Origin of the sequence: Bradyrhizobium nitroreducens (assembly GCF_002776695.1) — a bacterium.
Lineage (GTDB): Bacteria > Pseudomonadota > Alphaproteobacteria > Rhizobiales > Xanthobacteraceae > Bradyrhizobium > Bradyrhizobium nitroreducens.
The window spans coordinates 1149016-1258722 of record NZ_LFJC01000003.1 but is presented as its reverse complement, the minus strand read 5'-3'; the positions used below and the strand labels follow the sequence as shown (position 1 = coordinate 1258722).

Genomic DNA, 109707 nt, shown 5'->3' with positions numbered 1-109707 from the left:
GGCCCGCCCATCGAAGCGACCCCGCCGCATCAGATCGGCGGTTCTGAAAAAACCGTCACTGGTCAGGCATTCGGCGGACAGCTCTGGTGCCCCGAGATAGCCCCTGAGCGACGAAGGTCCTTTGAAGCAGAGTTCCCCCAACTCGCCTTCGGCGACCTCCTCCTCGGTTCCGGGCCTCAGCAGCCGAATGCTGTCGAAGGGTGAACAAGGGCTGCCAACCGATCCGTGCCGGATCGCTTCCGGATCGCCCGGTCCGCTTGTCAGCACCAGGCCCTCGGTGATTCCGAACATATTGGTCGTCGGAACGCCAGTCGCGCGCTCGATCGGAGCGGCGCCCTGTAGCGTCAAGAAGAACCGTAGCGACGAGAGATCGAAATTCGCTAAGCCTTCGAACGAGGCAATCGCGGGCGCGTGAGGCCCGATGGTGAAGGCATGGCTCACCCTGCAGCGCTCGATCAATGTGAGGAACTCGCGTGGATTCCAGCGCGGCATCAGGACGGTGCAACTGCCGAAGATCACGGACCGGAGCAGCGCGAACATCATCCCAGCATTGTGCATGAGTGGCAGGGCCCATATGCCGACGTCTCCTTCACGTACGCCGAAGCGTTCGCACCAAACGCGTACGTGGCCCAGATATTCGGCATGGAAGCGGGGGATCAGCTTCGGCACTCCCGTTGATCCGCCGGAGAGCTGGATTACCGCGACATCTTCGCTCGAGGCGGTCAGTTCAGCGCCAGGGCGGACCGAGGAAGGACTCGTCTGCAAGGAAACGATCTCGGGATCGGCACTTCCGGTCGAGGCGAACGCGATCAGATGCGGTATCGATTTGCTCGAGGCGATCCCGCGGGCAAAGCCCGGGAGGTCGAAGGAGGACTCGCCGGCCTGGACGAAATAGGCCTTCGGTTGGGTCAGGTCGGCGAGCTTATGCATCTCCAGCTCGCGATATTGCGGAATGGTGCAGACTGGAACGAGCCCGGCCTTCAGGCAGGCAAAGAACGAAATCACGGTCTCGATCGTTGTTCCCATTTGAAACAGTGCGCGGTCGCCCTGACGCAATCCGAGGGCTTGCAGCCGGGTCGCAAGCGCCTCGGAACGATCGTCCAGTGATGCGAAGGAGATCGTCGTCCCATCGCAGATGAAAGCGGGACGATCACCGTAGCGGTCCTTTGCGTGTCTGAGCTGCTGGTCGATGCGCCGGTCGATCCAGGCGCCCGAGCGAAAGTACCGGGCCGCTTCCTCCGCGGCGGGATACACGACGCCCTCTAACGGAAGGCAAGGGCCATTCACTTGGTTGCTCCATCGATCATCGGGCATTTTCCGGTGCCAAGGGGGCGAAACGCGGCCTCGGGCGAAATCGTGTCCAGCAGAGTGTAATAGTCGTAGGGATAGCGGCTCTCTTCCGGTCGTTTCACCTGAAACAGGTAGATCGGATGGATGACCCGGCCATCCGCACGCACGGTCGTATCGCCGAACAGCGGATCATGCATCGGGGCGCGCTTCATTTCCGCCACGGCGGTCTTAGCCTCGTCGGAGCCGGCTGCCGCCACCGCGCGCAAATAGGCTAAGGTCGAGGAGTAGACGCCTGCCTGGTTCGCGCTCGGGACCTTGCCTCCCATTCGTGCGGCAAAACGTCGGGAGAAGGCCCGCGTCTCCTCATTCATGTCCCAGTAGAAGGATTCCACGAGCAGGAGGCCGCCGGCGGTCTTCAGCCCTATTGATTGGACGTCGTTGATGAAAATCAGGAAAGCAACCAGCGACTGACCTCCACGACCGAGGCCGAACTCGTCGGCCTGTTTAAGGGCGTTGACGGTGTCGGCGCCGGAATTTGCGAGGCCGATCACGTCCGCCTTAGAAGCCTGCGCGCTGAGCAGGAAGGAGGAGAAGTCACTCGTCGAAAAGGGGTGACGGGCGGAGCCCTTGACGGTGCCGCCATCGGCCACGACGAATGCCGACGCCTCGGTTTCGAGCGCCTGACCCAACGCGAAATTCGCCGTCAGAAAGTACCAGCTGCTGACGCCGCGCTTCTTCATGGCTGCGGTCACGGCACGGGCCGAGGCCCACGTATCGTTGACCCACTGAACGGTGTTTGGCGAGCAGAACTGCCCGGTCAGGTCCGAACTCGCTGTGCTCGACGCGAGCAGCGTCATGCGGGTGCCGCGCAGGAGCGAGTTCAGCGCTAGACCGACGGCGGAGTTGGGAACATCAACGATTGCATCCACCGCCTCCACATCAAGCCACCGTCGCGCGATTGCAGTCGCGACGTCGGGCTTGTTCTGATGATCGGCCGCAATGATGTCGACCTGAATGTTCTTGCCGCCACCAGCAAAGTCCTCGGCCGCCATGCGCGCGGCTTCGAGTGAGCCGGGGCCATTCGTATCCTGAAAGATGCCGGACATGTCGTTCAGCACTCCGATCCTTACGACATTGTCCGATATCTCGGCATCGGCGGCGTTATGCCAAGTCGATATTGCGGCGCAAATGGCGATCGCCATCGAGGCTTTCTTCATCATCTTGAACGTCTCCACCATCCAGCCGTTTCTCGCCGGCTTGACGGAGTATAATATAGTGCATATGCAATAGATGCAAATGCAGTGTTTTGGTGAAGGGGGCTTTAGTGAATTTCGGCCGGCTTGGGCTCGCGCGATACGGAAAGGAGCAGTCCCGACAAGTTTGCGAGCGCATTCTTCGGATGTGTAGGAGGGGCCGAGCTGCTGACCAACAGATCGATATGATGGCAATTTCCAAAATCAATAATGAGCGCGATGGCGCCACGCGAAACATGGTGCGACTCGGCGATGCTTTGAGGACCGCCGACTACTCGATCGGTTCAGGGACGCGCCTTGCTCTGGAACAGTTGCGGGCCTCGGATCGTGCGGATCGTGCGGATCGTCGAAAGCGAAGCGAATATTCCGGCGGCGCTTGCGCTACTATCGCAATTGGGCGTTCTTTAGTGGACGGATGTCTCAAAGGTTGGACTTCTTGAAATCGATCATGCGCTGATACATCGTGCGCAACAGCTTGCGGGTGTTGTCGACCTCCTTCTCCGAGAGGCCGTCGAGCATGATATTTTCATATTGAAGGGCTCGCGGAGTTAGCTCTTCGACGAGCTCTCGTCCACGATCAGCTAGTGCAACCGAAATCTCCCGTTTGCTGAGCTTGGATCGCTTCTTGGCGATGAGTCGGCGCCGCTGCATGCTTTCGGTCAAGCGCGAAAGGGTCGAGGCGTCGATGCCGGTGTGCATCGAAAGGTCTATCAACTTCTGTTCGCCAGCGTCGTGCAGCACAGTTAGAACGCGCCAGTTTCCGATCGTTAGATCCCGCTCCGCCAAATCCCGCGAAAAAACCTCATTGATGGCCGAAGCGACTCGGTTCGTTAGATAAGGTATCCGGTCCTCAAGAGAGTAGGTGAGCTTCTTCATGCGCGGCTTTTTTTCAAAGCCGCACACTACTATTGCTATCGTACTGGCGCAAGTCGGCGACTAGCTTCTTCTCAATGGGAAGGTGCCCTCATTGGCCGTCTTCACTCCTTTTCCTCGCGAAATAGTCCGAGCTTTTCGTGAACGGGGCGGTCCGAGAAAGAGAAGAGGACGCACTCACCCTTCGATGCGTGGATCCGGTATTTGCACCAGCCAGGCATCGCAAAGACGTCATTAACCTTCAGCTTGACGGACGGTTGGCCCTCGACCTCTATGCTTGCTTCGCCTTCCATCAGCACGAACACAGCACTATCAGTGGAGCGATACGACGAGGTCGAAAAGCCCTCGGGGAGTAGTCGCATAGTTGGACCCAAGGTTGGCATAACCCAGTCGCCGTTCGTGGGATTGAGGTAGCGAAGGCAGATGCCGAGATGAGGGTCGATATCCTGAGAGTTCACGAGGCGGTGCAAGGCCTCTCTTGTTCTCGAATAGGGGTAGTTGAAGACCGGAGACGTGAGAGATCCTGATCGGTACCCGACCGGAAGCAGTCCACTTCCATACCGAGCTTCTGAGTAACCTTCGGGTCGAGACGCCGTTTGGGCAGTCTCGGCGTGCTCTTCTCGAAATCCGGTCTTGAGAAATCCTACCAGCGGCACATCAAGACAATCCATCCAAATTACAGGATCAGTTCCGTCATGTCCGTGATCGTGCCAAGTCCAGAAAGGTGTGAGGATCAGGTCGCCACGCTGCATAGTTGTTCGCTCGCCGTCGACGGCCGTGTAGCCTCCGGTGCCCTCGAGCACGAAGCGAAGCGCGGATTGTGTATGGCGGTGAGCCGGAGCGACTTCACCCGGCAAAATCAGCTGTAGGCCCGCATAGAGCGTGTCCGTGATCTGCGACTTTCCGCGCAGGTTGGGATTCTCGAGAACGAGGACCCGACGCTCCGCCTCCTCAGCTGTAATCGATGCGCCCGCAGCCAATAGCTGCGGACGAACCGTCGTCCAGTGCCAGGCGCAGGGGGCAGCGATGGGACGCGGGTCTGCCGGAACAAGCCCCCTGAGCACCTCCCACAGGGGCGCCAAGTTGAGGCTATCGAGCTCCTTGTAGAAGGCGCTCCGGTCTATACTGTTTTTCAACAGGTGCTTACTGTCCATGAGTTGGTCCTTCGCTGCGATGCTTCTGTTGTTGGTTTGAAGTCCGGTTGAAGGGCAATCAAGCGTTCGACGTCCTCGGCATCAAATCGTTCGCTTAAGCAACTTGCCTTCAATCGTCGATCAATTCGGCGGCCGATCAAAGTGGTCATTGCGAAAGGTGAGCGGCAGTTTGGGCGCCGCGTATTGGCTAGCCTCAATCGGCGCTCGCGGCCTGATCACTTTGCTTCTCCGTCACGAACTAGGCGCACGGGTGTCTTGAAAGATCCCGGTACTGTCATTGCACCCTCCGAGAGGGACGATCCGACTGACAGCTGGGCGCTCGCCGTTCTGCGCATTCCGATTGCTTCTCCGAGCGTTGCGAAAATCGCGGTCCAAACATCGACTTCCACGCTATGCCGCGCCCATTCATGAGGCTCTCAGTGATTGGTCGCTCCAGTGGGGGTTGATAGTATGCTGCAAATGCAGTAATTGCAAATGCAGTAGTCAAGCCGCTGTGATCTAGTTCGTTCTGGGAGGGTTGAGAGCCATGAGAATCTGCCGATTCAATATGGATCGTCTCGGTGTCGTTGACGGAGAGACGGTTACCGATGTTACGGACGCACTCAACACCAGCCCCAAGTGGCCCCTGCCGCAGGGGGACTGGATCGTGCCTCAACTAGCCTCGCTCGCGGAGCGCCGGTCGGACGCTGGCCGCCCGAAACATTCGATCGCCGACGTAAGATTGGAAAGCCCGGTCGCGAATCCAGGCAAGATCATTGGGGCTCCGATCAATTATAAGGCCCACATCGAAGAAGCGAACGCCGATCGTGAAATCAATCAGGGAAAGACCTACACTTCTCTCGAAGAATTTGGTCTATTTCTGAAAGCAGGGAGTTCGCTCATCGGCCCCTCGGACAAGATCCACCCGCGGTTTCGCGATCGGCGGACGGATCACGAGGTCGAGCTTGCCGTGATCATTGGAAAAACAGCCAATCGTGTCTCTCGCGACAAGGCTCTGGAATATGTCCTCGGCTACACGGTGGCGCTGGACGTCACGGTTCGCGGAAAAGAGTTCCCTAGCTTTCGGAAATCGGCCGACACATACAGCGTGCTTGGTCCGTGGATGGTCACAGCGGATGAGCTTTTGAACCCCGGCGTGCTCGATCTGTCGCTCAGTGTGAACGGTGAGACGAGGCAGAAGTCAAATACGCGGATGATGATCTTCGACGTTGCCCGGCTCATCGAATACGCTTCGTCCTTCTACACTCTCTACCCGGGCGACGTGATCATGACCGGGACACCGGAAGGCGTGTCGCCGGTTTCTCCGGGCGACACGCTGGTGGCGGAGATTGAGCGGATCGGCAGGCTCGAGATGCGTGTCGGAGAGGTGCTCGATTGACCGCGTTCTCATATTCTCGACGACTGAACTGGAGTGAGTGTGATCCCGGAGGAATCGTCTTCTTTCCGAACTATGCCAAGTGGGCGGTCGACGGCCTCAACGAGATGCTCCAGGCCGGCGGTTACACGCCAAACGGCAAGTTGCCTGACGGCGGCACGGAGGGCATTCCGTGCGTTGAGTTTAACATGCGATTTTTTGATGCTCCGCATTTGAATGCCATGGTCGATCACCAAATTGTAGTTCGGCGGATTGGCAAGTCGTCCTTCACGCTCTGCCACCTGTTCTCCGGTGACGGGCGCTCCTACGCCGAGGTACTCGATACCCGCGTTTGGGCCGTGCACGGCGAACGTGGTCTGCGCAAGAGCGCCCTGCCGCCAGAGGTGCTCGCGATCCTGAATACTCGAAAAGATCCGGTAAGCGGGGAGTAATCTGCCATGTCGAACTCGCGTTCTCCCAAGATCAGAATTCTCGGGGCCGGCCCGGCCGGTCTCTATGCGTCCTACAGACTGAATCGTCTCTTCCCGGACGGTGATATCGTCGTAGTGGAGCAGAATCCGCCCGACGTGACCTTCGGCTTCGGAGTGGTCTTGTCTGCGCAGGGCCTTCAGTTCCTGGCTGATGAGGATCCAGACCTGGTCAAAGAGATCTCGGTCGGTCTGGAGTCTTGGCAGGATATCGAAATCCGGATCGGCGGCGAACGGATCAGGATAGATGGTGTGGGTTTCACGGCCATTGGCCGTATCAACCTGTTGCGCATCTTGTACGAGAAAGTGAAAAACGTCGGTATCGTACCGAACTTTGGGAAGTCCGTTGCTGATCTCTCCGAGTTTTCGGATGCCGATCTCATCGTGGCCGCCGATGGCGCAAACTCAATCGTGCGCCGCAGATATGCGGAAGAGTTCGGGACCAAAGTGGAGATGCTTACGAATTGGTTCGCGTGGTTTGGAGCTTCGCGTCCCTTCGAGGCGCTTACTCAAACGTTCATGACGACTGAGGCAGGCCCCTTCAATGCCCATCATTATCGGTATTCGCCTACCCACAGCACGTTCCTTGTCGAGACGACCGCGGAAAACTTTGAGCGCCAAGGTCTTGGGAAACGGACTGAAGATCAATCACGCTCGCTCTGTGAGAAACTATTCCAAGAGGTGCTGGAGGGAGCAGGTCTCATCTCAAACCGCTCGATCTGGAGGCAGTTTCCGAAGATCACCAACGAACGATGGTCGCACAAGAATATGGTCCTGGTAGGAGACGCGCTAAGAACCGCGCACTACTCTATAGGATCTGGAACGCGATTGGCTCTCGAAGATGTTCAGGCCCTCGTGAAAGCCATCGCCGCAACTGACGGCGATATTCGTGCGGCGTTACCATTGTACGAAGTGCAGCGTAAGCCGATCGTCGAGAAGTTGCTCGCTGCAGCGAGCCGGAGTGCCGGCTGGTATGAGCACTTCGAGGAAAACATGAAGCTACCGCCGTGGCAGTTTGCGCACGAATATATAAGCCGCTCTGGCCGGGTGGATCCCGCCCGACTTGCTTCAACCTGTCCACAGTTCGTCAAGCAGTATGACGAGTGGAAGAGCCGCAGCGGCGCCGCCTAAGTGCGAGATGCCGGTCTGTGCCGAGCATTCTTATGCCGTTGATCTTGCCCGCGTTAGACGAACGCATCGATCCCTAAAAGCAGTGCGTTGAGAAGTAAATTTGATACGTCAGCTTTCGCCAGCGTTGCTCGTGGTCGCTACCCGTTTGAGCAGAGATATGAGTTGTTGACGTTCGGTCTTCGTCAGGTTTGATGCGATCTTCTCTTCAAATCGTTTGACAGATTCATTGTAGCGGCGGAGTTCGGTTGTGCCCCTGTCCGTTAACCCTAAAGCGTAGACGCGCCGATCGCTGCTTGGTCCTGGTCCTCGCTCGAGCAGTCCCCGACTCTCGAGATCGTCGACCACCTTCACGACGCTCGGGCTTGCAATGTTTAGCAGCGATCCTAAGGCGCTTTGGCTGATTCCTGGGTTTGCTCCAATCGTTGCCAGGGCGGCGAGACGGGCGGGTGATATTCCAGGCTCCAGATGACGCGCTAGCTCGGAGTCGCAGCGAACCTGCGCGCGCCTGATGAAGTAAGCAAGTGAGTCCTCCAGCAGGTTGTGTTCCAGAAGGGAACGAGCGTGAGTTCGTGCCCCAGTATCTCGGCGACGTTGATCTTTTGCAGCGGCTTTTTGCATCGCGATATTGGCCAGTTCTCTTCGGTTGCGGAGACGCGATCCGTCTATTCGCGAGTCTAACTTGACGATGTGTCGTTAGTCGAGTAAATCATTAGCCAGGCTAACAATATATTAGGCGAGCGACTAGCTCGACGAGCTTATGCCTGCCACGCCGGTAGGGGGAGGATTTGAGGTGTCGGCCAGCACGGCGTCAGAATTTTCCAAATGAACCGGCTTTCGTCGCCATGCAAAGCGTCGTTTGGCGTGTCGTCTTCATCCGATCGGTAGTGGCGCCGGCGAGGTGAGTTGACACGTTTGCTTTGGGGTCGCTGACGCGGACGCCAGTTGAAAGCAAAGCGGGTCCGCGAGACCCCAGAGATTTTCGGGAGGATATCATGTCGAGCAACAAGATCATCGTGACGATTGCCCCGACGGGTGGCATGGCAAAGAAGTCGCAGAACCCAAATCTTCCAACGCAGCCCGACGAAATCGCCGAGTCCGTGTATCGCTGCTTCAATGCGGGAGCTTCGGTTGCCGCTCTCCATGTTCGGCGGCCGGACGATGAAGCGACCTGCAACGCCGAAATCTACCGTCGCGTTAATGCGCTTGTGAAGGCGAAGTGCAACATCGTTATCAACAACTCGACCGGCGGCGGCGTCGACGGCGACATGTTGATTGAGCGTCCCGACGGCCTCTACGACGTGAATTTTGAGGAGCGCCTGAAGGGGCTGGATGCCGGCGCTGAAATGGCGACGTTCGATTGCTTCACGGTCGCGGCGATACATGGCAGGCGCGAAATGTTGGTGAGTACAACGCCTAGCCAGTGCGATCGGCTCGCCGAGCGCTTCAAGCAGCGCGGCATCAAGCCGGAATGGGAAGTCTTCAATCCCGCTCACATCCTGCAGGACGTCACGCGGCTAATCGCTGCCGGCTACGATAAGCCACCTTATTTCATCAACATCGTGCTCAACGCCGATCGCGGATTCCAGGGGGCGATGCCCTACACCCCCGAGATCCTGCAAATGATGGTCAGGCTCATTCCAAAGGGCGCCATCTTCAACGTATCGGCGATCGGCACGGCGCAAGTGCCTGCCACGACCCATGCCATCTTGCTTGGCGGGCACGTTCGCGTCGGCCTCGAGGACAATCTGTACTACGCCAAGGGTGTCCACGCGACCAACGAAATGTTGGTCGAGCGCCAGGTTCGCATCATTCGAGAGCTCGGCTTTGAACCCGCGACGCCTGAAGAAGCAAGGCAGATGATGGGCCTGAGTTGAGGTCATGACTGTGGCGCGCGACCTGCTTCCTTTGGATGCTATTCGGGTTGTCGGTCTGGCCGGTCTCGGCTCGGTGGGGTCGGCATGGGCTGCGCTACTGCTCGCATCCGGCTATGATGTTGTCGCGTATGATTACGATCCTACGGTGGCCCGGAGCCTCGACTCCGCCGTTCGTGCGGCATGGCCGGTGCTGTCATCGCTGCGAAGCGACCTGCCAACGAAGCCACCAATGGAGAAAGTGCGGTTCGTTGGCTCTCTCGAAGCCCTTGCGGCTGGAAGTGATGCGATTCAGGAGAATGTTGCCGAATCACTCGAGATTAAACGCGAAGTAATGTCCCGAATCGATGCCGCGTTGCCATCCGATCGGCTTATCCTCTCGAGTAGCGGAGGCGTTCCGCCGAGTCGACTGCAGGAATTCTGCCGGCATCCCGAACGGGTGGTCTTGGGCCATCCATTTCACCCCGCCTATGTCATCCCTTTGGTTGAGGTCGTCGGTGGACAGCGCACCAGCTCCGAAGCCGTCGATCTGGCAATTGCGTTCTACCAGACCCTCGGGAAGCGACCGATCCGGTTACGCAAGGAGATGGTTGGCCATCTGACAAATCGTCTGCAGTTCGCGATGTTGCGCGAAGCGATTTACTGCCTCAGCGAAGGCATGGCGTCAGCGGATGACATCGATTCCGCTGTCAGGTGGGGGTTGGGTCTGCGGTGGGCGCTGCTCGGCCCGCTGATGACGTTCAACCTGGCGGGTGGTTCAGCGGGTATTGAGCAACTGATCGCCCGCTTTGGGAGCGACGTGGAAACATGGTGGGACGCGCTCGGTGCACCCCGGCTGACGCCAGACGTGTGCGCCAAGCTCTACGAGGGTGTTCGCGAGTTGCGACACGGAAAGTCGAACGATCAATGGGGTCAATGGCGCGATGGTGAGTTGATCGAGCTCCTAAAATTTCGGGGTGAGCATCCGTATCTGGCGGATGTTCTCGATCCGGTTGAGGGCACCTAAATGGATCGTGGCTATGGCTATCACGCCGAGCTGATACAACGGCATATCGAGCTGGTGCCGGGCTATCCCGGGATTCGTGACGCGCTACCCGAATTGGACCTGGGCGAAGAAACCCTTCGCGCCATATTGGGAGCAGCGGCGGAGTTCGCCGAGAGCCGACTGGTCCCTATTAATCGCGCAGGGGATTTGCAGGGTTGCAGGTTCGAAGCCGGCCGCGTTCTCACGCCGGACTGTTACAAGAATGCGTGGGAAGAGCTCACATCTGCCGGTTGGAATAGCGTCGATCAGCCGGCGAACTTCGGTGGTCAGGGCCTGCCGTTGTTTGTCAACACGGCGTGCCGTGAACTCTTTGATCGTGCATGCATGGCTATCGGCATGCTCACGGGTCCAACGCGGGCCGGGACGCAGGTGTTGCTGCAATTCGCGGATCCTCAGGTGCAGGACGAGTGGCTTCCTCAGCTTGTAGCGGGCAAGTGGTCCCTTACGATCTGTATCTCGGAAGCCGATGCTGGTTCTGACGTGGGGCGGATCCACTCCCAGGCGGTCCAAAATTCCGAGGGCCGCTGGCGCGTGACCGGCGAGAAGATGTGGACTTCTTTCGGGGACCACGACCTTGTCGAACGCATAGGTCATCTCCTTCTCGCAAGGAGCCCAGGCGCACCGCCCGGAACGGCCGGCCTGAGCCTCTTCCTGGTGCCAAACAAGGTCAAGAACTCATCCGGCGAGTGGGTCGTCAACGGAGTCATCCCTCGCCGCATTGAGGAAAAGCTAGGTCTGCATGGCTCGCCGACCTGCGCTATGGGCTTTGAGGGTGCCGAGGCGTACCTGCTCGGTCGGCAGCATCGCGGCTTGTCCCAGATGTTCGTGATGATCCAGAGCATGCGCCTGATGGTCGCTACCGAAGGCGTCGGCATGTCCTTTGGCGCGGAACAGGCGGCGCTGAGCTACGCGGCTGAGCGAAAGCAGGGGGGCGACCCATCGAGGCCGCCCGTCGCGATCAACGACCATGCGGACATTCAACGCCAGCTCCTCGCCATGGCGGGGCGCGTCGAAGTGCTTCGCGGCATGCTCTACGAGCTCGCCGTCCGAATCGATCTGGAACGGCACGGCGTTGCCGCGGACGAACGCCACGCTCGGGTTACTCAGTGGCTTCTTCCTATTGCCAAGGCGAGTTGCGCTGAAGCGGCATTTGAGATCCCGAGCGCCGCAATTCAGGTTCTCGGAGGTGCCGGATACACACGCGAGTGGCCGTGCGAGCAATGGCTGCGCGACGCGCGCATGATGTCGATCGCGGAAGGTTCGACCGGCATCCAAGCTCTCGATCTATTGCATCGGCGCCTGTGGCGTGACGACGGCGAAACGTTGGCCGCGTTCATCGACACCGCGAGGAAGGAGCTCCAAGGCGTCAGCGCTGACCTGGCGGCACCCGCGCTGCTTGTAATCGATCGTCTCAAACGTGTGGCACAGCAGCTGCTTGGCTGGCGCGAGCGTTCACGAGATGCGGAAACAGGAGCGGTCGCATTCCTTCAGCTGGCGTTTCTCGCCGTGACTGGCTGGATCGCTGTTCGACTTGCATCCAGGGCCGGCAACGATCGCATAGGCCGGCGGCTCGCTGCTGCGGGACGCTATTGGCTATCGGACATAGATGGGCGTGCGGCCCTCCTGGAACGAGATGCCCTTGCCGGCTCGGCGAAGCTGGATCAATTCCATCAAATCCTAAACGGTTGAAAACATGCCAAAACACGACAACCACATTTCGTATGAACTGAGCAATGACATTGCTCTCATCGGAATCGACCGCGCAGCCAAACGGAACGCAATGAACCAGGCCATGTTTGAGGCGCTCGGCCGCGCCGCGACAAGAGCCCAGGAAGAAGCGCGGGTTGCGGTCATCTTTAGTCATGGCGATAATTTTTCGGCGGGTCTTGATCTGGCGGAGCACTTGGATCGTGATCCAGTTTCGTCAATGCATGATTCGCGAGCGCAGCACGCGATCCTCAATCTCCTGGAGCAAGGTCGGATACCCTTCATCGCGGCGCTTCAGGGCGCCACCATTGGAGCTGGACTGGAGATAGCTGCGTCCGCACATGTGCGGGTCGGCGACGAGACGACGTACTTCGCTTTGCCGGAAGGAAAGCGCGGGATCTTCGTTGGAGGGGGCGGTTCCGTTCGCGTGGCCCGCCTCGTCGGTGTGGCCCGCATGATGGAAATGATGCTTACCGCGAGGACGCTGACCGCGTCCGAAGGCTTTAGCTGCAATCTGCTGCAGTTCATCACCCCGCGCGGCGAAGCGCTCGCCAAGGCGATTGAATTGGCTCGCGGGATTGCCAAGAACTCAGCACTGTCGAATTACGCGATCATCAACGGATTGCCGAGAATTCGCGATGCATCACATGACGATGGCTTGTTCTTCGAATCCGTGCTCGCCGCGCTCACGCTCGCTGGTCCGGACGCCAAGGCTGGACTGCGCGAATTCTTGGAGAAGCGGGCGGATCGCCTGAAGCCGGCTGTCGCTGATGCGGCCAAAACGTCTGCAGGCTGACGAGAGGCGCGTATGATCGAGAGCATTGGGCGAACGCTCTGTGATGATGACGACCAAAACACGCTCGGCTCGTTCATTGGGCGACGTCGGTGCCTTGGCGAGAAGATCGCCTTTGCCGACGCGGATCGCTCGGTCACGTTCGCCGAATTCAGTCAGCGCGTGGATAGCCTGGTTGATTCATTCCACCGGTTGGGGTTGAAACCGGGTGACCGGATCGCGCTTCTGAGCCGGAACAGCGTTGCTGCGATGGAGTGCATTGCGACCGCCAAGGCCGGTTTCATTGTCGCTCCACTGAATTGGCGATTGGCGCCGTCTGAACTGATTGCCTTGCTTCGTGATTGTGCGCCCAACGTGCTTGTTTGTGACGTGCAATGGGCCAGCGTTGCGAGCGCCGAATTGCTAGATCACGTCGCCATTCGAACGCGCATTGTTGTGGGCGCAGCGCGCGAAGGCTGGCTTAGCTTCGAAGACGTTGTGGCAATGGGGCGTGCTGACGAAGCGCATGCCGAAGCCAAGGGAGACGACACGGCATTCCTCATCTATACCAGTGGTACCACCGGCACCCCGAAGGCCGCGATGATCAGCCACCGCGGAGTGGTTGCCAATGGTGTGGCTTCGGCGCGTGAGGCGATCGGGGTTACAGCCGACGACAGAGTGCTCTGTGTGATGCCGCTCTTTCATGTGGGGGGCCTCTGCTACTATCTGCTGCCAAGCTTTATGGCAGGCGCAACGTCGATCCTGCGGCCAGCGTTCGAAGTAAATGACCTCGTCGAAAGTCTTGCGTCTCAGGCGGTCACCAATGTGCATCTGGTGCCGACAATGATCTCTGATCTGGTCGCCCATCCGCATGCGTCAAGCGCAGCCGGCAACCTCAGGCGCATCGTCTATGCGGGATCAACGATGCCGGTCGCTCTGCTCGAACGTGTCATGAAGGTATTTCCATCATGTGCGTTTTCGCAGTCATACGGTCTCACCGAAGGCGGGATCGTGACAACCCTTGGACCTGAAGAGCATCGACGCGCCGCTGGATCGGAAACTCACGCGCATCTTCTCCAATCCTGTGGGCGAGCACTATCGGAGACGGACTTGAGGCTCGTCGACGCGAATGGAGAGAATTGCAAGGCCGGTCTGCCGGGCGAGGTCCTGGTACGAAGCGGGCGGATAATGAAGGGTTACTGGAATCTGCCCGAAAAGACCGCGGAGATATTCTCCGGCGACTATCTGCGCACAGGTGACATCGGCTGCTTGGACGCCGACGGATACCTTTATCTCGTCGACCGCAAGAACGACATGATCGTTACCGGAGGAGAGAATGTCTTTCCATCCGAGGTGGAACAGGTCCTTTATCGTTCTCCCGATGTGGCGGAGGCGGCGGTCTTCGGAATAGCGGATGCGCGCTGGATTGAGAAGGTTGTCGCCGCGGTTGTGCTTCGAGGCGGCTCTGACGCTACGCCGGAGACCCTCGCGAGGTTCGCGCGGCAGCACCTTGCTTCCTACAAGTGTCCCAAGGCGATCTTCATCGTCCGAGATCTGCCGCGCAACGGAGTGGGCAAGATTTCGCGAAAAGACCTTCGACAAGTCTTTGGCGAGGGCGATCCGAAGAGGAGCGGCCGGTCAACGGCCACGTAACTCACATTTCAGCCGCAATCCAACGGAGTCATCATGAAGTGTATTCGACATGCCGTGCTAATCGCCTTGCTGGCCACCGTTCCCGTGCCAGCCATGGCTCAAGTAACCGTCGGCGTGATTACCGCGGGTACCGGACCTGGAGCGTCACTTGGGATACCGTACAAGAATATGTTCGCGGCGTTGCCGAGCACTCTGGGCGGAGAGCCGGTGAACTATATCGTGCTGGATGATGCGACCGATTCAGCAGCAGCCGCACGCCTCGCGCGCAAGCTCGTAACGGAGGACAAGGTCGACCTCATTATTGGATCCGGCAATGTCCCGACAGCCGCCGCGATCAGTTACGTCGCGTTGGAGACCAGGACACCGCAAATTGCACTGTCGCCACTGAGCGGAGAGCCGGCAAAGAATCCATGGGTGTATTCTGTGTCCCTGCCAACGACATTGCAGCTAGGGGCAATTGCCGACGATATCGTCGCGCGAGGCGCAAAGCGAGTGGGATATATCGGATTCAGCGACGGATGGGGAGACCAGGTTTACGGCGCGCTTATGGAGCATGCGCGCAAGAGTGGCTACGAAGTCGTGACCAACGAGCGATACGCTCGTCTTGACACCAGTGTGACGAGCCAAGCGCTAAAGGTCATCGCCGCCAGGCCCGATGTTGTCGTTCTCGGGGGGTCTGGCACCCCTGGTGCGCTTCCCCACACAACTCTCGTGGAGCGGGGTTACAAAGGTCAGATTTATCATACGGCAGCCGTCGTCAATCCTGATTTTCTGCGCATAGGTGGGAAGGCGGTTGAGGGGGCTTTGGTTGCCGCGGGGCCCGTGGTCGTTGCTGAACAGTTGCCGGACGACAATCCCGTCAGGAGGGCCGGTCTAGAGTTCACGAAGGCGTACGAACCCAAATATGGGCAGGGCAGCCGCAACTCTTTCTCCGCTTATTCATGGGACGCGTACCTCATTGCTGATCGAGCTGTAACGGCTGCCCGGCAGAAGACAAAGCCCGGCACTGCGGAGTTCCGACAAGCACTTAGGGATGCGCTCGAGGATACGAAGGAGCTCGCTGGCGCTCAGGGTGTCTATACGATGACGCCCACCGATCACGCCGGTTCTGACAAGCGGGCTGTTGTGCTCCTGCGTATCAAAGATGGTGCGTGGGTTCTGAACAAGTAGAGACCCGTCTCCGGGCGCGGATGGTCATCTGCAGGCGCCCGCCAGAAAAACTCGGCTAATTGAGAAGAGCAGGGAGGAGTAGATGAGCAATGCAGTCATGCAAGCGGCGCGGCTTCACCAAATCGGGAAACGCTTTCAGGTCGATCAGGTTCCGATGCCGCAACCGCGCGACACGGATGTGCTGGTACAGGTGAAAGCTGCCGGCATAGTGCCGAACCTACGCAACGTAATCACACACTATCCAACTTGGTTTCCCTATTTGCCGCTTCCGAAATTGCCCGCAATCTATGGGCTGGATTCCGCGGGGGTTGTCGTAGCAGTGGGAAGTCGCGTTCGCAGCGGTGTTAAGCCGGGCGATCGGGTTTATGTCAATCCTGGACTGTCCTGTTCGAGCTGCGCCGCGTGCCGTGGTGGCAATACCATCAACTGCTCGTCCTACACGTTCATGGGCTATTTCGGCTTTGGAGCTGGCTCTCAAAAAGTCTTCGAAGATTATCCCTACGGAGGTTTCGGTCAGTACGTGACGGCGCCGGCGGCGAATATCGTCGAGCTTCCCGAAAGCGTGAGTTTCGAACAGGCGGCCCGCTTCGGTTATCTGGGTACGAGCTATTCAGGTCTGCGCAAGGCGAAGCTTGAGGCAGGGCAGACGGTCCTGATTGATGGTGCGACCGGGACTCTGGGGCTCGGGGCGGTGCTTTCGGCACTCGCGATGGGTGCTTCAAAGGTGTTCGCCACCGGCCGCAACACCGCGCTTCTGCAAAAGCTTGAGTGCGTAGATAAGAAGCGAATCCAGGTCATCGCGCTAGGAGAAAAGCCCGCATCGGAAGTGGTGATGTCGGCAACAGACAGGTTCGGCGTTGATGTCGTCGTTCAGGCGCTCGGCGCCAACGCGCCCGCGGCGACCATTATGGATTCCATCAACGCGCTTAGAAAAGGTGGGGTGATCGTGAATGTCGGTGGCGTCGCCGAGACGCTACCTATTGATCCAATCATGATGATGGTGCAGCAGAAGTCGTTCGTCGGCTCGCTCTGGTTCACGACTGCAGAAGGACAGGCGATGGCTACGATGGCCGACGCAGGATCCCTGAACCTCGATGTCTTTGAGCACGAGCGCTTCGGAATTGAGGCCGTCAACGAAGCCCTTGACGCTGTGGAACAGCGCACCGGTGGGTTCACGAACATCGTCGTGAACCATTAGCGGCGAATATACGAGCGCAACAGGGGGTAAGAATGAAAGTCCGCCGCGTCGTCACGACCCATAACAACGAGAGCAAAGCCGTATTCGCATCGGACGGCCCGCCGTCCAGGATTGTTGAATTCAAGCATGTTCCGGGCATGAGCGCCGCGTTGCTCTGGGAGACAAGCGCGTCCACCGTGGTGGGAGGAGAGGTCAACGATCCGGCGCCGAAAGCCACGTCCTGGGTGCCGCCCGCAGGTGGAACTAACTTCATGATCGTTGTCTTTCCGCCTGACTCTGTGATGGCAAGCGCAAGTTTCGACCCCGTGGCGGCTGGCGGCGAATATGTGGAGAAGCTTCCCGGTCTGGCGGAGAAATTTGAGATGGATGCACCGGGCATGCATAGGACCGACACGGTCGATTACGGGCTCGTCCTCGACGGCGAGGTCCATCTCGAGTTGGACAATGGGCAAATCAAGAAGCTGGAGAAGCACGACGTCGTCGTTCAAAACGGGACCAGGCACGCTTGGCGTAACCCCGGGGCGAAGCCGGCGACTGTTTTGTTCGTGCTGGTGGGCTCCAGACGCGTTAGCTGAAAGGAGTGCGCGCTGTGGACTTCACTGTCGCATCGATGCTTGCGCTCGACGGGGTCACGAACGGCGCTCTCTATGCGCTGTTGGCGATGGCTATCGTCCTCGTGTTCGCCGTGACGCGTGTCTTATTCATTGCGCAGGGAGAGTTCGTCGTCTTCGGAGCAATGAGCCTGGCCCAACTTTCTTCGGACAAGCTTCCCAGTACGGTATGGCTGCTCGGGGTGCTACTCGTAGCAGCCATACTACAGGAGCTTTTGGTAGGGATTCGTGAGCGTAAGCCAAATAGGCGTCTTGCTTTGTCGATTTCTCGTTTGGCGGTGGTACCGCTGATCGTCATTGCCATAACCTGGGTGTCGGTTCCCCTGCGTCCCCCACTCGAAATGAAGGCGTTATTGTCGCTTGCGTTGGTAGCGCCCATGGGGCCGCTGCTGTATCGACTTGTCTATCGCTCGCTGGCGACAGCGAGCGTGCTGACGCTACTCATCGTGTCCGTCGGCGTCCACTTCGTTCTGGTCGGATTGGGGCTCGTACTCTTTGGTCCGGAAGGTTATCGTACCCCGGCTTTCATCGATACCTCGTGGGACATCGCCGGCGTCCCCGTATCTGGTCAAGCGATACTCGTGATTGTTGCGACGAGCGCTCTCATAGGCGGTCTCTTCTGGCTGTTTACCTTCACGTTTCGCGGGATGGCCCTACGAGCGGTGGCGATCAATGAACTCGGCGCGCGTATCGTCGGACTTTCCGCTCAACGCGCCGGTGAGACAAGCTTCATGCTGGCTGCTGTAATCGGAGCACTATCCGGCATTCTCATCGCGTCGAGCACAACGATTTACTACGATACGGGCTTCCTCATAGGCCTGAAGGGCTTCGTTGCGGCCGTGTTTGCCGGGTTAGCGAGCTTTCCCGGAGCGTTGGCTGGCGCGATCGCGGTCGGATTGATCGAGTCTTTCGGATCGTTCTGGTCCAGTGCACTTAAGGACTCAATCGTATTCGCGGCCGTCATCCCGATCCTGCTGTGGCGATCGGTTTTCTTCGGCGTCGCAGAAGAGCATTGAGATGGCGCAGATCGGTGAAAGTCCTTCAAAGCGATGGTCGCAGCTAGCGGTAGGAGACCGGATAGGAAATAGGGGGTATTGGGCAGCCGCGTTCGTTATTCTGCTGATCCCGTTGTTGCCCGTTCCGGAGCTCGTCATTACGCAGATGAACTACATTGGGATCGACGCCCTCGTGGTCGTCGGCCTGGTCCTTTTGACGGGAATTTGCGGGCTGACTTCATTTGGCCAAGCCGCTTTTGTCGGCATCGGTGCCTACGCAACCGCCTATGCGACGACGGTGCTGAATTGGTCGCCGTGGGCCGGGCTTGGTCTTGGTTTGCTGCTGACCGCCGTGATAGCCTTGATCTTGGGTATGGTCACACTGCGTATGTCCGGGCACAATTTGCCGCTTGCTACCATCGCATGGTGCGTTGCGCTCTATTACGTGCTCGGAAACGTGGACGCTCTGGGGCGCTATGATGGAATGGTCAATATTCCGTCGGTGAGCATAGTCGGTCTTAGCCTTCAGAGCGGTCGGCACTATTACTATTTGGTCTGGATATTCGCCGGGTTGGCTGCATTTGGGACACTGCGCCTGCTCGACTCGCGAAGCGGACGCATCTTGCGAACCATAAATCCGGACCACGGCGGGGGCGCCACCATGCCGGAAGCCATGGGGGCTTCGGTCTTCCGGCATAAGCTCTTGGCCTTCCTGATCGCTGCCTTATTGGCATCCGCTGCAGGCTGGCTATTTGCGCATCTGCAGCGGACCATAAACCCGTCCCCATTCGGCATCGGTCGTAGCCTGGACTATTTGTTCATGGGCGTGTTGGGAGGCGTCGGTTATGTTTGGGGAGCGTTTGTCGGCGCAGCATTTACCACCGTCTTGAGAGATCTTCTTCAAGATTGGCTGCCAAAAATTTTTGGCGGCAGCGGGAACTACGAAACGATCGTCTTCGGGCTGCTACTTATCGCGGCATTGAAGATTTCGCCTGGAGGGCTCTGGTCATGGGTCAGCGGCCATTTCGAAGCGAAGCGCTTCGAAATCGAATCGTCTGCACGTGATGCGCTCCCGCGCCGGTCCAAGCCTCAGGCCGGCGAACAGCTCTTGGATGTACAAGGAATCCACAAGCAATTTGGTGGTCTCGCGGCCGTACAGAACGTCAGCTTTTCGCTAGGAGCTGGCGAGATCGTTGGTCTTATCGGACCGAACGGAGCGGGTAAGTCGACGACGTTCAATCTAATCTCCGGCGCGCTCTCGCTTTCCGAGGGCGAGGTTGTATTCTCGGGCAAAAAAGTCGGCGGCAGTCCGTCACGAAGCATTGCCCGGTTGGGGCTCTCGCGAACATTCCAGCACGTCAAGCTTGTTCCAGACATGAGCGTCATCGAGAACGTGGCACTCGGTTGTTATCAACGGACGGAGTCAGGACCCATTGCTGCCCTTCTCCGAACCGATCGACTCGAAGAGCGAAGGGCGTTTGCGGAAGCAGAGCGTCAATTGCGCCGGATCGGTTTGCAGGACGTTCTCTTCCAGAAAGCGGGCAATCTTTCCCTTGGGGCTCAACGTCTTGTCGAAATTGCGCGCGCTTTAGCCGCCGATCCCCTATTGCTTCTGCTCGACGAGCCCGCCGCAGGACTGCGCGATGGGGAGAAAGCCGCACTTGCCCAAGTGTTAGCACAACTTCGGCAGGAGCGATTGGGTCTGCTCCTTGTGGAGCACGACATGAACTTCGTTATGGGATTGGCGGATCGCATCGTGGTGATGGAATTCGGCCGAAAGCTGATCGAGGGCACGCCGGCCGTGGTTCAGGCCAGCCCTGCCGTGCGGGCCGCGTATCTGGGTTTGGAGGCTTCCTAGATGATGCCCGCGCTGCTTCAGGTGGACCGTCTGACGTCGGGGTATGGCAAGGTGCCGGTCCTTGAGGAATTGAGCTTGCGTGCCGCGGCAGGCAATATCGTGTCGGTGCTGGGGCCGAACGGAGCCGGCAAGTCGACGCTTTTGAACGCGCTGGGTGGGATACTCCGATCAACCGGCACTGTTCGTTTCGATGGCGAAGATATCTCGCATATTCCGGTTGAAGAGCGGCTCATGCGGGGGATCGCCTTGGTTCCTGAGAAACGAGAACTCTTCGGCGCCATGACCGTCGAAGAAAATCTGCTGCTCGGTGGGTACCGGCCACGGCAGCTTGGGGTTCGCGCGTGGCGCGCGGGGCTCGATTCCATCTTTGAACTGTTCCCGCGATTGAAGGAGCGCCGACCGCAACGCGCAGGTACCCTGTCAGGAGGTGAGCGGCAGATGCTGGCCATCGGGCGGGCGCTGATGAGCCGGCCAAAATTGCTGTTGCTCGATGAGCCGAGCTTGGGTCTCGCTCCGTTGATTGTACAAGACATCATGCGAGCCGTTTCCGAACTGTCGGAGCGTGGCTTGACGGTGCTTTTGGTCGAGCAAAACGCCCGGGCGGCGTTGAGGATCTCAACCTACGGCTATGTTCTCGAGATGGGTCGATTCGTGGCGGAGGGAGATGCTCGGCAGCTAATGAATGACGAGAGGCTTATCGAAAGCTACCTCGGGTCGAGCAACAGTCAAGCGATGGTGGTGCATTGAATAACGAAATTGAATTTCATTGCACACCCAGATCCTGGCGTTCGCGTGAAAGCAGCCGAACCTCTGCTAACGCTCGAGCATCGAAGTGCAGTCGATCTAGGCGTCGAGATCTGCGACATTACGGAGATATACGAGGCCTAAGCACCCATGTGCGGGATCATACGAGCTGAGTAGGAACGATGCCGGCAATCGAGCGAAGAGCACCTCGGATGGCCGGCGGCGGCGTCTTGGCGACAAGCGGGCCGCTGAAGTGGTCTAATCTTCGTGTCTCGCTTCAACACGAGGTGCCGACGAAGCGCAAGATTACTGCGCTGGGTGATTGCCTCGTGATCTTCCTTCGTAGCGGCCATGCCAACGTGTCGTTTGATGTCCACGGCCGAACAACGACCGACCGTCTCACCAAGGGCGGCATCCTGTTTTTGCCGGAAGGTCAAGCCTGCGAGATTGATCCAGGCGCGGTTTTGGAATCCGCTCACATCCATCTATGGTCGGGTCTGTTCTCTTTCGTCGGGCGCCGGCCCGCGATCGAGCCGTTCGTTGCTCATGACCCGGTGCTGGAGCATCTGACCCGAGCCGTCGTCCAGGCCGACCTGGAAGGGCTTCCGCGCTCCGCAGCGTTTGTCGGCGCTATCGCGAGGGCGATAGCTACGCGGCTGCTGCTCTTAGGCCAAACTGGTGCCAAAGATCTGGGGCGCCCGGGCGGCCTTTCGGGACAGCAGCTCCGCGAAGTTCAGGCGTTTGTACGCGAGAACATCGAGCGCGAGATCGGCGTAAATGCGATGGCTGGATCGTGTGGACTCGGGTCGAAAGGGTTCACCCGCGCATTCAAGAAGTCCGTCGGACAATCGCCATATCAATATGTCATGTCCGCACGAGTTGAGCGGGCGAAACGCTTGATGGCCGACCGGCGTCTAGGCTTGGCCGAAATTGCGTTGCATTGCGGCTTCTGCCACCAGGAACACTTGACGCGGGTCTTTCGGAAGGTCACGGGACTAACGCCGGGACAGTATCGCAACTCTGCGAGCCGGCAAGAGGACGAGGCATAGCGCGCATAGCCAGCGGGTCTGCAATGTACCAATCCGATCAGTCAAATCGACCACGGGTGCACTCCGTGCTGAACCAATCGGCCGCGCGAATTGAAGCGTCAAGCGAGAATCGCGGCTGGAAGACCATCTTTGCCTCCCTGCAGCGGGAACAGCCGTCCAGAGCTCATCTTGCCGTCGGGAGCAATGCTCTTCTCGTGATGTCCGTTCGAGGGCCGGCGAAGCTAGTCTATCGGACGCGCGGGCGGGTGACGCCACGATTTCCAGGTCCAGGAGATGTGTTCTTTCTGCCCCCGGGGCACGACTGCGAGGTAGATCTGCATACGCCGCTCGACACCGTCCATATTCATCTGCACTCTGAACTGTTTCAGGAATTGACGAACGACGTTCGCATCGAGCTCGAGCCTCTCTTCGGCGAGGCCGAGGTCATCACCTACCATCTGATGTCTGTAGTCGAGCAGATGCTTCGGGAAGAGGAATCCTCAAACGCACTGATCGCCGACTCCGTAGCTCTAGCAATCGCGAGCCGATTGATCCTGACACGCAGCCCCGGATCCGGACCGCAAAGAAGGGGCCGAGCGAGGCAGCTCAATACGCGCCAGATCCGGGTCATACGTGAGTTTATTGAAGAAAACCTTTCAACCGATATCAGGCTGGACGAGCTCGCGGGGATGTGCGGGATGAGTCCGGCGCATTTCATTCGCAGGTTCAAGGCCACGACAGGCGTGCCGCCTCATCGCTACGTCCTGCAATTGCGAGTGGAGCAGGCGAGGCGGCTGCTGGCAGGGTCGTCGATTCGAAGCCTTCCCGAGATCGCTCTAGCATGTGGGTTTTCGCACCAGCAGCATCTGACGAGCGCATTTCGTCGCTTCACGGGCCTGACGCCGGCCGCTTATCGACGTTCCGCCCAAGTATAGCCGGGACGCTCCAGCTGGACTTCAGCAATAAAGTCTCATCAGTTTCGTGCCAGCCAGTCCGTCTTGTCCAAGTGCGGGTTCAGGTCGTCTCCTAGCCTTGCGAAAAACGCGCCCTCATCGGCCCGCGCACCAAACCAGGGGGACAATGTCCGATGTACGCTTCGACTCCATGCATTTCATGTCCTATGTGCATTTGCCGCCGAACCACAAGAATACAAATCGCTTTGCGGGCAGCTTTCCGAACAAGCTCTACGTCCCCGAGAAGGAGGAAGCTGACGTGTTCGAGTTGAGTCCGATGCCGTCGCCTCGCCCCTATCTTAAGGCGCTGCATAGCAAGGAATCGGACGAAGCGGTCATCGAGGTTCGCTGACCAGAAGAGTACGTCCGTCGCTGCAGCGTATGCGCGGGTTAACGTATTAGGAGTGGGTTGGCCGACGACGCTAAGATCGGGCGGATCGACCGATAACGGCGCACTATCGCACTTCGGCGCCCAGAAGGACGAACGCGAGCGTCGCGGGTTTGCTTCCCTTGTTGCGCCAGCCGTGGCGTGCAGCCTGCTGAACGATCGTATCGCGCGGCTTCAGATTTACCGTTTCGCCGTCGTCGAGCTCGAGCCAGATTTCGCCGTCGAGAACGACAGCGTAGTCGACCGTGGGCGTCGTGTGCATGCCCGGATTTTCCATCTCGAAGGTTTCGGCAATTCCTGGAGTTGCCACGAGATGCTCCGGGCCGGCCTTGGCCGGATCGAAATCTGGGGACATCATCACGCTGTCCGGCGGGAACGTCACGATCATGAATGTCGATCCTCCTGCCGTGGGCAGCAGGCTCGCGCCCGCCTTCGACATCGGATCGTTGGCGACCGCCGAGAGCGACGGGGTCGCCTCGGACATCCAGATTGGCGCCGAAACAAAACCCGGAGTGTGCTTGAGGGCCATTTCGCGAGGTGAGGGACCATCGCTCACGACCACTGACTTTCCGCTCGCGTTCTTTCCCGTGACGACACGCCTGACGGTCATGCTCGTTCTCCTCCTCTGAGAGAGTTCACTTTAAGTCGTCGTCGGGTCAGGGATAGATGACGAAGTTAGAAAAGCCGCCATGCCGCTCGGCAATTCCCGAGATGGCTTGATTGACTTGCGCCAGCGGATACCCCTGCGTTTTGAACATCGACAGATTCGCAGCACCGGCAGCGACCAGGTCAGCCATCTCCTGACCTTCCTCGGTGGTGAACCAAAGCGAACCGTGAAGACGCTGGCAGTGATCCATGAGCCAGTGGACATCGATGGCGACCGCGCCCATGACGGCGCCGATGTTGACGGCAATCCCGCCGCGCCTCAGGCTTGCGAGCCCTTGCAAGAACGTTTCGTGCTTGGCACCAGGCCCCAGGCAGTCGATGAAGGCATCGGCTCCCTCGCCATTCGTATGCTCCATCACGAAGTCCGTGATGCTGCCGTCGTCGATCGAGAAGACTTCGATGCGGGACGGAGCGAGTGACTTGACCTCTTCGAGCAGCTGGCGATCCCGTCCCGTCCCGAGGATCTTCTTGACCCCCATGGCGGGTCCAAAGACCGCGGCGCCGATGCCGAGCGTGCCGCTGATGCCGTTGACCAGGATGGTGTCGCCCGGACCGGCGTTGGCCTTCTTCAAGGCTGAGTAATTGGTCCCAAGATAGCCGAGGCGGGCGGCCTGCTCATAGCTCATATTATCAGGGATGCTCACGACCGCCGAGGCAGGCGCGACCATGTATTCACTCAGGCCGCCACTCGGGTACTGCGCGAAGGTCAGCATAGCGTCGTCGCTGAAGCCAAAATAGCCCTGGAACGCGTAATGCTTACATGAAATGGCATCGCCTCTGCGGCAATGACGGCATGCGCCGCATGACCGCCCCGGATTGACGTACACGCGATCACCCGGCTTCAGCGCATGAACCTGTCGTCCCACCGCGTCGATTTCGCCGGCCGGATCGAGCCCGAATATGGCCGGCAGGGGCGGCTGCGGCATGTGGGGAAACCATGTGGGCCAATTGGCGAGGATGTTCCCGAGATTGGGGACGATGCCGCAAGCCTTCACTCTCACGAGGACGTCTAGGTCGCCCGGCCTGGGAGTCGGCAGCTTTTCAAGTTTCAGCTCACCGCCAACCTCGTGCAGCCGAGCCGCGGTCATGGTTTCAGGGACAACCATGGTTTCCTCCGTCTGTTCTTGGACGCCGAGCTCAAGGCCTGGCCGTTTCGGAGACCATCAGCGAGGAATTTCGAAAATGCAAGATTTTTCGTAATTTTCGACGGCGCTGACTTGGCCGCAGCAATAATCGCGGCTGCAAGATCGGGAAGAATAGAAAAGGCGGTCTCGGCCTATGCCGAAATGCGTTCGGCCCGGCCGCGTCGTTCTTCTTCGGGAGCTGCGAAGAGATGGCCTGCGAACTTGATAACGTTGGCCGTGGTCTCGCGAATGTGGCGCTCGATCAATTTCTCGGACTTCGCGGTATCTCGCCCGATGACCGCTTCCATGATCATCTTGTGCTCAACGTCCTTGGCCCGCCACTTCGTGCGGAACTGGGACGACATTCGCCGATATCGGTGCGCCCGTTCGAACAGCTTTTGCCGGATCTCGAGCAAGTTCGGCGATTGGCAGGCTACGACAAGCGAGAAATGAAAATCGCCGTGCAGCTTGCTCCACTCTTCCGAGAGGTAGTACTTGAGGCCCAGCCGCGCCTGCAGGCGATCCATGCGGTGGAACGCGCCCATGATGGCCGCTTCCCAGGCGTCGTCGCCGCGCTTGATGGCGAGGGCGATACATTCGCGCTCAATCAGGACCCGGACGTAGGTCAGGTCGTTGAGGTCATCGATCGAAACCGGCGCGACGATGAAGCCGCGCTGGTCTTCCGCAACGACCAGCCCTTCGGCGACGAGGCGGGAAAGTGCCTCTCGCAGTGTCGAGAAGCTCACGGCATACATTTCGCGAAGCGACTCGAACCGGAGTTTCGCGCCCGGTTTCAGCGTGCAAGCGATGATATCGGCGCGCATCCGATGCAGCACGTCTGCCGCGCGCGTTTCACCTGCTGGCTTGGGTCTATCGGGCATCGGGGACAGTCCTGATGATTTGCATGACGAAGTCAGTATGCTTGGTTTTCGAAATTATATCAAATGATTGAGGGGTGGACCCGCCGGAGCGCTGTGCCAAGCGATGGCCGGTAGCCCTGCGAATATCCGCTTAATTTCGAAAATGCTTCATTAATCGAAAAATTGTTGATTGGCTTCCGTTGATGAGATACCTGATTTTCAATGAAAGAGCCGGGGAGTGGCCAAATGCCGCCAATTGTGCATGCCGTCGGACACGTCAAGATCAACACTACGGCGACCGAGGCCGTGGTGCGGGACGCGACCGAGATCCTTGGTCTGCATGTGACGCACTCCGACGCGCGGGAGACCTGGTTGAGTTCCAACGGCCGCGCCGCGGAACTGGTGCTGCTGAGGTCGGACGAGAACTCGGTTCACACGATCGGACTGGAGGTTCTCACCACGGATGCTCTTCGCGAGGTCGAGTTCCGCGTCGAGAACGCCGGCTGTCGCATACTGTCGGGCCGACCGAGCCTCTCCTGCTTCGCTGCCGGCGTCTCGTTTGCGACGCCGCAAGGCCTGAGATTCGAGGTGCACACGCCTGCGCACGACAACATCCATGGTCGCCGCTATCCGACCCATGGTGTCGGTCCGACCCGCATGGACCATCTCAATCTGACTTCGCCGGATCCCCTTGTCACGTGCGGGCAACTGGAGGCGATTTGCGGACTTCGCGTCTCGGAGCGCATGGCTGATGATAGCTTGACGTGGATGTATGGCGGCAACCGCCAGCATCACATCGTTGGCATCGTTCGCGGCAAGGTAGGCCTGCACCACTATTCGTTCGAGTTCAGGGATTTCACCGATTATCTTAAGCTCGGCGACCTGCTCGATCGCTTCGACAAGCAGATGCTTTGGGGGCCAGGCCGCCATCGTCCGGGCGACAATACCTACGCGTACTATACCGATGCTAGCGGGGCCATGATCGAGTGTTCAGGTTCGATGGCCCTGATCGCAGACGATGCGGCCTTCACGCCAAACACGATTACCAATCTCGAGCGCCCGGGCAATGTTCGCGCGATGAACGTCTGGGGCACGCCGGCACCTTTGGAATGGCGTCAGTTCTATTTCCCGTTTGCCGCCATCAATTGACCGACGCCAGTCGCCGGCGTGCGACGAGCAGATCGAAAGATCTCAACAGAGACATCATACATGCAAGAGAAGCTGACATTTTATTCCGACGGCCTCAAGCTTTCCGCAGTCCTGCATGTCCCGGAAGGGAGAAAGCCCGGGCAACGGCTGCCGGCCTTCATCGTCCTGCACGGCTTTGTCGGATCAAAGGATGAATCGCACGCCGAGATTCAGGCCAACATGCTCGAGCAAATGGGTTATGCGGCCCTGCGTTTCGACTTCCGTTGCTGTGGGGAGAGTGAAGGCGAGCGCGCGCAGGTGCGCTGCTTCGACCAGGTGGCGGATACCAAGAATGCGCTGACTTTTTTGGCCGGGCGGGATGAGGTCGATCCGAAGCGGATAGGTGTCGTCGGCCACAGCTTCGGTGCGGCGGTCGCGGTCTATTCGGCGGGTGTGGACGATCGATTCGCCTGCGTCATCTCATCGTGCGGTTGGGGCGATGGCGAGCGCAAGTTCCGTGGTCAGCATCCCGGCCCTGAAGCATGGGCCAAGTTCACGTCTCTGTTGGAGCAGGGGAGAAAGCAGAAGCAGGAAACCGGCAAGAGCATGTGGATCTCGCGCTTCGATGCCGTCCCAATTCCGGAACATTTGCGCAAGAACCTCTCGCCGAAGGCGATCATGGAGATCCCGGTCGAGACGGCATGGAGCATGTACAATTTTCGCGCCGACGAGGTCGTCGGAAACATCGCTCCCCGTCCGATTCTGTTTTTGCACACCGCCAATGATACGATCACTCCCACGGAGCAGTCGGTCCGTATGTTCGAGAGAGCAGGGCAACCGGCAGAGTTGGTCCTGATCACGGGAACTTCGCATTTTCCGCTCGCGAAAGAAGATGCGCCGCGCACAAAGGCCATTATCAAGGGCTGGCTCGACAAGTTCTTTCCGTCCCCCCTTGGTGCCTGACGATGGGAGGCGCGTCAGAAACGAGCATGATCGGCGAAGCCGCCCTGCGGCAGTTTGCAACCAGCCTTCTTCACGCGGGTGGTTTTACAGCGGATCACGCCGAACAGACGGCGGAGATGCTCGTCTGGGCCAACCTGCGTGGCGCGGATTCGCACGGTGTCTTGCGAATTCCTCGCTATGTTGAGATGGTCGAGCTTGGCCTGATCAATCCCGCTGCTACCCCCTTGCAGGTTTTCGGTAAGGGAGCGGTAGCCGTGATCGACGCGCAACGGGCACCGGGTGCGGTAGGCATGAATGCTGCGGCTCGTTCCGCCGCAGAGCTCGCCGGAGTTCACGGACTTGCCTGGTGCGCAGTCCGCTCCATAAGCCATGCGGGGGCGATCGGATATTATGCGCAACAGGTCGCCCAATCAGGGCGGATCGGTATCGCGATGACCGCCTCCAAGCCACTCATGATCTATTACGGATCTCGCGCAGAGGGGGTGTCTACCAACCCGATTGCGATTTCTGCACCGACCAGCGATCCGCAACAGCCCTTGCTCTTTGACATGTCGACAGCGTCCGTCGCGATCGGAAAGGTCATGGCAGCGAAGGATGCGGGCCGGTCGCTCCCTAGCGGCTGGGCCGTCGACAAGCATGGTGAAGAAACGACCGACCCGCGAAAGGTCAAATCCGTCCTGCCAATGGCCGGTCCCAAAGGGTCTGGACTGTCTCTGATGATCGAAGTCCTCGCCAGCGTCCTGGTCGGAAACCCGTTGATCTCGGTCGCATTGTCGCAGGGCGGAGATCCCGGCGGCAACGGTCTCGTCGCCGCGCTCGATCCAGCCGCTTTCGGCGAGGACTTCATTCCGGACGTAGATCGCCTTCGCGTCGCCATCAAGAACTTGCCGCCGGCCGCAGGCGTCGATCAGGTTTACCTGCCCGGCGAGCGAGGCTTCCAGGAGAGGGACCGGCGATCGAGAGAGGGCATCCCGCTCGCGCAAGGGACCTTCACCCGGTTGTTGGCGCTGGCGAGCAGACTCAATGTGCCGGCGCCCGCGGTGGCGGCAAACTGATCGATGAAGCGCGCTGAATAGTTCATTACATTACGAGCTCGTTCGAAGACGGAGACCAGAATGTCCGGAGTTGTCGATGTCGCAGTGGTCGGTATGGGACCCGTCGGCGCTATTCTTGCGGCATTGTTGGGACAGAAAGGCATCTCGACGGTCGTCTTCGACAAGAGTGACGATATCTTTCCACTGCCTCGTGCAATCGCGTTCGACCACGAGATCATGCGGGTTGTTCAGAACCTCGGGTTGGCCGACGCTGTTCACGCCTATGTCGTTCCTTATCCCCGTACCGAATATCACGGTGTCGGCGGTAAGCTCATCGCTTGCTACGAGCCCCTGCCACCGCCCTATGCGCAGGGGTGGCAGCCAGGTTTCATGTTCCAGCAGCCGCCATTTGAGCGTGCCATCCGCCTGTCGCTCGCCGATATCCCGACCGTCGATATTCAACTGGGCAAGACGCTTGAGGCTCTCACACAGCATGACGATCACGTCGAGCTCTCAATTATTGATGGAACGGAAGAAAGGCAGACACTGCGCGCGCGTTATGTCGTCGGGTGCGATGGTGGAGGAAGCTTGGTCCGCAAGCTGATTGGCAGCGATTTCGAGTCGCTCGATTTCGACGAGCCTTGGCTGGTCGTAGACGTCCTCGTTGACGAAAGCGGCATCGGAAAACTTCCGCGGAATGTTGTTCAATACTGTGATCCGCAGCGGCCGGCGACGTACGTCGTGGGCTCCGGCAATCACCGCCGGTGGGAGTTCATGGTCCTTCCCGGTGAAACAGCGGAGGAGATGAACAGGGACGAAACCATCTGGCGCTTGCTTGAGAGGTGGCTCACGCCCGAAGACGGTAAGTTGTGGCGAGCCGCGACGTACGTGTTTCACGCGCTGGTTGCTAACGGGTGGCGCCGCGACCGAGTGCTTCTGGCGGGCGATGCTGCGCACATGACGCCTCCGTTCATGGCGCAGGGAATGTGCCAGGGAATCCGGGACGCAGCGAACCTCGCATGGAAGCTCGAGCTGGTACTCAAGGGGCGCTCAGGCGTCGAGCTGCTCGATAGTTATCAGCACGAGCGGCGTCCGCATGTCAGGACCACGACGGAAACAGCCAAGGCGCTGGGCCGGATCATCTGCGAGCTTGACCCCGCAAAGGCGTCGGAACGTGACGCGCGGATGCTCAGCGAGAAAGGTGATCCGCCGGCAGTCCAATATCGCCAAAGCTTGATCCCGGGGCTCATGGAGGGGGCGCTCTGTTCCGAGCAAGGGCCTCCGGTAGGCTCTCGCTTTCCCCAACCCAGGATCGTCAGCGAGGCAGGCATCGCTTTGCTCGACGATCAGGTCGGAGCCGCGTTTCGTCTAGTCATCGTGCCAAGGGTCGATTTGGCCGAGGTACCCGCAAACCTGCGTCAACGGCTTGGCGCACTCGACGGAATGATACTGTGTCTGGCTGATGAGAAGACCTCCAGGCCGTGCGGACCTGGGGCTTGGACGATCGTTGAAGCCGACGGCCTGCTTGCCGCGTGGCTGCGCGATCACGGGCTTATCGCGGCTCTGGTGCGCCCCGACCACTATGTGTTCGCGGTCGCAAGGAAGGCGTCTGACCTGAACGCGATGAGCCGGTGGCTCGACAAGCATTTGCATCTCGTCACGCGCCAAGCCGATTCTACCTCGATAGCAGCTTTGGTCTGACCTGGGGATCCTCTGCGACATCCGCGTGAATCTCTGTCCGTCCCAAGGCATGAGAGCAGATGTAGCTGCACCGCGGTCGGTAGAACGCCGGCTCAGCGCCGGCAACTGTCGATGCCATCTGCGAATTCGGCAAAGCCAATATTGTAGGGTGCATTAAACTCGAAGATCTCGCGGCTCTGCGGTATGAGCACCGAGCACTTCATCCGAATGTTCAACACGTCGCTCGGCGTTACTCCTTATCGCTATGTTGTTGGATTGCCGGTCAACGTGCAAAGCGTCTCCTGGCCGGTCGCGCAACAGCCTCGCCGGTGCGCGGCAGTGCGGGTTTGCGCATCAATCGCATTTCACGAACACTGTCCGTTGGCTGGCTGGATCCTCGCCCGATGCATATCGGCGCAACGGGCTGACAAATCGTCCTTTCAGGCTGACCGACGATCATGCCGCATTGCGACATGCAATCTATGTCAGTTTTTTGCAAGCCGGGCCAGTTTGTGCAGGCTGCGCCGTCCCGCGCCCTCCTAGATTGAATTCCGCAAAGCGCATCGCAATAGCGATGCAGAATTCTTGGGAGAGACGCGTATGGCATTGTCCAATGCTGAGCGAGGGCGGTCCTACGCTCAACTGCGGTTCCGTTCGTTCCGGCTGATCGCTCCTTCAAGCGCAGACGCGCGGGGGAAGGGGCAACTGCGATGATGGACGCAACGCCACTGATCGTCGGATTAGGCGGAACGCTTCGCTCCGGGTCGACCTCGGAGAGGGCGCTTCGCCTCGCTTTGGTTGAAGCCGAGCGTCTTGGTGCGGCAACTAAAATATTCGCCGGTCCCTTGCTCAACCTTCCTCCGTACGATCCGGTCGAACGCGATCCGCGGGCGGAACCCATGGTCGATGCGCTACGCGCGGCGGACGGGATCATTATTGCCACTCCAAGTTACCATGGTTCGATGTCTGGCCTCCTCAAGAACGCGCTCGACTACGCGGAGGATCTTCGAGCAGACGTCCGAAGCTACTTAACCGGTCGTGCCGTCGCTGCCATCGTCTGCGCAGATGGAGTTCAGGCCATGGGATCGACGTTAGCCACCACACGCAGCATCGTCCACGCACTTCGCGGCTGGCCGACGCCATTCTCCGCGGTGATCAACTCAACCCAGCGGCCATTCTCGGTCGACGGTGCGTGCGGCGATCCGCTCGTCGCTAAACAGCTCGCGTTGGTGGCCGAGCAGGTCGTTGAGTTCGCACGGATGCGCCATCTGTACGAAAGGGACGACATACATCCAGAGAAGGCAAAAGCTGTAGCCGCAAGCTGAGCGCAAAACGCGGTTGAACAATAAGCCGACGCGATTGGGAGGGAGCCATGAACAAACCCCGTATTTTTAGCTATGAGAACCTCGTCGTTCTCCTGATGGGAGCCGCATTCGGTTTCGTATTCTTCGATCGTCTGGCGCTGAACTTCCTCGCACCCTTTTTCGTTCCCGAGCTGAATTTGAACAACAGCCAAGTGGGATTGCTTGCAGCTGGCTTGGCTCTAACCTGGGCATTATCAGGCTATGCCGTTGGTCGCCTTTCCGACTATCTGCAAAACAGGAAGCCGCTGCTGGTTTGCGCGATCGTGATCTTCTCGGTGTGCTCGGTGGGGTCCGGCCTTGCGAATTCGTTCCTGGCGTTGCTCGCAGCCCGTCTCGTCATGGGTCTGGCCGAAGGGCCGGTGCTGCCAATTGCGCAATCGATCATGGCCGCAGAATCCTCGGAACACCGCCGCGGTTTCAATCAGGGTGTTGTGCAAAACTTTCTAAGTTCATTGCTCAGCAGTTTCGCGGCGCCTCTTGCGCTGGTCGCCATCGGGGAAAGCTATGGTTGGCGCAATGCCTTTTATGTCGCTGCTGTGCCCGGGCTTGTCGTGGCTGCGCTGATTGGGATGTTCATCCGTGAGCCATCGTCGGTGACGCAGAGATTCTCGCGCGATCGGATCCGGCTCACCACGATGCTGAAGCACCGGAATATTTGGGTTTGCGCGATCGTGAGCTGCCTTATGGTGCCGTGGCTGCTGGTCCAGGTCACGTTCCTTCCACTTTACCTGGTGCAGACTCGTGGTCTCTCGCCGGCTGCCATGAGTATCGCGCTGGCCGCGATTGGAATTGCAACGGCGGCGTCATCGATTGTCGTCCCCGCGCTGTCTGATCGCTTCGGCCGCCGGCCGGTGCTCTCACTGTTTGCCTTTGTTGGCGCGATCGCACCTGCTGCGACCGTCACGTTCGAAGGGCCGCTTCCCCTGATGGTCGTAACCCTCGGTATCGGCTATTTCGCAGCCGGGACGTTCTCGTTGTTCATGGCGACTGTTCCGTCGGAGACGATTCCGCCGGCCTATGCCGCAAGTGCGCTCGGCTTCATCATGGGGATCGGCGAACTTGTGGGAGGCGTCGCCGGGCCGGCTCTCGCTGGAATCGCTGCCGACGCGCTGGGACCTTCGAGCCCGATGTGGATCGCGGCGGCGTTGTGTACCGCTGCAGGTCTCGTTTGTCTGATGCTGCAAGAGACGGCGCCGCGGGTACTTGATCGCACCAAACGTGTGATTGCGGGATCGGCTGCCTGAGCTCAGCGGTACGTTCCCAGGAGAGAAAGTTCAGGAGATTTCGATGAAAGTACAGGCTGTGCGGCAAGCTCTACCTATTCCAGAACCTGAGCTGACGCCTCAGGACCTGATCAATCGCGCCATCGCCATGCGGGACATCCTGCGCGAGTCCCAAGACAAGACGGACGAGCGCGGCTATTTTTCCGACGAGATCCAGCAAAAATTTGTAGAGGCGGGATTTTACCGCATCCTGCAGCCAAAAATGTTTGGCGGCTATGAGTTCGATTATGAAACGTTCTTCAGGGTGATGGTTGAAATTTCCCGCGGTCACCCTGCTGCAGGATGGTGCCTTACGTTGGCGGCTTCGCATGCGCCAGTCATTGCGTCGCATTGGTCAGAGGCAGCTCAAATCGAGATTTTCGGCCCCTCGGGACATTTCGCGGCCCCTCATCGGGCTGTACCCGGCGGAACCTGTGTGCCGGTCGAAGGTGGATACATCATCAATGGCGTGTGGGCTTATTCGTCGGGAATCCCACATAGCACCCACTTCTTGGGTACGACACTGCTTCAGACGTCGTTCCCGCCGAGAATGCTGCACTTTGTAGTGCCGCGCGGGCAGTACACCATTCTGGATGATTGGGGCGGAGACCGAACGTTGGGAATGCGCGGTTCGGGATCGAACGGGGTCAAATTGGACAACGTGTTCGTTCCTGAACACATGACCGCTTTCTTCGATGCGCTGGGAGTGAAGCAGGACCTGCGCGACGGCACATCAGGCACAAGGCTCCATGATAATCCGATGTATCTTGGGATCCTCATGGGACCATATCATGCAGCCTTGACGACCCCTGTTATCGGAGCTGCGCGTGCAGCACTGGATGAGTATCGTGATATCCTGCTGTCGCAAAACACGATGGTCCCACCGATCGTCAAGCGTGCGTTTGAAACTGATTTTCAAGTGTCCTACGGACGCGCGATCGCGCTGACTGACGCTGCCGAAGGCGTTCTGATGGAAGCCCTGCGCAAACACATGGGCTATTGCCAACGCTGGGCCAAGACTGGGGTGCAATCGACGCCCGAGGAGAACTTCCGTCTCTGGGGAATGCTGCAGACTGGTGCTCGGCTCGCGTGTGATGCCGTTGAGCTTCTGTTTCAAACGGCTGGCTCGACCGCAGCCCGCAAGGGGTCGAGGATGGCGCGGTACTTGGGTGATGCTCAGATGTATCGTGGGCACGCATCATCTCAATATCTGACCTTCGCGAAATATATCGGGCGGAGCAATCTTGGATTGCCGGCGGGCATGTTTGACCTTTGAGAATTGGGAGATGATGCGTGAGTCAAGTTAGGTCGAAATCGGCACCGTTGGTCCTGGCGGATCAGGGCTTCTTCTGGACCGGCATTCATCGCCGACAGACTGCGAGTGGCACGGTCGCCTCAGGACAGATGTTTGTCCAATACCAGATTCCGGAACCCGTGCTGCATCCATATCCAATCGTGATGGTGCATGGAGGTGGCGGGCAAGGGTTGGACTTCCTCGGCACCGCAGACGGGCGTCCTGGATGGGCGACCTATTTTCTGAGACAGGGCTACGCTGTGTACGTGGTCGATCGGCCGGGCCACGGGCGCTCGCCCCTGCATCCAGAGGCGTTGGGTCCGATGACACCCCCCTTCAGCTATGAATTTGCCATGGCGCTATTTACGGCGCCTGGCCGGCAGCCGAATGCCTGGCCGAGTGCTCAGAAGCATGATCAATGGCCGGGAACAGGTGTGATCGGGGATCCGGCATTTGATCAGTTTGTTGCGAGTCAGGGACCGTTTCTCGGCAGCCTGGCGCAGACGCAGTTGCTGATGCAGCTAGCCGGAGCTGAGCTGCTGGACCGCATCGGCCCGGCCATTCTATTGACCCACTCCATGGGAGCTCCCTTTGGCTGGGTCGTGGCGGATGCTCGTCCAAACCTCGTGAAGGGGATAGTTGCCGTCGAACCGCTGGGCCCTCCGTTTACGACGCTGCCGATGGGACTAGGTGATCTTTCCTATGGGCTTACTGCGATCCCGCTAACCTTTGAGCCGCCAATCACAAGTCCAACTGAGATTGGCCGTGAAGTGCGCAAGGCTCCGAAGCTCGGGCTCGCCGACTGCTATGTGCAGCGAGAACCAGCGAGAAAGCTGCCGAACTTGGCATCGATTCCCCTCGCTATTGTAACCTCCGAAACGTCGGCTTGGTCCATGCACGACCATGCCACAGTGGATTTTCTGAATCAGGCCGGCGCGAGAGCCGTGCACCTGAGGCTCGAGGATCACGGGCTGCGCGGCAATGGTCATCTGATGATGCAGGAGAAGAATAGCGACGCGATCGCGGCTTTTCTTGCGAATTGGATTTCAGAGCACGTGGAACTGCATTGACCGTGCGTTTTGGGGGAGGTCGTCGTCACCGACGTGAAGGTCAGTTGGAGGCCGACGGTTTGTGTCAGTTTCCCGCAAATCAGTCCCGTTTGTGCAGGCCAAGCCTGCCGGCTTTGCCCACCTTCATCGAACAATGCCAAACGAAATGGCGGCGTCGAGGGGGGAGATAGCGCATGGCACCGAACCCGCGAGAGCCTCGTTGTCGATATCGAATACATCGGCCTACGGCGCTCCTCGTTGTGCTGGAGCTCGTGCTCGTGCTCGCGGATGAGTTGAAGGCACGGATCGCCGCACAAATCCGCACCTATGGCTCCGCCGCCCACGTGCCGAGCGCGATGTTCCATGTCGATAAGATCGCATGCACCCTAGGGGGGGAAGAACAGGAGCTACCGGTCCGCAAGCCGCTGCTCGCACTCCTATTGGCAAAGTGGCTAGTCCGGGCTCCATTGCCAATCGGGCGAACTTGAAAGTCTTCATAAGCTTCGGGGAACGCTGCACCTGCCATCGGGACATAAGGCGGGAATGGCGCTACCGCACTGAAGGTCTGGGGCCGGAGATGATGAAGTCGCCGAGCGCTCGTTTGAGGGAGACTCTTGCCGATGTTGTTGATCGCGCGTCAGATCAAAGCGGCGCGCGCGCTCCTTGGCTGGGAGCAGTATGATCTCGCGAACCGATCAGGAGTGGCCATCTCGACCATCCGCCGGCTCGAAGGATTCAAGGACAGGCCGCTCTGTGCCCATATCGAGACCCTCACAAAGATTCGCCGTGCCTTCGAAGCAGCCGGAATCGAGTTTCTAGAAAATCCCGGGCCAGGAGTGAGGCTTTGTGCACAGCCGATGATCGATCCCTGAGATCGACTTGATGTCAGTCGTACGGGCTCAGCCGATATGCGCGGCCGCTGCTGTGAGTAAAAAGAAGTCTGAGGAACCATTACTTGTATCTGAAATACAAACTTGTGATATTACTGTAACTACTTGAAATAAATAAGTAATATGCGGCGCGATCTATTGCTGAAATGCCCTTTTTGTACTGCTCTTGCTCCCGCAGTCCACACGCCGAACTGACGAACAGTCCGGCTCAAAACGGACGCTTTGAAAACGTGGGAGGGAATAATGAAGTTGCTCAACTTGGCCTTTGTGGCCGGAGTGCTGACATTGTCGGCTGCGACGGCGGCGAACGCGTATGAGTTCGGCTCACCCGGCTGGGCTCAAAAGCCCGGGCTCGTTATCGGCGCTGCCGCCGCGGCGCCGCCGCCCGGGCTCTACGGCTTCGAGCAAGTGTTCAGCTATCAGTCGAAAATAGTTGGTCCTGGGGCACCGGCGAATCCCGGCGGAGCGGCCACCGGCCTTAAAGCCGACGTCTTCGCGCAGGGTTTACTCTGGGTGCCGGGTTGGAATTTTCTCGGCGCATCTTACGACGTCGTGGCGGTGCTGCCGTTCATTTCCGCTAGCATCGGTTCTCCATTGAATGCCAATCCCTCAGGCATGCACAACATGTTCCTGGCGAACGAACTGAGCTGGAGACTCGGCGACAGCGGGTTCTTTGTAAAGGCCGGCCTCGGCATGTATGTGCCCACGGGCACTCTGCAGGGACCGAGCGGCCTCGCGAATATCGGAGAGCCGTGGTGGACGTTCCAACCGAACCTGGTTGTCTCTTACCTGAAAGACGGATGGAATCTTACGGTCAACGTGTTCGACGAGATTAACACGGCGAACTCTCGGACGAACTATCGCAGCGGGGACGTGCTCCATGCGGAATTCACGGCAACGAAGACCATAGGGAAGTGGACGTTTGGGCCGGTTGCATATTATGCCGGACAGATCACGAATGACCGGTCGAGCGCGTTCTATGGCGGTGCTATCAACGTCAACCGCTACGACATCTGGGCCGCCGGCGGCACGATCGGGTACGACTTCGGTCCGGCGAGCATCACGGTCTGGGGCACACAAGAGCTATCGTCGACCGCCTCCGGTGGTACGGCTGGTCCTCCGGGCATCGACACGGCCACGATCACCAGGGGATTCTCCGTGTTCGCTCAGTTGAACTACCGCATCTGGGGGCCCGACACCTCCAGTTCTCCAGCGAATTCCCGCTTTCACAAATAGCCAATTGCTTCAACAGAGGGCGTCGCTCCTTGACGCCCTCGTCACGTGGGTCGAGTTCATGGGCGAACGATATCGGACGCCGGCATCAAAACCGAAATCGTAGCTTTCGATCTCCGAATTCTCCAATTGGTCAAGCATCTGATGGCTAGGAGCCAAGTCGTATTCTGGAGCAAATGAACCGGCACCATTTCACCACGAAGTTTCGCCAGGTTGGCCGCAATCGAACCGATGAAGGCGATGCGGCCAGCGCAGGGGATTCGTCACGATGAAGCGGCTGGATCGCGCGTTTCAGGACTTCGTGGATTCGATCGAGCTGGCGCATAACGACGTTGAGTTTGAGCGTACAGCGGCGCGCACGACATTGCGCCTCGGCTTCCGCTGGTTTGCCTATTTGAGGATCGCCGACGGGACACCGCGGCTGATCTCCTCGTACCCGAGGTCGTGGTCAAGCCGGTATTTCGATCTGCGCTACCAGCAGCTCGACCCGGTAATTCGTAGGGCCCGGCTCGACCATGACCTGTTTGGCTGGACGGGCGGCGCGATGGTGCGGGCCGGCACGAAAGATCAGCGCACTTTCTTCGAAGAGGCAGTCTCCTTTGGCATTCGCAGCGGCGTGACGATACCGATCCGTGGCGGTTTTGGTCGGATGGCGGCATTTACGCTGGCCAGCGATGAGGATCGTTTGCATCCCGATCGCCTGATTGCAACCTCCGGGCACATATTGCGTCTGATCGGATTGCACTTCCACACGCATTTGGCGGCGCGGCAGTTGACAGCAGATGTGCCGCCGGTCAGCCCGGTCCTCGGACAGCGCGAACGGCAATGCCTCGCCTGGGCTGCTCGAGGCAAGACGGTCTCGGAAAGCGCGCTGCTGTTGGGAATCTCGCCCCGAACCGTCGCCTTTCACCTGGAGAATGCAAAGCGCAAGCTGGATGCAACATCGATTGCGCAATGCGTCGCGGAAGCCATTCGTCGTCGCCTCTTGACCTAAATCGATGCATCTGCGTGCGGCGATGCTTAAGAGGCTGGGTGGCCAACTGCCTCATACGGCCAGGACCTGGAACAGGCTGCGCAGATGCGTGCGAGCGAGCCCTCCAGCTGGCACCTCCAGAGACTTGCAGATCAGATTTGAAGCGGCTCTAGGGAAGGCGCCTTTGCGCTGTGGGCCGCGGGCGAATCAGCCGTGGCGTTCGGCTGAGGGTACACAAAGACAGTTCGCATTGGCTGGCTCCGCACCAAGATGTAACTAGATTAAACTGCTTCTAATTTCGGGTCTATCGTGCGGACCTGTTAAAAAGCACAGGCGCTGCAAATCCCCAATTCTGCTGTGGTGATCTCTCGTCGATTCAACCGGAGGTCACCGTGCTTGCAACCGCTTTGAACCATCACGCATTCGGACAGCATGTCGATCTGCTTGCCGACATGTATCGGCTGCGCAGGCATATCTTCAAGGATCGGCTTGATTGGTCGGTCGCGGTTTCCGGCGACATGGAAGTAGATCTCTTCGATGCGCTCGCACCTACCTATCTTCTGTTGCTGGCTGACGATGGCGCTGTGGTGGGCAGTGTGAGGCTGTTGCCGACGCTCGGACCAACGATGCTCGCAGACACGTTTCCGTTCTTGCTTGGCGATGGTCCAGTGCCGCGAAGTGACAAGGTCCTCGAAAGCTCGCGCTTCTGTGTGGATACAAAGCGAGCCTCCCAATTGGCGGGAAATGGCATCAATCGCGCAACCATCATGTTGTTTGCAGCCATGATCGAATATCTTAGAGCGCAAAATGCAGACAGCATCGTGACAGTGACAGACGTTCGAATGGAGAGGATCCTGCGCCGGGCGGGATGGCCCCTCGAGCGGCTAGGCGCGCCATGCCGTGTCGGACAAACCAAAGCTCTCGCAGGATATCTTCATGCCTCCGACGCGGCCCTTCACGCGCTCTACCAAGCCGCCGGCGTTCCTGGGCAGGTTTTGATTCCGGTCACCTCTATTCCTGCCGCAGCGTGACGTTTTGCGGTCGGAGCTTTCCGGATACGGCCGGAGGGTGATACATGCTGGCAGATCCAAGGCAGAGCGTCGTCGCCATCTTGAATCCTGATTGGGCGAGCGCCGGCGCTCGGGAGGAAGATGCCTTTAGGGTGAATTTGTTGCTTCTGGAGGCGGGATGTCGACTATTGGGCGTCACCCCGCTAGTCGTTGGCGATTGCAAGCTGCAAACATCGGCCACGGGTACGCCGCAGGTCCTTCAAATGGTCCCGCTTGATGGATTCCCTCTGTGGAAGGACGAGCGGTTCGTCGAACGGATGACGCGAGACGACCTACGCTATCTGTATCTCGCGGGCGCCTGGCTCGAGGAGGATGTGCTTATTGCAGCTCTGGAGGGCGCCGCTCGGGGCTACGATATACGCCTCCTGTCAGATCTGTCGGCCGCGAGGCGCGAAGCGGAACGGAAGCCGATGTTCGACCGTCTGGTGGCCCATGGCATGCTTGTGACGACTGTTCGCCAGACTTTGCTCGAGTGGGCTATTTGCCTCGGCGATAGCGGCCTGATCGAGGAAATCCGGAAATTTCTGAAATAGGATGCAGCAGCGAAATTCGGTGTCTTTACTCGTCGGTCGCCGAGATCTCATTCCATGCTTGGAAGTCCTCTCCACGATCATCCGCCAAGCACTCCTCGAATGGCACGCGTCTCTGGAGGATCAAGCGGTCAGACCGAGGATTTGGGATGCTTGCCAAATGGCGCCTCCCGCAAGCTGCCGCTTGCGGGCCGGGCTCTCGTGAACCGAGCCCGCTTTGCGGTCTCGGCCTCGCGGCTTCGATCCCTGGCGCAAACACGCCGCGCACGGATCCTGGCGTCCACGTGTCGTGTACGTCGTTGATCGCGCACGAGTGTCTCGATGATGTCCCGGAGATCGTTTGAGACGATGCTTTGAGGAGCCGGCCGCAGGCGGCCGGCGCTTTTGATGAGCCCCCGGAAGGCGGGGTGGGCGGCGCTCCCGCATAGCCCCGAACCGGCGGTCCGCAACCGCACCTCGCCGGGGCTCTCTTGAGTCGCTCGTGTGCTTGGCGCGGTCCTCCGCTAACGCTCCGGCCGTTCCGGTGCGGTCCGCCTCTCGCGTTCGGGGCTTTCCGGTCGCTCTTCGCCGCCCACCCCGCCTTTCGGGGGCAGGGCGCGGAAGAGGAGCGAGCGGAGATCGTCATGTCCGACAGTTCAACACACCATCGAGCCGCCAAGCCGAAGGCAAGTCTCTATGAAGAAATCACCGCCCGCGTCGTTGCGGATCTGGAGGCGGGCATCTTCCCGTGGGCCCGGCCTTGGGGCACTGGTGGCGGCAGTCAGGCTTTCGCCCTGCCCAGAAATGCAGCCACGGGCAAAACCTATTCGGGGATCAACGTCCTGATCCTGTGGGGACGGCTGTTCGAGTGCAGCTTCGCCTCGTCGCGCTGGCTCACCTTTCGCCAAGCCGCAAGCCTCGGCGGGTCAGTGCGCAAGGGAGAGCACGGCGTCACCGTCTGCTATGCCGATCGCTTCATTCCGAAACGCGAGCAGGGGGAGGCGGGGCGCTCTCCTCAAGGCGGACAGGAAGCGGACGGGGCGGCCATTCCATTCCTGCGGCGCTACACCGTCTTCAATGTCGATCAGTGCGACAACCTGCCGGATTACTGCCTCGTCGAAGCGCCGGCCTTGCCTGGGCGCGAGATCGTGCCGCAGGCCGAAGCGCTCACTGTTGCAACGCGCGCCAATATTCGCATCGGTGGCGCAAAGGCCTTCTACTCGCCATCGGAGGACGCCGTCCACGTTCCGCCACAGCCCGCCTTCTACGAGCAGATCAACTATTACCGAACGCTGTTTCACGAGCTTGGGCATTGGACCGGCCACTCCTCGCGGTTGAACAGAGATCAACCAGGCTCATTCGGCTCAAAGCTCTACGCCAACGAGGAACTGATCGCCGAATTGACCGCAGCCTTCGTCTGCGCCGCTCTGGCGATCGAGCCCACTGTCCGCCATGCCGATTATCTCGGCTCATGGCTCAAGGTCCTTCGGGAAGATAGCCGCGCAATCTTCCGCGCCGCCAGCAAGGCCTCCAAGGCTGCCGACTTTCTGCTTGCCTTCGCAGAAGCCGGCGAGCCCTACGCAACTGCGAGACAGCCCGAAATTGGTCGGTAGCAAGAGGTCGAAGGTGGCGCCCGCCTTCGCTCGCCCCGTGAACGGCCTCTCGAACGTCGGGCTCTTCGACGAGGCCGTCCGCAATTGACGAGCCCACACTCAAGAAGGACTATAGACATGGAACTGCGCAACATCGCTCTTTGCAATCTCAGAATCGCAAATGTCAACGTCAGGCACGGCCGGAAGGCCCCCGATATCTCCGACATCCTGCCATCGGTCCGCGCGCGTGGCGTGCTTCAGCCTTTGCTGGTCCGCCCCCAGGGCGATGCATTCGAGATCGTTGCCGGCCGACGTCGCTACTTTGCCGCAAGCAAGGTCGCGGAGGAGCAGGGATTGCCAACCGAAGATGTCCTGCTGCCATGCGCGGTTACGGACCCGGGAAGCGATGCCGATGCTCTGGAAGCCTCCCTGATCGAGAACGTCGCACGCGCCCCCATGGACGAACTTCAGGAATATGAAGCGTTCGCCAAGCTGTTGAAGCAGGGAAAGAGCGTCGCGGACATTGCCCAAACGTTCGGGCAGACCGAACGCTACATCATACAGCGCCTTGCGCTCGCAAATCTGAACGGCGCCATCAAGGAGGCCTACCGGAGCGGTGATATCGAGCCGGAGGAACTGCAACTGCTCGCCAGCGCCACACGCAGCCAGCAAAAGGACTGGGTCGCGGCGTTTGAAGCGGAAAATGGTCCGGATGGCGATGTTGATGGAGCCCCAAGGGGCCACCAGTTGAAGCAATGGCTGTTCGGGAGCGAGCAGATCGCGACCACCGCTGCGCTGTTTCCGCTCGAAGCCTACAAGGGCGAGATCGTCACCGATCTTTTCGGCGACGCCAGCTATTTTGCAGATAGCGCAGGTTTCTGGACGTTGCAGAACGCTGCCATTGCCGGCTTGAGAGACGACCGCGTGGCCAAAGGCTGGAAGGTCACCGTGCTCGACAAGGGCACGCGCTTTCCGTCATGGCAATATGACGAGGTCCCGTTGGAGGACGGCGGCGAAGCCTTCATCGAGGTCCGCAACAATGGCGAGGTGGAGGTTCACGAAGGCTATCGACCTTACGGGGAGACTTACAGCGCGGCCAAGGCAGGGGAGACCGACGGCGCGCCGCAAGCTGCACGACCCGAACTCACCAAGGCCGCCGAGAACTATCTTGCCCTGCACCGGCATGCGCTCGTCCGTGCGGAGCTGCTGGCTCACCCCGACATTGCCCTGCGCCTGGCCGTCGCCCACATGATCGGAAGTTCACAGCTCTGGAGCGTCAAGCCTGACCCGCAGCGAGCGGACAAGGAGACGACCAGACAAAGCGTAGCAACAAGCCCCGCCCAATCGGCCCTCAATTCCGAGCGGGATGCCGTGCTTGAGCTCTTGCAGGTCGCGAAGAGCTATTACGGGACCGTCACGCGCGGCAACGGCGATGGGTTTACGGCAGTCAGCCTGTTTGCCAGATTGCTGGCGCTGCCCGACGAGGCCGTGCTGCGGATCATGACCCTTGTCATGGCCGAGACCTTGGCGGCCGGCTCGATCCTCAACGAGGCCGCAGGGCTCGCGATCAAGCCGGACGTGACGCGGTGGTGGAAGCTGGACGACGTCTTCCTCGACCTCCTCAAGGATCGGACTGCGATCAATGCATTGCTGTCCGAGATCGCAGGCAAGGCTGTCGCGGACGCCAACGTGTCCGAGCCCGGCAAGGTGCAGAAAAAGATCATCCACGACTGCCTGAACGGCGAGGGAAGGGAGCGCGCGGAGGGCTTCGTGCCACGCTACATGACCTTCCCGATCGGCCATTACGATCCGAACAAGACCCTCGAAATCGCCCGGGTGTCGGAGAATATTAACGCTCTGTTTACCTCAATTTAGGCCTGACGATTCGGGCGCGGAACGCCCTCCCGCGCCCGAATTTTGCGGCGTCCGAGTCGCATCTGAGTCAATCCGGTGAACAGCAAATTCCGGGAATCGAGAACGGGACGACTCATCCTATAGCTCGATCAAATTGAGGGCAGTGCACGCATCATGGAGTTCGCGATGATGAACCCGTTCAAGCTGTTTCCCGAGCCGCAAGCGGTAAGGCTCAGCCGGATCTGTATCGCGCAGGTCGTCGTTTGCGCTTCGGCACTGACCTCCAACGCCATCCTGCTTTCGAAGATCGTGCCGACACTGATCAACGGATTCAACTGATCGCCGGTAGGTGACAATGGCGCGCCGCCCTTAGAAGGGGCAATCCAAAAACAAAAGCCGGACCGTTCCACGCGATACCGCGCTCAACGATCCGGCCTTGTTAGGTGGTTCAAACCACTCTCGGCCAGGGCGCCTAGTCGACCTCACATCAAGCTCAACGCTGCGTTGGCCCCGCGCTCCTTGGGACTGAAAGCGGGGTAGGTGAAGACCTACTTCTTTTTCTTCGCGGTTTTTTTCGCGGTGGTCTTCTTCGCCTTCTTCGGCGCGGTCTTCTTCGCCTTCTTCGCTTTCTTGGCCATGTGCCCTCCGTCAATGCATGAAGCTAAAGGTGCAGACCGGGAATCGGCATGCACAAAATGATCGTAACATCGAACATGCGAGATTGACATCACGGCACGTAGCCAGGCGTGTTGCGCCTTCGAGTCGCGCCTCTCTTCGCCATCAAGCAGCAATGAGGGGCGGCCCGGTCCCCGCGAGCAGCTCCGATGTGCCGATGAGCGTTAGTCCGCCGGCATCACAGATCAGTGCAAATACGCTGTCATCGTTCTGGCTGGAGGCCCCGCCGAGACGGGGAGAGAGAGCCTGCCTCAGCGCCAAGTCAGCCCGCTGCCAGCGAAAGGCTCACATAGTCCTTGCGGCTGTCCTCTCCGCGGCGGATCCAGCCCGACCGATCTCAGCGCCTTGGGTGAAGACGCGGAAATCGGGATGGGTCTCGGCGGCTCCTGCCGCGGGTTCGGATGGTGGAGATGTGGACCGGCAGCAAGACCGTCACGTCTTCCCATTGTGGCTGGGGATCATCCTGTGCCGCCCGATCGGGCGGGGCTTGTCCTCTTCTGTTGTCGGCGGGGCCGATCCCCTCATGCGTGGCGAAGAGACCTATGGGAAGCGCTCCGCCTGTCAAAACCTTCCCCGCCAGCTTTTTTCCCCGCCGGACGAAAGGTCCGGCTCCTCGCGGCCGCTTCGCTTTCAAAAAAGCCGTCAGCTCAGGTGCTCCGCATGCGCTGCGCCCCGAAGACGGGTTCGAAGGCGTTTCGCATCCCATCACGGTCTCGCCATCGCGAGGGGATCGGCTCCTCGCGGGAACAACAGAAGAGGACAAGACCATGACCGCGATCGGATACGTCACCAAGAACGACAACGGCAGCTACAAGGGCCAGCTCAAGACCGTCTCTATCCGGGCCGATATCGACATCATCCCGAACCGCGACAAGACCGCCGAGGCCCATCCCGACTTCCGCGTCTTCACCCAAGGCGTCGAGATCGGGGCAGGCTGGATCCGCCGCGGAGAGAACAGCCGGAAGGACTATGTGAGCCTGTCGCTGGCAGCGCCTGAGTTCGGCCCGCGCAAGCTCTACGCCAATCTCGGCCGTGCCGCCGGCCAGGACGACGACAGCGTGTTCGCACTGATCTGGAATCCCGCAGACTGATGTTAATCGGCCCCCGCGAGAGCTGCTCGCGGGGGCCGTGCTCTTGCCCCATTTGGACAGAACCATCCAAAGTTGTATCAATGGACTGGAGGGGCGCCTATTGAACCGTTCGGTGAGTTCCAAGCAAGGCCAAGACAGCGATCACGCCGCTTGCTGCTCGACCGCGGGTTATGATGGCGGTGACTGGGCGTGGGAGTTCTTGCGGCGGAACGCCGGCTATGTCGCCGACTGGCGAAGCAGCGTACCTCAGCATTTGCCGTGCATCACCCTGAACGATGGCACGAAGCTGCTGCGGCTCAGGCGGCGGTTTCTGCAAGCAGAGAAGTGGGGGCTTTATGCCTTCGCCAATCCAGGACTCTGCGCTCACAACGCAACTGCATTCTGGCATGCCAATGCTTTGAAGCGGGTCGTGCACCTGAATGCGAAGCAGCCAAACGGGGGCGAAGGGAACGTCCGGCGGCTCGCTGATTTCAACGGTGAGCGGCATGCGGTGATCGGCGTGGACGGCGTCCCGCTGGTCGTCCTGAAGCGCAATGGCGTCCGTGTTCCCCTCGAAATTCACGGCCTTGCGGTGCTGACGGCGGCGTTCACGCCCGTCTACGAGCTGCGCGATCTCGACGATCTCACAGCCCAGGCCGAGCTTTTGAGGCGTCTGCAGCGCTTCACCGACGCCGACTCTACAGCGGTTCAAAAACCGTCCTTTGCTGCCGACGAGCGCCTCCAGCAGGCTCTCATCGCGCTCGACGAGAGCCTGAAAGGCAAGACGTATCGACAGATCGCAATTGCGATCTTCGGGGAGAAGAAAGTCACTGAGGAATGGCGCAGTCATAGTCAATTTTTGCGCGATCGCACGCGACGCTTGGTCGCCAAGGGCACCGAGTTGATGAAGGGTGGTTACCGCGACCTTTTGGCCTGATCGAATTTTTTCCTTCTCCTTTGACGAACTTTGCCCGCGCGGGATGGCGAAAGCTCGCGCGCCATTTTCGCCACTCCACAAAGCCCTCAGATCTGACGACGCTTCTTCTTACACCTCTTGGTTGTACGAGGTGTGGGAAGGAAAGCTGAATGACGACGAAAGCTGACGATAAGGAGCCGGACAGGCCGTTCTTCAATACGGTGGAGGCGGCCGCCTGGCTCAGGCTCACCAAGAACACGCTGGAGAAGATGCGGGTCCAGGGCAGGGGACCAGCCTACCGCAAGCACGGACGCTATGTCCGCTATCACATCGAAGACCTCGTCGAATGGTCGCATGCGAGCAAGAGGAGGTCGACCTCCGATGCTGATTAAACGCACGAGACTTTGGCGCCAGGCCTCAACGCTCTCGGCCATGTGCGCCGGCATCATCTCGCTCCTGATGTCGTCCGCCCCCGCGGTTCCGGTGCTGATCTATAACGCTACCGGCAGCGCACCCCTCGGCTTCTACTATCTGGAGCCCCGGCTGCCAGCGCGCGGCGAGCTCGCCGTCTTCAAGCCGCCTCCCGCGATCGAACTTTTAATCGTCGCCTACCAAATTCTCCCGACGCCGGTCCCTCTATTGAAGCAGGTCGAGGCCATCGGCGGCGACGAAATTTGCCGCGCCAAGGAGCCGACCGGGACCATTGCGATCAACGGAAAGGTCGTCGCCGAAGTACTGGAGAAGGACAGGGAAGGGCGACCTCTGCCGATCTGGGAAGGCTGCCTGAGGCTCGTGGAGGGGGAATATTTCCTGCTGCAGCCCCATCCGAATTCCTTTGACTCGCGGTACTTCGGGCCGGTGCTTCGCTGCGATATCCTGGGCGTCGCACGTCCGCTCTGGACATGGAATCCGGATATGTGAGCGGTTGGTTTTACGGGCGCGCGTCTGAAACAATGGCGCGCGCCATTTCTTGCTCGGCTCGAGCCCATTCGGCTGCACCCGCGTCGGGCCTGTTGGGTAAGGTCTCCCAGCACAGGGCCTATCAAACCTCCACGACGAGCGACCGGATCGAGACGCTGATAGTCACGTCCTCGATTTCGCTAGCTCGCACGCGGGTTGGCACGCGTAAGCCGCTTTTCTCTTGAATGGGGGACTTGAGGGGCGCTGCCCCGTCACCCCCGCAAGACCTTCTTTCGTCCTCCGGCGCAGCAAGTCGGTCGCACGTCGCAGCTCACGCTGCTCGGTGCAACCGCGTTGCGCACCATCGGATGCACGCCGGCAAAGCCGGCGCCGAAACAAGCTCTCGCCCCCCGAAACCCCGGTCTCGCCGACGGGCAGGCGGCATGGCGAAGGCCATGCGCGCCGCGCCGATCAAACGCCCAGCAAGGGCCGACAAGCGAGACATCACGATGGCAAAATTGACGAAGGCGGAGGCCAAGGCACATGCCGAGGCCGTCGAACTGCTCAAGAAGGACGTCCTGACTTACGACGAGCGTGTGTTTGTGCTCGACAATTGGCACGAGGGCGCAAGCCACATCAACGGATCGGCGGGGGCATTCTTTACCCCTAGCGGCCTTGCCGGAGACTTCGCGATTGATGCTTACGGCGGCCGAACCGTCGACCTTTGCGCCGGAATTGGCGCACTCGCATTCCACGTCTATTGGAGGGCCCACTACGCGCGGGGCCGCGACGAGCCACAGAAAGAGATCGTCTGTATCGAGCGTAATCCTGCCTATGTCGAGGTTGGGTGCAAGGTGCTGCCGGAAGCGAAATGGATTTGTGCTGATGTGTTCGATCTGGACTTGCCAGGCCTCGGACATTTCGGCTGCGCGATCGCAAATCCCCCGTTCGGAGCCCCCCCCCGGATCGGAAGCGGACCGCGCTACACCGGGCGGTCTTTCGAGTTTCACGTGATCGATATCGCTTCCGATATTGCGGACTATGGCGCGTTCATCGTCCCCCAGGCGTCTGCGCCGTTCCAATATAGCGGCGTGCAGTGCTACCGCGAACGCAAGAGCGCGGACTATCTCAAGTTCACCGAGCAGACCGGAATTCAGCTCGAAGCGGGCTGCGGCGTAGACTGTTCTTACTATCGTGACGAGTGGAAAGGCATCGCGCCCAATGTCGAAATCGTCTGCGCCAACTTCGAGGAAATCCCTCGCAACAAGGTTCGATCTTCAGCCGAGCCTGAGGCCGAGCTGCGCGCTCTCTGGAGCAAAAACGGCGTTCCGGTAGAGCGGCAGGAGGCGATAATTCGCGAGGTCGAGGCCAAAGCAAGGGCCGGAATTCGGTTTGAAGAACGCCCCCTCCAGGCGGACTTGTTCACTGATCTTGGACCTTCTGCACCCAAGCGCTGACCGTCTTTGCGACTAATTTCGTCTCGCAAATTGCCCGAGCGAGCCAGGCTACCAAGCCTGGTTCACTCGGTCGGCCTCCGCGCGGCTGATGAACTTCCGCGCTCGTCGGACAGCCCAAAGGCCCGTTGTAGAGCGCAGCCATTTTTCATTCATCGTGTACCACCTTTGGCCTGTAAGCGTCCGGCGGCTGCACACCGGGTAGCTCGTGATATCAGCCGTCAGTTTCCAGGTTCGTGGGCGCCCCATGGCGGACATTCGGTGTGCATTCGAAACGCTGCAACCCGATCACGACGTTGAGACTTTCGAGTTTGCTACTAACGGATCTTCGCTCACGGGGGCAAGAATTCGCGGTGCTGATGGCAATAGGGGCGATGCCTTCGGCCCGCGCTCTACTCGTCGCTTCGCTCCTCACCGAGCCACCCTACGGGTGTCTCGGCCCTTCGGGTAACGATCGCTATCGCGAGCGCGCGCAAACGGTGGGGCTTCGCAAGTCAACTGCCAAGTCGCGGCGGCTCTTTCGCTAAAAAAGCAAAAAGCGGGAGGGCAAGATAAAAGCACTGGCGCTACGGAGCGCCTAAGCCGTTGTCTGCACATCCAAGAGTTAGCGCCACCGCACGCTGCGATGTCGGCAGTTAGGGCCCAAGGCAATGCTATCGTTTGTTGATTACCTCTACGTCTTGGCAAACGGTCGTCCGATTCACATATCCGCGGCCTTCGCTAGCGGAGAGGCCGGATCATGCACGGCGTCGATGACGACGAATTCGAAGTCAAGCTCGGCCGGATCGGCAATCGCAAAGCCAGGAAAGCAACCAGCTATTTGCGGCGCGTGCGCCAGGCGGCAGACAAGGCCGGCGTCAGTTCGCGCCGAGCGTCAAACTTCTCCGGTGGCCGGATCGGTCGGGGGCACGCGCAAGGCACGGTGCTGGCCGGGGCGGCGAGAGCTAAGGGTCAGCGCCGGGTCGTGATCAAGGCTCGCATCGTGCGCATTAAGTCTGGCAACGCCGGCGCCGTTCGGGCCCATCTGCGTTATGTGCAGCGCGACGGCGTCACACGGGACGGCGAGCCGGGCGAGCTCTACGATGCCGCAGGCGATCGGGCCGACGGCAAGGCCTTCACGGAACGGAGCGAGGGAGATCGCCACCAGTTCCGGTTCATTGTGGCGCCGGAGGATAGCGCGGAACTCTCCGACCTGAAGCCCTTCGTCCGCGACCTGATGCGACAGATGGAGACTGACCTCGGCACCAGGCTCGACTGGGTCGCAGCTGATCATTTCAACACCGGCCATCCGCACACCCACATCGTCCTTCGTGGAAGGGATGACCAAGGGCAGGACCTCGTGATCGCACGCGATTATATCTCTCACGGCCTGCGGGCGCGGGCCGCCGATCTGATCACGCGGGAGCTCGGTCCAGAGACGGAGATCGAGGCCATGCGCAAGCTCCAGCAGGAGGTGACGGCCGAGCGGTTCACGCGCCTTGACCGGGCCATCGTGCGCGATGCGCCGGATGGCGCCCTTGAACTCAGCGCGACGCCGGCAAGAGATCCAGCCTGGCTGGCCGCTCGGATGGGGCGGCTACGAGCGCTCGAGCGGATGGGACTTGCGGAAGAAACCGGCCCCGGCCAGTGGCGGATCGATGCCGCCCTCGAGGCAAAGCTCAGACGCATGGGCGAGCGGGGCGATATCATCAAGACCATGCACCGCGAGCTTGCCGCGGCTGGACTGTCGCGGGCCCCTGGCGGCTACGCGATCTTCGATCCAGGACAGAGCAGCCAACGGCTGGTCGGGCGTGTCGTCGGTGAGGGGTTTGCGGACGAACTGAGGGAGCGCCGCTATGTGGTCGTGGATGGCATCGATGGGCGGACGCACTATGCGGAGATCGGCAGCCTCTCCAATCAGGATGAGCCACCGGTCCGGAACACGATTGTCGAGCTCAGCTCTCGCGCCGCGGAGCCGCGCCAGATCGATCGAACCATCGCGGCGATCGCCGCCGCCAATGACGGACGTTACAGCGACCACCTTCATCGCCGGTTCGACCCGCAGGCCTCAAGCGAATATGTCGCATCCCATGTGCGGCGTCTGGAATCGATGCGGCAGGAGGGCATGGTCAGCAGGCTCAGTGACGGGAGCTGGGCGGTGGGCGACGATCACCTTGATCGGGCGCTGCAGTATGAGAGCCGCCAGCGCGCCCGCCATCCTGTGCGGCTTGCCGTGCTGTCATGGCAGAGGCTTGAGGATCTCCCGCAGGCGGTGGGCGCGACCTGGCTCGATCGTCAGCTTGTCGCCAAGACGCACGAGGCGCTGGGGCCGAGCGGAATGGGTGCTGAGGTCGAGGCCGCGATGCGGGCGAGACGGCAATGGCTGATCGAGCAGGGGCTTGCGCGCGAGCAGGATGGGCAGGTGCGCTATGCGCGGGATTTGCTGCGGACCCTTGAGGCGCGTGAACTCGGACGGGCAGCCGCAGATATTGCGGCGCGAACGGGACTTGAGCATCTCGACGCCAAGGCCGGCGACAATATCGCGGGTGTCTACCGGCGCATGCTGACGCTGAACAGCGGCCGCTATGCGCTGATCGAGCGGTCCCATGACTTCACGCTGGTGCCCTGGCGGCCGGTGCTGGAGAGAGCGCGCGGGCAGTCGGTCACCGGCAGCGTGGGCGGCGAGGGCATATCCTGGTCGATCGGCATCAAGCGCGGGATCGGGCGCTAAGGGGCTGGCTACCGGCCGGAGCCAGCTCATTTCTTCGGCGAGGCGGTTCGCGCAAAGCTCTCACAATCGCGCGCAACGCGCTGAAACTCTTGATGGTTAACTATCTTCTCGAGAATAGTATAACTCGCGGTAGAGGCCTCCGCGCCCGCGGACCGGCGGCTGCCCGGGTGGACAATGATCGTCGGAAAGCTGGACGGTCCAAGGGATGCGCTCGCCGCAACCAACGGCATTCAAGCGACGAGCGAATAACTTGTACTTCGGCCTCCGCCTTCGTCCTTGGCGAGAATGCCCTGATCAACGAGGTCCTGGATGTCGCGCAAGGCAGTGTCGGGCGAGCACTTCTCGATTCTGGCCCACTTGCTGGATGTCAGCTTGCCCTCGAACCCGTCCAGCAGACGGTTCAGCATGTCGCGCTGCCGCTCATTGATCCGCGCTGTGGCATGCCGTTTCCAGAAGTCGGCTTTTGCAAGCACCGCTGCGAGAATGGTCTCAGCTCCAGTGAAGGCGCGATCGAGGCAGCCCAGGAACCACTCAAGCCACGGCGTGATGTTGAGGTCGCCCTTCTGGGTGCTCTCCAGCATGTCGTAGTAGGTCTTCCGCTCGCTGCGTATCTGGGCGGACATGCTGTAGAAGCGCTGCGGAATTCCTTCAGAGCGGGCAAGGGACATGTCGGCGATGGCGCGGGCGATGCGTCCGTTGCCGTCCTCGAAAGGGTGGATGGTCACGAACCAAAGATGCGCGATCGCGGCCTTGATGATCGGGTCAATCTTCTCCACGGTGTTGTACCAGCTCAGAAACGCGGTCATTTCAGCATCGAGCTTTTCGGCGGTGGGTGCCTCGTAATGGATGCGCTCACGACCATAATCGCCGGAGACAACCTGCATCGGTCCCGCTGCCGCATCCCGCCAGGCTCCCACCGCGATCTTCTTCAGGTTGCTGCGACCCGTCGGAAAGAGCGACGCATGCCAGCCAAAGAGCCTCTCTGAGGTGAGCTCAGCTTTGAACTTCTGCGTGGCGTCGAGCATCATCTCGACAACGCCTTCGACATTGCGGTCTGCCGACGGCAAGGCGCCCGCGTCCATGCCGAGGCGACGCGCAAGCGAAGAGCGCACCGCATCCTTGTCGAGTTTCTCTCCCTCGATTTCGCTGGACTTGAGGACTTCCTCCGTCAAGGTGGTCAGGACAGCCTCTTCCTGTTGGGCGAAACCCAGGGTCTGCATTCGGCCTATGAGCTGGCCTTGCCTGAGCCGGACAGCCGCGAGCAGCTTCGCCAGAGCATCCATATCCCAGGAAAAGTGAGGCCAATCAGTGAGTTGGTGAATATATCTTGGCATTCTCCGCACTCCTTGCGGAGAATATGGCCCCTATTCTCCGCATCCGCAAGGGAATTCACCGCAATTTATGCGGAGAATAGAGCGGCTATTCTCCGCATCGAGTGGGACCCTGTGCATGGTTGCGGTTTCCCTAACGACCTCGCTCCCGACACTTCCCGGACCGAAAATCCGCCGACGCGCGAATGTCGTTGCGACGATCACTTGGCCAGGGCGCCCGAATGCGACGGTGTAGCGGGGCGACCCCGAGGGACCGTTCTCTCGCGCAAATTATACTCGTTTCGCGGAATGAGTATAACCGGCCCGTCTTCGGATTCTCAGCTGATGCTGAAGATTCAAGATCGAACGCCCAAACGAGGTCGTTCGATTCGCTCGCTTCCTTGCTTACAACGTCGGTGAGCTGAGCAATCAGCTGAGCCAGACGATTGATCCAGTTTGATCAGGCCGTTCACCTTCTATTGAGGCGCTTCCTCAACCACGCTGAAGCTGGCCCATCATCGATCTCTCACTGATGAGGTTGATCGAAGCGGATCTCGTTGCTGACCGCGATTTTTATTCAGGTTGAATGCTCCGGTTACTCGCGCTTTTCATCTCGCCGCGCTCGCCAACGCGAGTGAGTGGGGCGGACAATGTTTCCAGCAAAAATCTACATCGGTCAGATCACTGTCGTCTTCGGCATCGTCATCGCCTCGACGTGGGGAGCAACGCAATGGACTGCGGCTGCTCTCGGCTTTCAGGAGCGGCTTGGCGTGCCCTGGTTCCTGGTTGCCGGCTATCCGGTCTATCTGCCCTGGCGATTGTTCGAATGGTGGTTTGCCTACGAGGCGTACGCGCCCGAAATCTTTGAAGAGGGCGGAGCCATTGCTGCCGCGGGCGGCATCGCCGGCGCGCTGTTTGCAATCTTCAACTCGGTGTGGCGCGCGCGGCAAAACCAACTCGTGACCACTTACGGCTCCGCCCGCTGGGCGACGCCCAAAGAGATCAAGCAGGCCGGCCTCTTCGCAGCCAAGGGCGTGTTTCTGGGCCGTCTTGAGAATAACTATCTGCGCCACGACGGACCGGAACACGTCATGTGCTTTGCGCCGACCCGGTCGGGAAAGGGCGTGGGACTGGTGTTGCCGACATTGCTGTCATGGACGTCGTCGGCGGTGGTGCATGACATCAAGGGCGAAAACTGGGAACTGACCTCCGGTTGGCGCTCGACGTTTTCGCACTGCCTGCTGTTCAACCCCACGGACTCAAGAAGCGCACGCTACAATCCGCTGATCGAGGTCCGCAAAGGCGCGGCCGAAGTCCGCGACGTGCAGAACATCGCCGACATCCTGGTCGACCCTGAAGGGGCGCTCGAACGCCGAACCCATTGGGAGAAAACCAGTCATTCGCTCCTGGTCGGTGTCATTCTCCACGTCCTTTACGCGGAAGAGAAGAAGACGCTCACCCGCGTCACCGAGATCCTGGCCGATCCTGCGCAGTCCTTTGAGAAGACGCTCAGGATCATGCTGGCAACCAATCATCTCGGCACCCAGACCGAACCGAAGGTGCACCCCGTCGTCGCTGCGACCGCGCGAGAGCTGCTCAACAAGTCCGAGAACGAACGCTCCGGCGTTCTGTCGACCGCCGTGAGCTTTCTTGGGCTCTACCGCGATCCCGTCGTCAGCCGGAACACCGAATCCTGCGATTGGCGTATCGCCGATCTCGTCAGTGCCGACAAGCCGGTCACGCTGTATCTGGTCGTTCCGCCGTCGGACATCAGCCGTACCAAGCCGCTGATCAGACTGATCCTCAACCAGATCGGCCGCCGGCTGACCGAGACGCTGAACACCAAGGCGGGTGACCGCACGCACCGCCAGCTCCTCATGATGCTGGATGAGTTTCCTGCACTTGGCAGGCTCGACTTCTTCGAAAGTGCGCTCGCCTTCATGGCCGGTTACGGCATCCGCGCCTATCTGATCGCGCAATCGCTCAACCAGATCGCAAAGGCGTATGGCGAGAACAACGCGATCCTGGACAATTGCCACGTCCGCATTGCTTTCGCCGCCAATGACGAACGCACCGCCAAGCGGATCTCGGATGCCCTTGGCACCGCGACAGAGCTACGTGCACAGCGCAACTACGCCGGTCATCGGCTAGCTCCCTGGCTCGGCCACGTTATGGTCAGCCGTCAGGAGACCGCGCGTCCTTTGCTGACGCCTGGCGAAGTGATGCAGCTGCCGCCCGACCAGGCCATCGTCCTGGTTTCTGGCCTTGCACCGGTCCGGGCGATGAAGCTGCGGCACTATGAGGACGCAAACTTCGTCAGTCGTCTGCGCAAGCCCCCATCCTTGGTGGGCGACGCGTATGCCGATCGGCCAGCGATCCGCACTAATGATTGGCGCGGCGAGGCGCGCGCCACCGACCTTCGACTTGCGACCATGCCGTATCGCGAGCTCATGCAGACGGGCGGTGAGGAAGGCGGCCTCAAGCAGCAATTGCCGTTGTTCGACGAAGCCGCACCGGCTGTGAACGATGCTCGGGCCTTCGAGGAGCGATTGCTTGACGACGAGTCTGACGTCGCCGCCGATCGCAACCAGATGCAGCAAGCCGCAAGCGCGTCCAGCGCCGTACGTCGAGCCCACGCCGTCACCCGCGACGATGACGACCTTCTCCCCTCATTCTGAAGAGCATTCCCGATGAAACCGAAACTGTCGGCCTACGTCAGCGATAGCGTGGCGCAACGGCTCGAACTCGCGGCCAAGCGGCCGGGAACCAATAAGTCAGCGATCGTGGACGCTGCGCTTGATCGCTTTCTCAATCCTGAGCGCGACACGAGCGGCGATGCGGCGCTGATCCGAAGGCTGGACCGGATGAGCCGGCAACTGGAACGAGCCGACCGCGACGTGAGCGTCCTGGCGGAGACCATCGCGCTTTTCATCCGCTATTACCTGACCATCACCCCGCCGCTGCCTTCGCAAGACCAGGACGCAGCGCGTGCGCTGGGCCGCGAGCGGTTCGAGATGTTTGTAGCCCAGGTCGGCAAACGCGTTGCCTCCGGTGGCCGGCTTGTTGCCGACGTCATGGATCGCGTCAGCGCCTCCAAGCCGGATCTCTTCATGCGGAATCTCGAGGAGGGCGCCCCTCTTGGCGCTGCCCAACCCAGCGATACTGGATCCCGTGCGCCGAGCGCGACGGGTGAGCCGCCGGAGCATTCTCCGGCAGGGCGAGAGGAGGTCGGCAATGTCTGATCTCCTCTCGCCGGAAACCCGCGAACGACGCCGCGGCATGCTGCGGACCGCGATGGGGCCGGCCATCGCGCTGGCGCTCGAAGAGCCTGATGTCGTCGAGGTCATGGTTAATCCCGATGGAAGGCTTTGGCTTGATCGGCACGGGACCGGCCGCGCGGACACCGGCGTCGTCCTGACGCCGCAGGAGTCGGAGCGGATCATCCGGCTTGTTGCAAGCCATGTAAGGGCCGAAGCGAACGGTTCGTCTCCAATCATCTCGGCCGAGCTGCCCGAAACCGGCGAACGCTTCGAAGGCGTCCTGCCACCAGTCTCGCTCGCGCCGTGCTTTGCCATCCGCAAACCCGCGACGACCACGTTTCGCTTGTCCGATTACGTCAAGGCGCAGATTGCCTCGCCATTGATGGCGAAGGTGCTGACCACCGCGGTCACCGAGGCCCGCAGCATCCTGATTGCCGGCGGCACCGGGTCCGGCAAGACGACGCTTGCTAATGCGCTTCTTGCGGAGATCGCCGGCCTCGAAGAGCGGGTGGTCATCATCGAAGACACCCGCGAGCTGCGCTGCGATGCAAAGGATGCCGTGACGCTCCGGACCAAGCCGGCCGTGGCGAGCCTTGCCGATCTCGTCCGCTCGACACTGCGCCTACGCCCCGACCGCATCATCGTCGGTGAGGTCAGGGGCGCCGAAGCCCTCGACATGCTGAAGGCCTGGAATACCGGCCACCCCGGCGGAATTGCCACGGTCCATGCCAATTCGGCACGAGCTGCGCTCTACCGGATCGAGCAACTGATCCAGGAAGCGGTCGCAACCGTGCCGCGCCGGCTCATTGCCGAAGCAATCGACCTGGTCGTCTTCATCAAGGGACGGGGTCCCGCACGGCGCATCGAAGCCGTCGTCGAGCTCAAAGGTCTCGATCCGTCAGGCGACTACCTGCTTGAGACCCCGCCCGGACTTCCAAACACCTCCCATCGCCCCTGACCTGAAGGAGACTGCCCTATGTCCATTCGACTGCGTCTAAACGCGCGTTCGCGCCTTCGTGGCTTCTGCTTGGTCAGCGGGTTACCGCTGGTCACGCTCGGCGCGGCGTCGGCTTGCGTGCTCCTCAGCGTCACGGCGGCACACGCCGCCGGTTCCGGCATGCCTTGGGAAGCGCCGCTCCAGCGTGTCCTGGAATCCGTGCAAGGGCCCGTCGCCAAGATCGTCGCCGTCATCATCATCACGGTAACAGGCATCTCGCTGGCCTTTGGCGATACCTCCGGTGGATTCCGCAAGATGGTCCAGGTCGTATTCGGCCTCTCGATCGCCTTTGCCGCGAGTTCCTTCTTCCTTTCGTTCTTCTCCTTCGGTGGTGGAGCACTGATCTGATGCGCCCCGACGGATTTGAACTCGTGCTCCACCGTTCGCTGACTGAACCGATCCTGCTCGGCGGCGCCCCGCGTGCCGCAGCCATCCTGGTCGGGACCCTCTCAGCCGTGCTTGCGCTCGGCCTGCGGCTTTGGCTCGCAGGCCTCCTGCTCTGGGTCATCGGCCACAGCGCGGCCGTTTGGCTCGCCAAGCGCGACCCGGCCTTCGTCGAAGTCGCCATTCGTCACACCAAGCATAAAGGGCGGCTCGCATGCTGAACTTGAGAGAATTCCGCGGCAACGCCTATCGGCTGGCGGACTGGTTGCCCTGGGCCTGCCTGGTCGCCCCTGGCGTCATCCTGAACAAGGATGGCAGCTTCCAGCGGACGATACGCTACCGCGGACCGGACCTCGATAGTGCGACCGAGGCCGAGCTGATGAGCGTCGCATCCCGCGTCAACAACGTTCTGAAGCGCTTTGGCTCAGGTTGGGCTCTCTTCTTTGATGCGACGCGCATCCCGGCCTCAGAGTATCCGAGGTCGGAATTTCCCGATGCGGTGTCGTGGCTGGTGGATGAGGAGCGACGGGCCGGTTTCGAAGGCCCGGCCGGGGTGGCGTGGGAGGATCCGTCACGCCCGGGCGGGCAGCACTTCGAGAGTGTGCTGCATCTGACGTTGATGTATTTGCCGCCGGCCGAAACGGTCTCGCGCCTCGAAGGCCTGTTTCTGGAGCGCCCCAAGGCGAGGAATCGCGCGGAGCGAAAAGAACAACGAATTCGGCGCGTCCCGTCGAGCAAAACCCCCAAGCAAGGGGAGATCGACGGTGAGATTGATGAGCAACAGAGGTTTGCCAGCAACGACAAAGGCTATCGCGATCACCTCCAAAGATTCATTCAGGAAACCGATCGGGCGATCGATCTGCTCTCGTCGGTCTTGCCCGAGATCTGGCCTCTCAGTGATGCGGAGGCGCTCACCTATCTTCATAGCTGTATCTCAACGAAGCGCCATCCAGTCAGCGTTCCCAAGATCCCGGCCTATCTAGATTGTTTCCTAAGCGATCAGCCATTAACCGGGGGATTGTCGCCGGCGATCGGGCGGAGCCATCTGCGCGTGTTGACGGTCCTTGGGTTTCCGCACGTCACATTTCCAGGCTTGCTCGATGAACTGAATCGGCTCGGCATTGCCTATCGCTGGGCAACCCGGTTTCTTCCGCTCGACCGTACGCAGGCAAACGCAACTCTGTCGCGATACCGGCGGCAGTGGTTTGCCAAGCGGAAGTCGCTCGGAGCGATCCTCAAGGAGGTCATGTTCAACGAGCAGGCGGCGCTGCTCGACACTGACGCCAGCAACAAGGCAATTGATGCCGACGCGGCGCTCTCCGAGCTCGGCGACGATCTGGTCGCCTTCGGCTATATCACCACGACCGTTACTGTATGCGACGAGGACTCGCATCAAGCTGACGAGAAGATCCGTGCGGTCGAGCGGGTGATCAATAGCCGGGGCTTCACGGCCATCCGCGAGAGCGTCAACGCCGTGGAAGCCTGGCTCGGCAGTCTGCCGGGCCAAGCCTATGCCAACATCCGCCAGCCGATCGTCCACACCCTGAACCTCGCCCATATGTGCCCATTGTCGGCAGTATGGGCTGGACCCGAACGGTGTGAGCACCTCGACGGCCCGCCGCTTCTGATCGCCAAGACCAAGGGGGCGACCCCGTTCCGGTTGTCGCTCCACGCCGGCGACGTCGGGCACACCATCATTGTCGGACCTACGGGAGCGGGCAAGTCGGTCCTGCTTTCGATGCTCGCGCTGCAATTCCGTCGATATCCGAATGCGCAGTTGATCACGTTTGACAAGGGCCGGTCGGCACGGGTTACCACGCTCGCGTTATCTGGAGCCTGGTACGAGCTGGGCGCCAAGGGCGGCATCGCCTTCCAGCCGCTCAAGGATGTCGCGGAGGAGGGCGCGAGGCTCTGGGCGCTCGACTGGCTCTGTGGCGTCCTCGCCCATGAGCGCGTGACAGTGACCCCCGACGTCAAGGAGACGCTCTGGTCGGCGCTCCGGAGCCTCGGGTCTGCGCCCGTCTCGCAGCGGACGATGACCGGGCTCGTAGCGCTGCTTGCCCGCGACGCGCTGCGGCAGGCGCTGCAGCCCTACACGCTGGAAGGACCCTACGGCCGCTTCCTGGACGCAGACGCCGACCGTCTTTCCGGCGCCGACGTGCTCACCTTCGAGATGGAGGAACTCATGGCGTTGCCGGGGCTGGTGGCGCCGGTCCTGACCTATCTCTTCCACACTCTTGAAGAGCGGTTTGATGGCCGGCCTACGCTGTTGGTACTCGATGAGGCCTGGGTGTTTCTGGACGACCCGCTGTTCGCGAGCCGGATTCGCGAATGGCTGAAGACGCTGCGAAAGAAGAACGTGGCTGTGATTTTCGCGACCCAATCGCTGGCCGATATCGCCGACAGCCAGATTGCCCCTGCAATCATTGAATCCTGCCCAAGCCGCATCTTCCTTCCGAATCCCCGTGCACTGGAGCCGACCCAGACCGAGACCTATCGCCGGTTCGGCCTGAACGACACGCAAATTCGCCTGATCGCGGAAGCGTTCCCGAAGCGCGACTACTACCTGCAGTCCCGCGCCGGAAACCGCTTGTTCGAACTCGGCCTCGGACCGGCGGCGCTTGCGCTGGTCGCAGCGTCCTCGCCGGAAGATCAACGGACCGTCGATGCGGTCCTGTCTCGCTCCGGCCCCCATCACTTCGCCAAGCGCTATCTCGCAGAGCGAGACCTGCACTGGGCAGCGAACCTGATCAGCACCTTCGAACAGGCCAAGGCCTGACCTCAATCTCAACTCCTGGAGTCTTCCATGCTCGAAAGTGTCGGCCGCATGTTCTTGGGTACAACTTCTAGAGTTATCGTGACAACGATCCTATCGATTGCCATCGCCGTGAATGGTTCACGACGGCTTGGCGCGTTTGATATCGTATTCGATCCTACCAATTACAGCCAGAATCTCCTGACTGCCGCACGAGCGCTTGATCAGATCAACAATCAGATCAGGAGCCTCGAGAACCAGGCGCAATCGCTGCGCAATCAGACAAAAAATCTCGCTGCCTTGCCGACGAGCGTCGTCGGCCAACTCACGTCGACGATCAACCAGATGAACACTCTGATTGGTCAGGCCAAGAACATTTCATTCGATGTTCAGAGAACCCAACAGGATTTCGAGCGGCTGTATCCTCGCCAATATGCGGCAGCCGTTTCGTCCGACAAGATGGTTCGGGACGCGACCTCTCGCTGGGACAACAGCTACGACGGACTGAAGCAGTCGCTCACGCTTCAGTCGGCGATTGTCGGCTCGTTGGATCAGGACGGCCAGACGCTTCGAACGCTGATGGCAAATTCGTCCGCTGCAGTCGGCTCGCTGCAGGCTCAACAGTCTGGCAATGAATTGCTCGGCCTCCAGATCAAGCAATCGTTGCAGACCCAGGCTCTCATGGCAACGCAGGCGCGCGCGGACACGTTGCGTGCAGCAGAACAGCAGGCATCGTCCGCCGCCGCGAAGGAGCGATTCAATCGCTTCATCGGCGATGGCCATGCTTACACCGCCGGCAAGTAGGTGAGGGCGCTATGGCTGATCTCTCCGTCATCGACCGCTTCACCGACACCTTCTCGCGCTACATCGACTCCGGATTTGGCCTTCTGTCCGGCGACGTCTCATTCTTGAGCTCAACGTTGATTGGCATCGACCTGACGCTGGCGGGACTTGCCTGGAGCATGCGGGCGGACGACCACATCATGGTCACGCTCGCCAAGAAGGTGCTTTATGTCGGTGCTTTCGCGTTCATCATCGGCAACTTCAAGAGCCTTGCCGATATCGTGTTCGCGTCGTTCTCCAGCATCGGGCTGAAGGCATCAGGCGGAAGCCTGAGCGCCGCCGACCTGGCGCGGCCGGGTTTCGTCGCGTCAGCGGGATTTACTGCGGCACATCCTCTTCTCGAGGAGACCGGCCAGTTCTCAGGCTTCGACGTTCTAACCAATCTGCCAACGATCCTGATCCTGCTCTTCTGCTGGATCCTGATCGTGCTCGCCTTTTTCATCCTTTCGGTTCAGCTCTTCGTCACGCTGATCGAATTCAAGCTGACGACGCTCGCAAGCTTCATTCTCGTACCATTCGCTCTATGGGGAAAGACCTCGTTCCTAGCGGAAAAGACGCTTGGCAATGTCGTCGCCTCTGGAGTGAAGGTCATGGTTCTCGCGATCATCATTGGGATTGGCTCGACTATTTTCGGCCAGCTCGCAAGCACGTTGACGCGGCCAGTCGACATCGTGTCGGCCATGAGCCTGTTGCTTGCGGCTCTTTCTCTGTTCGGACTTGGCATCTTCGGGCCGGGCATCGCGGCAGGACTGGTCTCGGGGGCGCCCCAGTTGGGGGCAGGTGCGGCCGCAGGGACAGCGGCGGGCGCGGCAGCGGTCGTTATCGGCGGCGGAGCTGCGGTCGCAGGAGGCTTGCGCCTTGCGGCGGGCGGTTCAATGGCTGCCGTCCGCTCTGCAGCGTCTCTCACGGGGGCGTCTTCGGCCGCAGGCACGTCGGCCCGGGCCGCAACCGCGGATCAGCTCTCAAGTGCGAGCGCTGGCGGCGCATCGAACGGCGCGGCTGCGTCAGGTACGGCGCGCCCGGCTGCATCGTCTGGCCGGGGACACGCAAGGGAAGCAGCGCAGGTTGCTGCTCACACTCTGAAAGAGGGTGACAAGGGCGGGCACTCTTCGGGCCCGAAGCTCGGGGAGGAGTAGGATATGGCAGGTCATCCCTTTCAACGCGTATCTGTTCGATACGGCGAAACGCCTGAGCCGGTCACGCCCTATCAGAAGGCGGCCCAAGTCTGGGACGAGCGGCTAGGGTCCGCCCGCGTTCAGGCGAGCAATTGGCGATTGGCAGCGCTGGCGGCCATCGGCCTGTCGGGCGTGCTCGGAATGACGATCTTTGCGCAGATCGCTCGCTCGGGTGTCGTTCCTTACGTGATTGAAGTTGATCGGCTCGGGGAAGTCCGAGCAGTCGGACCAGCACTCGAAGCCTATCAACCGTCGGACGCACAGATCGCGCATTTCCTTGCACGGTTCATCGAGAACGTCCGCTCGCTGTCGATCGATCCGGTCATCGTCCGGGCGAACTGGCTGCGTGCCTACGACTTCGTCACCGACCGCGGCGCGCAAGCCTTGAACGACTACGCGCGCGAAGCCGATCCGTTCACAAAGATCGGCTCCAGGACCGTGACCACTGAGGTCACATCCGTGGTGCGCGCGTCCGGTGACAGCTTCGAGATCCGCTGGAAAGAAAACACCTACGAGAATGGCGCGATCGCAAAGATCGAGCGTTTCACGGGTCTCGTCACCACCGTTCTCAAGCCGCCCGCGGATGCCGAAACGCTGCGGAAGAACCCCCTCGGGCTCTACGTCCATTCCCTCAACTGGTCGCGCGACCTCATTGGAGACGCCAAATGAATTTAAAAGTCCTCACCAAGCTCGCGTCGGCCAGCGTCCTGGCCTTGTCGCTTGGGCTTGCCGGATGCGCCACCAAGCTCAATCTCGAAGCCCCCTATGATGAGATGACCTTTGAGAAGGCGCTTCCAGACGCCGATCCGCCAGCGCCAGTGCAGATCGTCGAAACGCCCAAGGTCCTGCCTTTGCCAGGCCAGCTAAAGCCCTTTCCAACAAAGGCCGCCAAGGAGGAAAAGCTGCCGCCGGAGCAGGCGATCGCCAAGGCCAACAAAGCGGCGAGGATGGAGCCGACGCGCGCCGGCTACATCAACGCCATTCAGGTCTATCCTTGGACTGAAGGCGCGCTCTACCGGCTCTATGCAAGTCCGGAGAAAGTCTCGACCATCGCGCTTCAGCCTGGCGAGGAATTGATCGACGTCTCCACCGGCGATACTGTCCGCTGGGTGGTGGGTGATACTTCGAGCGGGCAGGGGACCGCCCGGCGGGTGCACATCCTGGTCAAGCCGACGTTGCCGGATATTCAGACCAACCTCGTGGTCCTGACTGACCGGCGGGCCTATCACCTCGAGCTCGTCTCGACCAAGCAGACCTACATGGCGTCCATCTCGTGGACGTATCCGACTGACACGCTCGTTGCGCTCCACAAGCAGAACGTCGCAGCGCAGGAAAACGAGGAACGCATCGTTGATCGCGGGGTGCGGCTCGACAGCCTGAATTTTCGCTATCGCATCGAAGGGGACGATCCGCCGTGGCGGCCGCTGCGCGCCTTCGACGATGGCCGCAAGGTCTATATCCAGATGCCGACCGGCCTGTCGCAAGGGGAGGCGCCGCCCTTGTTCGTCGCCGGCGCCGATGGCCGGCCAAACCTCGTCAATTACCGGGTCCGCGGTTCCTATTACATCGTCGATCGGATGTTTGGCGCGGCCGAGCTTCGCCTTGGCGAAGATCCTCAGCGCATTGTCCGGATCATCCGGATCGACGCGCGACCGGTATCGCAGGCCTCTAGCACCGGGAGCGCCTCATGACGAGCTTGGATCAGGATCCGGAGCCGCTGGAACTGCGGGCGCGGCCGCGTCCCGTTCGGCGCCTCAACAGGCGCGCCCTCATGATCGGCTGCGCCGTCGCGGCGCTGTTTGTTGGCGGAGCGATACTCATTGCGCTCCGACCACACTCCTTCAAGCAGTCGGAACGGACAGAGCTTTACAATACCGACCGCAAGCAGACCGCCGAGGGCTTGAGCAAGCTGCCAAAATCCTATGAGGAGTTGCCGCCATCGACGCCGCGCCTAGGACCGCCGTCCCCCGGGGACATCGGCCGGGCCTTCGCTGAAAACGAGAAGAAGGCCGGTGTGGCATCGGACGCGGGCTTCCGGACCAACCCGGAGGAGGATGCCGAGCGAGCCGAACGGATCCGTCAGACGCGGATTGCACAACAAGCAAAGGAGTCGGGACTGTTCTTCCGCCTGTCGGAAAAACAGGAGAAGCGCAAGCAGGCAAGCACGACGGAAGCGCCGGTTGCTGCCCCATCCGCATTCCGGCCTTCAACGTCCGAAACAGGGCCGTCCGCTGCGGAACTTGCAAAGACGGCACAGGCGATGGTCGACCGCTCCAGCGAAATCATTCCCTCGTCGCAGGCGCGTAAGCTGGCCTTCGCGGGGGCGAAAGCCGACACGGAGACCACCAATCCCCACGCGCTTAAACCAGTACCATCCACCTATGCGGTGATGGCGGGGTCGATCATCCCGGCGAGCCTTGTCACGGGCCTGAATTCGGACCTGCCTGGGGCGACTATCGGCCAGGTTACCGAGAACGTCTACGATACGGTAACGGGTGAGCATCTTCTGATCCCGCAAGGAACGAGAATTGTGGGGAAGTACGACAGTGTCGTCGCTTTTGGCCAGAAGCGAGCGCTAGTTATCTGGACACGGCTCATACTGCCGAACGGCAATTCGATCGTGATCGAGAACCTTGCGGCCACCGACGTCGCGGGCTACGCCGGTCTCGAGGACGAGGTGGACTTCCATACCTGGCAATTGCTCAAGGGCGTAGCGCTGGCGACCTTGATTGGGGTCGGGACCCAACTCTCGATCGGCAATGACGAAAGCGATCTCGTAAAGGCCCTGCGGGAAAGCACACAGCAAACGACCAATCGTGCGGGGCAGCGCCTGGTAGAGCGCGAGCTCGACGTTCAGCCGACGATCACGGTGCGGCCGGGCTGGCCGTTGCGGGTATTTGTTTCGAAGGATCTGGTGCTGAAGCCTTATCAGGACGTTCAGGCCGCGGCGAAGGTCAGGTGACGGATGAAGCTTGCAAAACTGCCCGATCGGACTCCGGTGAGGATGAACGTCGTATTTGCGCCAGGCTTGGCGCAGCGGCTGCGTGAGTATGCTGCTTTCTATGCAGAGACCTACGGCAACAAGGAAGAGGTAGTTGAGCTAATACCGTTCATGCTCGAGGCATTTCTTGATGGTGATGCAGATTTTCGAAGGAGTAGGAGATCGGCAGCCACAGACGTCGCACCGGCTTAGTATCCGTCCGCTAAGTCGCGGCCGATTCTATCGTAGCAATCGCGCCCTCCACAGCGCCGACTGACTTCTGCAGTCTATCAAGCAGCAGTCTTAGTTCACCCTCTTTCGCCTCCTCCATATGTAGGTTGTTGCGCCTTAGGAGCGCGTGAACAAGTTGATCAAGTGAGATGGTGCTGTTTGAAGAGCTGCAATCGGACGAGATGCCGCTTGCGGTGGAACTTATTTCTCCCGCAGATGAAAGACTTATTTCGACCGAGACGGTCTCCATAATGGTGCGTTCGATCAGCTCTGCAGGAAGCTCGACGGAAACAACGACTATCCCAGTCGAGACATCTCTATATCCAACCGTCAAAGTGCTCTTTCGAACTTCGGCGAAGGGGCTAAGAGCCAACGTTTGATCTGGCCACATGACAAGATCTTCCGAGTTGATGTTGCCTTGATTGTGGAATTTCATAGATAGGGACTATAATCCCTAGAGACTATATGCCCGACCGTATTCGATCCTGCAATGCAGGATTGGCGCAAAATCGTCGGCAAAAACGTCCGGAGGATTCGCCAAGAACGAGGAATGACCCAGGAGAAGCTCGCCTTCGAAGCTGAGATAGATTTGACCTATGTCGGAGGCATCGAGCGTGGAAAACGCAATCCAAGCCTCCTTGTTTTGGCTCGAATAGCCGAATCGCTCTCCGTACATTTGACGAAGTTGCTTGCTGAGTAACCGCGTAAGACGCCTATATGCACTCTAGTCCACTGTTTCGGATGGGAGTGTCTAAGCGATGGGGCAGATGTCATGCTTGCTTGCATGAGGGTCCGCAGATCGAGCCGGATTGCGGCTCGTGTCTACGACGTCGGACTTGCGGTCTCTCGAGACGGCGCGTGCCTTTACCTTCGATGATCCAGCAATCTCTCCAAAAGCGTCGAGAGATTTCCGGCTACAAATGGGTGCGGCACGCGGACCGCGATCTCGTCCCGGAGTTGAACTTCCAAGTTAAGGGCCGCATAGATCGTCGGATCACAGCCGGACGTTTGAGGAATTCGCTCTCGGTGGCGTCCCGCGGGACATCGGACCACAACTTTCGAGCACGATTAGCGGGCAGGCGCCGATTAGGTGCGGGTGACCGAAGGTCGAGCCCGCTGGTTTTCGAGAACGAGACCGACTGCGCTCTGTCAGCCGCGAGCCTGTCTGAATTGCGCGCATTTCTTCCATTCTTCTTCATTCGTACGGTAGTTCCCCAAATAGCCCGATCATGAGATCGCCGTCGTAAAGGGAAAATGGAATCTCGACGTAGTGGTCGGGATGGCGAGGCAAGGCGCGTCCGTCATTGGGACCGTTCTTGGTGTGTCCCCGAATCTGCTCACCACTTTCCTTGATGTACGGCAGCACGACCAGGCGGCCGTGATTGGTGGAGAGGATCGTCCCTTCCTTCCAGATCGTCGCGCCTTCGGACTCGCGCGTCGACGATGTCTCCTTGACCTGCCAGCCGATGCCACCATCCGGCTCGTACCAAAATACAATGCCGTTTGAGACCAGCACGTGTTCGCCTCGCGCGCGAGCTTCGGCGAGCATCCGCTGAACGCTAGCGAGCTTCAGCAATTGATTGGCGCGGGGGAGTAGGATCTGCCGGATCTCGGCCTTTGTCTTCCCCCAATGGGTGCTGGCGCTCAGACCGAATCCGTTGGCGATCTTAGCGCGTTCGGCGATCTGCGTGGCCCTCTCGCCGGCCGGATAGGGTTTCGACCAAACGCCATTCGGTGCCAAGTATAGAAGGACGTAGCGCCATTGGTTGCCTGAGCGTCCCACCTTGGCCACTTTCAGATACGGCATTGTGGCCAGTTGTTCGGCGAGGTCCTGACGATAGCGCTCGGAGTCCGACGCGAGTTTCAGGGCGGTGGCGTCCGGCCGCTCGTCATCAGCGTGTCGGCGCAAGGCTTCGGCCAGCATCAGAGCTTCTTCGTCTTGCAGGCGCTGTTTCGCTTGTAGGGCCTTGTCGATCTTGAGTTCGAGTGATCGCTTGACAACGGGGTCCATGGTCCGCGCGGAGAGTGCCTGCCGCAAGGTTGGATTGAGTGCATTGGCGGCCGCGATGGCAGCCTCGCGATCGGGATAGCGGTCTATAAAGACGCTGTCGTTTTCTCCCGGCACCATGCGCTCGCGCCAGATCGGCGCCAGTTCGCCCTTGTCGATGAGCTCCTGCATCAACCAACGCTCGAACAGGGGGCGGTAGTGCGGCCAGACGGCCAGGACGACATCAGATGTCCGCTTCAGCTCGGACCATTTCACCATAGGGCACCTCCAACCCGAGGCCGCGTGGCCTGATGCGTCATCATTATGCGGTATTCCTTCTGCCGCGACCGGATATCGGAAATGCACGTTTCCAAGGCGGCAATTTTGCTTTCGATTGGCATTAGTTTGATGGTTATGAGCCCGTCACCGGATCAGGTGCTCCCTTTGATGCGCCGCTCCTCACCAACGGGAATGATCCAGCCGCCGGCGCGATCCGACCGAGCAAATTCATCCGGTCGCGCCGCTTGGACCACGCGGGTGCGCACAGCCTGCGGTTCCGCGTCGATGGCCGCACGGATGAGGTCGCGATCGATTCCGACAAAGATCGGGCGGAGATTAAGGCGGGCGAGCGCCTCCTGATCGGCCGGTGCAACGTCGGCTTCCGTGATCGGTCCCGCACGGGTGACGACGCCACCGATCAGCCCACCCAGTGCGGTTGCCTTCTCCACCTCTCTTACCGGCGCAGCATCCAGCAGCGCCCTGGCGCGCCCGAGGTCGTCCTGGAGCCTTTGCGGGAATGGCTGATGAGTGAGGCGCTGGAGCGCGCCTGCCAGTTCGGCGTGGCCGAGTGGCTTGATGAGGTTTGCGATATGCAGGCGAAGGAGTCCAATGAAGAGCGAATCCTGATCTTTTGGTTCGATGGGATCGCCTTCGTCAACGGGATCGCGAGCCGAGAGAAAGGCGTCGCTTGGGCCTGCTGCTGCCATCCCCCAGCGCGTCGCGATCGCGATGCGCTTCACGCTGACTTTGCGGTCCTTCACAGTAACGTCTATTCGCTTTGCTTGCGCCCATGCGCGGTCGAGCGCTTTGGCCGGACCCCCAACATCGTGACAGCCTTTCGCTTCGGCGACCGTCAGGGAGGACAGGTCGGAGGCGCAGGCGATCCAGTCGGGCAGGTCGCCGCGGGAAAGGCGCTTGACCTTGATCTTCCTGCGGCGATCGAGGTCGATGACCCGGCTGCCGAGATGGGCGAAGATCGAGAGATTGAAGTAGCGCTCAAGGTAAGCGCGTGCGACGAAGCGCCCAAACAGACCGGAGAGGGCGACTTTCACTTCTCGTGCCTGTCCGAGCGGTTCTTTGAAGATGAACGGCGTTCCCGCGCCGGTCGGTGTCAGCAGCGTATCGAGGAGGGACCACGCACCATAGGCCGTGCCGGGCGTCTGCAAGACCTCGCGAATGCCGGCATCCTCGATGCTTGAGACCTCAAGGTCGACGGTCGGGCCGGCAACTGGGCTTTCCGCCGGTGGATCGAAGCTATGAAGCAGCGTTCTGGTCACAGCGCGAGGGCCCGCTTCAGGTCATCATGCTCAAAGGCGCTGGCCATGCGGTTGATCTCGGCGGACCGGGCGCCGACAGCCTTGGCGACGTTGCGCCAGGTGGCGGTGACCGTTGCGACCTCTTTTACGATTGCACGAGCCTGCGCCAGCGTCAGCCCGAAATATTCCGACGCCGCCTCAAGCAGGTCGAGCGAGCAGGTTCCTTCGTCGAGATCGATGTTCGTGGTCAAAACGCGCGCTTTGACGTCGGTTGGCACGGGATTGAGGTCATAGGCCGGAGAGAGCGACCATCCGGCTTTTCCCAGCCAACGAAAGCCGTGGTTGCGCAGGTGGTCGTCGACATTGGAGATCAGGACGCTGAAGACGACGCGTCGATAGAGGGCATGAGCATCGGTCTTTCCCTGCGCGCCATGTTGCGCGAGAGCGTCGACAATCTCGGGATAGCTGCCGCGCTCGCCGTCCTTGGCGCCCATCATCGCCATGGCTGACAGGAAAGGGATGCGGGTTGCGCCGTCGCGGTCGAAGCGACGCGATAGCATGACGGCCTTTCCGGCCACTTCAATGAGTTCGTGTTGCGGGGTGGCGATGCCGGCCTGGCCGGCCAGTCGCAGTGCGATCTCCTCCCAGGTCTCCATGCTGTAGTCGTCGGTCTCCTTCGGAAACTTGGCGATGGAGAGATGGCCATGCTGGTCGATGACCGAGGCTTTCGGCCGCGCGCCGCCGAGAGAGGAGCCGGGCGCGAAGATGAGCTGAAGGTCTTCGTCCGTTTCCTCGTCCCGGAGAATGCGCTCGGTGATCTGGAGCAGCCGGCCAAGTTCGATCAGGGCCGGTACCCCGGCGCGGATTGGCGCCTGGAAGGGGTCTTCACCGACCCAGCGGAATCGGAGTGCACCGAGCCTGGTCTCGTCGGCGACGCCGAGCAGATAATCGCTTTCGGCAAGTGTGCGGACAGCGCGGCCTTCGCGGTCGGCGAGGCGGCGTTCGGCGCGCTGCATGAGACGGCGGCCCCAGGTGTCGGGCGCGGAGTCGCCGATGGAGCCGAAGGTCGCGAGGCCAGCAGGGGGAGCGAAGGTGCCGCGCGTCAGGGCGAGGGCAGGCTCCAGCGAGAACCGGTCTGGGTCACCAAGCCACGCAGCGTCGTACTCGAAGAGAATGGTCTCAGAGCCGCGAACTTGATTGCTCCTGGCCAATCCGATGCGGCGTGTGCGGCCGCTCAGATCGATATGGACCTCGAAATCAGCCATCGCGTGAGGCTCCGGTCTTGCGTTGGAGGTGGACATGCTTGGGCAATGAGGCGCTGGCGAGCGCCTGTCCGACACTGTCGTTGCCGATGTCGGCGATCTGGCTCAGACCGTCGAGCAGACCTAGCGCCTGAAGGACGCCGGCATAGATGCCGATGCTGACATTGGTGTCGCCGGCCTCGACCCTTTGCAGGGTCGAGCGCGAGGTAAAGGCGCGCTCGGCCACGACCGCCATTGGCAGCCGCCGGCGCCGACGGGCGTCGTGGATGTCGGCGCCGAGCTTGCGCAGGGCTCGCCGGACGGCGGCGGGAGGATTGTGGGGGGTCGGCATTTAATACCTTCGTGTTCTGATACCTTGGCACTACAGATTGGTCCATTATGTAGCACGAAGATTACATTTTTCATAGTGAGGGTCGTGAGGTTAATAAAATCCGAATTCCAGACCTTCCCTCGGCCCGGTTGCGAAACTGGGGGACAAAATCGGCGGCCCTTGACAATAAGCGGCATTCTCCCCATCTTCACTGAACTCAATGAGGATAAAAAGTGAAGTTGTCGATTGTTGTTTTGGCCGGCGGTGAGCCGGTGCTCAGCGGGGCGCAAGCCGGCCGTCAGCTGCTGGGGAAGCTGGTCGCCGCCGCACGTCCGTCAGCCGAGCCGGAGCCAGTCTATTTGGACTTCGATGCCGTCACCGTCGCGACCGCCTCCTTCCTGCGCGAGGGTGTGATCGCCTTCCGCGATCATGTGCGCGCCACTTTGCCGGAACTCTACCCGGTTATCGCCAATGCCTCGCCGTCGGTGAGCGAAGAGCTCGAATTTTTTCTGCGGCATCGCAAGGATGCGATGTGGATCTGCCGTCTGTCGCCGGCAGACGAGGTGCGCGATCCCAAGATTCTGGGTGAGCTCGACGAGGCGCATCGCTCGACCTTCGATCTCGTCGTGCGCCTCGGTACGGCAAGCGCGCCGAGCCTTGCGGCGCAGAGCCAGGAGAGCTTGGCGCCAACGGCCTGGAACAACCGCCTGTCCAGTCTCGCCGCGCGCGGTCTTCTGATCGAGCGCCGATCGGGGAAAACCAAAACCTTTGCACCTGTCTTGGAGATCGCGTGATGGGAATCGAATTCATCCGCAATGCCAGCGGCAAGCCCTACACCAAACGTTGGGCGAGGGGGATCGACCGCATCAAGGCGCCGACCTTGATGGATGTCAGCATCTCCGAGGAGAGCCGGACGCTTACAGCGAAGCTGATCGCAAAGGGAGCGGCAAGTCGTGGCACCACGGTGCTGGTCCAGTCGAAAGGTTCGGATCTGGTTGTGTTCGACGGCCTTCGTCAGATAGCCAGTATCGCCGACGCACCACCCTCGGTGCGGGCGGCCGTCGATGCGCGACAGGGCATGGCTCCGGCCGTCGTCGAGCGCATCGGGATCCTCGGAGCGACTGCGGAGATCAAGCTCAAATGACCCGCCGCGCCCCGCAGGAGCCCACACGCGACTTCAGGCCGTCTCATCGGCTTCGCGACGATGCCGCGCTCTATGCGACGTCGCTCGGCTGCGGCGGCTGCCCGGACTTTAAGACCTGCGGAGGGCTTCACACCGATGCTGGCGTGTTCGACTGCAACGATTTCTGTTCTTGCGAGGATCGTGCCGTCTGCGACTCCGTTTGCCGCAACAAGCCCGACCAGTTCTTCGAGCGCTACCTGGAGATCGGTGGCTTCGAGCTGGAGTCGACGCCCCGGGTTGCCGCACTTGCGATGCCGGAACTGCCGTCCGTCATTCCGCTCATCGGACACAAATACAGCCGCAAGGCGATCCTGAACGAACTAGTGATTGCCGTTCCCTTGTATGAGCTGTTCCACATGCGAAGCGGCCAGCCGCTTGTTCGCACCCCTGCTGAGCTCGCCGCGCGTTTCCTTATCCCTGAAACCGCGACCGTCATTGCCTCTGGCGTTGATCGGGACATCAAGCTCGAGGCCTGGTGGGCGTTTGCTGATCGCGCATTGATCATGTCGACGTTGCGCGATCTCGGGATTGCGCTGGTGACCGTGCCTAATTTCAGCATGTTCCTGAATGTGCCGCGCCCTGACAATTTGCACAGCATGAAGCGCATCGCGCTGGGTTGGGCCGAGACGATGATGGCCGGGACTCCGGCGGCGCTGCATCTCAACGCGCGGACCGATCAGGACTATGCACGCTGGATGCGCTTCGTGCGGGAGCGCCCGGAAGTCGAGATCGTAGCTTTCGAATTCCGTACCGGCGCCGGCGTGCCGTCCCGGATCGACTGGCACGTCGATCGTCTCTGCCGGGTTGCCGACGTGGCGGGACGTCCGCTCACGCTCGTGGTGCGCGGAGGCGCCCAGGTTCTCCAACGCCTCAAGCACCACTTTGGCCAGGTCATCCTGATCGAGACGGATGCCTTCGCCCGCACGCTCAAGCGACGCCGGGCAGAATTCACAGAAGCCGGCCGCCTGCGTTGGCCACGGATTTCGACTCCCAGGGGGGCGCCGATAGACGACCTGCTGGCCCACAACATCGTCACCAAGCGCACCGCGCTGCTGCTCTCTGACTTCGCGCCGATGACGCGCTCAGAGCGATCGGCCCGGAACACTCGCCGGTCGGCACAGCACGCTCACGGTCAAGCCGGGCAGGGGAGCTTTCTGCCGGAGCTGGACGCGACCCTGGAGGCTCGGGCTGTGTCCACGGATCTCGAGCGCGTGATCGTCGCTGCGGAAACGTAGATCGCCATCATGATTAGCCAGCGCGCGAAACATCTGTCCCATACCGAAGCCGCAGCCGCTGTCGCGGCCGAACCGGGATTCACCGTCCGCAACCGCAACCTTCAAGGCCATGCCGGCGTCCTCAGTGCCGGCATAGTCGGCATGGGAACGCAGGCTCGCCAGCACGCCAATTCCGCAGTCGCTGACGACGACCTCGAACGAGCTCGGCCGCGCCGCGAACGCGACAAGGCCTGTGCGTGCTTTCTCGCTGTGGCGGAAGACATTGTCCTGCAGCTCGCCGAGGGCGCCGACAATCTCGGCCGCGATCCGCGCGGGGAAGCCGGCAGCGAGGGCAGCCTGATCGGCACGGCTCGCCCAAAGCTGCCACAGGTCCGATCGTTTGCCATCCGCGCCGAGCTGCTGGAGCGGGAAGACGCCGGCCTGTGCGTTCTTTTCCGTGCCGGTCACCGTGTCACGGTCAAGCGCGGCATCAATTGTCGCGACGAATGGCGCTTCGAGCACAACGGACGCAAAGGCTGCGGGGTATCGCCGTCGCGCGCGTACAAGTTCGACCAGGGGGCCGATCTGTCCCGATCGTTGCACGCGAATGGGCCCGAGACCGGGCAAGCCCCCGTTCTGGGCTGCAAAAAGCAGTTCGTCGGCGGCATCGAAGTCGCCGATCACAGTCTCCCCCGGTTGCTCTCCTTCCGGCTCCATTGCCCCCGATCTTGCCCGCCAGCGCCGGCAGGGCGTCGTTGTGACGATGCACGCGGTCCAGAACCACCTTGATAGCAGATGAAGGCAATTTTCGCCTCCTGATTGTGCATTTCTAGGAAATAATTGGTCGCCGGTCTATGTATCTCGAACGACTTGTCCTCACGAATGTCCGGCGCCTTGCAGTGCAGACGACGACACTGGGCCTGGTCCATAGCCGGTTGCGGGACCCCGCGGCGCCGATATCACCGTGCGGGCCAATCGCGTGTGCGCATAGGGGCGAGGCGAATGCTTAGTCGGGGATCGGAGTGGCGGCGGTGGGAGCCGCATATCCATGCACCGGGCACGGTGATGAACAACCAGTTCAGAGGCCCCACGGCCTGGAACGACTATCTCACAGCGCTGGAGAGAGCCTCGCCGGTGATCGAGGCGATCGCCGTCACCGATTATTATGTCACGGATACTTATGAAGAGGTGCTCAGGCACAAGGCCGCCGGCCGGCTGCCTGACACCAAGCTGATCTTCCCGAATGTTGAACTCCGGCTTGATGTGGCTACGGCCAAGGGCGGTTTCGTCAATCTTCATTTGTTTGTCAGCCCGGAGGATCCGAAGCACGTCGAGGAACTGCAGCGATTGCTGTCGCGCTTGCAGTTTAACGTCATGCAGGACCGCTTCGACTGCACGCGCGCGGACCTCATCAGGCTTGGCAAGAAGGCCGACCCGGATATCACCGACGACCGCGCGGCGTTGGCCTATGGAGCCAACCAGTTCAAGGTGAACTTCCAAAAGTTGCGCGAGGTGTTCTCGGAGAGCGGATGGGCGAAGAAGAACATCCTGATTGCAGTTGCGGGCAGCGCGACCGACGGCACTTCGGGTGTGCGGGAGGCTGCGGACCAGACGATTAGGCGCGAAATCGAAGGCTTCGCGCATGTGATCTTTGCCAGCAGCCCGGCGCAACGCGAGTTCTGGCTCGGCCAAAGGGATCTTGCCCCTGATGAAATGCGAACACGATACGGCGGCCTGAAACCCTGTCTGCACGGGAGTGACGCACACAAGCTCGACGACGTTGCCTCGCCATTCGGAGACCGGTTCTCCTGGATCAAGGGTGGGTTGGAGTTCGATGCTCTACGCCAGGCGTGCATCGATCCGGGCGGCCGCGCGCACGTCGGCGCCGAGCCGCCGGCATCGGCAACTCCATCGCAGGTGATCTCGGGGATCGAGATCCTTGATGCGCCCTGGATGACGACGCCGGTCATTCCGCTAAATCCAGGACTGGTCGCCATTATCGGCGCCCGCGGCTCAGGCAAGACCGCGCTGGCCGATATGATCGCGGCGGGTTGCGATTCGATCTCGGACGAGGCGTGGAACGCCGAGGAATGGGCCAATCCCTCTTTTCTCATCCGCGCCCGACCCCTTGTCGGCGATGGGAAGGTCAAAGTGAGTTGGGCGTCTGGCGAACCGAGCATCCGCGCGCTCAATGGCTCGGATGCGAACGGACCGTTCAGCTATGAGCGCGTGCGGTATCTGTCGCAGCAGTTCGTGGAAGAGCTGTGCTCGTCGAGCGGGCTGACGGACGGCCTCCTGCGCGAAATCGAAAGGGTGATCTTTGAGGCCCATCCAGATGACGCTCGGGACGGCACCTTGGACTTCGCCGAGCTTCTCGATCACCGCGCGTCGCGTCATCGCCTCGCGCGCGAACGCGAGGCCGAGGCCGTGTCGCAGATTTCCGAGCGCATCGGCACCGAGCTGGAGAAGGAAAAGCTGATTGCGACCTATGAGGGGCAGGTTGCGCAAAAGAAGAAGCTCGTCGACGCCTACACGGCGGATCGTGCGAAGCTCGTTTCGGCTGGTAGCGAGAAGCGAGCCCAGCGTCACACCGAATTGGCCGGAGCCGCAAACCAGATTCGGGCGAAGCTGCGCCAGTTCGCCGGGCAGCGGCAGACCTTTCTGGCGATGCAGGACGAGGTGAAGGACCTGCGACGCAACCAGGCCCCTGAAGCGCTGAGACAGGCCCAGGCACGCTATATCCACAGTGGCATGTCCGCAGAGCAGTGGGCGTCGTTCCTGCTGGATTACAAGGGGCCCGTCGACAACGATCTCGCCGGCTATGTGAAATGGGTCGACGGCGAGATTGCCAAGCTCAAGGGAACGACGCCGGCGCCGAGCGATCCAAATACGCCGTACTTTCGAGACGACGTCGATCTGAGCACGCTGTCACAAGCCGTCCTTGAAGCGGAGATGGCGCGGCTGGAAAAGCTGGTCAGCGCCGACAAGGAGACGCAGCGGCGATACACAGCGCTTTCTGGCAGCATCGCGACCGAGACTGCAGCGCTGCAAACGCTCACTGATAAGCTGAAAGACGCGCGGGGCGCCAGAGATCGGGCGCGTGAGCTGCAGACGCAGCGCGAGGAGGCTTATGGCAGAGCCTTCGACGCGCTGGTCGCGGAGCAATCTGTGCTCGAGGACCTCTACGCGCCGCTTATGGCGCGGCTCGCCGCGGCGTCCGGCACGCTCAAGAAGCTCTCCTTCTCCGTCACGCGTGTCGCCAACGTGGAGCAATGGGCCTCCGAGGCGGAAGACGGTCTGATCGACCTCAGGAAAGCCGGCGCATTTCGGGGCAAGGGCACGCTGCTGCAGAAGGCGAATGAAGTGTTGAAGGGCGCGTGGGAAACCGGTGATTCGGCTGGCGTCATCGCGGCCATGGCGGAGTTCCGACGCCTTTATCAAAAGGACCTGCTGGATCATTCTCCGGTCGCGCACACCGACCAGCAAGAATTTCGCGCGTGGTCGAAGCGCTTTGCGCAATGGCTGTTCAGTACCGATCACATCTCAATCCGGTATGGGATCGATTACGATGGTGTCGACATCCGTAAACTGTCGCCGGGCACCCGCGGCATTGTGCTCTTGCTGCTCTATCTGGCGCTGGATGACAGCGACAACCGGCCGCTCGTGATCGACCAGCCCGAGGAGAACCTGGATCCCAAGTCGGTTTTCGACGAGTTGGTTCATCTGTTCGTCGAGGCGAAGGCCAATCGTCAGGTGATCATGGTTACGCACAATGCGAACCTCGTGATCAACACCGATGCGGATCAGATCATCATTGCCGATGTCGGGCCGCATCCGCACGGTTCGCTGCCGCCAATATCATACAAGTCGGGCGGGCTGGAGAATGGAGAAATCAGGAAGGCGGTCTGCGACATCCTGGAGGGAGGTGAGGGTGCTTTCCAGGAGCGAGCGCGAAGGCTGCGCGTGAGGTTGGAGCGATGAGGGTGGTGGTCAACGATTTGCTCGAGCATCTCCCAATTCGGATCCGTGAGATGGCGCTCGAGCGGGCGGAGGCATCTGGCTAATGGGGCAGGTGACCCAGTTTTTCCAGCCGCCGCTTTATTGGCAGCAGTTCGAGGATCTGACCCAGTCCGTCGTCGAGCTCGTTTTTGGAATCGCGACGGCGGACAAAATCGGCCGACCCGGACAGGCTCAGGACGGGGTTGATGTCTACGCCGCTAGAACTCGGGCAGGTTCAATCGGCGTGCAGTGCAAGCGGCTCGATGACTTGGACGAGAACAACAATCCTCTTCCCGGCGGTCCAATCAACCGAAAGCTGCTCAGATCGGAAGTGGATAAAGCGCTCGCCTTTCGGCCGAAACTGGATGTTTGGGTCTTGGCAACGACGGCAAAACGGGACGCGGGGACACAACGCCTGGCCCGGCTGCTCGACGAGGAATATCGAGGGGTGGGCCGCTTCCAGGTGCAGATCTGGTTTTGGGACGACTATGTTACGTGGCTGAACACGTATTCCGATCTCCAGCGGCGGTACTACGATCAGATCATTGGCGTCCGGAACGCGCGCGACCAGGATCGCCTAATCCTTGAGACGATCGCGACGGCCTTCCATCGTCCGGCGTTCACCGATCCGCTCGGGCAGGAACACTTCGACGATTTCCTTCAGGCCTTGAAGGATACGCAGGCTGCGCTTCGGACGGGGGAGCTCGTCGACCGACAGAGCCGTCATGTCATCCGCAAGGCCATTGGCGGTTGGCGGTACCTTGAAGAACCTGCTTGGAGAGCGAGTCTGAAGGACCTGGACGATGAATTGACAGAGCTACGGGGATTGCTCGTCGCCGGGATCAAGGATGGTCGCCTGGAACAGCGGCGTGGATATCTCGACGTGCGGGACCGTCGTTTGGCCCGTGATCTTGAGCGGCGTCGCCATGACTGCCTTGCTCGGCTTAACGACTTGTTGGTTCGTGCTGCTCTGCGACCGATCTGACGCGCTCGAATAAAGACTAGTTGGCCGCGTGGACAGATTCACGAGCGGAACGATCTCTCGAGGCTGGTGCTGCTTCCGGCCCGGCTCGCTAGGAGTTATCCAGGAAATCATTATCGACGCCGATCGATTGCTGATTATTTCATGGCCTTCACACGGTCTCTGACGACTGCAGCATGGCCCTGATAGATTCCGCAGTCCAGCGCGAGCTTGTAAAACTCCTCGGCGGCTAGCTCCGTGTCGATCGACAAGCCAAATTTGCGGGTAAGATCTCGCGCCAGCGTTCCCAACTCCAAGGCGTCGCTTGGGCCGACGTGACCACAAGAGTGAGCTTTCTGAGCAAATATCTTGATAGCCTCCTTTGGCAGTTCCGTGCCGTTGATAAAATATCGCAGATGTCTGAGAAAGTTCGGATGCCGGTAGATATCATCGCCTGTTGTCTTGTTTCGCTCGAAAAGGGATCGATAGGAGCCCTTGATGCGCCCGGTACGAAACGATGGTTCCTCGAAGTATTTCAGCCGTACCTTGGGTATTGCTTTTCGCTGTAGTAGCGATCTCATGAGCGCCAATGAAAGCTCGCCATTGCACTCAGCCAGACTATGGTCGCCGAAGAGAAGCTCCTGGCGTAGTATCATCTCTTCAAGGATTTGGCTCTCTTCAGGGGTCAGTTCGATGGCGCCAATTGCAACGTCGTTCAAATTGTCCTCCCGTCAGTTCGGATGCCGGCTATTCTTTCGGTGGTTGATGGCCAAGCCTCATGGCTTGCTTGCGCTGCGCAGACGTGAGCGCGCGCCAGAAAAAATGGACTTTGTCGCTTGCCATCTCTCGTAGGTCCGTCACGTGCTGTTTCTTGCGTAGGGTGACGTTAAAAAACGAAGGCGAGTGATCAATGCGATTGCGACGCAACCTCCAGAACACGACAAACGCTTGCTTTGGCGTCAGCTTCTTGTTCTTCCGATAGTAGGCAAGCGCGTTGTCGAGGATGTTCGAATGCTCGGCGCGAGCGAGTGCCTCAAGGGATTTGATGCAAGAATCGAGGCGCATCTGCTCAGTAAGCCTATCGAGCTGCTTTTTGGCTTCCTTGGCTGTGAGGCGGCGGCTTCCATCGTAAACTGCGACGTCAAACTGCAGAATGCAGTGCGATCCGACCTGCAGTGCACGTCCGGTGAATCTGTTGCTGATTTCGAAATGATATCGTAGGCCGTCCTGGCCGCACAGCTCGCAGGTCTCGCTGGGCTCTTCGTGATCCTCAGTGCTTCCGGTGAAGTACCATTCCTCGAACGCTTTCGGCAGTGTGTCTCCCACCGAAAGAGGCAGGATGCTGTCTCGAACACGCTGGGAATAGGATTGCATGGCTCGGACACTGTTGGAAATCTCGGAGTGTCTACGGCGGCGGCTTGGAAGGCGGTGCTTGAATCTGCGCGGGAATCGTCTCTCCGGTTGCGGTAGGTTTTGAAGGCGAGGGCGTAACATCGTTTAGTGTGTGCACGCCAAACGCAACGAGAGCCGCGATCAGCAGTGCATAGACTACTAGCAAGACCCCACGGGTTTCCCGGTAGTTTTTCATCGCTTGTTCGATTGGCGCCTCGGCTATTTCCTCCCGCTCGCGGACGGAAATGTAACTGTAAAGACTTTGCATCCAGCTTCGCCGCGAGGAGGCCTGACTTTCGAAGAAAGAAGCATTGATCCGCCATTGCAAAACGAACGACAGACCGATGAATGCCGCAGCCGCAAAGTAGAATAAAGATGAAACCAGGACGCCTGGCGTCTTGGTCGCATCGCCCAGGATCTTCAATATGAACGGCGCCGCCGAGACGGCCAGGTCGCGCCAGAGGGTAGCGGCGAGATCCTGTGCTCGCTGTGCGACTTTCTGGGTTTCATCAATGACGGTCTTGCGGAGATCGGCAAGCGCCTTCAGAGTTTCACGGCTCGATGATTGGACATGAGCCTCATAAGCGGCTTTCGCTGCCTCGAGCGCCTGTGCCAGTGTCGTCGCAAGATCTTGCTGAGGACGGCTAGCGCGAGCCAGCTCTCCGGAGAAGAGCAGGTGGCGCGCCTCGATGTCGGTCCCGGAAAGAAAAACCCACGAGGCCGCTTCGGTCAGCTGCGGGCGTGCGCCGGGCAGGGCATGATCGTCAGCTTTGATACGATAGATTGGAGGTGTGGCTGCGGCCTGCAACCAGACCTGACCGTCCTCAAGCCATACGCGGGACACGAGTCCGCCCAACAAGCGTCGGGCCGCAACGGCCTCCCAAGCTTGATATGCTGCAGATGACGCTGCTGGCGCCGCTACTAGGATCCATGGATTGAGATCAGTGGCTACCTCGCGATCCGGAACAAAATCGCGGACATATCGAGAAGGATTGATAGCGTCAGGCAGCGCTTCCGGAGGCCCGGCCGGTAGCTCAAGATTCCATGGAGCGACGTTTAATCCACGCGTGCGGAATGCCTGAGCGGGATTGAAGTCGGAGGCCGCAACTTGCGCCAAGACCGTCCGACGCGTCAAATATTGTGGAATGCTGGATTGGAAAATGAAGAACGCGCAGCCTTCGGCGGCCGGTTTTCCAAGTGTGATCACGATCTCGCGTGCTGAGTCGAATACATCGCCCGTGAGTAGGTCGCCACCGAGGGCGGGATTATAAACTTGCACCGACGTGAACGGCGACGGCACATCGTCCGCGAATCCGAGCCAAGCCGTCTGCGCATCGGCCGACGACAGCCGCCCGCGCAGAACGAGGGCGTCGACACGTTCGTCCGCCAACGCACCGCCTGCGACCAGCTCACGTACGCGTTCGACCAGATGTGCTGAGCTCGAAGTCATCGAGTGTGATCGTGTCCTTGATAATGATCTCGCCCTTGTCGCGATTCACCGAAACGACTGAAGGTGTCAAACCGATAGGGAAGGTCAGTTTGACGCCGCTTGCTGTTTCCACCCGCCGGTTCCTGGGTGGAGGAATTGCGTTCTTTTGGAGAACGAACGACTCTCCGGCCATTCCCTCACGCTTCAGCTTTGCCTTAAAGTCCGTCACTACGGGACTGTCGTCGGGGAGGGGGCCAAAGATACTCTTCAACCAGTTCTCAGCGTTCTCGCCGTCGACAGAACCGCCCGACTGGCTTGCATCGTAGAGACGCTGCGCCAAATTCTTCATCGTGTCCGGCGGAAGCGTGTCTTTGTACTTTTGGGCGATATTGCGCGTGACATCGACAATTGTCTTGGTCAACTCTTCTTCCGTGCGCTGCCGGCGGACCAACAGAAACTGCTCGAAATAGGCAGCAGGCCGCTGCGGGTTCTGCCGATCAATAACGCATATCTGGTCTCCCTCTCGATGCAGCTTGATGAGTGCTGCCTTCTGCAAAGCGTTCCGGTTCTGCACAAACGTTCGCTCGATCTCGCCAAAGGTTGGCTTTGGCTTTCCAGCGCGTCCACGGCTGACATCGTAGTCGTAGCTGAGAACCTTTTCGTCTTCGAATTTCAGAAGCGCAAACAGGCGACCGCTCGAACAAGAGAGCGAAAAAATCAGGAACGCGCCGACCGCAGTGCTTCCCCCGTGGGCCTGGTTGAATGCTGTCGCCAACTTCTCACTCTCTTCTTGGAAAGTCGCCTTGTCCCGACTGATGCGAGCGAGCTGGGCCCGGACCGGCGCATCCTCCAAAAACTCGTACCGGTTTCCGCTGTTGACGGATCGAACACGGCCCAAAAAGAAGGCCGCATGTCGTCCGGCATCGAAGGCCGTCAATAGCTGAAAGTGCTCCTCACCCGGGCCAACGATATGGAACACACTCTGATCAATGCGCAGGCTTTCAAGCTCCTGCTCCGTAAGGAAGGCCATGATATATCCTAGAACAAATAGAGAACATCTGCAATTGGCGCAATTTTCAGCACTCAAATTACCTCGCATGCCCTTAAGAATCCTGCACTTTGTGGAGTATTCCACTTCAAATTGAGGCTATGGACTTGAGTATTGGGCGGTTGAAATCGCTCCGGATACCTTGGAGTGTAAGCGTCGCCTGTGCCGTCTGACCCCGATGCCCTGCCACTGGGCCCGGGTCGAGCAGCCGGAAGATGATCGACGCAATCCGACCGACCGATCAGCTGTGACAATAGATGAACCAAAAACCCGGAAATAGCGGCCGGTCTGCAAGCAGCCCCTCTGTGGTGCCGTCCAAATCACTCTACGATTGGGAGCGGTTCTGGATTGATCGCTCGGGCGTTGTCGACCTCTCGGATGGCGGCTTTTTGGTGGATCCAGTCAGCCCGCTTCGGCGAGCTCATCCAAACGCGCCTGCAACACTAGCCGAGCTTGGTCGATACCGCGCTCTTGTTTTGCTTGGCGAGCCTGGAATCGGCAAATCAACCACGCTGGAAGCTGAGGCGACTCGCGTGTCGGCCGAACCGACCGAAGGCGAAACCGTCTCGATCCACGCCGACTTGCGTGCCTATTCAAGCGATGCACTACTCCATCAGCGTGTGTTTGGAAGCGAAGAGTTCATCGCGTGGACGAGGAATGAGTCACATCTCGTTCTTCATCTCGATAGCCTGGATGAAGCTCTTCTGCGTATCGATAGCATCGCAAATCTTCTCGCAAGTGAATTGCCGCGATATCCGGTTTCGCGGATGTCGTTGCGAATTGCATGTCGCACGGCCCTGTGGCCGGGGGGAATCCTGGAGCCAACTCTCAATCGGCTGTGGGGCGAGGAGGCGGTCCGTGTGGTGGAACTGGCGCCACTGCGCCGGAAGGATGTGGCGAGCGCGGCTACAGCGCGCGGCATCGACGAAAAAGACTTTATCCGCGAGCTCCACGCTTCGAATTCTGTTCCCTTTGCCATCAAACCATTGACGCTGAATCTTCTCCTTGGCCTGTTTCAACGAGAAGGAAGCCTGCCACGCAGCGTTGTGGAGCTTTACACCCGCGGATGCATGAAACTTTGCGAAGAGTCCAACCTGAGCCGGCGCGATGCCCGTCGGCTGGGTACGTTGAATACTGCCCAGCGTCTTCGGCTCGCCGGCCGCCTTGCGGCGGCCACCATGCTCGCAAACCGCTACGCTATCTGGACCGGTCCAGAGGCGGATAGCGTCCCCGAGGAAGACGTTCCGTTATCGGCCCTTTCGCCGGCGCACGAGGAGGGCAACTTTGCCCCCTTTGATGTAAGCGACGACAACGTCCGCGAGGTACTGGACACGGGCCTTTTTACCTCCCGTGGCGGGGTGCTGATGGGCTGGGCGCATCAGAGTTACGCCGAATTTCTGGCGGCAAAGTTTCTCATCGAGAAGAAGGTCTCGACGTCGAATATCCTCAAAATATTGCTTCATCCCGCTGGGGGACTAGTGCCCCAACTGGCCGGCGTAACCGCCTGGATCGCATCGCTTAGCGGGGAAGTGCGCGAAACCTTGATTGAGAGCGAACCCCTGGTGCTCTTGCAGGGTGACATCGCGAGTTGGGGTGAAGCCGATTTGGCTGCGCTGACCGCGTCCCTTCTCACGGCCTTTGAGAAGAAAAACGTCCGTGATTACTTCCCGGGGATCGCTGACTACTATGCCAAGCTCGCTCATCCTGAGATCGCTACGCAGCTGCGGCCCTACATAACCGATTCTGCAAAGAACATTATCTGTCGCAGGGCAGCGATCATGATCGCGGAATCCTGCGCAATCGCGGAACTCCAGCCCGAATTGCTCGAAATTGCGCTTGATACAAAGTGCGATCCGGATCTTCGGGCTCGTGCCGTGGCGGCTCTCCGAACGTGCGGTGACGACACAGTCCCGGCAAAAATACTACCCCTGGCACGGAGCGAGCTTGGCCCCGATCCTGTTTGCGGGATAAAGGGCCACGCCCTGCAGCTTCTTTGGCCCCAGCATTTGACCGCGGCGGAGCTGTTTGCGTCGATCACGCGACCTATCGAAGGGCATGTTGGCTCTTACATCTTGTTCCTCACCGGAACACTACCAGAGACGCTTAAGCCCGAGGACTTTCCGATCGCCTTGCGCTGGGCCACTTCGTTTATCGCGGAAGTTGGTCATAACGGCGAATTTCACAGAAAATCATTGGCTGACTCGATTTTGATACGGGCTTGGCAGTACGTCGACAGAGACGAGATCAGCCCGTCGCTATTGGAGTACGTGTTTACGTGCTTGCGCGGCCATCATGATTTGCTACGCGGAACTGGGCGGCGAGAGCAGGAACAATTCCGAGCGACGTTGAAATCCGATGCGATGCGGCGGCGAACGTTTCTTCGTCTGGTGACGCCGCTTATCCTTGATCGGATCGATATCTATCATCTCATTCGAGCTGGACTTCTGCAGCGGGAAGACCTGCCGTGGCTACTCACGTTGTGTCCTGGCGCTGCCGCCAGCGAGAGTGCCGTTAACAACGACACGCTTTGCAGCATGATCGAAATGGCGCTCGATCGCGATGATCCAGCGCAGTTTGAGGCGCTGTATGACGCGGCCCTCAATTGGCCTTCGCTCTGGGATCACTTTCGAGTCGTGTTCGAAGGAGTGGCGCTCGATTCCGCTGATGCGCAGGCGCTCCGCCGAAACGAACGAATGATGAAGGAGCTCGAAGGCCGCAAGCCACCTCCGGTCACACCGCCGCCGGCAGAACGTGTCGCGGATCTGCTCAACCAATTTGAAGCGGGCGAGTGGCGTGCGTGGTGGATGCTCAATCGAGAACTGACACTGACGCCAACCAGCACGGTTTACGGGGATGACCTCGAATATTCGATAACCAGAATGCCCGGCTGGATCGCAGCCGACGCCGCGACAAAGGAACGGATCGTAAGTGCAGCGAGGCGCTATCTCGTGATCGGAGAGACATCCGTTAGAGAATGGATCGGAACAACGTCAGCGAACTTGAATGACTTGGCGGCATATCGCGCCTTCGTTCTTCTCAAGGAGCTGGACGGTGCCGCATACGAGCAGATACCAACACTAATTTGGTCAAAATGGGCGCCCGCGATTGCGAGCATACCGAAGCTCACCGGATCTGAGCGGCCGAAACTTCATATTGATACGGTTGCTGACGCTCTAGCGGCAGCCCCAGCCGAATTTGTGGGCACGACGCTGGAAATGATGAGGATCGAGCGCGCGCGAACTGCTGCGGAGCCCAGCGCGGCTGTGTCCCGCGGTGCGAGTTTCTTCATGTTGCGCGATCTTGATGGATGCTGGGACAGCGAGGAGCTCAAGCAGGGCATCTTAGCCGAACTGTGCGACACGGCGAATTCAGAGGATCAGTTTCGTACTATCCTGGACGTCCTGCTGACTGCGGGCTTCATTCCGGCACGTGACTTTGCCATCGAGATCATGGCAGACGATCAGGCCGACGACGGACCCCGTGCGCTGGTCGCGGCCTGCGCATTGGCCGTTCATTGTCCTGAGGCATGGCCGTACATTTGGAGCCGAGTTTCGCCCGACCCGGATTTTGCGCGGCGCTTTTTCTTGGATCTGGGCGCGTCCTACCGATTCCAAGAGGCGATATTCACGGAGTTGACGGAACAACAGTGTGCGCAGGCCTACATATTACTCCTGCAGTTGTTTCCTCCATCAAACGATCCGCAGCACAGCCCGGGGCAAGCGCATTTCGTCGGTCCATACGAGTCGTTGGCGCATATGCGCGATGGGATCATTCCGGTGATCGTAAACAGGGGAACGCCGGCGGCCGTTAGTGCGATGCGTTGGATCGTTAGCCTGCTGCCGGATTATCCTTGGCTATCTTTCCATCTGCGCGACGCGGAGCAGGTGATGCGGGCAAAGACCTGGTCTCCATTGACGTCCAAGGACGTATTCTGGCTTACGGATTTGCCGAGCCGGCTTCTTGTCGTTTCAGCCGGTGATCTATGTGAACTTCTTGTCGAGACGCTGCGCAAATATGAAGTTGAATTGCACGGTGGACAGACGCCAATCCGCGGTCTCTGGGACCGGCAAGGCGGCGGCAAGCTATTTCGTCCGATAGAGGAAGACGGGTTATCGGATCATGTCAGCCTGTTCCTTCAGCGGGAGCTCGTCGAGAGGGCGATTGTTGCCAACCGCGAGGTGGAAGTCAGTCGCGTGGCCGGTACCTCACTGGGCAAGCGGACAGACATACGCATTGACGCGATCAGAAAGTCCGACGATGGCAAGGCGTACGACACGGTCACTGCGATAATCGAGACGAAGGGTTGCTGGAATCCAGATCTGAAGACAGCTCTGGAAGATCAATTATATGCAGATTACCTGGTCCGTCTGCTTGCGCCGGTCGGGATCTATCTCGTTGGATGGTTTGATAAGGCGAAGTGGGATCCCGATGACGCGCGGAGGGCTGCCACGCCAAATTGCTCTATCGCGGAGATGCAAGACCAACTCGATGCTCAGGCCGCAGCTATTCCGGCTGGCTTCATGGTGCGCGCCGTCGTTCTTGATTGCCATGCATCTTGATTTCAAATGGCGCGCGTCGGTCTTGAGAAATTGAGCCGCTCTAGCGTAGGCCGCTCGAAATTATTTGATAGGATTTACTAATGTGACGTAGGGGGCAACGTGCGCAAGGTCATCGACACGAATCATCTGAAGTCTCTTGAGCTGAGGGAGTACTTGTCGAAGCCGGACAATCACGTTGTCATTACCGATCTGGTCATTATGGAGACGCTCCGTGGTGGCGACATCGAGGCTGTCTGCTGCCAGCTCGAACCTCTGACTCAGCATCCAAAACAGGTCGTCGTACTGAAGACGACCCATGCCGTGGCCGGCTTACGCAAACGCAGGCGCCGCGGCTTGCAGCGCAGGCGCATCCACAGGGAGCAAACGCAGGGCTTCGCAGCATGGTGCGAAAAGCTCGAGCTGGCAAGAAAGGGCGACAAAGATTTGGTCAAACAGTTCGAGGCGAAATGCGAGCGTGCGTCCGCAGATCTGGCGGAGTTGGCGAAGAGCCAGGAGACCTATGCCGCCAACCTGGCCGAGCACGTAAAGCGTTATTCGGAGGCCGAGCTCAAGATCTTGAGGAAAAATGAGCCTATCACGCCGGAGCTTCTGAAGAAGATTAAGGGTCACATCGTTGATCTCGCCGAGGCGCTCTTCGATGCACATCCTTATTTCAAAAAGAGGCCCGCAGTTAAGCATCTCCCGAACGCCTTCCTCTTTCGATACGCCATATCCGGATACGTCGTCGCTATGCGGCGGATAAAAGAGGGCGGAGCGAATGAGGCGTCGGCCGAGAAGATCCGGAACGATCTGATCGACGCGATGATCGGAGCTCATGCGACCTATTTTGATGGGCTCTCGAGCCAGGATCAAAAAGCGAAAGAGATACACGAAACGACATGCGAGTTGCTCAAGCATTTCCATGACGAGATCAAGGCGTTTGCGAGTAACGCATCAACGGCTGAAGGAGCTGTGGTCGAGCAGTTCAAACGGCCGCGGCAGTCTAGCTTTCGTTCTGAATCGAATTAGGGATTCATCGCGAGGGAATGCTGCTATGATTTTTGTGGATAGTGCTCAGGACAACATCGTTTGTCGTGAGCGTTTGGATGAACTCTTCCAAAGATGGTTGCGGCAATGTTTGTAGCTTGTGGAGTTCTTCCGGCTTCAGCTTGGTGTAACGCCGCAACGTGCGCCAATCTTTGTGGCCGGTCACAAGCGCGACCTTCTCGATCGTAAGCCCTGCCTCAAAAAGACGGCTGGTCCCCTCGTGTCGAAGGTCATGAAAATGCAGATCTTCGATCTTCAACTCGTCGCAGGCCCGCGTGAACGCCGCGCTCACTGAACGGTGGTTGTACGGAAATACGCGACCCCAACCTCTCGTGATGATGCGCTGTTGGAGTAAGATCTCCCACGCATCGAAGCCCGTTAAGTTGAGAAGCGGCACTTTCTGGTCGTTGCCGTCCTTTGCTCGCGGATCCTTGCGGTCGCGGATGACGAGTACCCGCGTTTTCATGTCGACGTCTGGCCAATCCGGACGACAAATTTCCTCCTGTCGCATCGTTGTCGCGACCGCATACCGAACGATCCGTCCCATCGGAATGACCTGTCGAGGATTGGTTTCAAAATATTCGATGAGTTCGCCGAGCTCATCTTCAGTTGGGCGTCGGTCTCGCTCTTCCGACTTCGCCACAAGGCCCAAATGCTTCATCGCATATCGCGCTAATCGAACCTCTTCGGCCGAGACTTCAATGCCGTGAACGGCTGCGGCGTGCGTAGCGACGGTTCTGATAAAGGAAAAGTCGATTGCCAACGTGGCTGGGCCCGCACCTTCCTTTGCGCGCTGGCGACCAAATTCGATGAGCCGCTCGCGATTGAGCTTGGGCAATTTTACCGTCCCCAAGGCTTCCTTTAGTGCTTCTAACACTGCGGCCTTGGAGCGGCGGGGAGGGCGGCCGACCTCGTGCATGTCCTCGATGTGCAGATCGATGATATCGCCGAAGGTTTTGGCTTGGACAGCGGCGCGGGGCTTTGGCGATCCACTGCGGTCAATATTGCGCTCCATATCGAGCGCCCAGTCTTCGCCGTCCTTGCGACGGCGAAAGGTCTCTGACACATAGCGGTTCTTGCGGCGGACCTGGACGCGCCAGTTCCCGGACGGCAACTGAGTGAAGCTGGCCATGGCCGTGTGCACTCCTCAATTCGTGTGCGCTACGTGTGCACCGAGAGGTCAAAACGGGTACAAACGTGTGCAATTTCGTCTAGTTTGGAGGGCACATGTCCGTGTTTCATCCTGTTGAGATGATAGGATAAATCATTGAAATCGCAAGACTATCGCTTTTCTGTGGCCCCGATGATGGATTGGACTGATCCACGTTAGATGACGTTGGTTGTCATTGGACGGAATTTACGGAGCGGCGCGACCGCGCAGCAATCGATCAAGCGTTGGCCAGGTCGGGCGCTCACTTCTGAAATCGAAGCTAAGGTGTGATGGCTGTCGAGCCAAAGGGGGCAGTCCGAGTACCTTGCCGCCAGTCGACAGCCAACTCGAACATCATTCCGACAAATGCAAATTCTGTAGTGATCTCAACAAACAAAAAGGCTGCAATTTGTCGGAATGCCTGTTGAGAGTGCAACAGAAATTCGAAGACTTCCAAGCTGAATACGAGGGTTCGATTCCCTTCACCCGCTCCAAAGTTCTAAAGCGCATTCAAGCCTGATCCAGGTCAATGCTCCGCGCGCCGGATGGTCTATCCGTTGGTCGCAACTTCGGGACACATAGACATGACCGACAAGCCGATCGATTGGACGCCGGATCTCACGCTGCCGACCTCGAAATCCACCGTGCAGCACTTCGCCGCAAAGGCCGGCGGCGACCGCTTGGTGATCGACACCACGCCTTGGGGCGAGGCCGATCTCAGCGTTAACGGCCGGTCGATTGCGCACATCGAGACCGCAGCGAGCGCCGGCGATGCGTTTCGGACGCTCGAGGCGGTCGCAGAAGATTTTGAGGCCGGTAAGGGCGTTCGCAAGGGCGCGCGCCGCGATCAGGCGATCGAGGACGACGAGGTCCGGCAGAGGCTGGGCCTGCCGCGCAGCTAGGAACCATCACACCGCGCACGAGTTGGCCGGTCGGGCAGAACCGATAGCCACGAGGCCAAACCGTGCAGCAAGACGTGCGCGTGCGCACCACCGCGCAGATCGCGGGTCATCCGATTCATCCGATGCTGGTGCCGATCCCGATCGCGTGCTTCATCGGGGCGCTTCTCACCGACATCGCCTATGTCGCCAGCGCCGAGATCATGTGGGCGGATTTTTCCGCCTGGCTGCTGCTCGTCGGCGTCGTCTTCGGCGTGCTGGCGGCGATCGCGGGCCTCACTGATTTCCTGGGCAACCGCCTGGTGCGGGCGCAGACGCCGGCCTGGCCGCATCTGATCGGAAACGCGCTCGCGCTGGTCCTCGCCATCGTCAACGCGCTGATCCACACCCGCGATGCCTGGACCTCGGTCTGGCCTACCGGGCTCGTTCTGTCCGTGGTCACCGTGCTGATCCTGCCGGTCACCGGCTGGCTCGGCTGGGCCCTGGTCTATCGCCATGGCGTCGGAGTTGCGCGATGACATTCCCAATGATCCGCGCGCTGCTGTGCTCCTCGTTGCTGCTGCTGGCCGGCTGCGATGACGGCAGCGGCGATCCCAAGGCGCAGATCGGCGCCAACCCGAAACTTCCCGACATCCAGCAATATCTGCTGCCGCCCATGCACATCGCGCGCATCGTCGGCTGGAAGAAGGACGAAGCCCCTTCTGTGGCCGAGGGCCTGCAGATCAAGGCCTTCGCGACCGGCCTGCAGCATCCGCGCTTCCTCTACGTGCTGCCCAATGGCGACGTGCTGGTGGCGGAATCCAAGGCGCCGAAGGGGGCAGGCATCAAGCGGCCCAAGGAGATCGTCATGGGATATATCGAGTCCTGGGCGACCTCGGGCAGCGACGACACCGGCCCCGGCAACCGCATCACGCTGCTCCGTGACAGCAATGGCGACGGCGTGCCGGACACGCAAAGCGTCTTTCTCGACCATCTCAACTCGCCGTTCGGCATCGCGCTGGTCGGCAACGATCTCTATGTCGCCAATGCCGACGCGATCGTCCGATATCCCTATAAGGAAGGCGACACGAAGATAACCGCGCCGGGCACGGTGCTGACGGAGTTGCCGGGCGGGCCGATCAACCATCACTGGACCAAGAGCCTGGTCGCCAGTCCCGACGGCTCAAAACTCTATGCCGGCGTCGGCTCCAACAGCAACATCACCGAGAACGGCATGGAGGCCGAGCACAATCGCGCCGCCATCCTCGAGGTCGATCGCGCCAGCGGACGCTGGCGCGTGTTCGCGAGCGGTCTGCGCAATCCCAACGGCCTCAGCTTCGAGCCGCAGACCGGCGCGCTGTGGACCGTGGTGAACGAGCGCGACGAGCTCGGGCCCGATCTGGTCCCGGATTACATGACCTCAGTGAAGGACGGCGGCTTCTACGGCTGGCCCTACAGCTATTACGGCCAGCACGTCGATCCCCGCGTCAAGCCGCAGCGGCCGGATCTCGTCGCCAAGGCGATCGCGCCGGACTATGCCTTGAGCTCGCACGTCGCGCCGCTCGGGATGGCCTTCAACACCGGGACGAGCTTGCCCGCGGCCTATCGCGGCGGCGCCTTTGTCGGCGAGCATGGCAGCTGGAACAGGCAGGTGCTCAACGGCTACAAGGTCGTGTTCGTGCCGTTCGCCGACGGCAAGCCGAGCGGACCGGCGCAGGACGTCGTGACGGGCTTCCTCAACAGCGACAACAAGGCGCGTGGCCGGCCGGTCGGCGTGGCCATCGACAAATCAGGCGCACTGCTGGTCGCCGACGACAGCGGCAACACGGTCTGGCGCGTCACCGCCGCGCATCCGCAACTGACGCAACGTTAGGCCCGCGCGCGCGTTGTCTGACGGACGTTCTTTTGAAACTCAAAGCCAGGAGTGGGACAATGGGCCTTGCTCAATATGCCATCGTGCCGGTGCGGGACCAATGGGGCGTGCTGCACGATGGCGATGTCAGGAATACCTATGCCACCAAGGAAGCCGCGTTCGAATCCGCGGTCGCCGCCGCATCCCTCGCGCTTCGTGAGGGACATGAAGTCCAGGTCAGCGTGCCCGGCCGCGAAGCAGGGGGCAACGCACTCGGCGTCCCAGACAACGCTTGAGAAGGAAGACGCGATGACAAGCCCCGCGAGCCCAACGGCGTCGAGCCATCGCGCTCCGAGGACGACATCCAGCGCGAGCAGCTGGGTCCCCGCGGCGTGCCCGGTGCGCCTGATCCGGCGAAGATGACCCCGCAGCGCGAGAAGAAGACGCCGAAGCACGTTGATCCCGGCCATACCGCGTGAATTGGCGTCATCGCACGATCAGCCGCCCGTGCCGCAGCGATCCCGATCGTGAAGCGCAACTCCGCTGCGCCGGCAGGGCGTCGTAGCACTCATTCAGCAGGTTTGATGACGAATTGCACGGGCGTTCCATCAGGTAGCCCATCCATCTGGAACGAGAGGTTACCGGCGACCGCTATCAATTCTTCCAACGCAATCGTACCGAGGTTGCTGACACCGTACTCACCGCCGAGCACTGCAGGAATTTTGAAGCAGTAGCAGTGCCCCTCGGGTACGTTGCCGAGGCTACCGAGGGCTTCTTGTTGTAGATTAGTCATCGCCCAATCTGCCATAAAATCCGCATCACCTTTCAGAGCGGCGTAATCGTCGTCTCCTCGTGCGACTACTGCGCATGAGAGCTCCTCAGGAATTATTCGCCAATAGGCCCCGGCTGTGTCTTTGACGATAAGATTGCCAAAGGCGTTGCACGCGATGATGGAAGCAGGCCTAAGGCCCTTCCAGCCCCAAGCTAGTTCTATGATTTGCAGCAAGGCCATCCGGTGGGAAATCTCAAGCCGTGACAGTATCGATGCAGTTTTTGCAAAGAGTATCGCTTGCAAATTTGACTACACCCAAAAGGTAACAATTGTCACGAGCGCCAGGCCGAACGCGCTCGGCAGTTTCCGAGCTGTCACATGCGATAGCCCTAGGCGGATTGCCGAGCTGCCAGCCTGAGAGCGTGGCCGCGGCCCGGAATTCGCGCTCCGGACATACCTAACATCACGTTAGGTTTCTCGCATAACCGGGTAATTGTGTTAGCCCGGCGGGCCAGTTCAACTTGATGGCTCGCCATAGGTCGCCAGCGATGCTGCCTCCTGCCGACATGCTCCCGGCTGCCTTCTGCCATTCGGCGGCCGGCGTTCCCGTATGCTGCGTCTCCCGCTAAGAGAGGCGCCACAGGCGCGATCTGCGCCCGGCAGGGCAGGCGACGTCTGGAATGCGGTTCTTGAAATCTGATAGCAGGCTGATCGGTGTCCTGCTGGTGCTCGCCATCACGCAGCTGGTCGGATGGGGCACGATCGGGCTTCCTGCCATCGTCGGACGCGATCTCGCCACTGACCTCGGCATGAGCCTGCCGGCAGTGTTCGCCGGCACATCCGTTCTCTACGTCTCGATGGGCCTGTGTGCGCCCTGGCTAGCCAAATCGTTTGCGCGGCATGGCGCACGGACGGTCATGATGGTCGGAACCGTCGTGACCGTGCCGGGCTTCGTGCTGCTGTCGCTTGCGCGCGAGCCGATGCTCTATTTCGCCGCCTGGATCGTGCTCGGCATCGCCGGCAGCGCCACGCTGTCAACCGGCGCCTATATCATGTTGAACGAGATCGCCGGGCGGCAGGCCAAGCACGCGATCGGGGCCTTGATGCTGGTGACGGGCCTCTCCAGCAGCATCTTCTGGCCGACGACGTCGTTCCTGAGCGGTCACCTCGGCTGGCGGGGAACGTGCCTCGTCTATGCCGCGATGATGCTCGTCGTCAGCCTCCCGCTCTATGCGCTCGCACCGCGCCGGAAGATCGCCGGGGGTGATGCCGGCGAGCCGGCCAAGTCGTCACCGACGCCTGTCATTCCAAAGAGCACCTTCGGCCTCGTGGTCGCCGCGATCACGCTCAACGCCTTCGTCAATTTCGGCATCAGCGCCATCATGATCGAGCTGCTCCGGGCCGAGGGACTGGCGCCGGCGCAGGCACTCCTCTTCGGCTCCATGCTGGGCGTGATCCAGGTCAGCGCCCGCGGGCTTGATCTCCTCGGCGGCGGACGCTGGGACGGGATCACGACCGGGCTCGTCGCAGGCACCGCGCTGCCCGTCGCGATGCTGCTCCTGATGCTGAGCGAGGGCGCGACCTGGGCGGTTGCGGCCTTCATCCTGCTCTATGGCGCCGGCAGCGGCGCGATGGCGGTGGCGCGGGCCACCATCCCGCTCGTGTTCTACGACCAGGCCGAGTTCGCCAAGGCGATGTCGATGATCGCGCTGCCGCTCAATCTCGCCTCCGCGATCTCGCCGCCACTCCTCGTCGGTCTGCTCACCGCATTCGGCAGCCGCGGTGCACTCGGTCTCACCTTCGTCTGCTCCTGTGCGACGGTGCTGATCTTGCTCCTGCTTGCGCGGCGTCGGCCGCTTGTGGTGCCTGCCGCGGCTTGAGCCGATCGGCGGAATATTCGCGGCGCGGAAGGTTGCGGCGACGGCCTCTGGGCCGGCAGGAGATAGCCGTATGCCCCCAGCGCAGTGCTCAGAGCCCTAAAATAGTGTATCCGCAGGGAGCGCGGCTTGGCTGGAGCCGCCGCGCCAAGATTCAGTTCCCCGGAGGAAATAGACATGTCGGCCTTGCCGCTCTCAGGCATCAAGATCCTTGACCTCACCCGCGTCCTTGCCGGGCCTTTGTCGGCCCAGATGCTGGGCGATCTCGGCGCGGAGGTGATCAAGATCGAGCGGCCGGGCACCGGCGACGACGCGCGCGCCTTCGGCCCGCCTTACCTGACCGATCCCGAAGGCAAGGCCAACAACAATAACTCATTCTACCTCTGCGCCAACCGCAACAAGAAGTCGGTCACCGTGAACATCGCCAAGCCCGAGGGGCAGGCGATCATCCGCGAGCTCGCCAAGGACGTCGACGTCTTCATGGAGAACTACAAGGTCGGCGATCTCAAGCGCTACGGCCTCGACTACGAGACCATCAAGGCGATCAATCCCGGCATCATCTATTGCTCGGTGACCGGCTTCGGCCAGACCGGCCCGTATGCGCCGCGCGCCGGCTACGACGCCATCCTGCAGGCGATGGGCGGCCTGATGAGCGTCACCGGCCACATGGACGGCGAGCCGGGCGAGGGCCCGATGAAGGTCGGCCCGTCCATCGTCGACTACATGACCGGCATGAACACCTCGATCGGCATCCTCTCGGCGCTCTACCATCGCGACGCCAACAACGGGCAGGGCCAGCACATCGACGTCTGCCTGTTCGACACCGTCATCGCCTCGCTGTCGCACTGGCTGCAGATCTACCTCGTCAACGGCAAGACGCCGCCGCGCCGCGGCACCTGGGGCAATGGCGGCATGCCGGCCGGCGTGTTCCGCTGCACCGATGGCGAGCTGATGCTGGTGGTCGGCAATGACGGCCAGTTCCGGAAGACTTGCGCCGTGCTCGGCGAGCCGGAGCTGGCAAACGATCCGCGCTTTCTCAAGAACAACGACCGCGTCGTGCACGGCAAGGAGATCATGGCGATCTTTGCCGGCCTGTTCCTGAAGCAGCCGGTGGCCTACTGGCTGGAAAAGCTGGAAGAGGCGGGCGTGCCCTCGGGGCCCATCAACAATTTCGAGCAGGTGTTCTCCGATCCGCACGTGCAGGCGCGCGGCATGCGGGTGAAGACGCAGCACAAGTTCGAGCCGGAACTGTCGCTGATCCGCAACGCGCTGACCCTCTCGGGCACCCCCATCACCGAATATCGCGCCCCGCCGCTGCTCGGCGAGCACACCCAGGAGGTGCTCGGCGACAAGCTCGGCTATGATGCCGGGAAGATCGAAGTTCTCCGGAAACAAGGCATCATCTAGGGGGCTTTGTGAAAGGTCGCTGCTGCGCTACCAGGCGTAGCGCAGCGATCCCTGGGCCGAGACGCCGCGCGCGCTGCCGGCCAATTCTCCGGTCACCCTTGCGCCCAGCGTCAAATTGTTGACGAAGCGCAGCTCGGCACCTGAGGAGAGCAGGGCCGAGTCCTTCGGAGCTGCCGCGCCGTAGACGGTGAAGCTTGATCCGGGCAGGGCCTGGAATAGTGCGCTCATCGCCCGGTCGGTGTTGGTGTCGTGCACCCAGGCAAGCTGCGAACGGAAGGACAGCGTGGCATCGTTGCCGGCAGCGACGGTCTTGTCGAACCGGCTGCCGAGCTCGGTCCGAAGCGTGGCGGTGCTGCGCGAGGCGTAGGCAAGCGCGAAGGCGCCCGTTCCAGACGCCGAACTCTCGCTGTAGGCCGGCGTATGGAAGTTTTGTCCTTGCAAGGCCGCATAAGGCGTGATGGCGACGAACTGCGTCGGCACCCGGTAGCCGCCCTCGATGCGTCCGGCGAAGGTCTGACCGTCAAAGCGCGCATTGAGCTGATCGACGCCGGCGAGATTGACGGTGCGGCTCGTGCTGATGCCGTTCCAGGCATAGGCCAGCGCGCCCGACAGATAGGCGGCGCCCACCCGGTGCGTGCCGTAGGCGCCGATCTGAAACACATCGCTCCGGCCGCTGCCGAGGCCGTTGCTCAGGCCCCAGTTGGTGCCGCCGCCCGCGAGCGCGAAGCCCAGCACCGTATCGGCGCTGGCGCGATAATCGGCGCCGGCCACGACGCCATAGGTTCGCGGCGTCACGTCATGCGAGCCGAGCACGACGCTTTCGCCGTTGACCTTGCCGGCGCTGCCATAGCTGCCGCCCCACACGCCCCAGCGCCGGTCGAGCGCGGACTGAGGCTCGCGCGCGGCGCGGGCCGGGGAGGTTGACGCATAGGCCGACGCAAATGCCGGCGGCACGCGGGATTCTTCAGCATAGCCCATGGCGCCGCCGTTCGCGGCCTGGCCGCCGAAGGCGGCGTGACCGGTGTTGGTGAGCAGCGAGACGAAGCCGTTCATGGACTGGAACGCGGTCGTCGCCGCGCCCGTCGCCACCTCACCGGAGAGGCTGTCGAGTGCGGATGCGAGCGCGGCACCGGACAGCGAGAAGATCGAGGCGAAATTGCCGGAGGCCGCTCCGCCGTTCAGCGCGGCGTCGATGCCGCTGGCCACATTACGCTGGTTGATGGTGCCGTTGACGAGCGAGTCGGCCAGCGCCGCCTGGTCGACGACGATGTAGGCGTCGTTGGCGTCGTAGCCGAGATGGGCCTTGATCGAGCCGGTGAGGTCGAGGCTGCTGAAGGTGCCGCTGAGGCCGCCGGTCGCCGTCAGGATCACGAGGCTCTGTCCGACCACGAAGCCGCCGCCGAGCTGGACCGCGCGCGCGATGCCACCGGTCAGCGTCGCCGTGCCGTTGACGACCGTCTTGTCGGCGCCGCCGGAGGCAAGGTTGACCTGGTAGATGCCGCCGAGGCTGAGGCTTCCGTTCACCGTGACGGTGCCGGTGGGAGTGAAGGTGCCCGTGCTGGTGAATGTGAGTGAGCCGCCGCCGAATGTGGTGCCGTTACCGGCGTTCAGGATGCCGGTGTTGGAGAGGGTGGTGCTGCCGCTTCCGAAAGAGTTGGCGCCGGTCGTGCTCCACGTCCCATCATTGCTGATCGTATTGGACGCATTCCCGAGCGTGATCCGGCCGTAGAGGGTGCCGCTGTTCGTGATGGTACTTGCGCCGCCGCTGGTCATGATGGCCCAGCGCGTTTCCGGCGCGGCAAGCGTGCTGCTGATGAGGGCGCCGGCGGCGTTGTCGATCGAGATCGTTCCGCTCGTCGAGACGGCCCCCATGACCGGGTCAGGACCGCTGCCGAGCAGCGAGCCATGATTGGTGATGGTCGTGGACCCGGAGCCGGCGGTGCTGCCGAGGGCGTCGTCGTTCGTCGAGCGCACCGTGCCGTAGTTCGTGATCGTGACGCTGCCGTTGCCGCCTGCGATCGTGCGGATGCCGATATACGCCGAATAGACGTCAGCCGTCGTGACATCGATGTTGCCGGCGCTGGTCCTGACGTAAACGCCGGTGCCGACGATCGGTGTGGCGGCAAGCCCGATCGAGCCGCCGGTCTGGTTCACGGTGGCATTGCCTGTGCCCTGCTGGTCCAGATTGAGACCGCCACTTCCGAAATCGGCCGACGAGAGCAGGGTGCCGCCGCTCATGTTGAAGATGAGATTGCTCGAACCCTCGCCATAGAGCGAAACCGCCGACGAGTAGGCGGAGATCCTTCCGCCCGTCACGGTGACGGTCTGGTTGCCGGACGAGAAGGCGAAGGTCGAAATGGCCGAGCCGCTGCTGACGGTGATGTCGTAGCCGGATGTAATGCTTACGGTGCCGGACCCGTTTTCCAGAACCATAATGCCGGAGCTTGTGGAACTGATGCTGGCACCGGGGGTGATGGTGAAATCGTCCGTGCCGTACATCGACATGCCAACTCGAACGTTGCTGATGACCCCCGTTCCCGTGACGAATACGCCCCCAGTGCCGTTGCTCGAGACGCTGATCCCGACGTTGCTGCCGCCCGACCCGCCGGGACCTGTGATAGACCCGCTATGGTTGACCGTGACCGTGCCGGCGTTCGTGCCATGGCCGACCGCAATGCCGTAGCCATTGGCGGAGGTATAGACGATGTTGCCGCTACCGCCGACCGTGGTATCTCCGCCACCGAAGACCCCGATGCCCGTGCTGCCCGTGATCGCCGCGGTCCCGTCGACCAGGATGTTGACGGCTGCCTGGGACTGCACCAGGACGCCGTAGCCCGCGCCGATCGAGCCCGTGTTGGTGACGTTGCCGTTGACATGCGCGGTGAGATCGCCGGTCGCCGACGTACTCTGTGAGGACAGCGTCAGTGAGGCAATGCCGGTGCCGTCGATCGTCGCACCGCTCGCGCTGTTGTAGGTAATCGCACCGGTACTGGTTAAGAGGGACAGCGCGCCGATGACGACGTTGGAAGTCTGGTTGACGGCGCCGTTGTTGGTGAAATTGATGCCCGAGCCGTTCTCGGACGTGTTGATCTGGAGACCATAACCGCCGACGGTGACGCCGCTGGCGATCTGGCCGGTGATGTTGCCGCCGGTGGTGAATTGCTGGGTGTCGTCGTTCGACGACGCCGTGGCCGCGTCGGTGTTGGTGTTGTGCACGGTCACGGTGTCTGCCGTGCACGACACGCTGTTGGGGGACGAGGTGATGTCGCAATTGGCCGCGGCCGGGCTGGCGCTCCAGATCGTCGCCAGCGCCGTCATCGACAGCAGAGCGCCGGAGGGCCGGAAGCGCGAATTTCTATTCTTGTATTCCAACGCGTCTCACCCCTGTCATCGCATGGCACCGGACGGATTGCGGCCGGCCGGTTGAATCGGAGGGGACAACACAACATCGACTGCACTGCCGCTATCGGGATTCGACGAACCGGGCAGGATAGCCGATGAATCGGGCCGCGCTTTGGGACAAAGTGACCGGCCGGCGATATCTTCCGGACCGTGAAGGGGGTAAATGGCCGGGATGCGCTACTTCAATCGGTTCGATGCGACGGCTGGCCAGAACTCATGGCCCTTGGCCATTCTGGGTTTGGGCCTGTTGACGGCTCTCGGCACGCTGGTGCGCATGGCCCATTTCCAGAACTTTCCGCGCGCCTTCCTGATCAGCGTTGTGGTCGATCCCCTGACGCTGCCGATGGTGCTTGCGCTCCGGCCGGTGTTCCCGAGGAGGCATGTCGAGTCGAGCTTCCAGGTGTTGAGGACACTTGTCCTCAATACGCTGCTGTGCATCGGCGCCGCATTCGTGCTGACCTGCTGGGTCAGGCTGGTGACCGGCGTGACGGGTTGGCACGTGCCGAATTGGGGAGCGCTCCAGTCGTGGGCGGTGCCTTGGGTCTATTACAGCATCGTGTTCGCGGGCTGGCGGTTCGCGCAGTTCTGGAGCGCCGCGGAGCTTGCGGTGCATGGTGAGAAGCAGCGCGCCGCGGCGGCGGAAGCCGAAGCGCTCAAGGCCGAGCTTCGCCATCTCCGTCATCAGCTCGATCCGCATTTCCTGTTCAATGCGCTGAACGGCATCGCCGTCGAGATCCCGGATCATCCGGACGCGGCGGTGGGCATGGTTCGCGAACTGGCAGCCTATTTGCGCTATTCGCTCGACCAGCGGGATCGAACCGTCACCCCGCTTGCGTCGGTGCTCGACGCGGCTCGTTCCTATCTCGAATTGCAGAAAGCCCGGTTCGGTCCCGAGCTCGACTACAGGCTCGAGTCCAATGAGGCGGCACGCCGGCGCATCGTGCCGAGCTTTCTGCTGCAGCCACTGGTCGAGAATGCCGTCAAACACGGTCTGCAAGCCGGCCGCGCGCACGTCGATATTGCGATCGAGGCGGTGGCCGATGAAACCAGGCTGCAGATATCAGTCACCGGCCCCGGGGAGTTGAGGCCCGACTGGCAGAGCGCAGGCGATCCGGGCGTCGGCCTGTCGGTCCTGAACCGGCGGCTGCAACTTCACTATCCAGGCCGGCATGAGTTCAGCCTGCGCCAGACCGGCGACATGGTGATCGCGGGGCTGCTGTTGCGGGGGGAACCGTGCTCCGTGTAGCGATCGTCGATGATGAAGCGCTGGCCAGGCGCGGAATGCAGCGGCTTCTCGGCGAATACCCTCAGCTCGAGGTGGTCGGCGAGGCTGCCTCGCTGAAGACTGCCATGGAGTTGATCCGCGTCGAGCGGCCCGATGCGCTATTCCTGGACATCGAAATGCATGGCGGCAGCGGGTTCGATCTCTTGCAGGATCTTCAGGAGCGCCCTGACGTCGTCTTCGTCACCGCCCACGACCGCTATGCGGTCAAGGCCTACGATTTCGCCGTGCTGGACTATCTCCTGAAACCGATCGATCCGAAACGACTGGCCGCGGCGGTGACCAAGCTGGAAAAGGCGCAGGCTGCACGACAGGCCCTCCTCAAGCATCAGGCGCCCACCTTGCGTCTCAGGACCAGCACGCGGACGGTGATCCAGCGCATCGATACCATTGTCGCGATGCGTGCCGAGGGCGACTACACGCGCGTATTCGTGGCGAACGGACCCGCCATCCTGGTCGGACAGCTGCTCGGGAAGTTCGAGGCACAGGTGCCGACGCCTCCTTTCCTGCGTATCAATCGCTCCTTGATCGTCAACGTGGACAGGATCCGCGCGATCGAAACGATCGATCGCGATACGATGCACATCAGCCTGGACGATTGCGCCGAGGCGTTCGTGGTTGGACGCGCGACTGCGGCGCGGATCAGGAAGCTCTATCCCGGCTTGCCTCGCCGAGTGTCGCTCACTTCCCCCGGGGGCGACGGGACCTGATCCGCCTGACCGGCGGCAGGGCGAGGCGCGATGGCCGAGGGTGCTTGCCCATGGTGAGCAATTGGCTGAGAGTGGCGATATCCCGCGCCGGCGGCGGCACCCGAGAGCAAGCGATCAGAAGGCGGCAGTCATGACATCAGGCAAAACCATCATCACCTGCGCCATCACCGGCAATCTCACGAAACCCGAGCAGTCGCCGTATCTGCCGATCACGCCCGAGCAGATCGCCACTTCCGCGCTGGAGGCGGCCGAAGCGGGCGCCGCCATCGCCCACATCCATGTGCGCGATCCCAAGACCGGCCGCCCCTCGATGGAGATCGACCTCTACCGCGACGTCGTGGACCGCATCCGCGCCCGCAACAAGAGCCTCGTCATCAACCTCACCACCGGCCCTGGCGGCCGTTTCGTCCCGTCGATCGAGGATCCGCGCGTCGCCGGTCCCGGCACCACGCTGCTCCAGCCCGAGAAGCGCGTCGCGCACATCGAGCTGCTCAAGCCCGACATCTGCACGCTCGATCTCAACACCATGAACTCCGGCGGCGAGGTCGTGATCAACACGCCGCGCAACGTCCGCATCATGGCCGAGCGGATGAAGGCGGCCGGCGTGCTGCCGGAGATCGAGCTGTTCGACAGCGGCGACTGTCATCTCGCGCGCGACCTGTTTACCGACGGCACGCTGAAGGGGCCGGGCCTGTTCTCGCTGGTGCTCGGGGTCAAGTACGGCTTCTCGGCGACGCCGGAGACGATGTTCTACGCCCGCAGCCTGTTGCCGCCGGGCGCGATCTGGTCCGGCTTCGGCATCGGTCGCGCCGAATTCCCGATGGTCGCGCAGGCCTTTCTGCTCGGCGGCCACGTCCGCGTCGGCATGGAGGACAATCTCTATATGTCCAAGGGCGTGCTGGCGAAGACCAATGCCGAACTGGTCGCGCACGCCGCGGGCATCCTGAAGAGCCTCGGCGCGAGCGTTGCGAGCGCGGAAGATGCGCGGGCGATGCTGGGGCTGGCCTGAGGCTTGCGCGCCATCCCCAGATAATCCCGGTCCGTAGTCGCACAGGCTTCCGCTTCGCCTCCGACTCTGATTCGATCTCTCCACTTGAGTTCGGGGAGGGAAGTGAATGTCCTACACGATCGGGTTCCAGGCCAAGAACCAGAAGTCCGTTCTGGCGACCGAGGCGGCTACCGCCAATCAGGCCGTCGCCATCGTTGCCGCGCTGCGGCAGAGTGCCGACGAAATAAAGTTCATTCGCTCGCCACAGGAAGGCGAGATGGGCATCGAGATGCTGCTGCTGCTCGCCAAGGAAGAGGCCGAGGAGATGCCGCAGCGGGCGTGAGCCGCAGATTCAAGGGAATTTGGCGTAACGCAGCTTAAGCCAGCGGCGGAATTGTTTCCGCCGCCAAATAACCATTCTAAGCTTCAGTTATCCGTTTTCTTTCTCAGGCGAACCCAAAGCCCCTCATTTTGGCGCTCATAGCCGCTGAAATCAATGCCGTCGGGCTCGTCGGTCGTGCCCTGCGGCGTTAGCTTGCCAATGTAAGCTCCGTCGAGCAGCGCCTTGGGCATGCTCTTGGCAAATTTTGATCGCAAGAGTCTGGCGTCTCTGAAATCGATTGAGCCCGAGGGAATGTGACCGCCGAAGCTGCAATTGTATACTTCGGCCCCGCGGAATATCGCATTGAATAGCGATGCTCTCTCGAACTTAATCCGTATTAGGTGAGCATAGCTAAAGTCCGCAAAAGACAAGGAAACACCCGTCAAGTCTGCCGAGCTCAGACTCGTCTCCCTTAGGTCCGCGTACTCAAAGACTACACCTGCGTCTGCAAGGGGCTTTAGTGTCACGCGATTGGCGAGCAAGCCGAGAAGCAATTGGCCGCGTTCAGGGCTCAGCGGCAGTTTGATGATTTCGGCACGCGTTTGCTCACCATCTTTTGGGTTGCTGTAGCGCACATAGTAATATGGTTGTGCTGCACGTGACAGAACAAGGATCCGGTTTATGAGTCCTTCTGTAAGTACTCCGTTCTGAGTGCTTTGAACTTCGCGAGCGACATCCTTGAGCACGTCGAAAAGCTCCGCTGTCAATGCGGCTCTTCGTTGTGCTTCAGCCGTTACGTTTTGCTGATTCAAGAGTTTAGTCTGATAATCCAACTTTAGGTTTTGATCTTTCAACAGGCTGTTTTGGGTTATAAGCAGTGCGGAGCCCACTATTCCTCCAAACGCTACCACCAGGGCTATTGCCGATTGGCTTACGAAGTGGCGTGTGCGTACGTTCGCATACCACGCGGCGGCTTCTATTGTGGCGCGCCCCATTTCGGTGGCGGCGACATCAGACTTTCCCGCCACATGTGCGCGTCCAGCAGCCGTAATAGCCGCGGCTATACTTTCTACTGTGCCCCGTACGTTCCCGATCCATCGTGGCACAACGAGAAATGCCAGAATTGAGCAAAGTGTAAGGGTGGCCGAAGCTGCCGCAATGGCTCCAATACCAAATGCGATTAGCGATCCCCCGACATCTTCCATCTTGAAGATCAGGAAGAACAAGGCCGGTCCAATCGCTGCCCCTAGCAAAAAGAATATGACCAAGAGCGCAATCTGAAGTGGAGCGCGTCGCGAGTTTGGTTCAGGGTTAGTCATTGGTCGGGGTCTTTGGCAAATCGACTTTGAAAGAGGTCATTCTACCGCAATCAGCGGGGCAGCCAAGGGATTGCATCGATCGGGCCCACACCCAGTTCGAGAGCAGGCCTGACCCGCCACCCACATTTCGGTCAGAAGCGAAGCATGCTGGCTGCGAGATGGTGTAGTCAGGCCTCAGTCTCGCTCGAACCGAAGGTGGCCGCCATGAAACGCGAAGCGCTCCGCGTCGAACCGATCTCGACGTTCCTCGACCGCTGGAAGGCGCCGACCTCGCCGGTGACGCGCGCCGGCAACATGATCTTCGTCGCCGGGCTGCCGCCCTTCGACCCCGAGACGGGTGAGCTCAAGGACATGCCGATCGAACGGCAGAGCGAGATCGTCATGCAGCAGATGAAGCTGTGCCTCGAGGCGGCCGGCGCTTCGCTCGACAACGTCATGAAGTGCAATGTCTACTGCACCTCGACCAAGCATTTCGCCGCGTTCAACACGGTCTATGCCCGCTACTTCCCGCAAGATCCGCCGGCGCGGATCTTCGTCTGCACGCTGGAATGGTTCGGCCCCTTCGACGTCGAGATCGACTGCATCGCGATGACGTGAGGGACTAGCGCGCTGCGACCCGCGGCGGCGCCTTCGTCTCGGCCCGTCCCGCCGTCAGCGCCATCGTCGCGACGCTGACGACGCGCGCGACGACGTCCTCGACGTCGTCGAGGTCGCATTTGCCTTCCGACAGTTTCGTCAGCCGCTCGCTCTCGCGGATGGTGTGGTGCGCCATCGCGAGCGCGAAGTTCAGGCCCCAATAGATATCGACCTCGCTGCGTTCGGGCAGGGCGCGGCGCATGGCGCCGGCGAATTTCCGCAAATGGTCGATCTCGCGGTTCTTGATGCGGCGGATCGGGGGCACGGATTCGATCGAGGCGCGGATCATGAAGCGCGCCGCGGTCGAACGCTGGTTCTCGGGGCCGAGGCAGCCGCGCAGCGTCGGCCCGACCAGCGCGCGCAGGATCACCTCGATCGGCGCGCGACCGCCACCATCTTCTTCCGCCGCCTTCAGTTCGCGCAGGCGCTCGCGGTTGGTCTGAACCGAGCGCGTGACAAATAATTCAGCGATCAGCTCGTCCTTCGAGCCAAAATGATAGTTCACCGCGGCAAGGTTGACGCCCGCCTCCGCGACGATGTCGCGCAGTGTCACGTCGCCGAAGCCGCGATCGGCATAGAGCCGTTCGGCGGCGGCGAGAATGGCAGACCTCGTATGATCGCTGGCCATGAGAGCGCCCGTGGAGGGGAGTTGCAATTCAAACACTTGTATGAAACTATCGTTTGAAGGCCGGAGAATGTCAATCCGCAATCGAGACTCGTTCGCAACTCGCGGGCCGGCTCGGGCGGCCTCGCAAAGCGCGCGTGTTGGCGCTTGCGGGCCGCGTCATGCGGGAGGACAGTCCGGCGCAAAACGACCAGCGAGAGAGAAACGAGGAGCGTCCCATGGATTTCGATCTGTCCCCCAAGCAGAAGGAATGGCTCGACCGCGTGCGGTCCTTCATGGCCAAGCACGTGCGCCCGGCAGTGCCGATCTATGACCAGCAGGATCACAGCGGCGAGCGCTGGAAGGTGATCCCGGTCCTGGAGGACCTCAAGAAGAAGGCGAAGGCCGAGGGCCTCTGGAACATGTTCATGCCGCCGAATGAGCATGAGGATGATGAATTCCGCGGCGCGGGACTGACCAATCTCGAATACGCGCTGCTGTCGGAAGAGATGGGCCGCATCTCCTGGGCCTCGGAAGTGTTCAACTGTTCCGCGCCCGATACCGGCAACATGGAAGTGTTCATGCGCTATGGCACCAAGGAGCAGAAGCGCAAATGGCTGCGTCCGTTGATGGACGGCGAGATCCGCTCGGCCTTCCTGATGACGGAACCGGCCGTGGCGTCCTCCGATGCCACCAACATCGAGACCCGCATCGAGCGCGACGGCGATCATTACGTCATCAACGGCCGCAAATGGTGGTCGTCGGGCGTCGGCGATCCCCGCTGCAAGATCGCGATCCTGATGGGCAAGACCGATTTCAAGGCGGCCAAGCATCAGCAGCAGTCGCAAATCCTGGTTCCGCTCGACACACCCGGCATCAAGGTCGAGAAGATGCTGCCGGTGTTCGGCTTCGACGACGCGCCGCACGGCCACGCCCAGGTGCTGCTCGACAATGTGCGGGTGCCGAAGGAGAACATCCTGCTCGGCGAAGGCCGCGGCTTCGAGATCGCGCAGGGCCGCCTCGGCCCCGGCCGCATCCATCACTGCATGCGCACCATCGGCAAGGCCGAGGAGGCGCTGGAGAAGATGGTGAAGCGCCTGTCCTCGCGCACCGCCTTCGGCAAGAAGATCGTCGAGCATTCGGTGTGGGAGCAGCGCATCGGTGAGGCCCGCACCAATATCGAGATGACGCGCCTGCTCTGCCTCAAGGCGGCCGACATGATGGACAAGGTCGGCAACAAGACCGCGCAGGCCGAGATCGCCATGATCAAGGTCGCGGCGCCCAACATGGCGCTGAAGATCATCGACGAGGCGATCCAGGCCTTCGGCGGCGCCGGTGTCTCGGACGAGGCCGGCCTTGCCAAGGACTACGCCCACATCCGCACGCTCCGTCTCGCCGACGGTCCGGACGAGGTGCACAATCGCGCCATTGCCAGACTTGAGGTTCGGAAGTATGCAAACTCTCCCAATCACTAAGTGAGAGGGAGAGCCCGGCGGCGCTCCCGATCTGAAGAAACGACGGGGCATGGTCCCATTCGGAATGACCGCTTGACGCAAGTGCGTCAGCGGTTACCGATTAGGATCATGCTCGGCCTGAAAGGGTCAGGACTGAAGAGGGAGCGTCATGGCTGACGGCGTCAGGAAAGACGAGGAGTTCTCGGGCACCAAGCCGGTCGAGGAGCGGCATCGTTTCGACGAACTGCGCCTCGAGGCGTGGATGCGCGATCACGTCGAAGGTTTCGAGGGCCCGCTGGTCGTCCTCCAATTCAAGGGCGGCCAGTCCAACCCGACCTATCGCCTCAACACGCCGAAGCGTTCCTACGTGATGCGCAGAAAGCCGTTCGGCAAATTGCTGCCGTCGGCGCACGCGGTCGACCGCGAATACCGCGTCATCGCGGCCCTTGGCAAGCAGGGCTTTCCGGTCGCGCATGCCTATGCGCTGTGCCAGGACGATGGCGTGATTGGCGCGGCCTTCTACATCATGTCGATGGAGGAGGGCCGGGTGTTCTGGGATCCGACGCTGCCGAGCCAGGCGCCGGAAGACCGCCGAAAAATCTTCACCAGCAAGATCGAGACGCTGGCGAAGCTCCACATGTTCGATCCGGTTGCGATCGGGCTCGGCGAGTTCGGCAAGCCCGGCAATTATTTCGCGCGGCAGATCGACCGCTGGACCAAGCAGTATCGGGCGTCCGAGACCCAGCACATTCCCGAGTTCGAGAAGGTCGCCGAATGGCTGCCCAAGACCGTGCCGGAGCAGGCGCGCGTCTCGATCGTCCATGGCGACTATCGTCTCGATAACATGATTTTCCACGCGACGGAACCTCGCGTGCAGGCCGTGCTGGACTGGGAGCTGTCGACGCTCGGCGATCCCATGGCCGACTTCACCTATCTCTTGATGCAGTGGATCATGCCGGGCCTCGAGGGCGCCGACCTCAAGGCGCTCAACATCCCGAGCCTGGAGGAAGCCGCCCAGATCTATTGCAACGTCACCAAGATGACGGTGCCCGATCTCAACTGGTACTTCGCCTACAATCTGTTCCGCCTCGCCGGCATCACGCAAGGCATCGCCGGCCGCGTCCGCGACGGCACCGCCGCCAACGCCAAGGCGCTGGAGTCAGCCAAGCGCACCGTGCCGCTGTCGAAGGCGTCATGGGACTATGCGCAGAAGGCGGGCGCGGTGTAGGAATGACGAAGGCGCGGCCGGTGGCTGCGCTTTTTGGTTTGCTGGTGGGTTTGCGTTCTTGCCCAGCTCTCGTGTCCCGGACGCGGTGCAGCACGAAGTGCTGCTCCGCAGAGCCGGGACCCAGTCACGTCGCCAACGTATTCAGCTCGTCGGTGAGATCGCGCCAATCCGGATTGAGCTCCTCGATCAACTTGAGCTTCCACGCACGCCGCCAGCGCTTCAGCGAGTGCTCGCGTGAGCGCCCCTCGAGGATCGACTCGAAGGCCTCGAAATAGACCAGCAGTGTGACATCGTACTGCCGTGTGAAGCCGGGGATGAGCTTGGCCTTGTGTTCGCTGATCCGGCGAGCAAGGTTGTTCGTCACTCCGATGTAGAGAGTGCCATTCCGTTTGCTCGCAAGGATGTAAACGAAGTAGGGCATAGTGCAATCAGCGCTGACAGTATTGCGCTCTAAAGTTGCACGTTTCGAGTCCGCCGCAAAGTATTCTGGGTCCCGGCTCTGCAGTGCGGTACTGCGCACCGCACTGCGTCCGGGACACGAGACCTGAGATCTTCGGCGCCTGTTTCTACGATCTCTCTCGCGTCCCGGACGCGGTGCAGCACGTAGTGCTGCTCCGCAGAGCCGGGACCCAGCAAGCTCCAATCATCCCTTCGCGCAATGCGCGATCAGCTTCTCCACGAAGCCCGCGCACTTCTCCAGCTCCGCCATCTCCACGAACTCGTCCGGCGTATGCGCCTGCGCGATCGAGCCCGGCCCGATCACCACGGATGGGATATCCGCCATGCTGGCAAACAGGCTCGCTTCGGTGCCGAAGGCGACCTTGGCGTGGTCGTTGCGTCCGGCAAGGCTCTTGGCGAGCGTGACGATCGCGGCATCGGCGGCGGTGTCGAGCGCGGGATAGTCGAGGATCTCCTCGAAATCGATGCCGCACTCCTGATGCCTTGCCTTCATCGCGGGCTCGATCTCGGCCTTCGCCCAGGCGACGATCGCGTCCGTCACCTCGCGCGACTCGGTGATGCCGATGCCGCGGCATTCGAAATCCACCGTGCAGGTATCCGGCACGATGTTCAGCGCCGCGCCGCCATGCACGATGCTGGTCAGCAGCGTCGAATGCGGCACGTCGTAGAGGCTGTTGCGTTCGGCCGCGGCCGCAAGCTTCTCGGCGCGGCGGCGGATCTCGACGATCAGCTCGGCGGCGTATTCGATCGCGTTGACGCCGTCGGGCGCAATCGAGGAATGGCGGGCGAGCCCGTGAAAGGTCGCGCGCACGCCGTGCTTGCCCTTGTGGCCGATGATGACCTTCATCTCGGTCGGCTCGCCGATGAAGGCGCCGAGCGGCTTGACCATCTTCTTGGCGACCTCGCCGAGCATCGGCCGTACGCCGACGCAGCCGATCTCCTCGTCGTAGGAGATCGCCAGGTGAATCGGCGTTGCGAGCTTGGCCTCCATCATCTCCGGCACCATGGCGAGGCACACCGCAACGAAGCCCTTCATGTCGGTGGTGCCGCGGCCGTAGAGCTTGCCGTCGCGCTCGACCAGCTTGAACGGGTCGTGGCTCCAGTCCTGGCCGACGACGGGCACGACGTCGGTATGGCCCGACAGCACGAAGCCCGGCCGGTGCTCGGGGCCGATCGTGACCCACAGCGAGGCCTTTTGCCCTGTTACGTCGACGAAGCGCTCGCCCTTGATGCCGAACGCGGCGAGGTAGCTCTCGATATGGGCAATCAGCGGCAGGTTGGTGCGGTCGCTGACGGTGTCGAAGGCGACGAGGTCGGCGAGGAGTTTGCGAATCCGGTCGGGTCTTGAGCTCTGCATTGTCTCGTTCTGTCAGGGGATGGAGGCTGAGATGCTTGCAGGAACCATACCAACGTGATGGCTGATTGCGCAAATCAACACCGACCCGTAGCCCGGGTGAGCGGAGCGATACCCGGGACCGCTCGCGGTGAGGGCCCCCGGATATCGCTGCGCTCATCCGGGCTACCAGACCTTGCGTTGCCCGACGGGCAAAACACGCAGGCTGTGGGTCCATCCGGCGCACCAAAAATATTCCACTTTACCGAAATTCGGAAATCGCGTATGTGTCGCGGCATCCCGGCCCAACGAAGAGGGGCGTATCGCGATCGTCACGAACGCGGGCCGGGTGGCGGTGGACGTGGGTCACATCGGCGCAAAGGATTTT

At 60.7% G+C, this 109707-nt stretch carries 98 protein-coding genes; 73 read left to right on the top strand and 25 right to left on the bottom strand.

Annotated features, from left to right (window positions below; genetic code table 11):
• The 4 genes from TSA1_RS06315 to gtdA form a co-directional block, all read right to left on the bottom strand.
• On the bottom strand, positions 1 to 1254 hold a 1254-nt coding region (locus TSA1_RS06315), incomplete at its 3' end, for an AMP-binding protein (RefSeq protein WP_210421883.1).
• Between the two features lie 29 nt (positions 1255 to 1283).
• Complete coding sequence (locus TSA1_RS06310) at positions 1284 to 2507, bottom strand: ABC transporter substrate-binding protein (protein WP_430649793.1); 1224 nt, start codon at positions 2505 to 2507, stop codon at positions 1284 to 1286.
• Positions 2508 to 2963: 456 nt separating this feature from the next.
• Complete coding sequence (locus tag TSA1_RS06300; protein WP_100175593.1) at positions 2964 to 3419, bottom strand: MarR family winged helix-turn-helix transcriptional regulator; 456 nt, start codon at positions 3417 to 3419, stop codon at positions 2964 to 2966.
• A 101-nt stretch (positions 3420 to 3520) separates the two neighbouring features.
• The gene (gene gtdA / locus TSA1_RS06295; protein WP_100175592.1) at positions 3521 to 4570 is read right to left on the bottom strand and encodes a gentisate 1,2-dioxygenase; all 1050 of its coding nucleotides are present in this window, start codon (positions 4568 to 4570) and stop codon (positions 3521 to 3523) included.
• A 547-nt stretch (positions 4571 to 5117) separates the two neighbouring features.
• On the opposite strand from gtdA, the gene TSA1_RS06290 reads away from it, so the two are divergent.
• The 3 genes from TSA1_RS06290 to TSA1_RS06280 are packed head-to-tail and all read left to right on the top strand — an operon-like array spanning position 5118 to position 7543.
• Positions 5118 to 5948 carry a fumarylacetoacetate hydrolase family protein gene (locus TSA1_RS06290; RefSeq protein WP_245448137.1) on the top strand — a complete coding sequence of 277 codons (831 nt, stop codon included), beginning with the start codon at positions 5118 to 5120 and terminating at the stop codon, positions 5946 to 5948.
• Positions 5945 to 6376, top strand: a complete 432-nt coding sequence (locus tag TSA1_RS06285) for an acyl-CoA thioesterase (protein WP_100175590.1) — start codon at positions 5945 to 5947, stop codon at positions 6374 to 6376. The genes TSA1_RS06290 and TSA1_RS06285 overlap by 4 nt, the downstream gene beginning before the upstream one ends.
• Before the next feature lie 6 nt (positions 6377 to 6382).
• Positions 6383 to 7543, top strand: coding sequence for an FAD-dependent monooxygenase (locus TSA1_RS06280; RefSeq protein ID WP_100175589.1), 1161 nt, complete (start codon positions 6383 to 6385; stop codon positions 7541 to 7543).
• A gap of 108 nt (positions 7544 to 7651) precedes the next feature.
• Here the strand turns inward: TSA1_RS06280 and TSA1_RS06275 are convergent, their stop codons facing one another.
• Positions 7652 to 8161, bottom strand: a complete 510-nt coding sequence (locus TSA1_RS06275) for a MarR family winged helix-turn-helix transcriptional regulator (RefSeq protein ID WP_100175588.1) — start codon at positions 8159 to 8161, stop codon at positions 7652 to 7654.
• Positions 8162 to 8535: 374 nt separating this feature from the next.
• On the opposite strand from TSA1_RS06275, the gene TSA1_RS06270 reads away from it, so the two are divergent.
• From TSA1_RS06270 to TSA1_RS06205, 14 genes are all read left to right on the top strand, one after another.
• Positions 8536 to 9417 (top strand): beta-keto acid cleavage family enzyme, encoded by an 882-nt coding sequence (locus TSA1_RS06270; protein ID WP_100175587.1) that lies wholly within the window; start codon positions 8536 to 8538, stop codon positions 9415 to 9417.
• 4 nt (positions 9418 to 9421) lie between these two features.
• Positions 9422 to 10420: a 3-hydroxyacyl-CoA dehydrogenase NAD-binding domain-containing protein gene (locus TSA1_RS06265; RefSeq protein WP_100175586.1), complete on the top strand. Its 999-nt coding sequence runs from the start codon at positions 9422 to 9424 to the stop codon at positions 10418 to 10420.
• Positions 10421 to 12148 (top strand): acyl-CoA dehydrogenase family protein, encoded by a 1728-nt coding sequence (locus TSA1_RS06260; RefSeq protein WP_100175585.1) that lies wholly within the window; start codon positions 10421 to 10423, stop codon positions 12146 to 12148.
• 4 nt (positions 12149 to 12152) lie between these two features.
• Positions 12153 to 12962, top strand: a complete 810-nt coding sequence (locus tag TSA1_RS06255) for a crotonase/enoyl-CoA hydratase family protein (RefSeq protein WP_100175584.1) — start codon at positions 12153 to 12155, stop codon at positions 12960 to 12962.
• Positions 12963 to 12974: 12 nt separating this feature from the next.
• Positions 12975 to 14591 carry a class I adenylate-forming enzyme family protein gene (locus TSA1_RS06250; RefSeq protein WP_100175583.1) on the top strand — a complete coding sequence of 539 codons (1617 nt, stop codon included), beginning with the start codon at positions 12975 to 12977 and terminating at the stop codon, positions 14589 to 14591.
• Positions 14592 to 14624: 33 nt separating this feature from the next.
• A complete protein-coding gene (locus tag TSA1_RS06245) occupies positions 14625 to 15761 on the top strand; it encodes an ABC transporter substrate-binding protein (protein WP_100175582.1) in 1137 nt (378 codons plus the stop codon).
• Positions 15762 to 15843: 82 nt separating this feature from the next.
• The gene (locus TSA1_RS06240) at positions 15844 to 16959 is read left to right on the top strand and encodes an alcohol dehydrogenase catalytic domain-containing protein (protein ID WP_100175581.1); all 1116 of its coding nucleotides are present in this window, start codon (positions 15844 to 15846) and stop codon (positions 16957 to 16959) included.
• A gap of 32 nt (positions 16960 to 16991) precedes the next feature.
• Complete coding sequence (locus TSA1_RS06235; RefSeq protein ID WP_100175580.1) at positions 16992 to 17534, top strand: cupin domain-containing protein; 543 nt, start codon at positions 16992 to 16994, stop codon at positions 17532 to 17534.
• Between the two features lie 14 nt (positions 17535 to 17548).
• Positions 17549 to 18586, top strand: a complete 1038-nt coding sequence (locus TSA1_RS06230) for a branched-chain amino acid ABC transporter permease (RefSeq protein ID WP_100181000.1) — start codon at positions 17549 to 17551, stop codon at positions 18584 to 18586.
• Between the two features lies 1 nt (position 18587).
• Entirely contained in the window at positions 18588 to 20423 is a 1836-nt protein-coding gene (locus TSA1_RS06225; RefSeq protein ID WP_100175579.1) for a branched-chain amino acid ABC transporter ATP-binding protein/permease, read from the top strand.
• The gene (locus TSA1_RS06220) at positions 20424 to 21170 is read left to right on the top strand and encodes an ABC transporter ATP-binding protein (protein WP_100175578.1); all 747 of its coding nucleotides are present in this window, start codon (positions 20424 to 20426) and stop codon (positions 21168 to 21170) included.
• Positions 21171 to 21379: 209 nt separating this feature from the next.
• On the top strand, positions 21380 to 22216 hold the full coding sequence (locus tag TSA1_RS06215; protein ID WP_161497191.1) for a helix-turn-helix domain-containing protein: 837 nt from the start codon (positions 21380 to 21382) through the stop codon (positions 22214 to 22216).
• Positions 22217 to 22281: 65 nt separating this feature from the next.
• Entirely contained in the window at positions 22282 to 23130 is an 849-nt protein-coding gene (locus TSA1_RS06210; protein WP_161497190.1) for a helix-turn-helix domain-containing protein, read from the top strand.
• 145 nt (positions 23131 to 23275) lie between these two features.
• Positions 23276 to 23500, top strand: coding sequence for a hypothetical protein (locus tag TSA1_RS06205; RefSeq protein ID WP_100175575.1), 225 nt, complete (start codon positions 23276 to 23278; stop codon positions 23498 to 23500).
• A gap of 103 nt (positions 23501 to 23603) precedes the next feature.
• Here TSA1_RS06205 and TSA1_RS06200 read toward each other — a convergent pair whose 3' ends face one another.
• The 3 genes from TSA1_RS06200 to TSA1_RS06190 all read right to left on the bottom strand — a co-directional run bounded on the left by TSA1_RS06200 (position 23604) and on the right by TSA1_RS06190 (position 26207).
• Entirely contained in the window at positions 23604 to 24146 is a 543-nt protein-coding gene (locus tag TSA1_RS06200) for a cupin domain-containing protein (RefSeq protein ID WP_100175574.1), read from the bottom strand.
• A 46-nt stretch (positions 24147 to 24192) separates the two neighbouring features.
• Entirely contained in the window at positions 24193 to 25308 is a 1116-nt protein-coding gene (locus tag TSA1_RS06195; protein WP_100175573.1) for an alcohol dehydrogenase catalytic domain-containing protein, read from the bottom strand.
• A gap of 170 nt (positions 25309 to 25478) precedes the next feature.
• Positions 25479 to 26207, bottom strand: a complete 729-nt coding sequence (locus TSA1_RS06190) for a GntR family transcriptional regulator (RefSeq protein WP_100175572.1) — start codon at positions 26205 to 26207, stop codon at positions 25479 to 25481.
• Between the two features lie 201 nt (positions 26208 to 26408).
• On the opposite strand from TSA1_RS06190, the gene TSA1_RS06185 reads away from it, so the two are divergent.
• From TSA1_RS06185 to rlxS, 22 genes are all read left to right on the top strand, one after another.
• Positions 26409 to 27335 (top strand): VOC family protein, encoded by a 927-nt coding sequence (locus TSA1_RS06185; RefSeq protein ID WP_245448135.1) that lies wholly within the window; start codon positions 26409 to 26411, stop codon positions 27333 to 27335.
• Between the two features lie 60 nt (positions 27336 to 27395).
• Positions 27396 to 28277, top strand: coding sequence for an alpha/beta hydrolase (locus tag TSA1_RS06180; protein ID WP_100175570.1), 882 nt, complete (start codon positions 27396 to 27398; stop codon positions 28275 to 28277).
• 26 nt (positions 28278 to 28303) lie between these two features.
• The gene (locus TSA1_RS06175) at positions 28304 to 29332 is read left to right on the top strand and encodes an Ldh family oxidoreductase (protein WP_245448133.1); all 1029 of its coding nucleotides are present in this window, start codon (positions 28304 to 28306) and stop codon (positions 29330 to 29332) included.
• Positions 29333 to 29392: 60 nt separating this feature from the next.
• A complete protein-coding gene (mhpA, locus tag TSA1_RS06170; RefSeq protein WP_100175568.1) occupies positions 29393 to 31012 on the top strand; it encodes a bifunctional 3-(3-hydroxy-phenyl)propionate/3-hydroxycinnamic acid hydroxylase MhpA in 1620 nt (539 codons plus the stop codon).
• 689 nt (positions 31013 to 31701) lie between these two features.
• Complete coding sequence (locus TSA1_RS06165) at positions 31702 to 32316, top strand: NADPH-dependent FMN reductase (RefSeq protein WP_210421882.1); 615 nt, start codon at positions 31702 to 31704, stop codon at positions 32314 to 32316.
• Positions 32317 to 32363: 47 nt separating this feature from the next.
• Entirely contained in the window at positions 32364 to 33599 is a 1236-nt protein-coding gene (locus TSA1_RS06160) for an MFS transporter (protein ID WP_100175567.1), read from the top strand.
• Positions 33600 to 33642: 43 nt separating this feature from the next.
• A complete protein-coding gene (locus TSA1_RS06155) occupies positions 33643 to 34893 on the top strand; it encodes an acyl-CoA dehydrogenase family protein (RefSeq protein ID WP_100175566.1) in 1251 nt (416 codons plus the stop codon).
• A gap of 17 nt (positions 34894 to 34910) precedes the next feature.
• Positions 34911 to 35981 carry an alpha/beta hydrolase gene (locus TSA1_RS06150; protein ID WP_145984273.1) on the top strand — a complete coding sequence of 357 codons (1071 nt, stop codon included), beginning with the start codon at positions 34911 to 34913 and terminating at the stop codon, positions 35979 to 35981.
• Positions 35982 to 36580: 599 nt separating this feature from the next.
• A complete protein-coding gene (locus TSA1_RS06140; RefSeq protein WP_100175563.1) occupies positions 36581 to 36832 on the top strand; it encodes a helix-turn-helix domain-containing protein in 252 nt (83 codons plus the stop codon).
• A gap of 261 nt (positions 36833 to 37093) precedes the next feature.
• Positions 37094 to 38086, top strand: coding sequence for a SphA family protein (locus tag TSA1_RS06135; RefSeq protein WP_100175562.1), 993 nt, complete (start codon positions 37094 to 37096; stop codon positions 38084 to 38086).
• 265 nt (positions 38087 to 38351) lie between these two features.
• Positions 38352 to 39077 carry an autoinducer binding domain-containing protein gene (locus tag TSA1_RS06130; protein ID WP_100175561.1) on the top strand — a complete coding sequence of 242 codons (726 nt, stop codon included), beginning with the start codon at positions 38352 to 38354 and terminating at the stop codon, positions 39075 to 39077.
• Positions 39078 to 39448: 371 nt separating this feature from the next.
• Positions 39449 to 40087 carry an acyl-homoserine-lactone synthase gene (locus TSA1_RS06125; protein ID WP_245448131.1) on the top strand — a complete coding sequence of 213 codons (639 nt, stop codon included), beginning with the start codon at positions 39449 to 39451 and terminating at the stop codon, positions 40085 to 40087.
• A gap of 44 nt (positions 40088 to 40131) precedes the next feature.
• Positions 40132 to 40659, top strand: a complete 528-nt coding sequence (locus TSA1_RS06120) for a cysteine hydrolase family protein (protein WP_100175560.1) — start codon at positions 40132 to 40134, stop codon at positions 40657 to 40659.
• 620 nt (positions 40660 to 41279) lie between these two features.
• Positions 41280 to 42248 (top strand): ArdC family protein, encoded by a 969-nt coding sequence (locus TSA1_RS06115; RefSeq protein WP_100175559.1) that lies wholly within the window; start codon positions 41280 to 41282, stop codon positions 42246 to 42248.
• Between the two features lie 117 nt (positions 42249 to 42365).
• Positions 42366 to 44102 carry a ParB/RepB/Spo0J family partition protein gene (locus TSA1_RS06110; RefSeq protein ID WP_100175558.1) on the top strand — a complete coding sequence of 579 codons (1737 nt, stop codon included), beginning with the start codon at positions 42366 to 42368 and terminating at the stop codon, positions 44100 to 44102.
• A gap of 165 nt (positions 44103 to 44267) precedes the next feature.
• Positions 44268 to 44420 (top strand): hypothetical protein, encoded by a 153-nt coding sequence (locus tag TSA1_RS39270; RefSeq protein ID WP_161497189.1) that lies wholly within the window; start codon positions 44268 to 44270, stop codon positions 44418 to 44420.
• Positions 44421 to 45523: 1103 nt separating this feature from the next.
• Complete coding sequence (locus TSA1_RS06100) at positions 45524 to 45847, top strand: DUF736 domain-containing protein (RefSeq protein ID WP_100175557.1); 324 nt, start codon at positions 45524 to 45526, stop codon at positions 45845 to 45847.
• Positions 45848 to 45947: 100 nt separating this feature from the next.
• Positions 45948 to 46763: a DUF2285 domain-containing protein gene (locus TSA1_RS06095; protein WP_161497188.1), complete on the top strand. Its 816-nt coding sequence runs from the start codon at positions 45948 to 45950 to the stop codon at positions 46761 to 46763.
• Positions 46764 to 46912: 149 nt separating this feature from the next.
• Entirely contained in the window at positions 46913 to 47134 is a 222-nt protein-coding gene (locus tag TSA1_RS06090) for a helix-turn-helix domain-containing protein (protein ID WP_100175555.1), read from the top strand.
• Positions 47124 to 47663 (top strand): S26 family signal peptidase, encoded by a 540-nt coding sequence (locus tag TSA1_RS06085; RefSeq protein WP_161497187.1) that lies wholly within the window; start codon positions 47124 to 47126, stop codon positions 47661 to 47663. The genes TSA1_RS06090 and TSA1_RS06085 overlap by 11 nt, the downstream gene beginning before the upstream one ends.
• Positions 47664 to 48085: 422 nt before the next feature.
• The gene (locus TSA1_RS06080) at positions 48086 to 49099 is read left to right on the top strand and encodes a class I SAM-dependent methyltransferase (RefSeq protein ID WP_100175553.1); all 1014 of its coding nucleotides are present in this window, start codon (positions 48086 to 48088) and stop codon (positions 49097 to 49099) included.
• A gap of 736 nt (positions 49100 to 49835) precedes the next feature.
• Positions 49836 to 51806, top strand: a complete 1971-nt coding sequence (gene rlxS, locus TSA1_RS06075; protein WP_100175552.1) for a relaxase/mobilization nuclease RlxS — start codon at positions 49836 to 49838, stop codon at positions 51804 to 51806.
• A 230-nt stretch (positions 51807 to 52036) separates the two neighbouring features.
• Here rlxS and TSA1_RS06070 read toward each other — a convergent pair whose 3' ends face one another.
• Positions 52037 to 53140, bottom strand: a complete 1104-nt coding sequence (locus tag TSA1_RS06070; RefSeq protein ID WP_100175551.1) for a Fic family protein — start codon at positions 53138 to 53140, stop codon at positions 52037 to 52039.
• A gap of 626 nt (positions 53141 to 53766) precedes the next feature.
• Between TSA1_RS06070 and TSA1_RS06065 the strand changes: the two genes are divergently transcribed.
• From TSA1_RS06065 to TSA1_RS06010, 12 genes are read left to right on the top strand one after another with little or no spacing between them, the layout of a single operon-like run.
• On the top strand, positions 53767 to 55794 hold the full coding sequence (locus TSA1_RS06065; protein WP_100175550.1) for a conjugal transfer protein TraG: 2028 nt from the start codon (positions 53767 to 53769) through the stop codon (positions 55792 to 55794).
• A 12-nt stretch (positions 55795 to 55806) separates the two neighbouring features.
• Positions 55807 to 56358: a CopG family transcriptional regulator gene (locus TSA1_RS06060; RefSeq protein WP_100175549.1), complete on the top strand. Its 552-nt coding sequence runs from the start codon at positions 55807 to 55809 to the stop codon at positions 56356 to 56358.
• Positions 56351 to 57334, top strand: a complete 984-nt coding sequence (gene trbB, locus TSA1_RS06055; protein WP_174719280.1) for a P-type conjugative transfer ATPase TrbB — start codon at positions 56351 to 56353, stop codon at positions 57332 to 57334. The genes TSA1_RS06060 and trbB overlap by 8 nt, the downstream gene beginning before the upstream one ends.
• A gap of 18 nt (positions 57335 to 57352) precedes the next feature.
• Positions 57353 to 57721 (top strand): TrbC/VirB2 family type IV secretion system protein, encoded by a 369-nt coding sequence (locus tag TSA1_RS06050; RefSeq protein WP_245448128.1) that lies wholly within the window; start codon positions 57353 to 57355, stop codon positions 57719 to 57721.
• Positions 57721 to 57978 (top strand): VirB3 family type IV secretion system protein, encoded by a 258-nt coding sequence (locus TSA1_RS06045; RefSeq protein ID WP_100175547.1) that lies wholly within the window; start codon positions 57721 to 57723, stop codon positions 57976 to 57978. Before TSA1_RS06050 ends, TSA1_RS06045 begins: the two co-directional genes overlap by 1 nt.
• Complete coding sequence (gene trbE, locus TSA1_RS06040; protein WP_100175546.1) at positions 57972 to 60536, top strand: conjugal transfer protein TrbE; 2565 nt, start codon at positions 57972 to 57974, stop codon at positions 60534 to 60536. The genes TSA1_RS06045 and trbE overlap by 7 nt, the downstream gene beginning before the upstream one ends.
• 27 nt (positions 60537 to 60563) lie before the next feature.
• Positions 60564 to 61316 (top strand): P-type conjugative transfer protein TrbJ, encoded by a 753-nt coding sequence (gene trbJ / locus TSA1_RS06035; RefSeq protein ID WP_100175545.1) that lies wholly within the window; start codon positions 60564 to 60566, stop codon positions 61314 to 61316.
• Positions 61317 to 61327: 11 nt separating this feature from the next.
• Positions 61328 to 62491, top strand: coding sequence for a P-type conjugative transfer protein TrbL (trbL, locus tag TSA1_RS06030; protein ID WP_100175544.1), 1164 nt, complete (start codon positions 61328 to 61330; stop codon positions 62489 to 62491).
• Between the two features lie 3 nt (positions 62492 to 62494).
• The gene (gene trbF / locus TSA1_RS06025) at positions 62495 to 63199 is read left to right on the top strand and encodes a conjugal transfer protein TrbF (RefSeq protein WP_100175543.1); all 705 of its coding nucleotides are present in this window, start codon (positions 62495 to 62497) and stop codon (positions 63197 to 63199) included.
• Positions 63196 to 64221 carry a P-type conjugative transfer protein TrbG gene (gene trbG, locus TSA1_RS06020; protein ID WP_100175542.1) on the top strand — a complete coding sequence of 342 codons (1026 nt, stop codon included), beginning with the start codon at positions 63196 to 63198 and terminating at the stop codon, positions 64219 to 64221. Before trbF ends, trbG begins: the two co-directional genes overlap by 4 nt.
• Complete coding sequence (locus TSA1_RS06015; RefSeq protein WP_100175541.1) at positions 64218 to 65492, top strand: TraB/TrbI/VirB10 family type IV secretion system protein; 1275 nt, start codon at positions 64218 to 64220, stop codon at positions 65490 to 65492. Before trbG ends, TSA1_RS06015 begins: the two co-directional genes overlap by 4 nt.
• 3 nt (positions 65493 to 65495) lie before the next feature.
• Complete coding sequence (locus tag TSA1_RS06010) at positions 65496 to 65723, top strand: DUF2274 domain-containing protein (protein WP_100175540.1); 228 nt, start codon at positions 65496 to 65498, stop codon at positions 65721 to 65723.
• 10 nt (positions 65724 to 65733) lie between these two features.
• Here TSA1_RS06010 and TSA1_RS06005 read toward each other — a convergent pair whose 3' ends face one another.
• Complete coding sequence (locus TSA1_RS06005; protein ID WP_100175539.1) at positions 65734 to 66177, bottom strand: hypothetical protein; 444 nt, start codon at positions 66175 to 66177, stop codon at positions 65734 to 65736.
• Between the two features lie 54 nt (positions 66178 to 66231).
• Between TSA1_RS06005 and TSA1_RS06000 the strand changes: the two genes are divergently transcribed.
• Positions 66232 to 66441 carry a helix-turn-helix domain-containing protein gene (locus tag TSA1_RS06000; RefSeq protein WP_100175538.1) on the top strand — a complete coding sequence of 70 codons (210 nt, stop codon included), beginning with the start codon at positions 66232 to 66234 and terminating at the stop codon, positions 66439 to 66441.
• Between the two features lie 495 nt (positions 66442 to 66936).
• Here the strand turns inward: TSA1_RS06000 and TSA1_RS05995 are convergent, their stop codons facing one another.
• From TSA1_RS05995 to TSA1_RS05980, 4 genes are all read right to left on the bottom strand, one after another.
• Complete coding sequence (locus TSA1_RS05995) at positions 66937 to 68007, bottom strand: hypothetical protein (protein ID WP_100175537.1); 1071 nt, start codon at positions 68005 to 68007, stop codon at positions 66937 to 66939.
• 152 nt (positions 68008 to 68159) lie between these two features.
• Positions 68160 to 69284, bottom strand: coding sequence for a hypothetical protein (locus TSA1_RS05990; RefSeq protein WP_174718782.1), 1125 nt, complete (start codon positions 69282 to 69284; stop codon positions 68160 to 68162).
• Positions 69281 to 70528, bottom strand: a complete 1248-nt coding sequence (locus tag TSA1_RS05985) for a type II toxin-antitoxin system HipA family toxin (RefSeq protein WP_100175536.1) — start codon at positions 70526 to 70528, stop codon at positions 69281 to 69283. The genes TSA1_RS05990 and TSA1_RS05985 overlap by 4 nt, the downstream gene beginning before the upstream one ends.
• The gene (locus TSA1_RS05980; RefSeq protein WP_100175535.1) at positions 70521 to 70856 is read right to left on the bottom strand and encodes a helix-turn-helix domain-containing protein; all 336 of its coding nucleotides are present in this window, start codon (positions 70854 to 70856) and stop codon (positions 70521 to 70523) included. The genes TSA1_RS05985 and TSA1_RS05980 overlap by 8 nt, the downstream gene beginning before the upstream one ends.
• A 233-nt stretch (positions 70857 to 71089) precedes the next feature.
• Here TSA1_RS05980 and TSA1_RS05975 point away from each other — a divergent pair, with 233 nt between their 5' ends.
• The 6 genes from TSA1_RS05975 (at position 71090) to TSA1_RS05950 (ending at position 78216) form a co-directional block, all read left to right on the top strand.
• Positions 71090 to 71629 carry a hypothetical protein gene (locus tag TSA1_RS05975; protein WP_245448124.1) on the top strand — a complete coding sequence of 180 codons (540 nt, stop codon included), beginning with the start codon at positions 71090 to 71092 and terminating at the stop codon, positions 71627 to 71629.
• On the top strand, positions 71629 to 71979 hold the full coding sequence (locus TSA1_RS05970) for a hypothetical protein (protein WP_100175534.1): 351 nt from the start codon (positions 71629 to 71631) through the stop codon (positions 71977 to 71979). The genes TSA1_RS05975 and TSA1_RS05970 overlap by 1 nt, the downstream gene beginning before the upstream one ends.
• Positions 71976 to 73253 carry a hypothetical protein gene (locus TSA1_RS05965; RefSeq protein WP_100175533.1) on the top strand — a complete coding sequence of 426 codons (1278 nt, stop codon included), beginning with the start codon at positions 71976 to 71978 and terminating at the stop codon, positions 73251 to 73253. The genes TSA1_RS05970 and TSA1_RS05965 overlap by 4 nt, the downstream gene beginning before the upstream one ends.
• Before the next feature lie 9 nt (positions 73254 to 73262).
• Positions 73263 to 74021: a hypothetical protein gene (locus TSA1_RS05960; protein ID WP_100175532.1), complete on the top strand. Its 759-nt coding sequence runs from the start codon at positions 73263 to 73265 to the stop codon at positions 74019 to 74021.
• A 213-nt stretch (positions 74022 to 74234) separates the two neighbouring features.
• The gene (locus tag TSA1_RS05955) at positions 74235 to 77213 is read left to right on the top strand and encodes a TrlF family AAA-like ATPase (RefSeq protein WP_100175531.1); all 2979 of its coding nucleotides are present in this window, start codon (positions 74235 to 74237) and stop codon (positions 77211 to 77213) included.
• A gap of 82 nt (positions 77214 to 77295) precedes the next feature.
• Positions 77296 to 78216, top strand: a complete 921-nt coding sequence (locus tag TSA1_RS05950) for a hypothetical protein (RefSeq protein ID WP_100175530.1) — start codon at positions 77296 to 77298, stop codon at positions 78214 to 78216.
• 134 nt (positions 78217 to 78350) lie between these two features.
• On the opposite strand, the gene TSA1_RS05945 is transcribed toward TSA1_RS05950, so the two are convergent.
• From TSA1_RS05945 to TSA1_RS05930, 4 genes are read right to left on the bottom strand one after another with little or no spacing between them, the layout of a single operon-like run.
• A complete protein-coding gene (locus tag TSA1_RS05945; RefSeq protein ID WP_100175529.1) occupies positions 78351 to 78911 on the bottom strand; it encodes a hypothetical protein in 561 nt (186 codons plus the stop codon).
• A gap of 28 nt (positions 78912 to 78939) precedes the next feature.
• A complete protein-coding gene (locus TSA1_RS05940; RefSeq protein ID WP_100175528.1) occupies positions 78940 to 79566 on the bottom strand; it encodes a hypothetical protein in 627 nt (208 codons plus the stop codon).
• Positions 79567 to 79597: 31 nt separating this feature from the next.
• On the bottom strand, positions 79598 to 81034 hold the full coding sequence (locus TSA1_RS05935) for a hypothetical protein (protein ID WP_145984272.1): 1437 nt from the start codon (positions 81032 to 81034) through the stop codon (positions 79598 to 79600).
• Positions 80994 to 82043, bottom strand: a complete 1050-nt coding sequence (locus tag TSA1_RS05930; RefSeq protein WP_245448122.1) for a nucleoid-associated protein — start codon at positions 82041 to 82043, stop codon at positions 80994 to 80996. Before TSA1_RS05930 ends, TSA1_RS05935 begins: the two co-directional genes overlap by 41 nt.
• Before the next feature lie 275 nt (positions 82044 to 82318).
• On the opposite strand from TSA1_RS05930, the gene TSA1_RS05925 reads away from it, so the two are divergent.
• Positions 82319 to 86620, top strand: coding sequence for an NACHT domain-containing protein (locus TSA1_RS05925; RefSeq protein ID WP_145984271.1), 4302 nt, complete (start codon positions 82319 to 82321; stop codon positions 86618 to 86620).
• A 99-nt stretch (positions 86621 to 86719) separates the two neighbouring features.
• Positions 86720 to 87628: a hypothetical protein gene (locus TSA1_RS05920; protein ID WP_100175525.1), complete on the top strand. Its 909-nt coding sequence runs from the start codon at positions 86720 to 86722 to the stop codon at positions 87626 to 87628.
• 4 nt (positions 87629 to 87632) lie between these two features.
• Here the strand turns inward: TSA1_RS05920 and TSA1_RS05915 are convergent, their stop codons facing one another.
• Complete coding sequence (locus TSA1_RS05915; RefSeq protein WP_100175524.1) at positions 87633 to 88778, bottom strand: site-specific integrase; 1146 nt, start codon at positions 88776 to 88778, stop codon at positions 87633 to 87635.
• Positions 88779 to 89380: 602 nt separating this feature from the next.
• Between TSA1_RS05915 and TSA1_RS05910 the strand changes: the two genes are divergently transcribed.
• The 4 genes from TSA1_RS05910 (at position 89381) to TSA1_RS05895 (ending at position 91822) form a co-directional block, all read left to right on the top strand.
• Positions 89381 to 89698 (top strand): hypothetical protein, encoded by a 318-nt coding sequence (locus TSA1_RS05910; protein WP_100175523.1) that lies wholly within the window; start codon positions 89381 to 89383, stop codon positions 89696 to 89698.
• 62 nt (positions 89699 to 89760) lie between these two features.
• Positions 89761 to 90213: a DUF2231 domain-containing protein gene (locus TSA1_RS05905; protein ID WP_100175522.1), complete on the top strand. Its 453-nt coding sequence runs from the start codon at positions 89761 to 89763 to the stop codon at positions 90211 to 90213.
• A complete protein-coding gene (locus TSA1_RS05900; protein WP_100175521.1) occupies positions 90210 to 91547 on the top strand; it encodes a PQQ-dependent sugar dehydrogenase in 1338 nt (445 codons plus the stop codon). The genes TSA1_RS05905 and TSA1_RS05900 overlap by 4 nt, the downstream gene beginning before the upstream one ends.
• Positions 91548 to 91606: 59 nt before the next feature.
• Positions 91607 to 91822, top strand: a complete 216-nt coding sequence (locus TSA1_RS05895; protein ID WP_100175520.1) for a hypothetical protein — start codon at positions 91607 to 91609, stop codon at positions 91820 to 91822.
• A gap of 272 nt (positions 91823 to 92094) precedes the next feature.
• On the opposite strand, the gene TSA1_RS05890 is transcribed toward TSA1_RS05895, so the two are convergent.
• Complete coding sequence (locus tag TSA1_RS05890; RefSeq protein WP_100175519.1) at positions 92095 to 92538, bottom strand: T6SS immunity protein Tdi1 domain-containing protein; 444 nt, start codon at positions 92536 to 92538, stop codon at positions 92095 to 92097.
• 440 nt (positions 92539 to 92978) lie between these two features.
• Here TSA1_RS05890 and TSA1_RS05885 point away from each other — a divergent pair, with 440 nt between their 5' ends.
• Positions 92979 to 94178, top strand: a complete 1200-nt coding sequence (locus TSA1_RS05885; protein ID WP_100175518.1) for an MFS transporter — start codon at positions 92979 to 92981, stop codon at positions 94176 to 94178.
• A gap of 174 nt (positions 94179 to 94352) precedes the next feature.
• Positions 94353 to 95582 carry a CaiB/BaiF CoA transferase family protein gene (locus tag TSA1_RS05880; RefSeq protein ID WP_100175517.1) on the top strand — a complete coding sequence of 410 codons (1230 nt, stop codon included), beginning with the start codon at positions 94353 to 94355 and terminating at the stop codon, positions 95580 to 95582.
• Positions 95583 to 95609: 27 nt separating this feature from the next.
• On the opposite strand, the gene TSA1_RS05875 is transcribed toward TSA1_RS05880, so the two are convergent.
• Positions 95610 to 98954, bottom strand: coding sequence for an autotransporter outer membrane beta-barrel domain-containing protein (locus TSA1_RS05875; protein ID WP_100175516.1), 3345 nt, complete (start codon positions 98952 to 98954; stop codon positions 95610 to 95612).
• 193 nt (positions 98955 to 99147) lie between these two features.
• On the opposite strand from TSA1_RS05875, the gene TSA1_RS05870 reads away from it, so the two are divergent.
• The 4 genes from TSA1_RS05870 (at position 99148) to TSA1_RS05855 (ending at position 102307) form a co-directional block, all read left to right on the top strand.
• On the top strand, positions 99148 to 100230 hold the full coding sequence (locus tag TSA1_RS05870; RefSeq protein ID WP_100175515.1) for a sensor histidine kinase: 1083 nt from the start codon (positions 99148 to 99150) through the stop codon (positions 100228 to 100230).
• On the top strand, positions 100218 to 100976 hold the full coding sequence (locus tag TSA1_RS05865; protein WP_100175514.1) for a LytR/AlgR family response regulator transcription factor: 759 nt from the start codon (positions 100218 to 100220) through the stop codon (positions 100974 to 100976). Before TSA1_RS05870 ends, TSA1_RS05865 begins: the two co-directional genes overlap by 13 nt.
• Positions 100977 to 101106: 130 nt before the next feature.
• Positions 101107 to 101985, top strand: coding sequence for a beta-keto acid cleavage family enzyme (locus TSA1_RS05860; RefSeq protein WP_100175513.1), 879 nt, complete (start codon positions 101107 to 101109; stop codon positions 101983 to 101985).
• Positions 101986 to 102091: 106 nt separating this feature from the next.
• Positions 102092 to 102307: a hypothetical protein gene (locus TSA1_RS05855; RefSeq protein ID WP_100175512.1), complete on the top strand. Its 216-nt coding sequence runs from the start codon at positions 102092 to 102094 to the stop codon at positions 102305 to 102307.
• Positions 102308 to 102390: 83 nt separating this feature from the next.
• On the opposite strand, the gene TSA1_RS05850 is transcribed toward TSA1_RS05855, so the two are convergent.
• Positions 102391 to 103512 (bottom strand): pentapeptide repeat-containing protein, encoded by a 1122-nt coding sequence (locus TSA1_RS05850; protein WP_161497186.1) that lies wholly within the window; start codon positions 103510 to 103512, stop codon positions 102391 to 102393.
• A 297-nt stretch (positions 103513 to 103809) separates the two neighbouring features.
• On the opposite strand from TSA1_RS05850, the gene TSA1_RS05845 reads away from it, so the two are divergent.
• Positions 103810 to 104202 (top strand): RidA family protein, encoded by a 393-nt coding sequence (locus tag TSA1_RS05845; RefSeq protein WP_174718781.1) that lies wholly within the window; start codon positions 103810 to 103812, stop codon positions 104200 to 104202.
• Positions 104203 to 104206: 4 nt separating this feature from the next.
• Here the strand turns inward: TSA1_RS05845 and TSA1_RS05840 are convergent, their stop codons facing one another.
• Complete coding sequence (locus TSA1_RS05840; protein ID WP_100175510.1) at positions 104207 to 104869, bottom strand: TetR/AcrR family transcriptional regulator; 663 nt, start codon at positions 104867 to 104869, stop codon at positions 104207 to 104209.
• 215 nt (positions 104870 to 105084) lie between these two features.
• Here TSA1_RS05840 and TSA1_RS05835 point away from each other — a divergent pair, with 215 nt between their 5' ends.
• Positions 105085 to 106320, top strand: a complete 1236-nt coding sequence (locus TSA1_RS05835) for an acyl-CoA dehydrogenase family protein (protein WP_100175509.1) — start codon at positions 105085 to 105087, stop codon at positions 106318 to 106320.
• Positions 106321 to 106468: 148 nt separating this feature from the next.
• Positions 106469 to 107527, top strand: a complete 1059-nt coding sequence (locus tag TSA1_RS05830) for a phosphotransferase family protein (protein WP_100175508.1) — start codon at positions 106469 to 106471, stop codon at positions 107525 to 107527.
• 124 nt (positions 107528 to 107651) lie between these two features.
• Here TSA1_RS05830 and TSA1_RS05825 read toward each other — a convergent pair whose 3' ends face one another.
• Positions 107652 to 107948 (bottom strand): GIY-YIG nuclease family protein, encoded by a 297-nt coding sequence (locus TSA1_RS05825; protein ID WP_100175507.1) that lies wholly within the window; start codon positions 107946 to 107948, stop codon positions 107652 to 107654.
• Positions 107949 to 108170: 222 nt separating this feature from the next.
• Complete coding sequence (argE, locus tag TSA1_RS05820) at positions 108171 to 109343, bottom strand: acetylornithine deacetylase (protein ID WP_100175506.1); 1173 nt, start codon at positions 109341 to 109343, stop codon at positions 108171 to 108173.
• Positions 109344 to 109707 lie beyond the last annotated feature (364 nt).

What these genes read in the sequence shown, in the direction of transcription:
- TSA1_RS05980 (WP_100175535.1), bottom strand. Translation starts at nt 70,856, where the DNA reads ATGCCGACCCCCCACAATCCTCCCGCCGCCGTCCGGCGAGCCCTGCGC.
- TSA1_RS06190 (WP_100175572.1), bottom strand. Translation starts at nt 26,207, where the DNA reads ATGCCCGATAGACCCAAGCCAGCAGGTGAAACGCGCGCGGCAGACGTG.
- TSA1_RS05835 (WP_100175509.1), top strand. Translation starts at nt 105,085, where the DNA reads ATGGATTTCGATCTGTCCCCCAAGCAGAAGGAATGGCTCGACCGCGTG.
- mhpA (WP_100175568.1), top strand. Translation starts at nt 29,393, where the DNA reads ATGTCCGGAGTTGTCGATGTCGCAGTGGTCGGTATGGGACCCGTCGGC.
- TSA1_RS05910 (WP_100175523.1), top strand. Translation starts at nt 89,381, where the DNA reads ATGACCGACAAGCCGATCGATTGGACGCCGGATCTCACGCTGCCGACC.
- trbF (WP_100175543.1), top strand. Translation starts at nt 62,495, where the DNA reads ATGGCAGGTCATCCCTTTCAACGCGTATCTGTTCGATACGGCGAAACG.
- TSA1_RS06165 (WP_210421882.1), top strand. Translation starts at nt 31,702, where the DNA reads ATGATGGACGCAACGCCACTGATCGTCGGATTAGGCGGAACGCTTCGC.
- TSA1_RS06215 (WP_161497191.1), top strand. Translation starts at nt 21,380, where the DNA reads ATGGCCGGCGGCGGCGTCTTGGCGACAAGCGGGCCGCTGAAGTGGTCT.
- TSA1_RS05970 (WP_100175534.1), top strand. Translation starts at nt 71,629, where the DNA reads ATGGGAATCGAATTCATCCGCAATGCCAGCGGCAAGCCCTACACCAAA.
- TSA1_RS06270 (WP_100175587.1), top strand. Translation starts at nt 8,536, where the DNA reads ATGTCGAGCAACAAGATCATCGTGACGATTGCCCCGACGGGTGGCATG.
- TSA1_RS05960 (WP_100175532.1), top strand. Translation starts at nt 73,263, where the DNA reads ATGATTAGCCAGCGCGCGAAACATCTGTCCCATACCGAAGCCGCAGCC.
- TSA1_RS05860 (WP_100175513.1), top strand. Translation starts at nt 101,107, where the DNA reads ATGACATCAGGCAAAACCATCATCACCTGCGCCATCACCGGCAATCTC.
- TSA1_RS05885 (WP_100175518.1), top strand. Translation starts at nt 92,979, where the DNA reads ATGCGGTTCTTGAAATCTGATAGCAGGCTGATCGGTGTCCTGCTGGTG.
- TSA1_RS06160 (WP_100175567.1), top strand. Translation starts at nt 32,364, where the DNA reads ATGAACAAACCCCGTATTTTTAGCTATGAGAACCTCGTCGTTCTCCTG.
- TSA1_RS05955 (WP_100175531.1), top strand. Translation starts at nt 74,235, where the DNA reads ATGCTTAGTCGGGGATCGGAGTGGCGGCGGTGGGAGCCGCATATCCAT.
- TSA1_RS06120 (WP_100175560.1), top strand. Translation starts at nt 40,132, where the DNA reads ATGCTGGCAGATCCAAGGCAGAGCGTCGTCGCCATCTTGAATCCTGAT.
- TSA1_RS05825 (WP_100175507.1), bottom strand. Translation starts at nt 107,948, where the DNA reads ATGCCCTACTTCGTTTACATCCTTGCGAGCAAACGGAATGGCACTCTC.
- TSA1_RS05890 (WP_100175519.1), bottom strand. Translation starts at nt 92,538, where the DNA reads ATGGCCTTGCTGCAAATCATAGAACTAGCTTGGGGCTGGAAGGGCCTT.
- TSA1_RS05925 (WP_145984271.1), top strand. Translation starts at nt 82,319, where the DNA reads ATGAACCAAAAACCCGGAAATAGCGGCCGGTCTGCAAGCAGCCCCTCT.
- TSA1_RS05940 (WP_100175528.1), bottom strand. Translation starts at nt 79,566, where the DNA reads ATGCAATCCTATTCCCAGCGTGTTCGAGACAGCATCCTGCCTCTTTCG.
- TSA1_RS06195 (WP_100175573.1), bottom strand. Translation starts at nt 25,308, where the DNA reads ATGGTTGTCCCTGAAACCATGACCGCGGCTCGGCTGCACGAGGTTGGC.
- trbL (WP_100175544.1), top strand. Translation starts at nt 61,328, where the DNA reads ATGGCTGATCTCTCCGTCATCGACCGCTTCACCGACACCTTCTCGCGC.
- TSA1_RS06200 (WP_100175574.1), bottom strand. Translation starts at nt 24,146, where the DNA reads ATGACCGTCAGGCGTGTCGTCACGGGAAAGAACGCGAGCGGAAAGTCA.
- TSA1_RS06260 (WP_100175585.1), top strand. Translation starts at nt 10,421, where the DNA reads ATGGATCGTGGCTATGGCTATCACGCCGAGCTGATACAACGGCATATC.
- TSA1_RS06050 (WP_245448128.1), top strand. Translation starts at nt 57,353, where the DNA reads ATGTCCATTCGACTGCGTCTAAACGCGCGTTCGCGCCTTCGTGGCTTC.
- TSA1_RS06135 (WP_100175562.1), top strand. Translation starts at nt 37,094, where the DNA reads ATGAAGTTGCTCAACTTGGCCTTTGTGGCCGGAGTGCTGACATTGTCG.
- TSA1_RS06110 (WP_100175558.1), top strand. Translation starts at nt 42,366, where the DNA reads ATGGAACTGCGCAACATCGCTCTTTGCAATCTCAGAATCGCAAATGTC.
- TSA1_RS06140 (WP_100175563.1), top strand. Translation starts at nt 36,581, where the DNA reads ATGTTGTTGATCGCGCGTCAGATCAAAGCGGCGCGCGCGCTCCTTGGC.
- TSA1_RS05840 (WP_100175510.1), bottom strand. Translation starts at nt 104,869, where the DNA reads ATGGCCAGCGATCATACGAGGTCTGCCATTCTCGCCGCCGCCGAACGG.
- TSA1_RS06280 (WP_100175589.1), top strand. Translation starts at nt 6,383, where the DNA reads ATGTCGAACTCGCGTTCTCCCAAGATCAGAATTCTCGGGGCCGGCCCG.
- TSA1_RS06300 (WP_100175593.1), bottom strand. Translation starts at nt 3,419, where the DNA reads ATGAAGAAGCTCACCTACTCTCTTGAGGACCGGATACCTTATCTAACG.
- TSA1_RS06255 (WP_100175584.1), top strand. Translation starts at nt 12,153, where the DNA reads ATGCCAAAACACGACAACCACATTTCGTATGAACTGAGCAATGACATT.
- TSA1_RS06310 (WP_430649793.1), bottom strand. Translation starts at nt 2,507, where the DNA reads ATGAAGAAAGCCTCGATGGCGATCGCCATTTGCGCCGCAATATCGACT.
- TSA1_RS06245 (WP_100175582.1), top strand. Translation starts at nt 14,625, where the DNA reads ATGAAGTGTATTCGACATGCCGTGCTAATCGCCTTGCTGGCCACCGTT.
- TSA1_RS06155 (WP_100175566.1), top strand. Translation starts at nt 33,643, where the DNA reads ATGAAAGTACAGGCTGTGCGGCAAGCTCTACCTATTCCAGAACCTGAG.
- trbJ (WP_100175545.1), top strand. Translation starts at nt 60,564, where the DNA reads ATGCTCGAAAGTGTCGGCCGCATGTTCTTGGGTACAACTTCTAGAGTT.
- TSA1_RS06175 (WP_245448133.1), top strand. Translation starts at nt 28,304, where the DNA reads ATGATCGGCGAAGCCGCCCTGCGGCAGTTTGCAACCAGCCTTCTTCAC.
- TSA1_RS06275 (WP_100175588.1), bottom strand. Translation starts at nt 8,161, where the DNA reads ATGCAAAAAGCCGCTGCAAAAGATCAACGTCGCCGAGATACTGGGGCA.
- TSA1_RS06235 (WP_100175580.1), top strand. Translation starts at nt 16,992, where the DNA reads ATGAAAGTCCGCCGCGTCGTCACGACCCATAACAACGAGAGCAAAGCC.
- TSA1_RS06070 (WP_100175551.1), bottom strand. Translation starts at nt 53,140, where the DNA reads ATGCCAAGATATATTCACCAACTCACTGATTGGCCTCACTTTTCCTGG.
- TSA1_RS06180 (WP_100175570.1), top strand. Translation starts at nt 27,396, where the DNA reads ATGCAAGAGAAGCTGACATTTTATTCCGACGGCCTCAAGCTTTCCGCA.
- TSA1_RS06225 (WP_100175579.1), top strand. Translation starts at nt 18,588, where the DNA reads ATGGCGCAGATCGGTGAAAGTCCTTCAAAGCGATGGTCGCAGCTAGCG.
- TSA1_RS06265 (WP_100175586.1), top strand. Translation starts at nt 9,422, where the DNA reads ATGACTGTGGCGCGCGACCTGCTTCCTTTGGATGCTATTCGGGTTGTC.
- TSA1_RS05870 (WP_100175515.1), top strand. Translation starts at nt 99,148, where the DNA reads ATGGCCGGGATGCGCTACTTCAATCGGTTCGATGCGACGGCTGGCCAG.
- rlxS (WP_100175552.1), top strand. Translation starts at nt 49,836, where the DNA reads ATGCACGGCGTCGATGACGACGAATTCGAAGTCAAGCTCGGCCGGATC.
- TSA1_RS05845 (WP_174718781.1), top strand. Translation starts at nt 103,810, where the DNA reads ATGAAACGCGAAGCGCTCCGCGTCGAACCGATCTCGACGTTCCTCGAC.
- TSA1_RS06010 (WP_100175540.1), top strand. Translation starts at nt 65,496, where the DNA reads ATGAAGCTTGCAAAACTGCCCGATCGGACTCCGGTGAGGATGAACGTC.
- TSA1_RS06045 (WP_100175547.1), top strand. Translation starts at nt 57,721, where the DNA reads ATGCGCCCCGACGGATTTGAACTCGTGCTCCACCGTTCGCTGACTGAA.
- TSA1_RS05965 (WP_100175533.1), top strand. Translation starts at nt 71,976, where the DNA reads ATGACCCGCCGCGCCCCGCAGGAGCCCACACGCGACTTCAGGCCGTCT.
- TSA1_RS05830 (WP_100175508.1), top strand. Translation starts at nt 106,469, where the DNA reads ATGGCTGACGGCGTCAGGAAAGACGAGGAGTTCTCGGGCACCAAGCCG.
- TSA1_RS05895 (WP_100175520.1), top strand. Translation starts at nt 91,607, where the DNA reads ATGGGCCTTGCTCAATATGCCATCGTGCCGGTGCGGGACCAATGGGGC.
- TSA1_RS06240 (WP_100175581.1), top strand. Translation starts at nt 15,844, where the DNA reads ATGAGCAATGCAGTCATGCAAGCGGCGCGGCTTCACCAAATCGGGAAA.
- TSA1_RS06090 (WP_100175555.1), top strand. Translation starts at nt 46,913, where the DNA reads ATGACGACGAAAGCTGACGATAAGGAGCCGGACAGGCCGTTCTTCAAT.
- TSA1_RS06130 (WP_100175561.1), top strand. Translation starts at nt 38,352, where the DNA reads ATGAAGCGGCTGGATCGCGCGTTTCAGGACTTCGTGGATTCGATCGAG.
- gtdA (WP_100175592.1), bottom strand. Translation starts at nt 4,570, where the DNA reads ATGGACAGTAAGCACCTGTTGAAAAACAGTATAGACCGGAGCGCCTTC.
- trbE (WP_100175546.1), top strand. Translation starts at nt 57,972, where the DNA reads ATGCTGAACTTGAGAGAATTCCGCGGCAACGCCTATCGGCTGGCGGAC.
- TSA1_RS05950 (WP_100175530.1), top strand. Translation starts at nt 77,296, where the DNA reads ATGGGGCAGGTGACCCAGTTTTTCCAGCCGCCGCTTTATTGGCAGCAG.
- TSA1_RS06060 (WP_100175549.1), top strand. Translation starts at nt 55,807, where the DNA reads ATGAAACCGAAACTGTCGGCCTACGTCAGCGATAGCGTGGCGCAACGG.
- TSA1_RS06205 (WP_100175575.1), top strand. Translation starts at nt 23,276, where the DNA reads ATGTCCGATGTACGCTTCGACTCCATGCATTTCATGTCCTATGTGCAT.
- TSA1_RS05915 (WP_100175524.1), bottom strand. Translation starts at nt 88,778, where the DNA reads ATGGCCAGCTTCACTCAGTTGCCGTCCGGGAACTGGCGCGTCCAGGTC.
- TSA1_RS06015 (WP_100175541.1), top strand. Translation starts at nt 64,218, where the DNA reads ATGACGAGCTTGGATCAGGATCCGGAGCCGCTGGAACTGCGGGCGCGG.
- TSA1_RS06185 (WP_245448135.1), top strand. Translation starts at nt 26,409, where the DNA reads ATGAAAGAGCCGGGGAGTGGCCAAATGCCGCCAATTGTGCATGCCGTC.
- TSA1_RS05995 (WP_100175537.1), bottom strand. Translation starts at nt 68,007, where the DNA reads ATGGTGAAATGGTCCGAGCTGAAGCGGACATCTGATGTCGTCCTGGCC.
- TSA1_RS39270 (WP_161497189.1), top strand. Translation starts at nt 44,268, where the DNA reads ATGATGAACCCGTTCAAGCTGTTTCCCGAGCCGCAAGCGGTAAGGCTC.
- TSA1_RS06085 (WP_161497187.1), top strand. Translation starts at nt 47,124, where the DNA reads ATGCTGATTAAACGCACGAGACTTTGGCGCCAGGCCTCAACGCTCTCG.
- TSA1_RS06065 (WP_100175550.1), top strand. Translation starts at nt 53,767, where the DNA reads ATGTTTCCAGCAAAAATCTACATCGGTCAGATCACTGTCGTCTTCGGC.
- TSA1_RS05900 (WP_100175521.1), top strand. Translation starts at nt 90,210, where the DNA reads ATGACATTCCCAATGATCCGCGCGCTGCTGTGCTCCTCGTTGCTGCTG.
- TSA1_RS06005 (WP_100175539.1), bottom strand. Translation starts at nt 66,177, where the DNA reads ATGAAATTCCACAATCAAGGCAACATCAACTCGGAAGATCTTGTCATG.
- TSA1_RS05880 (WP_100175517.1), top strand. Translation starts at nt 94,353, where the DNA reads ATGTCGGCCTTGCCGCTCTCAGGCATCAAGATCCTTGACCTCACCCGC.
- TSA1_RS05855 (WP_100175512.1), top strand. Translation starts at nt 102,092, where the DNA reads ATGTCCTACACGATCGGGTTCCAGGCCAAGAACCAGAAGTCCGTTCTG.
- argE (WP_100175506.1), bottom strand. Translation starts at nt 109,343, where the DNA reads ATGCAGAGCTCAAGACCCGACCGGATTCGCAAACTCCTCGCCGACCTC.
- trbB (WP_174719280.1), top strand. Translation starts at nt 56,351, where the DNA reads ATGTCTGATCTCCTCTCGCCGGAAACCCGCGAACGACGCCGCGGCATG.
- TSA1_RS06100 (WP_100175557.1), top strand. Translation starts at nt 45,524, where the DNA reads ATGACCGCGATCGGATACGTCACCAAGAACGACAACGGCAGCTACAAG.
- TSA1_RS06080 (WP_100175553.1), top strand. Translation starts at nt 48,086, where the DNA reads ATGGCGAAGGCCATGCGCGCCGCGCCGATCAAACGCCCAGCAAGGGCC.
- TSA1_RS05930 (WP_245448122.1), bottom strand. Translation starts at nt 82,043, where the DNA reads ATGGCCTTCCTTACGGAGCAGGAGCTTGAAAGCCTGCGCATTGATCAG.
- trbG (WP_100175542.1), top strand. Translation starts at nt 63,196, where the DNA reads ATGAATTTAAAAGTCCTCACCAAGCTCGCGTCGGCCAGCGTCCTGGCC.
- TSA1_RS06000 (WP_100175538.1), top strand. Translation starts at nt 66,232, where the DNA reads ATGCAGGATTGGCGCAAAATCGTCGGCAAAAACGTCCGGAGGATTCGC.
- TSA1_RS06220 (WP_100175578.1), top strand. Translation starts at nt 20,424, where the DNA reads ATGATGCCCGCGCTGCTTCAGGTGGACCGTCTGACGTCGGGGTATGGC.
- TSA1_RS05985 (WP_100175536.1), bottom strand. Translation starts at nt 70,528, where the DNA reads ATGGCTGATTTCGAGGTCCATATCGATCTGAGCGGCCGCACACGCCGC.
- TSA1_RS05935 (WP_145984272.1), bottom strand. Translation starts at nt 81,034, where the DNA reads ATGACTTCGAGCTCAGCACATCTGGTCGAACGCGTACGTGAGCTGGTC.
- TSA1_RS06250 (WP_100175583.1), top strand. Translation starts at nt 12,975, where the DNA reads ATGATCGAGAGCATTGGGCGAACGCTCTGTGATGATGACGACCAAAAC.
- TSA1_RS06290 (WP_245448137.1), top strand. Translation starts at nt 5,118, where the DNA reads ATGGATCGTCTCGGTGTCGTTGACGGAGAGACGGTTACCGATGTTACG.
- TSA1_RS06115 (WP_100175559.1), top strand. Translation starts at nt 41,280, where the DNA reads ATGTCCGACAGTTCAACACACCATCGAGCCGCCAAGCCGAAGGCAAGT.